The following is a 115,343-nucleotide window of genomic DNA, read 5'->3' as shown; positions in this document are numbered from 1 at the left end:
AATGATCTATTTTCTTTTGCTAACACTGATGTCCAGTCATTCCGGCCTGTGGCATGCAAGAAAAGGTAATCTCTAAACCCGATGGTAACATCACCGAAAACACCTATTTGGCGAGCATTGAAATTCCCTTCGCTTGCTAATGGCTCCCCGATTCTATTACTGATATTGAACAAGCCTGGGTTCACTAACCCTACACCTTCAATGGCTAAAGCCTTGGAGTAGTTATCTCTGACTTGGTTACCTAAAATAACACGGAAAGAGAAGTCATTCACATCCTTTGTTAACTGAACCAGGAAGTCCGAGTTTAGCTGTCTTCTTGTCAAGCTGTAGTCGGCCACACCGCCAGGTATATCCGTTTTGCTACCAGATATGCTCTTTGTGTAGTCTGAGAATGTAAATGAGCTGTAAGAGTTTTTATAGAGGTTATTTCTATTTGTAATACCTGCTCGGTAGGTAAAGTCCAGCCAGTCAAGCGGTGCGTATTTTACCTCAATATTACCGATCAGGTAGTTATTCTCAGCATCTTGTCTGTTATTATCAATGGTAAAGTATGGGTTGTCATAATACTCATTGTAATATCCGTTAGGGTTTGCAAACGGATTATTTTGCCAGTCCTTATAGTCTAGTAAGGGAATGTTTGCAGGAGTATTCAGTAGGTTACCATAAACAGCGGCTGTCGCTGTAGTGATGTCATACTTGTTTTGGGTATAGCTCGTGTTAACTGACACATTCAGCTTATCACTTACTTTATGGCTAGCATTTAAACGCACATTTGTACGATCATATTCATCGCCTGGGGTTGTCCCAATTGTATTAACCCGCTGTCCTGACACATAAAATGAAGTTGTCTCGTTACCTGTAGAGAGGGAAACATCCGTTTGATTAGATACGCCTGTCTCCCAGAAATCATATTTGTCTTCTCGTGGTGAATAAATCACTTCTTGCTGGGATCCATCAGCTAACGGTTTGCCAATTGGTCTTAATGTGCCATCAAAGGCAGGTCCATACTGCTGGTTCTCAAATGGATTGTACACTTGTTGGCCTGCCTCTGAGCCAGCACCAAACTTCTCTTGGAGTTTTGGCTGAAAGCTAACCTGCTCTAGAGTTGTTGTGTGGGCCACTCTAATCTGTGTAGAACCTTTTTTGCCTTTTTTAGTTGTAATGATTATAGCACCGTTAGAGGCATCTGAACCATATAATGCTGCCGCGTTTGCACCATTAAGTATGGTAGTAGACTCAACGTCTTCTGGGTTTAGGTTCCCTAGAACTTCGCTGGGAACAATTACGTTGTCCAGCACAATCAGCGCCTGGTTATTACCTGTCATGGAGCGGTTACCTCTCAGCACCACACGCACATTTGGGTTTACACCACTTCCAACAGCATTAACCTGTAACCCGGCAACTTTACCTGTTAAACCTGTAGCAATGTTCGGAGATTTGCCCTGAGTAAGCTCCTGAGTATTTATTGTTGTTGTGTTATAGCCTTGCTCCTTTCGCTGACGCTCAATACCTCCGGCACCCACAACTACTACTTCTCCAAGTTGTTTTGCATCAATTTCTAACTTAACATTGATGGAACCTGAATTATCGATTTGCCTCTCAACAGTAGCATAACCTAAGTATCTAAATGTTAGAACATTGCTGCCTGATGGCACATTAATTGAGTAGGTACCTTCAGCACCAGTAGTGGTACCTACTGTAGTACCTGAAACAAGTACTGTTACTCCTGGTAATGGCTGACCATTACTGGCATCCGTTACCCTTCCTGTCACGGTTCGATTCTGCGCCCATGCCTGATTAACAAGCGTTAGGAACATCACCAAACCAAATAATAGAACTTTTCTCATAAAGCTAGATTAGATTGATTGGTAAAATAGTTATTAGTTGTTTCCCAAATATAACTCTATGTTGCAACATTTTACTTCTTTCCCATATTTTTCCCCCTTCTTTAGCCAAACCAGAGGCCCCTTCCTGCGTAAAAGCGACCTTCGGATATATATAAAAGACTAGCTTTTAGCACCTTGCACACCTACTAAATTTTTATATAATTTTTCATTTATGGTGTCAAAACACGCACATTTATATCTTAAATGATGAAACCATATATTAGTTAATCGTAATTAACAATTCGTTAATACAAGCCATATCTATAACACAAGGCAGCGGGGGCTTTTATATTTTTCATGTATATTACCTGCCCTATACTTCCACCTGCCAATGAGTGGTAGAATCAAAAAAGCGTGTGACGCTTTCGCACCACACGCTTTCTTAGCAGAAAGAAGTAAAGGATTACTTCTTCTCTTTCAGATTTTCCTCAAACAGCTTGAAGATACGCTTGTACTCGTCGGTCCAGCTGGCGGGTTCCGTGAAGCCATGATCCTCCACAGGGTATACCGCCAGCTCCCAGTTCTCCTTGCCCAGCTCTATCAGGCGTTGCGTCAGGCGCACCACGTCCTGGAAATGCACGTTCGTGTCCACCATGCCATGGCAGATCAATAAAGCGCCTTGCAGCCCCTCTGCGTAGTAGATGGGCGAACTCTTGGCATAGGCTGTACTGTCCGTGTATGGTGTGTTAAGAATGTTGGAAGTATAGCCGTGGTTGTAGTGTGCCCAGTCGGTCACCGAGCGCAGGGCGGCACCGGCCGCGAACACGTCAGGCTCTGTGAACATGGCCATCAGCGTAATGAAACCGCCATAGGAGCCGCCGTAAATACCGATGCGCTTTGGGTCCACATTATACTTCTCCACCAGGTGTTTGGCACCGTCCACATGGTCACTCAGGTCTTTACCACCCATAAACTGGTAGATGCCCGTGCGCACGTCGCGGCCGTAGCCAGCGCTGCCGCGGTAATCGATGTCCAGCACGGTATAGCCCTGGTCAACCAGGAAGTTGTGGAACATGTACTCGCGGAAGTAGGAGCTCCACCACTTGTGCGCGTTCTGCAGGTAACCGGCACCATGCACAAATATCACGGCCGGTCCGTTTTGCTGTGGGTTCTCCGGGCGGTACAGGCGGGCGTATACGTCGGCACCGTCTTCTGCTTTAAAGGTGATCACCTCCGGCTCGCGCCAGTCATAGGCCTTGAACTCGTCGGTCAGGGAGTTGGTAACTTGCTTTGGCTTCGCGTTCTTCTTGTTGTCCATCACGTACAGTTCCCACGGCTTGTTGCTGTAAGAATAGCGGATGGCCAGCTTCTTCTCGTCTGGCGACAGCTCCACCTCGTGAGCACCGGCCATACTTGTCAGCTGCACCATTTCACCGCCGTTTACCGGCATGCGGTAAAAATGCTTCTCGCCCGGGTGTACTTTGTTGGCCGTAAAGTAAAAGTGCTTTTTATCATCGGATATACGCGCATCCGACACCTCAAACTTGCCACTGGTGAGGGCTTTCTTCTGGCCACTGTTCACGTTCACGGTATACAGGTGCGAGTAGCCGCTTTCCTCGGAGTGGAACCACACACGCTCGTTATCCGGCATCCAGCCGATGGCGCCAGGGCCATAGCTAATGCCTGGGCCGTTTATCCAGGCCTCGTCGCGCTGGCGGTCCAGCACGGTGAGCTTGGACGTGGCCGGGTCCAGCTTCATGATCCAGCGGTCCTTGTTATCGGCAGAACGGGCTACTACCACGGCATGCTTGCCATTGTCGGACCAGTAGGTGCCATAGATGGTGGCAGCGCGCGGCTCTGGCTTTTTAGTCTTGCTCTCGGCCGCATTGGTCGAGGCACTGGCCTTTGCCTCCTGCTGCAGCAGGTAAGCAGGCTGGTCGTAGATGCCCTCCACATCGTTCATCAGCACGGCATAGGCGGTGTCGCGCTGCGTGTCGTACACAAAGAATTCGTAGCTGCTCTGCGCGTCACCTACCTTGGTTCTGGTCTTTATATCCTCCGTATAACCTGATTCTGTCACAAAATCCGGCACAATGGCCACCTGTGCGTTTTTAGGACGGGAGATGAGTTGGTAGGTAATGAAGCGCTCGTTCGGCCCCAGCGTCACGCTGCTCACGATCTTCTCCTCCACGTAGATTTCCTTCGGACGGGTGGGGTTATCCAGTTTCTGCTGCTTCTCGGCGGCTTCTTTGTCTTCCTTGCGCTCGCGCACGATCTGTAGAAGCGTCAGCTGCTGCTCCTTTAGCCAGTCGCGCTGCGGGTTCTTGCCTTCCTCTGCGGGCTTACGGCCTTTTTTAAAATCTGTGAGTTGTACTGTTTGCCCATTACTGATGTTCCAGGCAAACAGGTTGCTGTCTTTGGTATACACCACCTTTTGCTCGTTGTGGCTAAAGGCTGGGCTACTCTCGCGCTCCACGGTGTTGGTTACCTGCTGCGCTTTTCCTGATTTTATATCATACAAAAAGATGTCGCCGTTCTTCTCGTACACCTTCTTGGTTTGGGCACGGTTGTACACGCCACGCTGGGCCGGCAGGTTGCGGCGCTCCTGCGCGCTCACCTTCTGCAGGTTTCTACCGTCGGCGCTCACACTGTAGAGCGAGTCCTGGCGGTTGCCTTCCGGGTTCCAGTTAAAGTAGATCTTCTTTCCGTCTTCAGACCAGAACACGTTGCTCGGAGAGGTGCCGATCCATTTGGGGTCGCGCATGATCTTCTCCACGCTCAGTTCTGTTTTGTCGTTCTGCGCGTGCACATCGGCGCTGCCCAGCAGCAGCAATACCGCAAACGCCACAACTTTTCGTTTCAGTTGCATGGTTGGTTTATTAGGTTTAGGTAGTTTAGTTAAGGTTTGATCTTCAAAATAAAGTATAAACACGAAGTTAACAAAAAGCCGCCCGCAGGAAGTTGTGCCTCAGAACGGTTATTTCATACTTCGCCGGTCGCGCAAAGTATAGCGACAGTGCAGCAGCAGGGTATTTATACTTTAACCTGAGAAGCAGATTTTATACTTTGAGGTTGTTCCGTGCTTGTTGCAGCTAAACCAGATGCCCTTGCTTGCGTGTTTTCACCAGCAAGTATAGCGGCCCCTCCTATACTTTGTAGAAAATCCTAGCCGGCCAAACGCAAAGTATAAACCGCAGGAGAATCAAAGTATAAACCAGCAGCAGAGGCATTCAAATTCTGCATACAGGTGCATGAGCAAGTATAAATTTTCCTCTCCCTATACTTTGCGGCTGCCGGATGTATACTTTTATACTTCAGGATTTCTTCTTTTTGCTGAAATTCATACTTGGGTGCTGCTCCTCGTGCGGCGTTATACTTTGGTAGAACTGGGCAAAGCGCAGCAGCTCCGCCTCCCCGAACAGTTTCCCCATAAAAGTGATGGTAGTCGGCATGCCATTTTTCTGGAAGCCGGTGGGCACCACCACGCACGGGTGGCCCGTAAGGTTGGTTACCACCAGGTTGCTACTGGCAAACGTGGGACTGATGTACACGTCCACCTCCTTTAGCTTCTCCTCCATCTGCTGCACCAGCAGGGTGCGCACGCGCTGCGCCTGCAGGTACTCCACGGCAGGTATAAAGCGGGCCGTGCGGAAGATGTTGGGCCAGGCGTTCTTGTGCTGCGCCACCAGCAGGCTATCGCGCCCGCTGCGGGTCAGCTCATCGAAAGCGGCCGCTCCCTCTACGGATATGGTCAGGAGCAGGTCGCTTGCCGGCAGGTCTGGCAGCGAGAGGGGCACCAACTCCACACCTGCCTTCTGCAGCGCATCCAGCGCCGCCTGATCGTTTTGCTTAAAGCCATATTCCTTCGCAAAGTCATCCTTCAGGAAACCCACGCGCAGCTTCTTCGGATTTATACTTTGGTTGTAGTTAAACGGTACATCATACACCGACTGATCCTTCCCGTCGGGCCCGTAAATGGCATTGAACACGATGGCGCAATCCTCAGCGGAACGGGCTATCGGGCCGATCTTATCCATCGACCAGCTCAGGGCCATGGCCCCGTAACGGCTCACGCGACCATAGGTGGGGCGCAGGCCGGTGGTGCCCGTGGCCGTGGATGGCGACACGATAGAGCCCAGTGTTTCCGTGCCGATGGCGTAAGGAAGCAGGCCCGCCGCCACGACCGCCGCCGAACCTGCCGAGGAGCCACTGGAGCCTTTGCTGATATCCCATGGCGAGCGGGTCTTGCCGCCGTACCACACATCACCCATGGCCAGGGCGCCTAAGGTGAGCTTTGCTACCAGCACACCCCCGGCATCCTGCAGGCGCTGCACCACGGTGGCATCCTCGTCTATCACCTGGTCTTTGTAAGGCGTGGCGCCCCAGGTGGTTTTATACTTGCGCGTGGAGAGCAGGTCCTTCACCCCGAACGGAATGCCGTGCAGCATGCCTTTATACTTTCCGGCTTTTATTTCCCGGTCTGCCTGGCGAGCCTGCTGCAGCGCCAGTTCCTCGGTTAAGGTCGTTACCGCCTCCAGCGTCGGGCCATACTTCTTCAGGCGGTCCAGGAAGAATTTGGTGAGCTCCTCGGAGGTGATCTGCTGCGTGCGCACCAGTTCCGCCAGCTGCGGGATGGTATAAAAGGCCAGCTCCTCGCGCTTTTTGGGCAACTTCACGTTCTGCGGCCGCTCGGCCTCAAAAGCTGATTTTCCTGTCGGGAAAGTATAGCCCACCGGGATCGGGTTGAATAGGAGCGCCGGCGGCACACTGTTGGGCAGGTTCTGCTGGCGTATCACCTCGTAACTCTCCCGGAGCTCCTCCAGCTCCGAGACAGTGGAGTCGAGCTGGGCCGCCGTAAAATGCAGCCCGAGCACTTTCTGGGCATCCTGCAGTATACGTACCGACAGTTTATCATCTGCCACCCTGGCCACAAACGCACCCGACACAAAGCAGGCAGCGCCTAAAAGTGCTATGGTTCTGTTTTTCATCTGATTTAGTTTTTCGCAATCTAAGATAGGAATTTTATTAGTCTCGCCTATGGTTATTTTGCTACGTAGCTCATCCTGAAAATTAGCTACCTTGCATTAGTATTTACAACAGACCCATACATGAACAAAAAACTATACGTACTGCTGGCCTTGCTACTGATGCTGGCGCAGCTGCAGCCGGCGCAGGCGGGCAGCGGGACGGAGGACAACGCGCTCCTCTGGAAGATCTCTGGAAAGGGCCTGAAAAAGCCCTCCTTCCTCTACGGCACCATCCATGCGGTTTGCCCGGATAAAATAGTGCTATCGGAGGCGCTGCTGGCAACGGTGACGCAAACAGAGCAGCTGTCGCTGGAACTGGACATGGACGACCCGAACATGATGGCCCAGGTCATGCAGTATGCTACGCTGCCGGAGGGGCAGTCGCTAAAGGAGCTGTTTGAGGAGGAGGAGTACAAAGCCCTGTCCGAGCTTTTCGCCGGCAGCTATGGCGTGGACCTGAAGATGCTCGACAGCATGAAGCCGTTCATGCTCTACTCCATGCTAATCCCGGTGATGACGGAGTGCACCCCGGAGTCGTATGAGCAGAAGCTGATGGAACTGGCCCAAGGCCAGCAGAAGGAGGTGGTAGGCATAGAGACGGTGCAGGAGCAAATGGCCGCCGTAGACAGGCTGCCAAACGAGATGTATGCGCAAATGCTGGTACGCACGGCCACCGACCTGCCCAAATCCAGGGCCGACTACCGCGAGATGGTGGAGCTATACATGGCGCAGGACCTGCAGGGGCTGCAGGAACTGATGCAGCGCGACTACCCGGAGGAGGACTACAGGAAGTTCCAGGAGGTGTTCCTGGTGCAGCGCAACAAGAACTGGATTCCGGTGATGGAGCGGATGGCCAAGGAGAAACCGACCTTTTTTGCGGTAGGCGCCGCACACCTTACCGGTGAGCAGGGTGTGATAGAACTGCTGCGCAGGCGAGGCTATAAGGTAACGCCGGTAAAGAAGTAGTTTACCCAACCTGAAAGTATAAAAAGGGTCAGGAGCTGCATAGGCTGCCCCTGACCCTTTTTCTGTAGCGGCACAGGTATAAATTTTGCTTGTGCGGTAAGCATAGGCAAAATTTAGCGGCCGTGGCGCATCATCATGATCACCTGGTCTGCCTGCTTCACGTTATACTCGTAGGCCAGCCGCTTATGGTTCACCAGGTCTATAATCGTGCCGATGAGGCAGAGGCCACCGGTAAAGAAGTAGAGCAGGCCCATGCCTATCTGCCCGGTAAGGAAGCGCTGAATTCCGGCCACGCCAAAGAACCCCACAATGGTGGTAACCAGCAACAACATGGGCTCGCGCCGGCGGGAGCGGTAAATGCTCGCAAACTGCCGCGCCTCGTCCTCGTTCATCGGTTTTACCAGCGTTTGAATGTAGCCCATTTCGTCGGGCTCCAAGTCCGGCATCAGGTGTAGTATACTTGCCATATAGTTTTATTTTAATGTTTCAGATGGTTGCTGTGCGTACGGTGGAAGTATAAAAGACTGCCGCAGCGCCATAAGAGCAGCAGCACGGCCGGTGCCGCCAGCGGGTGCGCTGCCCAGGCTGCCTGCCACTCGCCCCGCGCCAGGTAAGCAATGCCATGCCCCAGCCCGCAGCCCGGGCAACCGTTTTCCAGCACCCAGCTAAACGGGCAAAAGCTGAACAGGTGCACTCCAGCCGGGTCCATGGATGCCAGCAGGACCAGCCCTACCGGCCATAGCAGTGCCTCCAGCGGCACCCATGTATTTGCCTGCTGCCAGTAGTTCCGGACAATAGGGAGTTGGCTCATGTACCCATTTTATATTTCTACACTTATGAACTGGGATTTAAAGTAGTATAAAATTGTGATAATCAAAAAAGTAAGGCGGCTATTCTGAAAAATAAGGGCATAAAAAAAAGCCCCACAGAATGGAGCTTTTTTAAGCTTACTATATGACGTTCACAGTTATTCTTGTTCAGATTCGGCGGCACCGCCTTTCTCATTCATTCGCACAACACCTTCCTGGCCTTCTGCATTGGTTAACTTAACCTCGTACACCACTTCGGCGTTGGCAGCACCTTCCTCTGGAGTAATTTTGTGGATCTCCCCTACCGTCCAGTCTTTGTACACGTCGCTCTTTAGGGCGTTCTGCACTGCCTCCGGCAACTGGTCCTGCGTTACTAGCTCTCGGTTGCCCTGTGCCTGCTCTGTTTGCTGGCCCTGGGTTTGTCCTTGCGTCTGGCCCTGAGTTTGCGTCTGCTCCTGGGTTTGGGCGTTGGCATCAAGTGAGGTGAAACCTAATATCGCTATTGCTGCTGCAAAGAATGTTGCTTTTTTCATGTTCTATTTTGTGTCGGTTTAAAATGTAATCTATTTCCTATAGTAACAGAACCGTGCCAAACTACAACTACCACACATTATCCTGATAAACAGACAGATAAGACACATCCTTTAACTATACAAGTTGTAGAATACCATTAGCAACCTGTGCCTCAACTCCACAACTTGTGGAATTTTTCTACACCTGATGTCTCCAAAGTTTTTCTTCAGAAACCGTTATTTTAAAGAAACCGCCTGGCTGGGATGCTAACCAAAGCGCCCACCCAAAGTATAACCAATAGCAACACTTTAAACTCTGAAAGCTATGGAATGCAACGTAGGGATTGTTGAGCAAAAGGCCCGTGTGCTGGCCGGGCTAGCACTTATCGGCATTGGTGCTTATTACAACTCAAAGCCGCTGGCTGCGGTTGGGATCATACCTATACTTACCGGGATGCTGCGCTGGTGCCCCATAAATGCCGCAGTAGGCTACGACGGATGCAGAAACGAGCGTACCTGGTATGGCAAATAGCGCCGCCACAGCGCTGCAGGAGCCTGTGCTGGTATACGATGGCGACTGTAGTTTCTGTAAGTTCTGGGTAAACAGGTGGCGCCGCAAAACCGGAGCCAGGGTAACGTATGTGCCCTACCAGGAGGTGCCCGATGGTTTTCATGGCATTTCCCACGCGCAGTTCCGAAGGTCGGTATACCTTATTACTACGTATGGGCAGCCCCTGCACGGGGCCAGGGCGGTAGCTGCGCTGCTGCAGCTAAGCGGCCACAGCACCTGGCACTGGCTTTATCACCGCGTGCCGCTGGCGGGCACAGTGGCTGAGGCTGGCTACCGCCTGGTGGCTGATAACCGTGATTTTTTCTATAAGCTCACCAGGCTGGTTATCAGAAAGGATGCCTGAGGAAGTACACAGCAGGAGGCTAAACCACTCATACCATGCGCAAAATTATACTTTATATTGCGGCTAGCCTCGACGGGTACATAGCCCGGCCCGACGGCGACACCAGTTGGCTCCACGACAAAAGGTATATGTTAGAAGGCGAGGATTACGGCTACAGCACCTTCCTCCAAAGTATAGACACCACCCTGATGGGCCACAATACTTACAAGGTGGTACTTGGGTTTAAGGAGCCCTCCCCTTTTCCTGCTAAAGCGAACTATGTCTTTAGCCGCTCCAGCCACCCGGATACCAAGCAGGTGCAGTTTGTGCAGCAGGATGCGGCGGAATTTGTAAAGGAGTTGAAGCAGCAGCCGGGTAAGGGCATCTGGCTCATCGGCGGCGGGCAGATCAACACGCTGCTGCTAAATGCCGGCCTGATAGACGAATTCATACTTACCTACATTCCCATCATACTTGGCAGCGGTATACCTTTGTTTGCCGCAGGCGCGCAGGAGCGGCAACTGCAGGCACTGGAGAGCAAAAGCTACCGGAATGGCTTCGTGCAGCTATGGCTGCAACCAAGCTGAAATAGGAAAGCAGCAGCTTCCACTGCATGATTTACGTGGCCGCTGCTGCTGAGCTTTTTGGGTGATCGTTTATTCTCTTGCCTGCGTCTTTTTGCGCCTCACACTTCTTCCGGTCTATCATTGAGGGGGCAGCTTGGGTACGTCTGCTCCTCGTCCTGCTTTTGCTCTCTTTCGAGCCGATGCTTGCGGGCTATGCGCTCGTTGTCTATCATCTCCGGACTTACCCTGTCGGTGTAATCCCTGGTGAAGCCCAGGCTGTCACTTATTGCACTTAAAGTATAATTCCAGGTGTCGGAGATTCCCAGCCCTCCATATCTTCTGTGTCTTCTCATCTCACACGCTCCTTTCTTACTAAGTTAAATATCAAACCGTATAAATGCTGTTATCCTCTAAAGGCCATTTACAATTTATTATACGAAATTCACACTTATAAAGACGCAAAGGGGAAACATTTTAATACAATTTTTTAGTCGCAACAGCACAACCGACAATTACTCGAAAGTGCAGCAGGCACGCCACCAGAACACTTTCTAACGAACATATGTTAGCTAAACCCGACTAACGTGAGCATACTATCTACAAACAGGCATATAATATCTGTACAATAACAAAGGCCTGCGCAGAGGTAAATCCGTGCAGGCCTTTGTTACGTTGGTGCGCTTCCGCTTATTTTTTTTTCTTAGCCTTCGATTTTGCTTTCTTTGACTTGGCCGCCTTTACTTTTTCATCCGTTTGCTCGGCCTCTTTCAGCAGGGCTTTCCAGTCATACTTGGCGTCGGCGCTGAAATCGATGGTGGCTTCATAATCCTCCTTCTCTACCTCCAGCACCTTAATGTCCTTGGTCAGGTATTTCTGAATCTCGTCAAGGATGGGTTTCTCTTCGGGGGCGCAGAAACTTACGGCAATGCCCTTCTCGGTGCCCCGGCCCGTACGGCCCACGCGGTGCACATAGTTCTCGGGCTGCTCCGGCAGGTCATAGTTCACCACGTACTCCACGCTCGGGATGTCAATGCCGCGGGCGCTCACATCCGTAGCGATCAGCAGCTTCACCTCGCCCTTCTTAAATTGGCGCATCACATCCAGACGATCCTTCTGCTCTTTGCCACCGTGTATACTTATCGCCTGAATGCCCACGCGCTCCATGGCGGCCACCACACGCTCGGCGCGTATCTTGGTGCGTACAAAGGCCAGTATCTTTTTGTCCGGGTTCTGGTTCACCACCCGCTCCAGGAAAAAGCGCTTATCATCCATGTCCACGAACATCACCGAGTGGTCCACGTTTTTGGAAACCGGGTCTTTCGGGGAAATCTGGATACGTACGGGCTTGTTCACGAGCGAGTAGGCCAGTTCCTTAATTTTCTCGTTGATGGTGGCCGAGAAAAACAGCGTCTGGCGCTGGCGCGGCAACTTGGTGATCAGGTGGCGGATATCGTGTATAAAGCCCAGGTCCAGCATGTGGTCGGCCTCATCCAGCACCAGCACCTCCACGCGGTGCAGGTGTATGTGGCCCTGGCTCACGAGGTCGAACAGGCGGCCGGGCGTGGCCACCAGTATATCAATGCCGTCCTCCAGCTTCGCGATCTGCGGCCCCTGCTCCACGCCGCCGAACACGCAGAACGTGGTGACGCGGGTGCCGCGGCCAATCTCGTTGAACACCTCCGTTATCTGCAGCGCCAGCTCGCGGGTAGGCACCATCACGATGCACTTAATACCGTCGCCACGCTTGCGGTTCTTGCTGAACTGCAGCCTGTCGAGCACCGGAATGGCGAAAGCAGCTGTTTTACCCGTACCAGTCTGGGCAATGGCCAGCACATCCTCCCCTTTCATAATGGGCGGAATGGCCTTAAACTGAATGTCGGTCGGCTTTTTAAAGCCCAGCTTGCTCAGGCTTTTCTTTATCTCGTCGGAGATGCGGTAATCTTCAAACTTCATGGTGATGGGTGTTATACCTGGTTACTGCCTATACGTACGGTAGAGACAGTGTGCAAAGGTACGGTTATTTGTTGTTAGTTGCTGTTTGTCCACACCCGCTGTTAATACCACAGCTACTTAACCACCCGGTAAGCACCGAGTAGGTTACCCTTTTCTGCCGATCCACTGCTGCACAGTAGCAGCTACATGAGCAAAATCGCTGCCGCCGGTGCCATAGGTGTCGTAGGCAAATTTGAGGATAATGCCGCTCACCACCACCAGGAACAGCACCCGCACAAAGCCGACACCCCGCTTTAAAGCGGTGCGCGTGCCCAGTTGCGAACCTAGTATACTGCAGACAGCCATCGGCACCGCCACCTCGTAGAGCACATATCCGTTCCAGGCAAAGTATAGCAGCGCCGATAGGTTAGTGGCCACGTTCACCACTTTTGCCGCCGCCGAGGCCGCCAGGAAGTTAAAGCCGAACAGCCCAATGAAGATAAAGATGAGGAAACTGCCCGTGCCGGGGCCGAAGAAGCCGTCGTAAAAGCCAATCGCCGCACCGACCAGCAAGCCATACAGCCGCTCTTTCAGCGCTGTGAGTTTGGGCGCATGCAGGGAGCCAAAGTCTTTTTTGATGAAGGTGTATACCGCCACCAGCACCAGCAGCACCAGTATAAATGGCTTCAGTAAGCTGGCATCCAAATGGCTCAGGGCACGGGCTCCCAGGAAAGAGCATACAAAAGCCGCCGCGGCTGCCGGAAGTATGGCCAGGTAGTTGATCCTGACGCTGCGCACATACTTGACCATCGCCGCCGTAGTGCCCGCGATGCCCGCAAACTTGCCTGTACCAAACACGGTGGGCAGCGGCACGCCGGGCAGAAACACCAGCAGGGCCGGCACCTGTATCAGTCCGCCGCCACCCACCACCGAATCGATAAAGCCTGCCATAAAGGCGAACAGGCACAGGTAAATGATCTCTTCCACTAAAGTATAAAGTATAAAAAGTGGCGCAAGTTACGGCACAGCTCACTTACCTGATTCTCCCCTGCCCTAAAAACTTTCAGTTGATTTTAAGCAAGCCTGATGGCACTTCTGCGGCCTCAGCAGTGTTGCTCTCTTGCACATCAAAAGGATATCTCCTGTGATCAAGAAACTCTTTATTTACACGTTGCTGCTCGGCACGTTGCTGAGCCATACTTCCTGCGAAAAAGAAGCCACTGCAGCAGCGCCCGCTGTGGTAGAGACGCCTGCTACGGAGCCACCCGTAGCCGGGGAGGACCTGTACTACGTGTCGTCGGAGCTGCTGCTGAGCGTGCCGAAGGAAATGCTGCAGCAGCTTGCCACCTCACAAGGGTATGGCACCTATGGCCCTGAGATAGCGTATGGCATCTCGGTTTACAAGCTCGTGTATAACACCACTTACCTGGGCCGCCAGATACAGGCATCGGGCCTGGTTTGCCTGCCTCAGAACATGAGCACACCGGCCCCGGTTATCAGCGCCCAGCACGGCACCAACTTTGCGCACCGCGATGCCCCGTCTAACTTCGAGGGCCTGTCCGGCTTCGAGCTTTTTGCCGCTGCCGGCTATGTGATGCTTATACCAGACTACATCGGCTTCGGTGCGTCTAAGGATATTCTGCACCCGTACTACGACCAGAAGCACTCGGCCCTCGCCGTGGTGGACATGGTAAAGGCAGCCAAAACACTCTACAAGGAGAAAGAGGTGCCTGTAAGCGACAAGCTTTTTCTGGTGGGCTACTCGGAGGGCGGTTACGTAACGCTGGCTGCGCAGAAGGAAATTGAGACCAACCCGGTGCACGGCCTGAAGGTAACAGCCTCGGCGGCAGGTGCTGGCGGTTACGACCTGGTGGAGATGCTGAGCCTCGTAAGATCAGGTAAGGCCTACTCCTACCCTGCCTACCTGGCCTACGTGCTGCAGGCCTACAACAACACCAACGAGTGGAAGCGACCTATGTCGGATTTCTTCCAGGAGCCCTACGCCTCTAAAATGTCCGAGCTTTTCGATGGCAGCAAGAGCGGCAGCGCCATTAACAGAGAACTAGCCAAAGACCCGAAGGCGCTCTTTAACCCGGCTTTTTTCGCGGCTCTGCAGGATGACCAACAGGAGTTGCCCTTGAAGAAAGCGCTACAGGCCAACAGCTTCTACGACTGGGTGCCGCAAAGCCCGACGCGCCTTTACCACGGCACCGCTGATGATGTCGTACCCTTCAGCAACTCAAAGCGGACCTATGACCGCTTTGTAGCGGGCGGCGCCAGGCAGTTAGAATTTATACCTATCCAGGGCAAAGGCCACGGAAATGCTTTTGAGCCCATGCTACAGTCGCTACTGCCCTGGCTGCAGGAATTTTAAAAAGAAACGGCTGGTACGGGTTGGTACCAGCCGTTTCTTTTTTACAGCTGCCCGAAATGTGGATAACATCGCTTTTCCACAAAGTTGCTAACATTTTTAGCTGCCCCTCTAAATATTTTAGCTCATCCTGCTAAAGAAAGTATAATCAGAACCTGCCGCCTACCACTACTTTCTCTTTAAACTCACTTTTCTCCCCATTCAGGCCAAACAGCTCGATGTGGAACAGGTAATAGCCTATATTGGCTTTGGCACCGTTCTCCCGCAGGCCATCCCAGCGGAAGAAGCCGTTTGCCTCCAGCAACTCGTTGCGCACCAGTTTGCGTATCTCCCGCCCCTGTGCATCATACACCGTAATGTTGGCTACTAGGCCGGTTTTGTCGGTGCGGTAGTTGATGGTGGCAAAGTCTTCGTAGCCGTCCCCATCCGGAGAGAAAACCTTGGGCGAGACCTCGAACACCCGCTGCGCCTGCACCCCTGCCTGCGCCTGCGAGTTTTTATACCCCGGCGTGGCAAAAACCGTGGTAGCCGCCGAGTGGAAGTTGCTGGCCATACTTGGCCCCTCCAGCCGCACCCGCTCCAGCGACACGCCGTTTACATCATCGAGCAGTTCAAAATGCATTTTTGCATCATAACTGAACCTATCCGCTACCTCGCCATTCGGCTGCACCACCACTACGGTTCCGGCCTCGTCGGGGTAGCTGGGCAGGCTACTCATCCTGATAAAGGTTTCCTGCCTTGCCAGTGGGTAGTTCTGCATGATATTGTCCGGGTTGGAGCTGAGCACCACGTATTGCCCCGGCGCCAGCACATAATTGGCTGTGGTTATACTTTTAAGGTTGCTGATGGTGTCGCCGGAGGTGTTGGCCAGCTTCCAGTCTTTAAGGTTAAGGTACTTATCGCTGCGGTTTACCAACTCCACAAAATCAGCGCCGCCTGTGCGTGAGTTAAACAGGATCTCGTTGATGACCACATCGCCGGGCGCGGGTGCTGAGGGCAAAGCAAAAGTATACGTTAAAGGACTCGTACTCGTGTTGCCGGCGCAGTCGGTTATACTTGTGGCGGTTAAGGTATACCCCTGCCGCTCCTGCAGCTGGCTGCCAAGCACAAGCATAACTTCGGAGAACAGCGGACCCTGCACCTGCGCCTGATTTATAGGTATACCTGGGCTAAGGCTGTAGTTGGCTATACGTGTCGCCTGTGCGCTGTCCAGCCGCTCACTGAAGCGAAGCAGCACTTTGTCTGGTGCAGTGGCAGTGGCATCTGCTAAAGCAGGCGGTGTGTTATCCGGGTTAGAAGTGGCTACCGAATTGGCCTGTGCCGGTGTGCCGCCACGCAGGTCTTCGGAGGCTGTCCAATTCTCTACGCCGGCGCAGGGGTTGTGCACGTCGATCATCTCCAGGCTCCAGCCCCCTTCGCGCTTGCTCGGGTTCTTATACCAGCTGTCGGAGTAGTTTATGGCATAGATGAGTTTGCCACCGGGCTGGCGCAGCTGCAGCAATTCCCCGCTGTTGTTCAGGCTGGGGAAATTGCTGATCCCGATTACCTTGCCATACTCGCTGAAATGCTGCACCTGGCTGTTGGGCACCACCACGGCATATTCCTGCGGCAGCAGCTGCACATCCGGGAACGTGGCGGTGGAAGTAGCGTCGGAATACTTAATGCCTTGTAGCTTCAGCACCTTGTCAGTGGGGTTAAACAGCTCGATATATTCCTGCGCCGGCAGCCCTACCGTTGGGTTTTCATCGGCCATAATTTCGGTTATCAACAGCTCGTTGTAACCGGGCAGCACGGCTGGAGGCATAAAGCTGAAGCTGGAAAGTATAGGTTCGGCAATCCTGTTGCCGAACAGGTCCTGCAGGTATTGTATACTTAGCTCGTTCCTGCCGCCCCTGAAACTCTGGCTGAACACCAGCCGCACCCGCCCCGGCTCCACCAGCTCTGCAAGGAGCGGGTTTATACTTCCACTCAACGTATAGTTGCCGATACGCTGCGCCTCTTCCGGTTGCAGTGGCTCGCTGAACTGCAGCGTCAGCTCCTGAGGGTTTACGGTTTGCAGCTCCTGCAGCACCGGCGCCTGGGTATCAGCAACGGTAAAATCATCGAAGAAGAATTTCTGACTGTTGGCCGAACTGTACCTTAGCAGCACCCCAAAGTATGCCGAGCGGGTGTAGGTGGCGTCGGTGGCGGTGCCCTGGCTAGCATAGTGCTCGCCGGTGCCGGTCACGTCTATACGTAGCTCCCATGCATGGTTTATACTTCGGGTTACCCGCACGCGCACCACATTGTTGCTGGTGGCCACGGTCTTGTCCTGCCCGTCGATAATCTTTACTGCCGTTTTGCCGGCGTCTTGCCGGAACAGGCTCACCTCGTCGGGCGTACCGCCGATGCGCACAAAATAGCCGCTGGTGTTGGTATCTTTCAGGTTTTCGGAGTCGGAGATGAGCCATACATCGGCATAGTTGCTGGAGGAGGTGGCCAGGCGCAGGTTCGCCCAGAACTCCCAAGCGACACCCACGGCCGCCTGCGATGGTGTGGTAAGCTGCAGTATAGTGCCTGTTACAGCGGGGCCGCTGCTTTGCAGCTGGCCCTGCGCATTTACTGTAAAGCTGCCCTCATCGCCCGTCCAGGTGGGATTCTGGGTAAAGTTGCCGTCAGCGAAATTTTCCTGTAGTTGTGCAGCAGCCACAAACGGAAGTAGCAGTAACAGAAGACCTCCCCTCAGCCCACTCCAGACAACAGGAGGGGGCTTTAGGCAACGATAGCTTTTACCTGCTCTGTAAACAAAAGCCATTATTTTTTTGGTAAGTACTTCTGGTAAAGTTTGTTTCATGCGCAGAATTATGTTAAAATCTTGCGTATTTTGCAGACCAGATGAAACGCTTGCGGAATATCCCCGGGAACTTTAAGGTTTGGAGTAAACGCGGCCGCAGTTGTAATTTTAGACTATTACGGGAGGCCGGGGCGTTAGTTGGAAGTTAGAAAGTTGGAGAGTTTAAGAGCTAGAGAGTTCTGAAGGAGCGGTTGAGTGAAGCTGTATCCTCTACACCCCTCCAGCCTGCAAGTCCTGAGCTAAGGACCTAACACTTAATCCTTAAACAATTAAATATATACCCTAAATGAAAGTAGCAGTAGTAGGCGCTACCGGTTTGGTAGGCAGCGAAATTTTGAAAGTACTGGCGGAGCGCGACTTCCCGGTAACGGAATTATTGTTGGTTGCTTCTGAGAGATCTGTTGGTAAACAGGTGGAGTTTAAGGGTAAACAGATAAAGGTTATCGGGATGCAGGACGCGATTGCGGCTGCCCCGCACATTGCTATTTTCTCTGCCGGTGGCAGCACCTCTACCGAGTGGGCCCCGAAGTTCGCCGAAGCAGGCATCGTGGTAGTAGACAACTCCTCGGCCTGGCGCATGGACCCTACCAAAAAACTGGTGGTGCCGGAGATCAACGCGAAAGAACTGACGAAAGAAGATAAGATCATTGCCAACCCGAACTGCTCTACCATACAAATGGTGGTGGCTCTGAACAAGCTGCACGAGGAGCTGAAGGCCAAGCGCATTGTGGTGAGCACGTATCAGTCTGTGACCGGAACAGGCGTGAAGGCGGTGGAGCAACTGATGAACGAGCGCGCCGGAAAAGACGGCGAGAAGGCTTACCCATACCCAATCGACCTGAACGTGCTGCCGCACATCGACGTGTTCCAGGACAACGGTTATACCAAAGAGGAGATGAAGATGATCCTGGAAACGAAGAAGATCATGGGCGACGACTCTATCCGCGTGACAGCAACAGCAGTGCGTATACCTGTAATGGGCGGCCACTCCGAGTCGGTGAATGTGGAGTTTGAGAAGGACTTTACGCTGGACGAAGTATACCGCATTCTCGGTGAAACAGAAGGTGTGGTGGTAGTAGACGATGTGAAGAACCTGCAGTACCCGATGCCGAAAGACGCGCACGGCAAAGACGAGGTACTGGTAGGTCGCGTACGTCTGGACGAAACGCAGCCCCGCACCGTGAACATGTGGATTGTGGCGGATAACCTGCGAAAAGGTGCTGCGACCAACGCCGTGCAGATTGCCGAATACCTGGTGAAGCACGAGCTAGTTTAACGTATCTCGTAGCACGTATCAAGTAGCACGATAAAGTGTAAGTATGAATTGCTCTTATACCGGACTTCCTAGTCTGGAAGCTAACTGATGGGGACTTCCGAGTCCCCATTTTTTATTTGGACCGGGTTACGCGGATATAGATATCTGAAACTGCGGAGTTATTAAGAAACGCTTCCAATTATATAAGAAATAGTATAAATTTATATAGCATATTGATGCCTCATCCTATAGTAGTTAGCTCCATGTATAAGCTCTATTCAAAAACATTTTTAGCTCTTCTCTTTGTCGTTACTGCGCTGCTATATCAACCAACCTTTGCGGCGGACAACTACAAAGTCGGGGACAAGCTCTATGTAGCGCCAACTGCTGGTATAAACATACGGTCCAGGCCTTCTTTACAGGCTCCTATTCTTGCAAAACTCAACTATAACACTGCTGTAACTGTTGCAGCGGATTCACTTCCTGCCGAACCGCTCCAGGTAAGGGTGAAAGATTTTAATGAAGGCTTTATGACTTTGCAGGGGCATTGGGTTAAAGTAAAATCAGGCAGGATAACAGGTTATGTTTTTGATGGAATGCTCTCCAGCGTGAAGGGATTAGAGCTCAACAACTATCAGGAAGAGGCTTATTTTGCTGACACCTTTGGCAAACCTCGCAAGGAAACGATCCAGAAGAGCAAAGTGGTTGAAGGCCACAAAGCAGATTCTGAAACGGTGATCACAACCCATCCCAAAGGTATCGTCGTGGAATATACTTTTTTTGATGGCTGCCATGACCTGACTTATACCTTTGACATCCCGTTCAATGACGTATACTGGCTTATTAATCGCATGATGGTAGGTGCGGATGCTGTACAGGATGTTAAAATCAGAAAAGAAGGTAAGCGCACTGTATTAACTTACTATAGCTGCACGTAAAAACATCACCCGAAAGTATGACTCCCCACATGTCACAAGTTGGGCTGCACTAAACCCCGCTTCTTCGGATTTGCAATTAGGAGTGTTCGGAAGAGTTATGGAATCGTAAAAGAAAGGATAATGCATAAAAGTTATGGCCGCTATTATATCCTCTACCAAAGTAAGTGTGGAATCCTTACTGCAGTATATTCCCGAGGAGAGCTTTTCTGCTCTTGCCCATCAGACGAGAGTTGATTACAAGGTGCATAAGTTGTATGGGCGCAGCATGTTTTACCTGCTGCTCTACGGTCTGATAAGTGATGAGAGAATAGGGCAGCGGAGCCTAGCAGATTATTTCAACACAGCCAAGTTCCGGGCGTTTGCCAAGCTCGATGCCTCTTCCCAGATCAGCCACAGCTCCCTCTCCGACAGGCTGGCCACCATGCCAGTGAGCTTTTTTGAGCAGGCCTATCAGCAGGTCTATCACCTCTTCTCGCGCCACTACGGGGAGCAGCAGGCAGCAGGCCACTCCATTACCCGGGTTGACTCGACCATGGTTTGCGAGCAGGCCAACAAATTGGAGGCCGGTATGCGTGTGGGGCGCAAGAAGGACGGCAAAAAACAGATCAAGTACACGCTGGCCCTGCAGGACCTGTTTCCCTCCTCCGTGGAGCTGTTTTCCAAACAATCCGAGTTGAGCGAGGACAAGACCATTGCCAGGCTTATCCTGGGCCAGGTAGCAGCCGAGGACAACGTGGTTGTCTTCGACAGGGGCGTGCAGCAGCGCAGGAGCTTTTGCCGGATAGATGCAAAGCAGCTTTGGTTTATCACCCGGCTCAAGAAGAATGCCCGCTGCCAAACCGGCACTTGTTTCTCGACGGCGGCTGGAGAGCGGGTAGGCAACGTGCGCATCCTCAGCGATGAGTTGTGTTGGCTCTACTCCCATGGCAAGCAGGTCGAGGTGCCTTTTCGCCTCATCAAAGCTGTGACCGACAAAGGCAAAGTGATTCCCTTGCTCACCAACCGCTTTGACGTATCGGCTAAGGCCATTGCCAGGCTCTACCGCAGGCGCTGGGACATAGAGGTCTTCTTCCGCTTTCTCAAGCAGGAGCTCAACCTCTCCCATCTGCTCACGGTCAGCCTCAACGGTATCAAAATCATCCTTTACATGACGCTGATACTGGCCATGATGCTGTTGGTCTACAGGAAAGTAAATGAGCTGGGATACAAAACCGCCAAAAGAAGATTTGCCATGGAGCTTGATGAACGTATCACGGCCTTGCTTATCGTCATAGCAGGAGGAAAACCAGAGATTGTCTTTGCCAATATGAAAACGTAAACAACTTCCGAACACTCCTAATTTGCAATCCGAAGGCAGCTTAGCCGCGGATTTGTAATCCGCCATAGCAAAGGCAGTAGCCACAGGCAGGCATGCGGATTGCAACTCCGCAAGTACAAGAGTTCCGGATTACAAATCCGAAACAGCGAGTGATAGAATTAAACTTGCGGCACAGAAGATAATTCGCCTTGTTTTCAAACCCTCCTACCGCAAGTTTAGCGCCAGCGTAACTTGTGGTTAAACTTAGCAGCAGTTTGTGACTGCTTTGTAGAAGCAAGGATAGAAATAGCTGTTCCTATAGAAGTATAGCTTATACTTTAGTGGCATTCCCAGAGTATACTTCTGCGAACGTATGCTTTTCTGCTGCCGCATAAAGCAAGTTGAAAACTTGCATCATGCACAGCCGCTAGTTACGCTACCGCTAAGCTTGCGGCAGGAATGTAGAGCAGGAGTCTTCTTGCGCTGTTAGTTCGCCAACAGCAAAACTTCCATATTATGTCTATCAAACCCATTTATACCAACAGACTCGTACTTGTCCCTTTCACGCTTCCGGTGGCGCGGGCGCTTTTAGCCTTTAACACAAATATACTAGCCGGGATCGGCCTGCAGCCTACCCGCTTCTGGCCTGATCAGGAAAGCATGGACAGCTTGCCCCGGATCATTAAACGGCTGGAGCAACTGCCGGAGCCAACAGGGTTTGAATCGTGGATGATCGTGCTGCAACATAATGCCACTGTTATTGGAGATGCTGGTTTTAAAGGGGCACCGAATCAGGAAGGGGTTGTAGACATTGGCTATTCTATTATCGAGCAGGAGCAGCAGAAAGGTTACGGGCTTGAAACGGCCAGGGCCCTTGTGGAATGGGCCTTTCGCCACCCTCAGGTGAAAGTTGTTACAGCAAATTGCCTTCTGGAAAACACGGCTTCGATCCGGCTGCTGGAAAAGTTAGGCATGCAGGAAACCGTCAGAGATGATGAGATGATCTACTGGCGACTGATCAGTAGACAAGCAGACAACAATAACTTAAGATAAAGCCCGCAATAGCAGGTGTAAATTTACTGATGGCTGTTGCTTTCAGATTTGCCCGTCTGATCCAGCGCAGCTTTCAAGCCCGTTGCCAATTTTCAACAGGTCCCACGCCCCAGTAGTGCAGGAAGAAGATACGTGGCTTTTCGTGTACCATGTGGTTATGCACGGCTACTACTTCTATTCCATTTTCTACCAAGGCTTTGATCACAGGTGCCATCTCATCCTCCAGCATGGCAAAGTCGCCGGCCACAGCAGCACGTTCCGGTGTACCCTGCCAGGCGGCCCAGGTGTTGAAGCCCATAAAAGGGCTTACTTTTTGCCCATGCTCCTGCAGCTTTACATCGGGCCGGCCTATTGTAACTTTATAAACACCGCTGCTCCTTTCTCCCTCGTGGCCAAGTATAGAGGCAATCTGCTGCACATCCAGCGAGTTCTGAACCTGCTCCGCTTTTGCCTTACCGGGGTCTCCGCCTCTTAACGCTGTTATCTTATCCAATACGGCTTTCACTCCCTTTGCCAAAACTTCCTCTGTTCCGCTACCCCCGATGTGCATGTACATGATGTCGGGCTTCTCCCGCACAAAATGGTTGTGCAAACCTGTAGTGGTTAAGCCATTGCCGATAACCACCTGCTGCACAGGCGCGACCTCCTCCTCTTTCAGCACAACACCCCCCATCACCATAGCACCATTCGGCGCAGGACTAAAGGCAGCCCAGCTTCCCATACCCATCGCCGGAATGATCTTAAAGCCATCTACTTCCACCTGCACATCATGCTGCGGCACGGTTACCTTATACTCCCCATTGTTTTCCTGTCCCTTCAGGCCGAGCACCTGCTCGATTGCGGCTATATTTAATTTCTTTGCCTGCTGATTCACAGCAGCGTGCTGGCCCATAGCAACAGATACAAGCCAGAGGTACAGGATCAGGGAAGCGGTTATTCTTTTCATAGTCATCGTGTAAAAGGTATAGGCATGCTCCCTTTTACGATAAATCACTGCTAATTAATCTCTTTGGAGTCACTAAGATCGTGTTTATTTAGATGGGCTGAAAGTAACCTAACAGGTACATCACCAAACCCGCCAGTGCACTGACTGCTATCCAGGGAATCATACCTACTTTAAGCCGGTACATGGCCAGTATAGAGACAACGATCCAGCCAAGGCTAAAGTAGTCTATTGCCAACGCTCCAGCTCCTTTCCTGAGCACTACCGCCTGCCCAAAGTAAACTGTCAGGTTCAGAATAACACCCACGACAGCAGCCGTCACTATACTTAAAATGGCCTTGATAGAGGTGTTGCTTTGTGTCCTTTCTACAATCGGGGCACCTACCAGTATGAACAGGAAGCAAGGCAGGAAGGTATAGTAGGTAGTGACTGCCAGTCCGATTGTGCCCATCAGCAGGGAGCCGGCAAAGTGGTTGTAGCCTGCCATAAACCCCACAAAGGCCAGTACCATAATGAGAGGTCCCGGAGTGGTTTCGCCCAACGCCAGGCCATCGATCATCTGATAATTGTTGAGCCAGTTGAGCTTTTCTACTGCTACCTGCGCCACATAAGGCAGCACGGCATAGGCACCGCCAAAGGTCACCAAAGCAGCTTTGGTGAAGAACAGGGAAAGATTGCTCCAGAAGCTGCTATCCTGCAGCAGGAGGTAAAACAACAGGAAAGGGATTACCCAAAGCAAGGCGGCGACAGCCAACTGTTTACTGACCCTCTTCCAGCTGAATACGGTATCAGGCAGCACTGTCGCGGCATTAATGTAGTAGCCCGACTCGTCGGTTATTTTCTGCTCTTCTCCCCCACGCCGTTGCAGGGCAGCCGGGAACACCTTCAGCATAAGGACAGCCACCACAATTGCGCCCAGGATGATGAGCGGAAATGGCACGTCCAGGAAAAAGATCAGGACAAAGCTCAGAAGGGCCAGCACGTAGTGCAGCCAGTTGACCAGCGCTTTCTTACCAATCTTAATCAAAGCCAGGGCTACTATAGCTACTACGGCAGGCTTTAGCCCATAAAATAGTGCCGCCACCCAAGGTATACTGCCATAGGTAACATACACGATGCTCAATGCCAGCAGGATGAACACCGAGGGCAGCACGAACAGGATCCCTGCCGTTAAACCTCCTCTCACCCCATGCAGCAACCACCCGATGTAGGTAGCCAGTTGTTGCGCCTCCGGTCCTGGCAGCAGCATACAGTAGTTGAGCGCATGCAGAAACCTGGAGTCTGATACCCATTTCTTCTGATCCACAACAAACGCATGCATAATGCCGATCTGACCGGCCGGCCCGCCGAAGCTGATAAAGCCTAACTTCAGCCAAAAGAAGAAGGCTTCTCTAAAACTGGGCTTCTGATTAGCCAAGGTAGTGGTGGCGCTTGTGTCGGCGGCTTGCATAGGTAAGAAATTAGCTCGTAACTGATTAACGGCTGCAGCCCCTTAACGCCTGTGGTATTGAATAGCCTGCACCAGCAGCAAAGATATAAACCTGCTTTAACCTCAATGTTACCTTTGATACCTGATTCAGAAGTCAACCTTATACAAGTCCTCCATCTGCCGCTGGGTGATGAACTTTGGCATGGCGCGAAACAGCGTGTTGCGGATGCGGCCCAGCAATGGGTGACGCCAGTGTGCTACCTCCCCCAGCCTCCTCGACAGTGCGATTACTTTGGCGGTTCTGGGCATTCGGCGCTTCTCATACTTTTTAAGGGCCTTTGCCAGCACCGGCTCCTGTTGCAGGCATTGCGCCAGCACCACGGCGTCTTCTATCGCCTGGCAAGCCCCTTGCCCCATGTTGGGCGTAGTAGCATGGGCGGCATCACCTAACAGCACCACACGGCCATACACAAAATGCTTTAGCGGTTTTAAATCTGCAATGTCGTTCCAGATAAGCTGCTCCGGAGCGGTTGACGCCAGCACCATCTCTACCGGCGAATGTACGTTTTCAAAGTGGCGGGCCAGCTTCTCAGGTGTCATGCGGCGCATTTTTTCGTCGCGCTGCGGGGCGTTGATGCAGGCATACCAGTATATCTTATCGCCCTGCAATGGGGCAATCCCTACCCGGCCTTCGGGAGCCCAGGTCTCTGCCGAGATCATGGTGTTGATGGCCACTCCGGGGTTGTCGATCACGGCGCGCCAGCAAGTATAACCGGCGTAACGTGGGATACTTTGCGGCACCAGTTGCTGGCGCACCACCGAACTGATGCCATCGGCGGCAATAAGCAGATCGGCAGTGGCATAACTTCCATCCGTAAACATGACCCGCACCTGCTCACCTTCCTGCATAACCTCCTCACAGCGTTTGCCCAGCACCAGTGAGCCGGGATGCAGGTGATTGCAGAGCACCTCGTGCAGGTCGGCGCGGTGGATCACAAAGTTGTTGATGCCGTACTTGTTGCTCAGGGGCCGGGTATCCATGTTGCTGATCACGCTGCCATGCTCATCAAAAATTACGAGCGCCTCCAGCTGCTTGCCGCGCGCAATTACCTCATCGGCTAAGCCCAGGCGGGCAAGGCCCTGTATGGCGTTGGCTGCCAGCCCCACTCCTGCTCCAAGCCCCATAATCCTGGGCGCCGCTTCGTAAACGGTTGTTTCCATGCCCGCTTTCTGAAGGGCAAGGGCCGCGCACAAGCCTCCGATTCCTCCTCCTATCACAATGGCTTTCATGTGGCTAGTAGTTTGATAGACGTTGACACAATAAGTTTTATAAACTGCCCCCCGACGCTATACTTACAGGTACTGCACGGGCAAGGCCTTGCTACTCTTTTTACGCATGTTGCTTGCTTTGCAGCCTTAGATTACCGGAGCAATTAAAGGGCATACAGCCACATAAAAAAAGCCGGCATGGGCCGACTTCTATACCTACTCCGCCACAGGAGCCTCTCCCTCAGGGCACTTGTTATCCATCAGCAGCCGGATGTTCTCCACACAGGGCACAGGTATAAACGTGTAGACCTCCTTCTCCCCGCTGCAATACTTAAAGCTGGCAAACTCGGAGCGACCTTTCGGGTAAATCCATTTGTCGGCCTCGCAGCCATACACGAATAAAGGCAGGTCGTTGTAGTAGTAATCCACATAAGAAACCACTTCCCCGTCCTTCACAAACAGCAGGCGGCGGTGGTTATCAGGCACAGGGTCTCCCTCCCACTTAAACCCGATCACGTCACTGATGGATTTTTTGTCTTCGTTTGGCTGGAAGAAGTACATCAAGTCCCAGTCAAAATCGGTCAGCTCGGCCATGCGGATAGTTTTGTAGCCTTCCGGGCCAACTTCCCCCTGGGTTACGGCGGCTTTCAGTTTCTCGTTCAGGGCGGTGTTGCTGCCATTGCAGCCTGCCAGTAGAAGCAGGGCAAGCAGTGGCCAGATGGATCGTTTCATCAAAGGGTATACTTTATACTTTGGACAGATGAAGGTACGGCTTTCGGCCATACCTCACAAACGCGGCGGCGCCGTTATACTTTCTTTGCCGCTAGCGTTTATACTCCTCGGCCAGCTCCTCTTGCTCCTGCGCTTGCCGGCCAAACACCTTGGCTACCCATTTAGGCAGGAAGATGGACCCCAGGATCAGGTACGGATAATAGGTGATGAGGCGGTAGAGCACTACCACGACACTGGCGAAGCCTCCCAGGAACAGGCCGAAGAAGCTCGGGAAGGCCATCTCCACGATACCCGCACCGCCCGGCGTAATGGCAATCAGCATCACGATCCAGAAGATCAGGTTGCGGGAGAGGATCAGCAGATGCTCGCTGAAAGAGACATCCACAAAGGCCGCGATGAGGCAATTGAGCAGGAAGTAACGGGCACTCCAGACAAATATGGTGGCAAGGATGGCGCGCGCCCAGTAGTTAAAGTCTTTACCTCTCAGCTGCTCCGACGCCCACACAATCTCGTTGCCATGCTGAAAGGCGTTTACGCGCCACTTGCGCAGAAACCCGATGGAGGTGATCTTGAGCAGCAGCCACTTAAAGGCACGCGGGCGCACGAACAGCGCGTAGATCATGATAAAGGTATACACCGCAATCAGGCTGTAGCTGATATAGAAGGCAGACTGCAGCTTGGCCACGTCCGATGGGTCGAGGTTGAAGGTGGGGAACACGGCGCCTTGCGTGAGCAGCAGCGCAATGGGCGCCACCACGATAAAGAACATGTTATCCAGCACCGCCGTCAGCATCACATACGCCAGCGACTTGCCCAGCGGGATGCCTTCTTTGTTCAGGATGATAGTGGCCACCGTGGTACCGCCCACCACGGAGGGTGTTACGGCCGAGGCGAACTCCCAGAGCATGATCACATCCAGGCTGTTGCGCCAGGTCAGGAATTTATCGGTCAGCGATCGTATCCGGTACATATAGCCGGCATCGCGGACAACCAGCACTACCAGCGCCGCCAGCAGCCACCAGATATTGGCCTGGGCTATACCTTTCAGCTCGCTTACCTTGTCGTCCTTTATAAAAAGCCAGGCAGTGGCGGCCAGGCCCAGCAACACCGGGATCAGCACCTTTACCGGGCTAAAGCTTTTAAGTATGGTTTTCTTGTTCTGATCCATCTGACGTGGTAATTGGCCCTGAAACGGCTCTGGGCCAAGGCGCGCGTAAAGCTATGAACAATTAGGAATACGCCCAAAACCAGGCGGAGTTGGTGGCCCAACTGCTACTCTACCAGCAGCTGCGTTACCTGGGTAGCCTGTCCTACAGCCTCGGTAATGAAAAAATCGTTGAAGCCCTCACCTACCTCCAGCCCGATCAGGTTGAGCTGCAGCATATCCAGAATAGCCAGGAAATTGAAGATCATACCGATCTTGTCCGGGAACTCCTCGATCAGCCTGGAGAAGGCCACGCGGTTACGCTGCTGCACCATGCCCAGGATAATATCGCGCTGGCCCTCGATGGTATACGGATACTGGATAACGGTATGCTTCGGCTTATTCTGCTCCTCCTCAAAGCGCGTCATCACCTTCTCGAACACGCGCATGATCTTGTAGAGGCTCAGGTCCTGCAGCTCGTACTCGAAGTGGTTGGCATTGGCGATCTGCTGCAGCTCCTGATGTATGTTGCCGCGGTTCTCCTGGGCCATGCGCTGGTCCTCCATATACGAAAGGTCCGGCACGGCGCTTTTATACTTCTTGTACTCCAGCAGGTGCTGCACCAGTTCCTCACGCGGGTCTATCTCGTTGCCCTCCTCGTCCTTCTCCACGCGTGGCAGCAGCATTTTAGCCTTGATGCGCATCAGGGTGGCGGCGGTAAGTATAAAATCGCTGGCTACCTCAATGTTCAGCTGCTCCAGCTGCTGCAGGTAGCCCACAAACTCAGTCGTGATCCGGAAGATCGGGATGTCGTGTATGTCGAGCTCATCGCGCTCGATAAAGAACAGCAACAGGTCGAACGGACCCTCAAACAGCGGTAATCTTATCTCGAAACTCACTTATCAACTCATTTTGGGGCGCGTGTGGCTGCGCAGGTGGCAAAAATAATCATTTTAGGCGGAACCTGAACGACCGCCTCTCTGCTTCAACCTAAACAGGCGAGGCATGGTTCACAACTATTTTACCCCGTTCATGTATATAGCAGAATGCTTATGCCTCAGCCGGATTCAGGAAGGTATACAATTTTTCATATATAATTACTATGCCCGCTTGCCACGAATTAAGTGGCGGCATGTGTTTTTATATTTATTAACTTTACGCTTTGGAAGAAAAGGCACGGCACGTGCTTTTTAAACTTTAACCCGATTTTTTTGTTTTAAGGGTCTATAAGGACAATTCTATGATAATCAAACCCGGAGAGCTGCTTGCCTCCATCAACTCGCCTGCCGACCTGCGGAACCTGAAGCCGGAGCAACTTTTGCAGGTGACCCAGGAGCTGAGGCAGTATATCATTGATGTCGTATCGATTCATGGCGGCCATTTTGGTGCCAGTCTGGGTGTGGTGGAGCTTACCACGGCGCTGCATTATGTGTTCAACACTCCTTATGACCAACTGGTGTGGGATGTGGGCCACCAAGCCTACGGGCACAAGATCCTGACCGGCCGCCGCGACATATTTCATACTAACCGCAAGTATGGTGGCATCTCCGGATTCCCGAAAAGAAAAGAAAGCGAATACGATACCTTTGGCGTGGGCCACTCCAGCACCTCCATCTCGGCGGCACTGGGCATGGCCGTAGCCTCCAAGTATAAAGGCGAGGACAAGCGCCAGCACATCGCCGTGATCGGCGATGGCGCCATGACAGGCGGGATGGCCTTTGAGGCCCTGAACCACGGCGGCGTGGCCAACGCCAACCTGCTGGTGGTGCTCAACGACAACTGCATGAGCATCGACCCGAACGTGGGCGCACTCAAAGAATATTTAACCGACATCACCACCTCGCGCACCTACAACAAGATGCGCGACGAGGTATGGAAAATACTGGGCAAGATCAGCAAGTTTGGCCCGGATGCCCGCACGATCGTTTCCAAGATCGAGAACGGCGTAAAAGCGGCCATCCTGAAGCAGAGCAACCTGTTTGAGGGGCTTAACTTCCGCTACTTCGGCCCGATAGACGGCCACGACATCAACCACCTGGTGTCGGTGATGGAGGACCTGAAGCATATCCCGGGTCCGAAGATCCTGCACTGCCTTACCACCAAGGGCAAGGGCTTTGCCCTTGCCGAGAAAGACCAGACCAAGTGGCACGCACCCGGCCTATTCGATAAGATCACCGGTGAGATCTATAAGACAGTTCCTGACAAACCGCAGCCTCCCAAATACCAGGATGTGTTCGGCCATACGATTGTGGAACTGGCGGAGCAGAATCCCAAGATCATGGGCATTACGCCTGCCATGCCGTCGGGCTGCTCACTCAACATTATGATGGCGGCCATGCCGGACCGCGCCTTTGATGTAGGCATTGCCGAGCAGCATGCGGTTACCTTCTCGGCTGGCCTGGCCACGCAGGGCCTGGTTCCGTTCTGCAACATCTACAGCTCCTTTATGCAGCGCGGCTACGACCAGGTGATACACGACGTGTGCCTGCAAAACCTGAACGTGGTTTTCTGCCTCGACCGTGCCGGGTTTGCCGGTGCTGACGGCCCTACCCACCACGGTGCTTACGACATTGCCTACATGCGCTGCATCCCGAACATGGTAGTGGCCGCTCCGATGAACGAGCAGGAGCTGCGCAACATGATGTATACTGCCTCCCAGGAAGATATGGGGCCGTTCACGATCCGCTACCCGCGTGGCGAAGGCGTGATGCCACAGTGGCGCACGCCGCTGGAGTTGCAGCAGGTAGGCAAAGGGCGCACCATTCAGGAAGGCGAAGAGGTAGCTATACTTACCTTCGGACACGTGGGCAACTACGCAGTGGAAGTATGCCAGAAACTGGCTCTGGAAGGCATCCACCCGGGCCACTATGATATGCGCTACGCCAAACCGCTGGACGCCGAGCTGCTGCACCACATCTTCACCAAGTATGAAAAAGTGATAACCGTAGAGGACGGCTGCCTGCAGGGCGGCTTCGGAAGCGCGGTGCTGGAGTTTATGGTGGACAACGGCTATACGTCGCAGGTAAAGCGCCTCGGCATTCCGGATGCAATTTTCGAGCACGGCTCACAGCTGCAGCTGCAGCACGAGGCTGGCTTTGCCCCAGTCGATATCGAAAACACGGTGCGCGAGCTGGCCGGCGTGCCGGTGAAAGTATAAACTCAGCGGAAACAAGAACCTAGAGCAGAGCCTCGCAGTGTAAAACCTGCGGGGCTTTTGTTTTTGTCTGAATCAGGATTTATAGAAACGTCATACGTTACAACCTCTGCAGGCATGAACCTGCAAACCGAGCCTGATGCTGAAGTTGAATCTGCAGTACTGGGTCCAACCACCCCTACCCCTCCTTATCTAAGGAGGGGTAGGGGTGGTTGGACCCAATAATTCGGCTGTTACGTATTCACTATCTTTGCTACTAACCACAAAATCCTGATTCAGACAAAAATGAAAAACACCTACACCGACCACGGCTCCGGCGACACGTTGGTTTTCCTGCACGGCTTCTGCGAGAGCAAAGACGTGTGGGCGGAGTTCACCGAGCCGCTGCAGCAGAAGTTCCGCATCATCGCCCTCGACCTGCCGGGCTTTGGCGACAACACGCAAGGCATCCGTAACTTCAGCATGGAAAGTATGGCTGACTACGTGAAGCAAAAGCTGGAGAAGCTGGGCTTGAAGAAATGCATTCTCATTGGCCACTCCATGGGCGGGTACGTAAGTATGGCCTTTGCCGAAAAGTTCGGCAGCATGCTGCAGGGCCTCTGCCTCTTTCACTCCTCCGCCCTCCCCGACACCGACGAGAAGAAGGAGCAGCGCGATAAAAGTATAGACTTTGTGGAGCGCCACGGCGTGGATAACTTTATCAACCCCTTCACGGAGCCGCTCTTCTACCAGGGCAACCGAGAGCGGCTACAGCAGGAGATCGAGCTGATGAAAAATATTGGCAAAGCCACTCCACAGGAAAGTATAATCGGCGCCCTGGCTGCCATGCGCGACCGCCCCGACCGCACCCTTGTGCTGCGTGAGGCTAAATTCCCGGTGCTGTTCATTTTTGGCAAGGAGGATGGGGCCGTGCCGCTGGAGAAGGCGCTGGAGCAGTGCCACCTGCCCGGCAACAGCATGGTCTACTTCCTGGAGAAAACCGGTCACATGGGCATGTTCGAGCGCCCCTACGAGACCCGCAAAGCCATTGAGAAATTTGCTGAGACCATTTTTGGATGAGGGCTGAGAGTTGGGGAGTTAGAAAGGTAGAAAATAGGGCTTCGTGCAGGCTTTTAACCGCTTCGCTGTGGAAAGCGAGGCTATGGTTGTCTGGGGCTATACTTTATATTCTGGCGTAGTATAACGTATAGCCCCACTCCTACCAAGGGAGGGGTTTCCTGCCAGATTATCTTCTCTGTCCACGCAGAATGCAGGTTGATAACTTGCATGTATGGCGGCCACATTTACGCACTAGCTAAACTTGCCGCTTTCAACTCACTGGTTCTCAAACCACCAGATTTCTCAAAACGCTTCTGTCGCATACGCTGTGCTGCCTGTAACACGCAGGCACAGGTATACTTTTTAGCCTGCCACCCGGTGGGCGATGTTCATACTTTAACAGCAACACGTATCTTTATACTTCACCAGCAGCTGCTTATGTCATACGCCTCCACCCTTGCGCCTACTCCCGCCAGAATCTTGCCGGCCATTGTGTTCTCGCAGTTTGCAGGCACCTCGCTTTGGTTCGCGGGAAATGCAGTGCTGCCGGAACTGCAGGCATCGCTAGGGCTGCGGCAGGAGGCCTTGGGTTGGCTTACCTCGTCGGTGCAGCTGGGTTTTATACTTGGCACGCTCTGCTTCGCCTTCTTCTCGCTGGCCGACAGGGTTTCGCCGCGGTTGCTGTTTCTGCTGTGTGCACTACTGGGGGCGGTGGCAAATGCGCTGGTACTGTTCTCTGCCACAAGTATAACGGGTGTGCTGTTGCTGCGCGGCGCCACAGGCTTTCTGCTGGCGGGCGTTTACCCGGTAGGCATGAAGATAGCGGCCGGCTGGTACAGTGGCCGGTTGGGCAAGGCCATCGGCTACCTGGTGGGGGCGCTGGTGTTGGGCACGGCTTTTCCGCACCTGCTGCGCGGCCTGGGCGCTGGCCTGCCCTGGCAAACCATGCTGCTGGCGGTAAGCTTACTGGCTGCCGCCGGTGGCCTGCTGATGTACCTGCTCGTGCCCGATGGGCCCTACCTAACCAAAGGTGCTAGGTTTGAGGTTAACAACATGCTGCGGGTGTTCCGGGGGCGGGAGCTGCGGGCGGCGGCCTTTGGGTATTTTGGGCATATGTGGGAGCTTTATACGCTATGGGCTTTCGTACCGCTTATACTTGCCTATGCCTTTCCGGGGTGGCAGCCGGCGCAAGTGTCAGTTTACAGTTTTATGGTGATTGCCGCCGGGGCTGTGGGGTGTATCCTGGGCGGGTACCTTTCCCGGCGCTGGGGAAGTGAGCGGGTGGCGTTTGTGCAGTTGCTACTGTCGGGGCTGTGCTGTGTAGCAAGCGTGTGGGTGCTGCAGATGCCTCCGTTGCTCCTGCCCTTCCTGCTGTTCTGGGGTGTGGTAGTGGCTGGCGACTCTCCCCAGTTCTCCGCGCTCACAGCCCGTGCTGCCCCACCGCAACTGGTGGGCACGGCGCTTACGGTGGTTACCTCCATCGGCTTTGCCATCACCATCATCAGCATACAGCTAACCGGTTATTTACTTACAGTGATACCCGTGCAGTGGGTATTCATACTCCTGGCTATCGGGCCTTTGGCAGGCCTGCTCTCCATGCGCCCACTGCTGCGCAAATAAAAAACGGCAGCCCGCGTACTGCAGGCTGCCGCTAAAATCGAAACCTTTATCTATACTTTAAATCAGGCTAAATAGTTAGTCCTGCAGCTCCATTTCCATCACGGTACCGTCCGAGGCCCGTAGGTCCATCTCGTCATCGTCGAGCTTCATCACCTCAAAGTTCTCCGTCATGTCGGCACCCTCAAACTGCAGCGACAGGCGCTTACCTGCCTGGTCGTATGTCCAGGTGCCGGTTTGCAGGGAGGAGCCTGCTCCCAGCGCGAAACGGCCATCGGCATAAAACTGCATGGTCTGGTCCTGCTCAGCGTCCGTGAGTTTCTCCTTGTCTCCGGCGGCGTTCCTCTCCTTATCGGCTACCCAGGTCTTGCTGCTCGTTCCGGCGATCATGCTTTCTGAGCCTACCTCTTCTTTGTTCCCGCCACAGCTTGTTATAGTAATTGCCAGCAATAGGGCCAACAGGCTGTGCCAGCTGTTCTTCAACTTATCCATCGTTTTATCTTATTGTTGTTGTGAATGTTGCATACGGCCTGTATCGCTTTGTCGTTGCGGAAGGCAGCACAACTAAGTGGCTTTCACGGCGTATCTTATCTGTATATGGCGCACGGCTAGGTGCAGCCTCCACGATGAAAGCAAGTTTGATTTAAAAGACAACTATATGGGACTGTCAGATTTTTTTAAGAAGGGAAAGAAGGAGCCCGCCAAGCCCTCGAGCAATATATCCTCATCCAAGAACGTAAAGACGCCACCAGGCACACAACCTGTCAGCCAGGGCAGTGCCACGCGTGCACCGGGCCACCCGGAGCAGGGCTTCTACAGCAACAGCGACAAGAGCCAAACAACTGATCCGGGGCCTAATCAAGACGTGTACACTGTGCAGAGTGGCGACTCGCTCTCCAAGATTGCTCAGAAGCACTACGGCAATGCCAACGACTGGAAGAAGATCTATAACGCCAACAAAGACAAGATCGGCGATAATCCGGACCTGATCCGTCCGGGCCAGCGCCTGGCGATTCCGAGAGACTAAAGATACCTGTTTGTGTTGAAGGTAGAACAGCCAGCCCCCTTTCTGGGGTTGGTTGTTTGTTTTTATACTTGGGTTATACTTTTATACTTGCCAGCTATACTTTATGCAATCGTTGGCGCGGGCTTGCAGCCGGTGCCTTTTTATACTTTGGCCATACTTGCTAGCCGCTGCTTCACGGCACTTGAAACAAGCTATCCTTTCTAGCTGCCGCTGATCCTGTAGTTCCCACAAGCCTACCATTGCACTTCATACTTTGGCTCCCTCTAGCCCGGGAGGGCTCGTCTTTCCGCATCGCGCTGTGTACATTTCCTTTGCTTGACCTGCGGTCTCCGCAATTTCGCTAAAGCGAAACCGCAAATCTACAAGGCGCTCAACGGAAAGACTGGGTATCATTTTGATAGCTCCTGCTTTTGCAACGTAAACTAAAGTCCCCCTTTGAAGTCTCGGATCCTGGACTTGTTCCGGGAGGGGTAGGGAATGATAATCGTTCACGAGCAATTCCCCTCCTTGGAGGGGCTTAGGGGTGGGTTTATACTTGTACTGATGCTATTAGCAACTACGAAACTTACACATTAGCTAGAGCTGTCACAGGCTCCCTCCCCTGTTCTTAGGGGAGGGCTGGGGTGGGGTGATGGAGGGACAGGGGTGGTTGTACACCATATCCAACAAAACAAAAAAGCCCACCAGGTATGACACCTGGCGGGCTTCTCAATCAATAAGTATACTTTGCGGGCTTAGAAGCGCTCGTCGGCAGCGAAGAAGAAGTCGCCTTCTATCTGCGCGTTCTCGTCAGAGTCAGAGCCGTGCACGGCATTTGCCTCGATAGACTTCGCGTACTTCTTGCGGATGGTGCCTTCCTCCGCCTGAGCCGGGTTGGTAGCGCCGATCAGCTTGCGGAAATCCTCCACCGCGTTGTCTTTCTCCAGGATCATCGCCACGATCGGGCCGGAAGACATATACTTTACCAGGTCGCCGTAGAACGGACGCTCTTTGTGCACCTCGTAAAACTTGCCTGCGCGCTCTTCTGTCAGTCTGGTCTTTTTCATCGCCACAATACGGAAGCCGCCTTCCTCGATCATTTGGGTAATGCCGCCAATATGGTTTTCTGCTACCGCATCAGGCTTAATCATGGTGAATGTCTTGTTTCCGGCCATGTTGTCTTTTTACTTTATCGTTAAAAATGTCTTCTTTGGTATGCAAAACTAGCGCATTTCGGGCAATATTGGTATATTTTTCCGCTATCTTTCGTGAATATCCCGCGCTGCGCTGCGAGTGCTGCAGTGCCTGTAAACATGTCTACTGTTGTTTTAGACGTATTTTATTCAGAAATTCGCGCCTTATATCCTTATTAATCAGAGGATTTAAACGTACCCTATGCATGATATCAACGCTCTGAAAGAGCTTCTGAAAGAGCCTAAAGAGGTGATGATCACCACACATCACAAACCGGACGCGGATGCGCTGGGCTCCTCGCTGGGCCTGGCCGGCTATCTTAAAAAGAAGGGGCACCGCGTTACCGTCATCACGCCGTCTGATTACCCCAACTTCCTGAACTGGATGGAGGGCAACGATGATGTGATCGTGTACTCGGAGAAGAACGATGCCCTGGTGCAGCGTATCACTAAGGAGTCGCAGGTGATCTTTTGCCTTGATTTCAATAGCCTCTCGCGCATCAACGAGATGGGGGAATACATACGCCAGGCATCCGGCACGAAAGTTTTGGTGGACCACCACCTGCAGCCGGAGGATTTTGCAGACCTGGACTTCGCCAACACCGGCGCCGCTGCCACCGCCGAGATCGTGTATGACCTGATCAAGGCCATGGGCGACGGCAACCTGATCGACACCGGCATTGGCGAGTGCCTCTATGCCGGCATCATGACCGACACGGGTTCTTTCCGCCACCCGAGCACCTCGCAGAACGTGCACCTTATTATTGCAGATCTGCTGCATATCGGCGTCAACACCTCAAACATTCACCGCCTGATCTACGACAGCTCCACGGAGCTACGCCTACGCTTCCTGGGTTATGCCCTGAAAGACAAGCTGGTGGTGCTGCGCGAGTATAACACCGCCTACTTTGCCATTACGGCCGACGAGCTGAAGGCCTACGACTCCAAAACCGGCGATACCGAGGGCTTGGTAAATTATGCGCTCTCTATCGAAGGCATTGTTTTTGCAGCACTTATCATCGACCGCACCCAGGCTGTGAAGATGTCGTTTCGCTCGGTGGGCGATTTCTCAGTGAACGAATTTGCCCGGGCGCACTTTAACGGAGGCGGCCACAAAAACGCAGCCGGCGGCATGTCTATGGACACGCTGGAGAACACCGTGGCCAAGTTCGAGAGCCTGCTGCCACAGTACAAAGAGCAGCTCCAGCACGCCATAAACAGATAGTAACCTTATATCAAACTATACCTAGATGTTATCTAAAACTAAATTTTTGCTGCCGGTATTGGCCGGGGCACTGGTGTTGCAGGGATGCAACAAGAACAACGACGAATTTTATACGACGGCTGATGGCCTGACTTATAAAATCTTTGAAAACAACGGCAAAGGCGAGTATGAGAACAAGGGCAAAGTAGCCCCCGAAGACTCAACAGGAGCCAAGATCGGCGAGTTCGTTGCCTTTCACTGGCAGATGGTTAACTCCGAGGACTCGGTGTTTGTAGACACCCGCGAGCAGGTTCCGGGCTTGCCCCGCATTATTCCGGTAATGGAGCCGACCATGAAAGGTGGCCTGGAGAACGCGTTCATGATGCTCTCTGCCGGCGACAGCGGCGTGTTTAAGGTGAATGCCGACACCCTTTTCGCTAAAACGTTCGGTCAGCCGCTTCCGCCTTTCGTGAAGCCGGGCTCAGAGATCACCTTCCGCATTAAGGCCGAGCGCGTAATGAACCAGGCCGAGGCCGAGACCTACCAGCAGGAGCTGATGCAGCGCTACATGGAGGAGTCTAAGGTGCGTGCCGAGAAGCAGATCAAGATAGACGATGAGGCGATCCAGAAGTATGTGAAGGAGCAGAACCTGGAGAACGTGCAGAAAACCGAGTCCGGTGTTTACTACGTGGTAACGGAGCAGGGCAATGGCGAGAAGCCAACTGCCGGCGACGTGGTGGCCGTGCATTACAAAGGCACCCGCCTGGACGGCAAGGAGTTCGACTCCTCTTACAATAACCCGATGTCTGGTGGCGAGCCGATCCGTTTCCCGCTGGGCCAGGGCCGTGTGATTCAGGGTTGGGACGACGCGATTGCGCAGCTGAACGAAGGCAGCAAGGCCATCCTGCTGATCCCCTCGCCGCTGGCTTACGGAGAGCAGGCGCCAAGCCCGGACATCCCGGCCAACAGCATCCTGCGCTTCGACGTGGAGCTGGTAGACGTCGAGAAACAGGCAAAACAGTAAGTATAACGTATGATTTCTATACTTAAGAGCAACCACGGAAGCCGCCTGCTGCAGGCGCTTCTGCTGGTTCTTGTTACCTTTAGCTTTGCTGCCTGCAAGAAGGACAATACGCCTCAGAAAGAGAAGGACGACAAGCAGATCCAGCAATATTTCAAGGCCAATAACATCGACCCTGCCACCGTTACCAAAACTAGCAGCGGTTTATACTACCAACAACTGGAAGCAGGCACCGGCGACAAGGTGTTTCCGGGTGATGTCGTGTCTGTACATTATACCGGCACTTTGCTGAACGGCACCAAATTCGACTCCAGCATTGACAGAGGAAAGCCTTTCGAGTTTAAAGTTGGAGTTGGCGGAGTTATTGCCGGCTGGGATGAAGGCTTGCCTTACATGAGAGAAGGCGAGAAAGCCAGATTATTTATTCCCTCCCACTTGGGGTATGGCAGGCAAAGCTCCGGACCTATCCCTGCAAACTCTCCTTTAGTTTTTGAGATAGAGGTGCTGGATATTTTGCCGTAACCATACTTCACACATAGAAACACAAAAGCCGCCGGGGTTATACTTCCCGGCGGCTTTTTTTTATACTTCCGCATTCTTCAAAGAGTATGCTTCTATACTTTCACTCCTCCGCTTTCCATACTTTTATACTTTAACCTAAGGGGTAGTTAACGAACCCACTCCAGAGAAGGAGATTCCGATAAGTATAACTTGATTCTCCTGCCAGGGATAACGCGCTTCATACTTTTATTTTGTCATCCTGAAAGGATCTTGGTAGCAAGTCGCAGAGGCTTAACCTCCCGGGGGTAGGGGGCCGCTTTTTCTACCAGGTTCCTTCACAGTATGGCAGATGGTTTAGAGTCTTTGTGGGTAGAATGAAAAGCATCCTTCATTAAATAGGCTGATAGTGCCTTTGTCGTGATACATGATACGTGTGTCATGCTACGCAATCCCCCTACTCCGCCAGCACCTCCGAAAGTATGGCCAGTGATTTGATGTCGCCCAGCCTGTCTACGTGCAGCTGGTAGTAGCGAATAAGGATGTCGAGCAGCTCGCGGCGCACCCGGCCGTTGGGAATGGAGGCATAATCCGGCTCCTGCAGCAGTTCATCGAAGTACTTCTCGTGCACCTGCATGGCCAGTACGGTAGGCGCTGAGGTAGCCGACTGCGCATTGGGTGAGAAAGCCACCTGCTCCACCACCTCGGTCCCCGAGCTTGGGCCAAAGCCTAGGTGGGAGCTCAGCTGCAGCAGGAACACCAGATGGAAGTTCTCGAAGCCACTGTCCATCTCATCAAAGGTGGTGATGGCGCTGTACAGGAAATGGAACAGCGGCAGGTTCTCCTCCTCCTCCTTCACCGTGCGCGACACTACTTCCGACAGAAACAAAACGATGCTGCTCTTGCGGATATCGAACGGGATGGAAACAAGGGAGTAGTCGGTTTTGAACTCGGAGATGCGCGAGAGGCCGCCCCGGTGCGAGGTGTAGACCACCATCTCCAGCAGTGTGAACGGCTGGAACAGCGCCACGCGCGAGCCGTTGCCCTTCTTGCGCACGCCGTTCACGATGTACGACTGCACCCCCAGCGCCTCGGTATAGATTTTGGTGATGATGGACGTCTCCCTATACTTGATGTTGCTGAGTACGATCCCCCTTGTTTTGACTAACATTTACTCCAGTACGGCTATTTTACTGATACAGGTTTGGGCGCCATCCGGGCTTGCACCCAGCACCAGGTACACCCCGGCCCTTACGCGGTTGCCGTTGTAGTCGCGGGCGTTCCAGGCGAAGGTGCCGCCCGTGGCTTTGCCTTTATAGACCAACGTACCCGCTACATCTGTAATACGCACATCGGCATTGTTTGGCAACCCCGAGATGCCTACCTCACCGGTATACTCCGGGCGCACCGGGTTTGGGAACACCATGGCGCACTCAGGTTTTCCCTCGGTGATGGTGGCATTGGAGCGGAAAGAGGCCACGCCGGCATCAGTGGCCACAAACACCTCCCCCGACTGATGCTCCACCCCTACCGCGTATACTTTGTCGGAAGGCAGCGGGCTGTTTTGGGTAGTAAAATGATGGATCTGCTCATCGCCGTCGGGGCCGAAAAGCCAGAGGCCGTTATCCGTGCCGATCCACTTGCGGTTGGCCCCGTCCACGGCTATACTTCGCACCACCTGCCCGTTCAGCAAAGGCCGGCCATTTATGATCGGAATGCGCGCATCGTAGCGGGCCGCCTCAAAAACCAGCGCAGTATTGTAATAGATCCCCACGCCATTGGCCGTACCTACCCAAATATCGCCGTTCAGGTCTTTAGCCATACTATAAACGGTACCACTTGGCAGGCCGCCGTTGCCCTCGCCCACGGCAAGGGTTCGTGTCAGGTCCTGCTGCTCATCGTACACCACTAGTCCGCTGCGGGTGTTGCCCTTTCGGGCGACAGACAGCCATTTCTGACCGTAATCATCTATCACCAGCAAAGTCAGGTTGCTGGCATCCGGAATATTGCTCAACGGATGAGACTCCCAGTTGCCATCCGGCGTAAGCTTGTGCAGGCCGGGTGCTCCGGGTTGCCTGTTTGGGTTCACCACCCACACGTTGCCTTCGTAATCCAGGGCCACATCCGTAACGCGTACTTCAGAAGTGGACGCTGTACGCAGCAGCGGGCTGTTTTCTTCGTTATAGAGTATGGCTTTCTCCGGCCCCTCCCAGGCTATCAGCCCGCTGCCGTAGCTGGCCAGGTATAGTTTGTTGTTGCCGGGGTTAAAGACAGCGCCGACCAGGTCCTGCCCCGCTACAAAGGAAGGCTGCGGGTAAAGGGCGCGGTTATAGTTTTGCCATTCGCCTTTTTCGTAAGTATAAAAGCCGCTCTGGTTATTTTGTGGCTCATAGCTTTCGGTGTAGCCGCCGCCCAGCACGTATATCTTGCCCCCGTACGTATAGATCCGGAAGCTGTCGCTGGCGTAGGGGCCGCCGGGGGCAAAGGCCGCAGCTTCAGAATTGCTCAGGCTCAACTTCACCAAACCTTTGGCTTTGTCGGCTAGCCATACTTCGCCGCCAGCGGTGGCCATAGCCTCCTGCGGCTGCGACAGCAAGGTATGAATTAAAGTATAAGTGCGGCCGCTGGCCTCCTGCACCAGCACTCCACCTGACGAAACGATACTTAGGTGAGCCTCCGTGGCATTTAGACTTTTAACCGCAGCCCCAGGGGTCAGCGTGGTTTCGCTCCAGTTCTCGCCGCTCAACGTATACACGCCGCTAGCAGTGCCCGCAAACAACTTCCCTTGAAAGGCAGCTAAACTGGTAACAGCCGAAGGTTCAGGCAAACCGCTGCTCTGGTTGCTCCAATTCCTGAAATCCTGCAGGTTAGTACCGGAGAGAGGCGCAGAAAGGACACCGAGGCTCGTGGACAGTAAAATATTGTTGTCAAGTATGGCTACGTCGGTGGCATTTATACTTTCGCCGTTGGGGCCGAGGCTGCTGTAGGTATCTTTTACCTCACGCTTCTGCAGGTCCAGCACCACCACCCCGAAAGTAGTAGCCAGGTAAGCCAGCTTGTTATAAGTATAAATGCGGTTGATTTTCTTCTCCCCGGAGATGCTTTTCCGGAAGATGTCGTTGATGGCGTAAATGCCGTTGCCTTGCAGCAGGTCTACTTTGCTGTTGTGGTAGGCGATAACAAGTGTATTGGCGCCCTCGCTAAAAGCAATGTCATTGATCTGCTGCTCGCTCAGCCCATCTACTTTCGTGATGGTTTCGGTGGTGTTGAACTCGGTGTCGTAGAAGAAAAGGCCACGCTCGGCGGCCAGGTATACCTTGTCGCCGGCCACGGCGACGGCCTTGCCCTGGTGGTAGGGCACGTGTAGCCGCCAGCCCCCTATCGGCAGCTGGCTTTGCGCCTGCGCTACCAAGGCCGTACTGCACCAGCACAGCCACACCAGCAGCAGGCAGGGCAGGCATTTGATGCGATGGGCAAGTATGATTTTCCGGACTAGGGACATCTTGACAAAGGACAAAAGACTATGATAACCTGAATTACGCGCTTTCCTGCCTATCGAAGTATAAATCCCTTCCACATGATGTGAACCTATGATAGCAGGTTCCCGGCTTGTGTGATGCTCTTTTATACTTCTGCCAGTTGAAAAATGGCCTTATAAAGTGCCACGAGTTGAAAACCCGCGGCAGGCATTTAGCCCTTAGCGTTGGACAGCGCCGGCACTTATACTTTCCAATGTATAAAATTAGCTTTTTTTCTGCTTCATACCCTCCGTAAAGCAGTGGCGGCAGCGGGCCTCGTAAGAATCTGTCTCGCCCAGCAGCACCTGCTTCTCGTCAGGTACGTTGCGGAAGGAATAGTTGGCAATATCGCCGCACTGCACACACACGGCGTGTACTTTGGTCACGTACTCAGCCACGGCCATCAGCGCCGGCATCGGCCCGAAAGGCTTGCCCTGGAAATCCATGTCCAGGCCGGCAGCAATCACGCGCACGCCGCTGTTGGCCAGCTTTACGCATACTTCGGCCAGCCCTTCGTCAAAAAACTGGGCCTCGTCTATGCCTACCACATCGCAGCTGCCGCCCAGCAGCAGCATGTCCTGGGCAAAGTCTATGGGCGTGGAACGTATGGCATTGGCATTGTGCGACACCACGTCCTCCTCGTGGTAGCGCTTATCTACGGTAGGTTTAAAAATCTCGATCTTCTGCCTGGCGATCTTGGCGCGGTTCAGCCTCCTGATCAGTTCCTCGGTCTTGCCCGAGAACATCGACCCGCAGATCACCTCAACCCAACCCTTTCTGTTAACGTGGCTTTTGTTACCTACGCGTGGTTCAATAAACATTCGTTAATATGCTGATGTGGTAATTTTTGAATGAGTGAATCATGATGAGAAGATGATGCGCAGGATTAAAGCTCTCTAACTCCCAAACTCTCTAACTCCTAAACTCTCTAACTGCTATACTTCAGGTGCGGCAGCTTGGTCTGCTCGGGCACCTTTCCGGTAATTTCGCCGCCGGTTAATGTACATTGGCAGGTCAGTCTTTCGTTATCCTTCAGGCGGCCTCTGTCGCGGTAGCGGTTCTCGGCGGCTGTAAGCAACCCGGTGTGCTCCATCCCCTGCAAAACAATGATGCGGCAGGTGGTGCAACGGCCCTTTCCCCCGCAGGCGTGCATCCAGTCGGTGCCAGCAGCCTGCAGCGCCTTTAGCAGCGTTTGCCCCTCGGCCACCGTTACCTCAAGGTTCGCCAGGTTTTGCACCTTTAACTTCGGCATAATTTTATAACTTTACAGGAGAAAGCGACAGCAATGGAAGACAAATATAATCAATTACACCTGGAACGGTACAGCAAGGAGCTGGCAAATGTTCTTTGCGACCGTCACTTTGCCTCTCACGACACCCTGAACGGGCCGCAGCTGATCAGTTTTACCCCTATCAAGCAGATCAACCTGTTCGTGATAAAGGAGCTGCTGCTGAAGTGGCACCACGAGATGGCTAACCTGCGCAGCCCATACTTCGACTATGAGCATGAGGAGGTGAAAGAGGCGCTGGTGAACTTCATGAACGTGCTCTCGCGCAAGATCCTGATGAAGCGCAATGCCTTTGAGCCCTTGCTGCAGAAGGCCGTTTACGACACGTTCCTGGTAGCCCTGGCCCCGGTAACCACCTTCGAGGAGAAGTTCCTGCGCATACAGGAAGAGATCACGCTGCCCAAGCTGCAGGAGAACCTGAAGTACATTGACCTGGACAAACAGCTCTTCGCCGGCTTCATCGAGACGCTCTCGCCCAGCAGCCGCGACCGCGAGTACATCCTGAGCCGCTTTAAACTGTACGTAAACGCTAACCAGGGCCAGCGCGCACCCCTGCACCACCTGGTGGAGCAGTTTAACGCGCTGCTGCCTGTAACAGAGGCAGAGATAATGGAGCAGCAGGCGCAGAAGCCATCGTTCCTGGAGAGGCCCGCTGCAGCCGCCAAGCCAGCCCCTGTCGCTCCGGTGCAGGAGAAGGATGTGGTGGCTCCGATACACACGGCCCAGCGCGAGGCGGCCGCCCCTGCAGCCCGCCCGGCCATGTATAAGGACGAGGAGGACGAGTTGGAGGAAGCCGCCGCCCAGGTGCGCCCTACCCTCAACGACAACTTTCGGAAAACAGCTCCCTCCTCTGTGGCCGACGCACACAGCAACCGCAAAATCGACTCCCTGAAGAACTCCATTTCCATTAACCAGCGCTTCAGCTTTATCAACGAGCTGTTCGACGGCGACAACCTAACTTATTACCAGACCATCCAGACACTGGATAGCTTTGGCGATGTGGCCTCGGCAACGCAGTACGTAACCGGCACCCTGGCTGGCAAGTATGACTGGAGCAGGAAGCAGGATCACGTAAGCAAGTTGCTCCGCCTGATAGAGCGCAAGTTCGACTAAGGCACTAACGTATTATATAACAGGAGCCGCTGCCAACACAGCGGCTCCTACTGTTTTCGGGCAATTTTCCCCCGGTACTCCCGGATTGCTGTTCTCCCCCATACCCCTGCCTGTTAAAATTTAGGCAACATGGCTAAAAGTGCGCCCGTAGGCATTGCAAATAAGGGTGCGAAGTACTAATTATGCACTTTGCTTTGTGTTCTGCTTCGGCTTTCGGCCCCTGTCCCGGGGTTCAGGGCCCGGGCAAAAGTAACTGCCACCTGACACAAACAGCGTTTTAACCCGTAACAACTAAAAAGCAACCTGATTATCAGCCATGAGAGACGATTTTGACTACGATGACGACTTCGCCTACAACGATTTCGACGACGAGGATGAGGATGATGACTTCGGAATGACGTTTGAGGAGGATTTATACCTGATGATACGGGAAAAGCTCCGCGACACCATTCAGGAATACAAAGCCCAGTACCCGGCCCTGAAAAAGCTGGAGAGCGCCGTCAGCGCGTTTAAGGTAAACGCCAAGAATACCGACGACTCCAAGTTTTACCCATTAGCGGCTAAATTGCTGAGCGAGCACATTAAGCCCCTCACCCAGGACTCGGAGGAGGTTCAGGAGATCTATGACAACATGCAAACTGATATTGCCCGCTTTAAGAACCAGCGCGCGCATGGTTACGAGGGCGAGCTATACCTGACGGACTGACCCGCCAGCAATATTTTACTGCCACAGCCTGAATTGTTTTAAAATGATTCAGGCTGTTTTTTTACACCCCCATACCACAATCGCAACAGTATAAATGCAACTATATATAGTTGCTTGCTAAACACTTAGAAGAATCCTTTTTTGCTTTATCCGTATAATAGTCCAATACATAGCCATACATAGATTAAAAAATAATATATTTGCACGGTTATATTAATGCAACCCTTTAAAGGTTTTCGGAATCATACTGGTACGAAACTGAAAATTGAAAGCTGTGATACTGACATTACTACGCAACCCGTTATCTACTAACAAACTTAATACTCCGGCGCGAATGGCGACAACGAAGCTACTAACTGGAGAGCAATACCTTATCCAGACGGTGGATAAGCGATTAGCCCTCACCACACACCGGCTGATACAGCAGCGGCACCCGCTATCCTGGCGTAGCAACAAGGCTGTTAAGCTTGAGGATATAGCTGCCTGGGAGGTAAAACCTACCGGCTCACAGCTATATTTAGGGCTTAGCATGGCCATGGCCTTGCTCGTATACTTTAATGAGTCCTTCTTCCTGCTGAGCGGCTTTTTTATAGCCCTCTTCTTTATGACCCGCAGCCAGAAAGTGCATGTGCTTACCGCGCAGGGCGAGTCTATGGTGCTGCCGCTGGATGTGGAGCAAAGGCACATCAACAGCCTGATAGACATGGTAAGGCAGGCACAGCAAAACCGCCTGGATAAGCTGGGCTTGCAAAAGCCTGTGTACAATCAGGCCAAAGCTGCCGTGCAGGCCGAACCAAGCGCCATGGCAGCAGCTTAGCAGGCCTATCGCTCTCTACCACTGAAGCACCTTAACGGGTGCTTTTTTTGTTTTACGCCTGCCGCAGGCAATATACTGGCGCTACAACCGTATTATCCCTATATTTAGGCGCCTTACTGTTCCCGCAGGTGGCGGGGCACTTCGATTTATCCGGATAACGTGAACACATATCAACTCAAAATAAAACAGGTACTCAGCGAGGTAAGCAAGGTGGTGGTGGGCCAGTCGTACATGGTAAACCGCCTGCTGATCGGCCTTTTTACCGGTGGCCACATTCTGCTGGAGGGCGTGCCCGGCCTGGCCAAAACGCTTACCATCAACTCGCTGTCCAAGGCGCTGCACCTCGATTTCCAGCGCATACAGTTTACCCCCGACCTGCTTCCCTCCGACCTGATCGGAACGATGATCTATAACCAGAACGCCTCCATGTTTGAGGTAAAGAAGGGGCCGATCTTTGCCAACCTGATACTGGCCGACGAGGTGAACCGCTCCCCGGCCAAGGTGCAGTCGGCGCTGCTGGAGGCGATGCAGGAGAAGCAGGTAACCATCGGCGAGACGACCTACAGGCTGGACCTGCCCTTCCTGGTGCTGGCCACCCAGAACCCTGTAGAGCACGAGGGCACCTACCCGCTACCCGAGGCCCAGGTAGACCGCTTCATGATGAAGGTATACATCGACTACCCCAAGAAGGAGGACGAGCTGGAGATCATGCGCCGCATGGCCAATATGAGCTTTACCGACACGGTGGCCAAAGTACTCTCCAAGGAGGATATTTTTGCCATCCGCAGCGAGATAAACCAGGTGCAGATTTCCGAGACGCTGGAGAAGTACATCATTGAGCTGGTGTTTGCCTCCCGCCGCCCCGCCGAGTATGACCTGCTGGAGTTCGCCCCCTACATCCAGTTCGGGGTATCGCCCAGAGCAAGCATAGCCCTGAACCGCGCCGCCAAGGCTGTGGCCTACTTCGATGACCGCGACTACGTGCTGCCCGAGGATATCAAGGAGGTGGCTTATGACGTGATGAACCACCGCATCATCCTCAACTACGAGGCCGAGGCCGACGGCATCCGTACCAAGGATTTCATTGAGTCCATACTTCGGAAAGTGCCGATCAGCTAAGCCGGCCCGTAAACGCCGGCAAGGCGTCTCCCGTACCACTTACCTCCCGTTGCCCTTGCGGCGGCGGGAGTTTTTTTGTTATCCCATACTTTGATAAAACCATGTGGAGAGGACTGTTGAAACTATACTTCCTGAGAAAGCTGCTGGGCAGAGGCGGCAGAACCGGTGACCGGGGAGGCTGCGGCTGCCTTGGCTCCCTAGCCCTGATCGTGCTGGTTGTGGCGGCTTTCCTGTTGCTGCGTTCCTGCGGCGGCGATGCGCCCACGTCTGCCTACTAGGCAAAAAAAGAAACCCGCCATAAGGCGGGTTTTCGCTGGGCGGGTGACTAAGCCGCCCAGCTAGAGATTGCAACGATGTTTCTCACCCATACATGTGCAACTCATTTCTTTTTGGTGGCAGAATTGATGGAACAAAGCTATACCCGTAATATTAGCTGTAGATTATTACACGGTTACTATTTTGTTAATGTCCATCCAGTTAGCTATCTGGTACTCTCAAAAACAGAGACCTCCCTCCGCAGCTAAGGCCATCACACCAACCCCTATATATCAGCAGGTTACAAACAGATTCTCGTCTTTAGTTAATAGAAGCTTAACCCCCTATTAATATTGAGGTAATACAGTCCTTCTACTTTTGTCGCAGCAATAAGACTACAAATAAAATGCGACAGAATCTCACCACAGTTCTATTTTTCCTGTTATCCGCTTTCATATCGGTGCATGCGCAGACTGGCAGCATACAGGGAGCCATCAAGGACGCTAAAAACGGCGAAGAGTTGATCGGCGCTATCATCAGAGTGCAGGGGACGGGGCAGGGAGCCCCTTCGGATGCCTTCGGTAATTTCCGGATCGACAACGTGAAGGAAGGTACCTATACCTTAGAAGTGAACAGCCTTTCGTATATGCCGAAGACTCTCACCAATATAACCGTTACGGCAGGCAAAACCACCACCGTAAACGTGGCGATGGAACAGAGCACGGCGCAGTTGTCGGAAGTAACGATAACTGCAAAAGGAAATAGGGAGACCGAGCAAATCTTATTATTAGACCAGAAAAAAGCTGTTATAGCTACCCAGGCTATTGGAGCCCAAGAACTCTCCAGGAAAGGCGTTAGTGATGCCGAGGGCGCGGTTGCTAAGATCTCGGGCGTTTCGAAGCGTGATGGCGTAAAGAACGTGTTCGTCCGCGGGTTGGGCGACCGCTACAACACGACCACCCTGAATGGGTTCGCCATACCTTCCGAAGACCCTGAATTCAAGAATATATCACTCGATTTCTTCACGAGCGACATGATTCAATCGGTGGATGTGAACAAGGTATTCTCCGCGTCTATGAATGGGGATGCTGGGGGTGCACTAATTAACATCAACTCAAAAGAACTTGTTGATGACAATGCCTTTCAAATCGGAATCTCAACCGGGATCAACAGCCAGGTGGCAGGCAGCAACTTTTATCTGCCCGATGGCATGAGTAAATTTGGCTATGCCACGGCATCTGGCATACCGGCAAGCCAGAACGGCGAAGAGTTTATAACAAATCACTCCTTTAACAATTCGCTTGACCCAATACAAAAAAAACCTCTCCTCAACAGCGGAGTTTCCTTTTCTGGCGGCAAGAAGTTCATGGAAAAACACCGCTTTTTTGTGATGGGCTCCATGGATAACAAATACCATTACCGGGAAGGTGTTAGCAGAATGATTACGGCAACCAACCCAGAGAACCCTTTCCGCGATTTTGACTACCAGCAATCCATGCGCAGCGCCTCTCACATGCTGGCGGGCAATCTGGAGTTTAACCTGAACAACAGCCAACTCAATTTCAATTCCCTATACCTGCATACCACCACAGCAGCCGCAACAAGTTTCTACGGCAAGGAAACAGAAATATTCCAGAAAGCAGAGGATTATAATTCCGAAGGGCACACCAGGCGCTTGCAGGTCAACGACAACTCAGTTTTTATAAACCAGCTCATCTGGGATGGAAACTTATCGGACAGGATAAAATATAATGTAGGTGCTGCGGTAAACCATGTGATTGGACAGGAGCCTGACCGCAGAATCTTCATGTTGCCATCTATCGGAAACGGCATGGTGGAACTGGGTATGGGGGAAGGAAGAAACCAACGCTTTAACAGTAAAATAACAGAAACTGCTGTCATCCCTAAAGCCAATCTGCAATACGCGCTTTCGGCAGACCCGGAAAAACTATCTTACATCGAAGTCGGCTATGATGGCAAGGTAAGCTCCAAAGACTTCTCAGCTCCCATTTACAACCTCATCTGGGCTGGGGGGCAGAGCAGTCTCCCTACTTTCAGATTAGATGATATCCGCCTCGACCCATACTTTAATCAGGAGAGTTTAGCTAACGGCGATTTCAGGGTTGAACACTTCAATGACATGTACGATGTTAAATGGGATAACCATGGCGCCTATGTTGACATGGTGCATCAGGTTGGAAACAAGCTTACTCTAAATGCAGGCTTAAGGGCAGATGACATTAACATGAAGATTAACTATAAAGTTAACCGTGGTGCTAATGTAGGGTCTAATACAATAGATGAATTCTTTCTATCGCCCAGCTTTAACGCCAAATATGAGCTCGACGATAAAAACCATTTAAGAACAGGCATCAGCCGCACCTATACCCTGCCTCAGGATAAAGAGGTATCGCCCTTCATTTACCAGGGAATCTTCGGAAATGAAAATGGTAATCCTAACCTGAAACCATCCACCAATTACAACTTCGACCTGAAATGGGACTACTATCCATCCGCGGGCGACCAGGTATCGGTGAATGCTTTTTACAAACATATACTCAGACCAATTGCGCGGGTAGACCAGGGCAACTCAGCAGGCTTGGCAACCTATGACAATGTTTCGGATCATGCAGTGGCCACGGGTGTTGAGTTAGAAGTAAGGAAATCGCTGATGAACCTTGCCGAGAAACACCGTTTGAATGCCGGCCTGAATGCGTCCTACATCTACACGAGAGTAAATCTCCCAGTCTTCTTTACTGCCACCTCCTCTACCCTGGAAGGCGCCGCACCCTACATACTTAATGCGGACCTGACTTATAATCTGGTAACCGACAAAGATGTTAATGTAACGTCAGCACTGGTGTTGAACTACCTAAGCGACAAAGTGCACACCATAGGTACTCGAGGCTATAACAACCTGATTGAGGAAAGCATCACAACCTTGGACTTTGTCACCTCAATGGGCCTGAACGAGCACCTTAAACTCAGCTTAAAAGCTAAAAACCTCTTAAACCCTGCCTATAAGCTCACCAGAGAAGGTGCTGGCTCAGATACAAACGCTCAAAGCATTACAATCGGCAGCTATAAAAGAGGCGTTCAATTTGACTTCGGCGTGTCCTACCAGTTTTAACAATTAGTTAATATTCCATTCATATTCAGTTGATTTCTCATTCCTAATATTGTATAAACAATCAAAAAAATGAAAAAGACAATCCTTTACCTACTACTGATTCCGTTCGGGTTATTCTCATGCAAAGATGATGATGAGTCAACTCCAACTCCTGATGTAAAAAATGAACTAAGCGGTGATATTTCCACTGAAGTAACACTTGATCCAAACATCGAATACAAATTAACAGGATCATTGCTTGTAGTGGAGGGCGGAAAACTGCGCATTCCTGCGGGCACAGTTATTAAAGCTGAGAAGGGTTTCAATAAGTACATTCTTGTTGAGCAAGGTGGCCAGATCTTTGTTAACGGTACAGCCGATAAGCCAGTTAAAATAACCTCTGCAGAGGCAAATCCTAAGCAAGGCGACTGGGGTGGTTTGATTATTAACGGTAAAGCGAGACTTTCCGGCCCAGCTGGCAAAGTTACCACCGGCACTACAGAAATCAATCCCTCTGTTATCTATGGCGGCGACAATGATAGCGACAACTCAGGCGTATTAGAGTATCTCATTTTGGAGTATACCGGAGCAAAATCTTCAGCCGACATCGAGCACAATGGCTTGACACTGAATGGCGTAGGAAGCGGCACCAAAATCGAAAATATCTACATCCCCTACGGATCTGATGACGCTGTAGAATGGTTTGGAGGTTCAGTAAATGTAAAGAACCTGTTGGTAGTTGATTCTGACGATGACATGTTTGATGTAACGCAGGGCTGGACTGGCACATTGGATAACGCCTATGGTGTTTGGAAGAGCGGATACACAAGTACGGAAGGCGACCCACGTGGTGCTGAACTTGACGGTAACCTGGATGGTAATACCCCTGGCGATGTTAACCAATCTGATTTCATTTTAAAGAACATCACTATTGTGAATGAATCAGATTTCGAGATGCAAGATGCCGTAAAAGTGCGCAGAGGCGCTAAAGCTACTATCTCCAACCTCCTTGTTAAAGGCGGTTCCACCACAGACTTGATCGACCTGACAGACGGCAAGGGCAATGGAAATGCTGGTACTGTTATCGACTATAACTTTGCCGATGTGGTGATCAAAGGCCAGGAAGTTAAAAATCCTGACAACGCTGATATCACTAAGAACAGTGCTGCTACAGGCGCCAATACTTCAGTGTTTGGCTGGACTGGCTACAAATTCTAACTTAAATTCCAAAATGTACTGGAGGCTGTCACAAATTTATATTTGTGACAGCCTTTTTTTGTGCCTAGGTATGAGCTGGACTGCTACTTTGTACCCCGAGAACGGCTAGCTACCCTGCCCCGAGCGCGAAAGGCGATGTGCAGCATGGTGTGGGGCAGCGGCGTGCTTGAAAGGAAAACCGACAGTAGGCCGGAGGCCAATGACAACATGCACGTGTTGGTCTAGCTTTCCTACATTCTCAACTGAAAACTAACCAAACTGCGGCAAACCCTTGGCCGCAAAGCCAGAGGGCATGCTTTTTATACTTTGCACCACTCTGCCCAGGCGGATCAAAGACTTTCAGGGGGGATAAAAAGTTCCTTGGCATAAAGCTTAACATTAGCATAACATTGCGGTAAAGCGGCAATAATATTAATACACTTATTTTGCAGCGTCGTAACAGTAGTAGGTGTCGCTCCTGACTAGGGCGAAGACCAACGCAGCGCGGAAGACCGGTAGCCTGACTAACTACCAGCGCCGCTTGCGCACCAGCTGCTGCTACGGATTTTCTTTAGAATTCATCAGCATATTTGGTATTCAAGTATGCTGAAAGAGTAAATCAGTACTACGAATAGGTTTTATTTCTCACCCAACTGAAAGTATCGTGTACAAAAAGTTAACAAGCGCATTTATTGTGGCCTTGGGGTGCCTCGGCTTAGGCACAACTCAGGCACAGAGCATTAATGATTCCAAGTTCGGCAAAGGCTTGCAGTTCATAGCCGCCGATTCCTCCTTCAGCCTCAAGTTTGGCACCCGTTTCCAGACGCTTTACCAAGGCTCCACTACAGGTGGGACGGGTGATTGGGAAGACCGCTTCCTGATCCGCAGGGCCCGCCTAAAGTTTGATGGCTTTGCCTACACGCCAAAACTGGAGTACAAGATTGAGCTCGGCCTGAGCAACAACGACATCGGCAACGATGAGCCGGAAATGTTTGACAACGCAAGTAGCATCGTACTTGACGCCGTTGCCATGTGGCATATGACACCAAACCTGGAACTGTGGGTGGGGCAAGCCAAGTTGCCCGGCAACCGCGAGCGCCTTGTATCCTCCCAAAAGATGCAGTTTGTGGACCGAAGCCTGCTGAACTCGCGCTTTAACCTGGACCGTGATGCTGGCCTGCAGCTACGCCACTCCCACAAGGTGGGCCAGATGGAGTTTCGCGAGAGCGTTGCCATCTCTATGGGCGAGGGCCGCAACGTTACCGTGAACAATGCCGGCGGCTACAGCTACACCGGCAGAGTAGAGGCGTTTCCGCTGGGTGCGTTTGAGGGCGACGGGGCGTATATAGGCAGCGACATTTACCGCGAGGAGAGCCCCAAGCTGGCCATAGCCGCCGCCTATAACTATAACGATAACACCAACCGCTCCCAAGGGCAGCTCGGTGATTTCCTGAGCGCCCAACGCGACCTGCACACCGTTTTTGTGGATGCCATGTTCAAGTACAGGGGCTTCTCTACGATGGCGGAATATGCCCGCCGCACCACACCGGACGGCCCTGTAGTGGCCAGAACCGAGCAAGGTCAGGTAGATGAGACGTTTGTGACAGGCGATGCCTTTAATATACAGGCTGGCTACCTGTTTACGTCTGACTGGGAGATTGCCGGGCGCTACACCACCTACAACCCCAAGCAGGTAACCAACCTGCAGGCGCAGGAGCAATACACGCTGGGGCTGTCTAAGTACATCGTGGGCCACAGCTTAAAGGTGCAGAGCGACGTAACCCTGCAGGACTACCCGGGCAGGGACAACGGTTACCAGTTCAGGCTGCAGCTGGAGGTGGCGCTGTAAAGCCCTGCCAACGGCGCTTTCATAACTACTTACAAGGCATCCAAGTATAAGGCAAAAACCAAGGATGCCGGCTAAAAGGATTTCACACAACACTATAACCAAACACTGGCTTATGTTAAAGTTAAAGCTTAACACCCTAAATGCTGCTATACTACTGGGCACCACCATGCTGCTTAGTGCCTGCGGCGGCGGCAATTCTGAGGAGGCTAACGGCGGCTCCGACCTAACAGGCAGCGTGCAAATAGACGGTTCCTCCACGGTGTACCCTATCACAGAGGCAGTGGCGGAAGAGTACCGCGCAGAGGCGCCTGGCGTAAGGGTAACAGTAGGCGTCTCCGGCTCCGGCAGCGGCTTTAAGAAATTCTCCAGGGGCGAAATCGATATCACGAACGCATCCCGCTCTATCAATGCCGAAGAGGCCAAGACAGCCGAGCAAAATGGCCTTTCTTACCTGGAGCTTCCGGTGGCCTACGATGGCCTGACGGTGGTGGTTCACCCTGAGAACGACTGGGTGAGTGAAATCACTGTGGCGGAGCTGAAGAAGATATGGGAACCAGCCGCACAGGGCAAGATCACCCGCTGGAACCAGATCCGCTCGGAGTGGCCTGACCAGGAGATCCACCTGTATGGCCCAGGCGTTGAGTCCGGAACGTACGACTACTTTACGGAGGCTATTGTAGGCAAAAGCCACTCGAGCCGCGGCGACTTTACCGCCAGCGAGGATGACAACGTGCTGGTACAAGGCGTGTCTACCGATAAGTATGCGCTTGGCTTCTTCGGCCTGGCTTATTACGAGGAGAACAAAGACAAGCTAAAGGCTGTAGCCGTAGACGATGAGGACGACAGCAACGGCAAAGGTGCCATTGTAGCCTCTCTGGAAACGGTGAAGGATGGCTCTTACGCCCCGCTTTCGCGCCCGCTGTTTATCTACGTGCACTCTAAGGCTGTAGAGCGCCCGGAGGTGGTGGACTTCGTGAACTTCTACCTGGAGAACGCCGGGGAGCTGGCCGAGGAGGTAGGCTACATTCCGCTTCCGGACAACCTGTATGAGGAGCAACAGCAGAAGTTCGAGCAGTTTGTTTCCGGCAAGGGAGAAACCGCCCAACAGCAATAAATAAACAGCATCAAACAGCCCGGGTATGTTCGCGGCAGCGTTGTGCCCGGGCTATTCAAAATAAAACAGCACCTTGAGAGTATCCGAAAAAATTATCGAGGGCCTGCTGTGGTTATCGGCCGTAATCACGGTTCTGGTTACTATAGGCATTATCTGGGTTCTGCTCTCTGAGTCCATCGGCTTCTTCAGGGAGGTATCCCTTGTAGAGTTCCTCACGGAGAAAGAGTGGACGCCGCTTTTTGCCAACAAGAAGTTCGGCATCATGCCCCTGGTGGCCGGCACCCTGCTTACCACCTTTGTCGCCATCGCCGTGGCACTGCCCCTGGGCCTGACCATTGCCATCTACCTGAACGAGTACGCCCACGCCCGCATGCGCCAGGTTGTGAAGCCGCTGCTGGAGGTGCTGGCTACGATCCCGACGGTAGTGTATGGTTTCTTCGCCTTAACCGTGGTAACGCCCTTCCTGCAGCAGTTTATTCCCGGGCTGGCCGGCTTCAACGCCCTGTCAGCCGGTATCGTGATGGGCATCATGATCATCCCGATGATCTCCTCGCTTAGCGAAGACGCCATCAGCTCTGTGCCGCGCTCCCTGCGCGAGGCCGCCTATGGCATGGGCTCCACCAGGCTACAGACCTCTTTCGGGGTCATGGTGCCGGCCGCCTCCTCGGGCATTGTCGTGTCGGTGATCTTGGCTATCTCCCGAGCCGTGGGCGAGACCATGATCGTGGCCGTTGCCGCTGGCCAGCAGCCACGCCTCACCCTGAACCCGTTAGTCCCTATCGAGACCATCACCACGTATATCGTGCAGGTAAGTATGGGCGACGTGCCGCAGGGCTCGCTGGAGTATAAAACCATTTTCGCGGCAGGTATCACGCTGTTTGTCTTCACGTTCGCGCTGAACAACCTCAGCTTCTGGATTAAAAGGAAATACCAGGAAAAGTATGACTAACTCTGAACTTAACAGGTTAAAGGACAAAGCCTTTCAGGTCTTCGGTATCTTCTGTACCTTTATAGGACTGGTAGTGCTGGGCATTTTCCTGATCGATATTATTATTGAAGGCTCCAGGCGCCTGGACTGGGATTTCTTGACGAGCCTGCCTTCGCGCAGGGCCAGCAAGGCCGGTATCATGACAGCCTGGGTCGGCACCCTCTGGATTCTGGTGCTTACCACCCTGATTGCCCTGCCCCTGGGCGTGGCAGCCGGTCTGTACTTAGAGGAGTATGGCAAGAAGAGCAGATGGGGAGACTTCCTGGAGATAAACATCGCCAATCTGGCCGGCGTGCCGTCCATTATCTACGGTTTGCTGGGCCTGGAGATTTTTGTGCGCCAGATGCGCCTGGGCAGCAGCCTGCTGGCAGGGGCGCTCACGCTCTCGCTCCTCATCCTCCCGATCATCATTGTGACGACGCGCGAGGCGATAAAGGCAGTGCCGCGCAGCATCCGCGACGGCTCCTACGCGCTGGGGGCCTCCAAGTGGCAGACGGTGTGGAACCAGGTACTGCCCGCCGCCTTTGGCAGCATCCTGACGGGCATTATCCTGGCCTTGTCCAGGGCAGTGGGCGAAACGGCACCGCTGATCGTGATCGGGGCCCTGGCTTACGTGCCGTTTACGCCGAGCTCACCGCTGGATGAATTCACCGTGCTGCCCATCCAGATCTTTAACTGGACCTCCAGGCCGCAGGCGGCATTCTTGGAGAACGCCGCCGCCGCCATTATTGTGCTGCTGGTTATCACTTTCCTGCTCAACGGCCTTGCCGTGTACCTGCGCAACAGGCAGCAGCGTAAAATAAAGTGGTAAGGCAGTCCTGGCCTATACTTTTACAGGGTAAGCCCTGTGTTTTTTACCCTTTGTGTTTAAAAATGAGCAAAAAAAATAACAAGCTGGAGGCCTTGGACCTCAACGCATACTACGGGGATTTCCACGCGCTGAAGGGCATCAACATAGCCATGGAAGAGAAAGCCGTGACGGCCTTTATCGGGCCATCGGGCTGTGGCAAGTCTACCTTCCTGCGCACCTTTAACCGTATGAATGACTACATCGACGGCTTTAGGGTAGATGGGCAGATCCTGCTGGATGGCCGCGAAATTTACCAGAACGATGTGCGTGTGGACGAGCTGCGGAAAGAGGTGGGCATGGTTTTCCAGAAGCCAAACCCTTTCCCTAAGAGCATTTTCGAGAACGTGGTGTATGGCCTCAAGATACAGGGCATCAGGAAGAAATCGGTGCTGGAGGAGGCCGCAGAGCAGTCGCTGCGCCATGCCGCGCTCTGGGAGGAGGTAAAAGACAAGCTCGATAAGTCTGCGCTGGCACTCTCCGGCGGCCAGCAGCAGCGCCTGTGCATTGCCCGCGCCCTGGCCATCTCGCCGTCGGTGCTGCTGATGGATGAGCCGGCCTCGGCCCTGGACCCTATCTCCACGGCCAAGATAGAGGAGCTGATTTACGATCTCAAGAACGAATACACCATCGTGATCGTGACGCACAACATGCAGCAGGCCGGCCGCGTAAGCGACCATACCGCCTTCTTTTACATGGGCGAGCTGGTGGAGTTTAATAAGACCAAGACCATGTTCACGAGCCCGAAGGATGAGCGCACCCAAAACTACATCACGGGGCGCTTTGGTTGATCCCCAGCAGACACGGCTACCTTTTACAGATTCTCACCCACAAACTAACACGTAGATGGCACAACTAGACACCGAGTTAAAACGACTCAAAACCAAGCTCCTGGAGATGTGGGATTTGGTGGAGTACCAGCTGCAGGCTGGCCGCGAAGCCATGCTGAATGCCGACGCGGAGCTGGCCAAGCAGATAATCAAGCGCGACCGCAAGGTAAACCAGTTCGATATTAAGATAGACCGCATGTGCGAAAACTTCTTCGCACTGTTCACGCCTGTGGCCGTGGACCTCCGCCTGGTGTTGGCCGTACTCAAAATCAACTCGAACCTGGAGCGCCTGGGCGACACCGCCGAGGGGATTGCCCGTTTCGTGAAGAAGCTGGAGACGCCCGCCAATCAGGAGCTGCTGGAGCTCACGAACGTGGTGCAAATGTATGACGAGGCGCTGAAGATGTTTGCCGACGCCCGCACCGCCTTTCAGAACAACGACACCACCCTGGCCAAGGCCATCATCAAGCACGACAAAACGCTGAACAAAATCTACCGCAAGTCCGATGCCATCGTGACTAAGTTTATGGCTGACAACCCGGATAGGATCTCAGGGGCTCTGGCCGTACTCTTCATCATCAAGAAACTGGAGCGTGTGGGCGACCAGATAACCAACATTGCCGAAGAGGTGATCTTCTACCGCGACGCCAAGGTGGTGAAGCACAAGTCTGACAAGAAAAAGAAGAAGAGAGAAGACGAGGAGTAATTGTTAAATGGCTGGATTGCTGGATTGCTTGATTGCTGATTTGCCAAAATATAAAGTATAAATAGAAAGCACGGGCCATGGCGGTTCGTGCTTTCTTGTTTGCCTGATGCATTCTATAGGCCCCTATTATGAGGAATGGCAGGATAAGTGGAAGATGGGCGGCAGAGGGTTTATACTTTATGATCTAAGTAGCGATGTTTGTGGAAGTGTAAACCTATACCTACCTTTTTGCATGGTGAAAGCCTAAAGGCTTGCACCTATCATGGCGTCGGGTTTGCAACCCGACTGGCTCACAGAGCCATGCTTTTATACTTGCTGGCTTATACTTCCCTGGCCGCTGCTTCCTTCTGTTTGATACAAGCTATAGTTGCTAGCTCCCGTTGATCCTCCAGACTTACGAGCCTATAGTTTCACCTCTGGCTTTGGCTCCCTCCAGCCCGGGAGGGCTCGTCCTTTGGCATCGCGCGGTGTACATTTCCTTTGCTGTCGCAATTTCGCTAAAGCGAAACCGTAAATCTACAAGGCGCTCCACCCAAGGACTGGGATCAGATTCGATAGCTCCTGTTTTCTGTCATCTCGACCTTGGGGAGAGATCTCTTTAGAATTCTGGCTAGATCTCTCGCGCAGCTCGAGATGACAGGGAATAGAGCAAGTATAACTCCCCCTGATCTTAGGAGAAGGTCAGGGGTGGGTTTATACTTCTATAGGGACAGGCCGCGACCTGTCCGCAACTTCAGCGAGGTCACAAGTATAAGTTTGAGAAGTATAAGTGCTTTTATACTCTGTCCTTGGGCAAATAGCCTTTCGTCCAGAATTCCTGATAGCTCCCTCCATGGTAGGGATGGGATAATCGCAACTTGGTTTTTATACTTCATACTTTGCCCCGAAAGTATGGAAAGAACGCTGGCTATACTTTGTACATCCCAAACCTCCTCCGCCAAAGTATAAAGTATAGCCATCGTAAGGCGAAAACTGCCTGCCCTTACAACTGCTGAACATCTCACTCCTAAACTCTCTAAATCTGATTACTTTCTAATGATTTGTGCCTTACCTTTGCGGTAAAAGGAAAGAACGTGCTGTTTAAAGAGATTTTATACCTGATACAAAAGGACCTGGTGCTGGAGTGGCGGCAGAAGTACGCCCTCAACGGCATGCTGCTGTACGTGGGCAGCGTGGTGTTTATCTGCTACCTCAGCTTTGGCATGCGCCCCAACATCCTGGTGCCCCCGGTCTGGAACGCCTTGCTCTGGATCATACTCTTGTTTGTGTCAGTAAACGCCATCGCCAAAAGCTTTATGCAGGAAAACCGCGGGCGGCTGCTGTACTTCTACTCCATCGTGAGCCCGCAGGGGATCATCCTGGCCAAGATCATCTACAACACCCTGCTAATGCTGCTGCTGGCCATCATCTGCTTTGTGTTCTATGGCTTTGTGCTGGGCAACCCGGTGGAGGACGTGCCAATGTTCCTGCTCTCCATCCTGTTGGGCGCCGTGGGCTTCTCCACCTCGCTCACCATGATCTCGAGCATCGCCAGCAAGGCCGCCAACAGCAGCACCCTCATGGCCATACTGAGCTTCCCGGTCATCGTGCCGATGCTGCTGATGCTCATTAAAATGTCGAAAAATGCCATGGATGGCCTCGACCGTAGCGCCAGCCTCGACGAACTGCTTACCCTGCTCGCCATAAACATGATCGTTGTCACTGTTTCTTATATCTTATTCCCGTACCTTTGGCGTTCGTAGGGCATCTGATACAGGAAAGCAGGGAAAAGCCTTGCTGCACTTGTTCGGGCAGGAAACAGAACGAATTAAAAGTTTAAAATGTCTAACGATAGAAGGCTGCAACCCCTGTATACTTTTTGAAAGCAATGAAGAAGAATTGGTGGAAAATACTGGCGGTGGTGCTACTGGTTTACACGGTAGTGGCCGGTATGCTTACGGAAGTGCCGCGGCTAGCCATCCTCAACGAGACCATCCGCAACCTGTACTTCCACGTGCCGATGTGGTTTGGCATGATCCTGATCCTGCTCACCTCGGTGGTGTACTCCATTCTGTACCTGCGCAACCCCAGCGTCAAGAACGACGTGATCGCCTACGAAGCTGCCAAGGTGGGGATACTTTTCGGTGTGCTGGGCATCGTGACGGGCATGGAGTGGGCCAAGTTTACCTGGGGCGAGTACTGGAGCAACGACCCAAAGCAGAATGCCTCGGCCATTGGCCTGCTCATCTACTTCGCATACCTGGTGCTGCGCAGCTCCTTTAGCGAGCAGCAGCAGCGCGCCCGCATCAGCGCGGTGTACAACATCTTCGCCTTCGCGGCGCTTATCCCGCTTTTGTTCATCCTGCCGCGCCTCACCGACTCGCTGCATCCCGGCAACGGAGGCAACCCCGGCTTTAACGCCTACGACCTGGACAGCCGCCTGCGCATGGTGTTCTACCCGGCCGTGTTGGGCTGGACGCTGCTGGGCTTCTGGATCATAAACGTGAAATCAAGACTGGAAATACTCAGACAACGCTTATATGAAACTGTTTAAAATACTGACGATCTGGTGCCTTATCCTGCTGGCCGCCGCTGGCTTGCAGCCGGCACAGGCGCAACCGGGCCAGACAACCGAGGTGGAGTTCTCGTCGGCCCCGCAAACCGAGATAGAGATGGCCGACACCCTGCGCCGGGACGGCAAGATCTACGTTGTGGTCGTGGTACTGCTGACCGTGCTGGCGGGCACGATCGCTTACCTGGTAACGATTGACCGCAAGGTGAGCAGGCTGGAGAAACAGCTGAAGGACGACTTGGTAAACAGGTAAAAAAACGCACATACTACCCTGAAAAGGCAGCAAATAGTTTTCAGCAGGATGGATTTAAAACGATCTGTCGTGTGTTAGGCTAACAGAAAAAGGAATACCTATACTTCTACTAAGATGAAAAAGACACACATCATCGGGATTTTAGTGATTGCAGTCGCAATCGTTATCATCATGTCTTCGGTGGGCGACGCCAGCACCTACGTCTCCTTCGACGATGCCATTGAGCGCGCCGAGGATGGCGACATGACCAAGGTACACGTGGTGGGCCGCCTGAAAAAGGACACCCAGGGCCATATTGTAGGCATGAACTACGACCCGCTGGTAGACCCGAACTATTTCTCGTTCATGCTCGTGGATACCAACCGCGTGGAGCAGAAGGTGGTATACTTCAACCCAAAGCCACAGGACTTTGAGCGCTCCGAGCAGGTGGTGATAACAGGCAACATGCAAAACAATGTATTCGTGGCCGATAAAATCCTGCTCAAGTGCCCGTCTAAGTACGTGGAGACCGAGATCAAGGACACCAAGACAGCAAGCCTGTAAAAATCAAGTTTAGGAGTTAGAGCGTTTAGGAGTTAAAGATGTGTTAGCTCTGTATTTCTCTACCTCCCAAACTCTCTAACTCTGTAACTCTTTAACTTTCAAAGATGATTAATACGCTGATCGGGGATATTGGCCATGCGAGTGTGATTGTGGCTTTTGTGGCGGCCATAGTATCCTCTTACGCATACTTTATGGCGTCTCGCGCCAAGGTAGAGCTTTCCGGCGATGACAGCTGGCGCAAGATGGGCCGCTGGTCCTTCTACGTGCATAGCGCCGCCGTTATGCTGATAATTTTTACGCTGTTCAACATCATCTACGAGCACCGTTACGAGTATTACTACGCCTGGAGCCACTCCTCCAACCACCTGCCGGTGCATTACATGATCTCCAGCTTCTGGGAAGGCCAGGAGGGTTCGTTCCTGCTCTGGATTTTCTGGCACGTGGTGCTGGGTGTGGTGCTGATCAACAGCAGCAAGAAAAACAAAGTATGGGAAGCGCCGGTAATGGGCATGTTCTCCTTTGTGCAGCTGTTCCTGACCTCCATGATCCTGGGCATCGTGATCGGCGACCTGAAGATAGGCTCCTCCCCTTTCATCCTGATGCGCGACTTTATGCCCGACACCCCGGTGTTTGCCATGGACCCGAACTTTGTGCCTGCCGATGGTACCGGCCTGAATCCGCTGCTGCAGAACATCTGGATGGTGATTCACCCGCCGACGCTGTTCCTGGGCTTTGCCGCCACGCTAGTGCCGTTCGCCTTCGCCATGGCCGGCCTTTGGAAAGGCAAGTTCCATGAGTGGATCAAGCCGGCGCTGCCCTGGTCGCATTTTGCGGCCGTGTCGCTGGGCATCGGCACCATGATGGGTGCTTACTGGGCCTACGTAACCCTGAACTTCGGTGGCTACTGGAACTGGGACCCGGTGGAGAACGCCGTGTATATTCCGTGGCTGGTGCTGGTGGGCGCTATCCATACCATGATTGCCTATAACCGTGGCAAGTCAGGCCTGAAGGCTTCTTTCATCCTGATCATTGCCTCGTTCATACTCATACTTTACGCCACCTTCCTTACCCGAAGTGGCATCTTGGGCAACGCCTCCGTGCACTCGTTCACTGACCTGGGCCTTTCCGGGCAGCTGTTCACCTACCTGGCGGCCTTTGCCGTGCTGGCTATCGCCCTGCTACTCTACCGCTGGAAGAGCATCCCCACCTCCGACAAGGAGCTGACAACCTACAGCGGCGAGTTTTGGGTGTTTATCGGCGCGATCGTGCTTTGCCTGGCTGCGTTCCAAGTGCTTTTCACCACGTCCATTCCGGTTTACAACTCCTTCCTGGGCTTTATCGGGATAGAGTCTAACGCCGCCCTGCCTGCCGACCAGATTGAGCATTACACCAAGTTCCAGTTGTGGGGCGGTGTGGCCATTGCCGTACTTACAGGCGTAGGCCAGCTGCTGTGGTGGCGCAAAGGCGAGAAAGGGAGCTTTGTAGATGCCATTACCCTGCCGGGCATGCTCACGCTGCTGTTCGCCAGCCTCATCATCGTGCTCTCGAAGATGGGCATGCTGCACGAGACAATGGACAACCCGGTGTTCATCATACTTCTGGTGGCCTCCCTGTTTGCCGTGTTTGCCAACCTGAGCATTATCCTGAGCCTGCTGCACAAGAAGATCACGCTGTCGGGCGGCGCTGTGGCCCATATAGGCGTGGCTCTGATGCTGCTGGGCATCCTGTTCTCCTCGGGTTACGACAACATCGTCTCGCAGAACAACTCTGGCCTGGTGTATTCCCGCGAATTCCCGGAGGAGATCAACCGCGACAACGTGCTGCTCTGGCGCAACACGCCCGTAGACATGGACAAGTATACTGTAAGTTACCACGGCCAGTTCCAGGAAGTGATCGGCGTACCAGGCTATGTGAACCGCGAACTACTGTGGCCAACAGCCGACCCGTACACCTCTATTGCGCGCGGCCAGATAAGAGTAGGCGACAAAGTATACTTCGAAACAGGCGATACGCTGGCGATGTACTCGCCGGAGAACACCTTTTACGAAGTACAGTATAAGGAGCGTGAGGGCGACAAGCTGTTCACACTCTACCCGCGCGCGCAGGTGAATCCGAACATGGGGCTGCTCGCTTCCCCGGACATCAAGCACTTCGCCAACATGGACCTTTACACGCACGTTTCGTCCATCCCGGACCCGAACGAGGAGAAAGACTGGGGAGAACTGCAGGAGTATGATCTGGCCGTGGGCGACACCATTATCCTGAACGACTATGTGGCTGTGTTTAACGGCGTAGAGCAGATAGCGCAGGTGCCGGGTGTGGCGCTGGAAGAAGGCGACGTAGCCGTGCAGGCTGACCTCAAGATTTACGGAGAGCGCAAGGACTACCACGCGCACCCGGTGCTGATGGTGAAGAACCAGCTGATGGGCCGTGTGCCGGAGGAGATCGCCGACCTCGGACTGCGCCTCACCTTCCTGAACATCGACACAGAGAACAACAAGTTTAAGATCGGTGTGAATGCCTCGCAGAAGGATTACATCATCCTGAAAGCTGTGGAGAAGCCGTTCGTAAACATCCTCTGGATAGGCACAATTGTGATGTCGATTGGTTTTGTGATGGCCATTGTACGCCGCAAGGACGGTGGCGCCAAAGCCAGGCCAGTCGCTCCGAAAGAAAAAAGAAAAGCACAGGTAGCCTAAGCGCTGCCTAAAGTGTAGAGAAGCCCTTGCCCAAACAGCAAGGGCTTTTTGTTTTACAGCCGATACACTTAACTTGCCGCCAGCAGCAAAGTATAAAACAAGTATGAACATAGCCCTGATCGGAGCAGGAAACGTAGGATGGCACCTGGCGCAGGCGCTACAATCGGCTGGCCATACGGTAACGGCCGTCTATAGCCGCACCGCCACACCGCGCGAGGAACTGTCCCGCCTTCTGCCCCAGGCGCAGCCCATCAGCTCCCTAAACCTGCAAAGTATAAACGCGGAGGTGGTGTTGCTGGCCGTGCCCGATGCCGCGCTGGCCACGGTGGCCGCAGCGCTACAGGTAAAGCCAGGCACAATAGTGGCCCACACTTCCGGCTCGCAGCCGCTAAGTATACTTGCTGCCGTGGCATGTGCCCGAACAGGCGTGTTTTACCCGCTCCAGACCTTCTCCAAATCCAAAGCCGTAACCTTTAAAAAGGTGCCCATCCTTTTAGAGGCCACGGACAATGAAACGCTGCAAGAGCTACAGGCACTCGCGCAAAGTATAAGCGAGACGGCAGAGCCAGTAGCCTCAGGGGCCCGCAGGCAGCTGCATCTGGCAGCGGTCTTCGCCTGCAACTTCACCAACCACCTGCTGGGCATCAGCCGGCAGCTGCTGCTGGAAGCCGGCCTGCCCCACCACCTGCTGCAGCCGCTCATCCAGGAAACAGTTGCCAAAGCCATGCTGCACCACCCCTACTTGGTGCAAACCGGGCCCGCCGTCCGCCACGACCAGAACGTGCTAGACGAGCACCTGCACATGCTGCAGCAGCACCCGCAACTGCAGGAGCTGTACCGGCTGCTCACGCAAAGCATACAGGCCGCGGCAGAGAAGCAATAACCATTTACGCTGAAACCTGTTAAGCAGCAAAGGCAACGTATAAGCCGGGGCGTATACTTTGATTCGGTACGCTGGCTTTGTAACTTTGCACCTTAGTATAAAGACACAGACATGAAAGTTGTAAATATAACATTTAAGTTTGCTGACGGCGCTCCGGATGAAACCCATCCGGCGGTTGAAGGCGAATCGGTGCTGGATGTAGCCCTTAACAACGACATTAAACTACAGCACAACTGCGGCGGCGTGTGCGGCTGCAGCACCTGCCACGTGTACATCGAGGCCGGCATGGACGACCTGCCGGAGATTTCGGACAAAGAAGAGGATTACATAGACCGCGCCGTGGACCCGCGCATCAACTCTCGCCTGGGCTGCCAGTGCGTGGTGCAGGGCAACGAGGACATTATAGTAACGATCCCGGAGCAGGATTTCCTGGGCCACTAATTCATTTATCATTTAACACTTACTAATAAAGAAGCTTGATCGGTAAGTGTTAGATGCCAAATGGTAATTGATAACTGATAATTGATACCTGAAAAAGTATGAGCTACGAGCCACCAATACACTGGAACGATTACGAGGACATCGCGATGGCGCTTTACGAAAAGTTCGGCGATGATTTCTCTGAGTCTAAGATTTACCGCATCCGCTTTACCGAACTGCTGGAGTGGGTGCTGTCGCTGCCGAACTTTGAGGGCACGCGCGAGCAAGCCAACGAAGGGCACCTGGAACAGATACAAGCGGCCTGGGTTTACGAATGGCGCGACAACCAAGACTAAATCATACCTGCTCACGCAAGTATAAATTCAGAATTTTCTATACTTTTAAAGGCTCTTTCAGGGGAAGGAGCCTTTTTCTTTTTGCTGGTACCGGATTCCTATAACCTACACGTATGTCTATCACCCAAACAGACCTTAACAGCATCACCACATTTATTTTTGATGTGGATGGCGTACTGACCGACGGCCTGCTCTACTGCTTTGCCGACGGCGAGCAGGTGCGCGCCTTCAACATTAAGGATGGTTTTGCCATCAAGCATGCTATCAGCCAGGGCTACCATGTGGCCATCATCTCGGGCAAGAACGAGCCGGGCGTGCGCCGCCGCCTGGAGCAGCTCGGCATCGAGGATATCTTCCTGGGGATAGACGACAAGGTGGAGGCCATGGAGGACTACCTGTACATGCAGGGCGTGAACCCTGCCACCGTGGCCTACATGGGCGACGACATGCCTGACTACGAGGTAATGCAGCGCTGCGGCCTGCGCGCCTGCCCGGCCGATGCCGCCGACGACATCCAGGCCATCTCCACCTTCATCTCCACCAGGAACGGAGGCAGGGGCGCCGTGCGCGAGCTTATCGAGACCATCATGAAAGCGCAGGACAACTGGTAATTCAACCGGGGTTATACTATTTTCTAAATAAATAGAAGATTTTATTTAATACACTATTGGATATATAGAAAATAATTTTTAGTTTACCCTCAGTTTAATTACCATCAACAGTCAATTTTTTATGAAGACAGGAAAAGTAAAGTTCTTTATCGAGTCAAAGGGTTTCGGCTTTATCACTGAGGACGACACCAACGAAGATTTCTTTGTACACGTAACCGGCCTTAACGGTCTGCAGATCCAGCAGAATGACCGCGTTGAGTTCGACACGGTGGAAGGCAAAAAAGGAATCAATGCTGTAAACGTGAAGAAGTTCTAACCAGACATACTTTACATGCACAGGAAAAGCCCCTACTGCAGGGGCTTTTTTTGTTGCCCCCTCGCTACTCTGTTGTATTTTTACGGAAACAAGCTATAACCCGTACTCATACTTTCCGCCACTGCCCGTGAGACACATCCTTGAACTGATACGCGCCCGCAACCTGGTAATGATCGTGCTGAGCCAGGCGCTGGTGCAGGCCTGCCTGCTGGCCCCGGAGTTGGAATGGCACAGGCTGCAGGATGGCAGGTTCTGGTTGCTGGTGCTCTCCACCGTCTGCATCGCCGCCGCCGGCTACATCATCAACGACTACTACGACGTAAAGATCGATGCTATCAACAAGCCCGGCCGCCTGCTGGTGGGCCGCCTCATACGCCGGCGCAGGGCCATGTTCGCCCACCTCATCCTTTCAGGCACCGGTGTGTTGATGGGCCTGCTGCTCTCCATCCCGGTGGCGCTGATAAACCTGGGGGCGGTGCTGCTGCTCTGGGGCTACTCGGCGCGGCTCAAGAAGATGCTGCTCATCGGCAATGTGGTGATCGCGCTGCTATCGGCTTCTATGCTGCTGGTGGTGGCCGTGTACGCCGATCAACTGAACCGCATCACGCTGGGCTACGCGCTGTTTGCCTTCCTTATCTCTCTCATCAGGGAGATCATCAAAGACATAGAAGACATGAAGGGTGATGCCTCCTTTGAGTGCCGCACCCTACCCATTGTGGCCGGTATGCGCGGGGCCAAACTGGTGCTGTACCCGCTGATAGTCGCTTTCCAGGTATTTGTTACAGTCGTTATACTTCATCCCGCCTCCAACGGGATATTTGATGCGTACATGGTGCTGCTGGTGCTGCTGCCAAGCGCATGGCTGGTGGTAAAGCTGGTGCGAGCCGACCGCAAACGGGACTTTACTTACCTCAGCAACCTCAACAAGCTTATCATGTTCAGCGGCATTCTCTCAATGCTGCTGCTGTAGCGCATACGCTCGCATCAGCAGGAAGCATAAAAGAAGCCCGGGGCGCTAACCACGGGCTTCTTAACGTAACCAATAAGCAAAAGAGACTATCTCACAATCAGGCGGCTGGAGGCTACATCGTCTTCAGCCATGACCTTTACGAAGTACGTGCCACGGGCATATTGCCGGGTGTTGATCTCCACGGTGCCGTTGGCGTTGCTCAGCTCCAGCACTTTGCGGCCCAGCATATCCATTACAGCCACGTTGGCATTGCGGATGCTGCCCAGGCTCAACTTCACGGTGCCCTGCGATACGGTTGGGTAAACAGCCACGCGGGTATCACCGATCATATCGTCAATGCCGGCCACGGTGCCTACCGTCACAGTCTCGGTGATGGAGGCCAGCGCGTTGCCATCTTCGCGGCGCAGGATCAGGTCATACTTGTAGATGCCCGGTGCAGAGAAGTTTATCTTGAAGTACTCCCTTAAGGACTCCGGAAGGGCCTCCCCTCCTTCGGCGCCAACTACGGCAACGCCATTATCAAAGGCAACCTGCGCATAGTCGGCTTCGTCTTCGTTAGCCGCGTTACGGTTGGAGTTATAGAAAAGGGTAAAGTTGCCGCTTTGTGCCGGGTTGTGCAGCTTTATCTCCAGATTGGCCTTCTCATCCTTACGGTCAAAAGACTTAATCAGCACCTGCCACTGTACATCCGTTCCCACAACCAGGTTCCCCTGCTCGGAGATCACATCAAGGGTTCCATTAATGGTAGGTTCCTGCGTTTGTGCATTGCCAGCGCCAGTTGCCAGAACGATGGCCAATAGGGTGGCAATAACGTGTAGAGCTTTTTTCATTGTAAAAGGTTTTAACATTTCAATATTAGGTATGACGATACATTATTAAATGACAGTATTCACATACATACGTAAAGCGATTGCTTTTGCTCCACTTTTTTGATACTTTTTTCACTATATATCTTTTCCTCCGTTTATCCGTTTATTGCTTTATCTGGGTTAGTAAGTATATTTGACATTGTTACAAACTGGAGCATAGCATTAAAAATGGACAGAGCACAGGAGCTGCTGGAAGAGTACGGATTGCGCAAGACGGGCTGCCGCCTGGAGGTGCTACAATGTTTTCTGGAGCAGGACTTTGCACTCTCTCACGCAGACCTGGAACGGCTTATCGGTGATAGCTATGACCGTGTAACGATCTACCGTACCTTGTACTCATTCGAGGAAAAGGGGCTCATACATAGTATAAACGATGTAAGCGGCGCCATTAAGTTTGCACTCTGCAAGACTGACACCTGCTCGCAGCAAAAGCACCAGGACAACCACATCCACTTCAACTGCACCTCCTGCGGCCAGACCTTCTGCCTCAACGAGATCCGTATCCCAAGTATGGCCCTGCCCCAGGGATACACCGCCGAACGACTACACTTCTCAGCAGAAGGCACCTGCAAGGGATGCAACGACTAAAGCGCGCCTGAAAGCCATGCCGCACCACGTACACCGCATAAGCACGCCATGAAGCCTCAGCCAGACAATGCCGCAGCGTTCCGACAACTGGTTTCATCGCCGGTCAAGTTTCGCCTCTTCCTGCTCTCCAGGCTGCCCATGGCTTACCTGGCCGGCCTGCGCGTAACCACCCTCACACCGGAGCATGCCGCGGTTTCCATCCCGTACAAGTACGTCAACAAGAATCCCTTCCAGTCCATCTACTTCGCCTGCTTAAGTATGGCTGCCGAGCTCTCGACCGGGGTGCTGTGCATGATGCACGTCTATCAGTCCAGCCCTGCCGTATCGATGCTGGTGGTGAGCATGGAGGCCAGTTTCACCAAGAAGGCAGTCGGCAGGATCACCTTTACCTGCCACAATGGGCAACAGATACAGCAGGCCGTAGAACAGACCAAAGCTACCGGAGAAGGCGTAACCGTGGTGGCCACCAGTAGAGGCGTGGACGAGGCCGGTGACCAGGTGGCCGAGTTCCGTTTTACCTGGTCGCTGAAGGCCAAGCCAAAGGCCTGACATTTATTCGCTTTTGGCAGCCCATACTTGTAACTTGCGGCCCAAACCATAGTACGACGCATGAAATTTCGAGCTATCTGCACTGATATAGACGGCACCTTGCTCAACAGCGAGCGCCAGCTCTCGCAGCGCACCATCGATACGTTCAAACGCCTGAACAAAGACGTGCCTGTTATTCTGGCCTCCTCGCGCATGCCGAGCGCCATGCGCCACCTGCAACAGGAGCTGAACATACTCCACCACCCGCTCATCTGCTTTAACGGCGGCTATGTTATCCATTTCGAGGATGGCAAATCCGCCCCCCTGCAGCTGGACTCAGTGCAGATTCAGCCCGATGTCTGCCAGGTCATCCATGATTACACCCAGGGCTCCAACATACACGTGAGCTTGTATGAACAGGACAACTGGTACGCCCCGGCGATGGATTACTGGGCCGAGCGCGAGCAGCGCATCACCAAGGTATCCCCGAAAGTTACTGAACTGACCCCTATACTTGCTAAGTGGCACCAGACAGAGACCGGCGCGCATAAAGTGATGTGCATGGGCCCCGCCGACGAGATAGATGCGCTGCAGCAGGAGCTGAACAGCAACTATGCCGACCGGGTGCATGCTTACCGCTCCAAAGACACTTACCTGGAAATCGCCCCGCGGGCCATCTCCAAGGCCACCGCCCTGGAACTGCTGCTGAAGGAGCGTTTTAACATGGGCCTGCACGAGGTAATGGCCTTCGGCGATAACTACAACGACATCCACCTGCTGCAGGAGGCGGGCATGGGCATCGCCGTAGCCAACGCCCGCGAAGAGGTAAAAGCTGTGGCCGATGAGGTCACGCTGAAAAGTATAGAGGATGGCGTGGCCGTGGCCATTGAGAAGTACTGGTTATAAAGTATAAACAGATGAAAGACTACAAGAAATACTACATCATACCTGCCGAGCCCGAGGAAGTATACGTGGCCCTGACCAACCCCTACACCTTGCAGCTCTGGACAGGCGAGCCCGCGGAAATGTCTACGGAGCCGGGGTCGGAGTTCTCGCTGTGGGAAGGAAGTATAACCGGCAAAAACCTGGAGTTTGAGGAAAACAGCAAGCTGGTACAACAGTGGTATTTCGGCGAGCAGGAGGAACCATCCATCGTGACCATTAAACTGCACCCGCACAAGTATGGCACCTCCGCCGAGCTGCGCCACACCAACATCCCCGACGAGGCCTATGAAGACATTGCCGAAGGTTGGGACCACGCCTACTTCGCCTCGCTCATTGATTTCTACGAGGGGGAGTAAGCGGTTTTTATACTTTGGTGGGGCCAACTGCCCCTAAGAACAGGAGACGAAGCTAGTATAGGGTCCAACCACCCCTGCCCCTCCTTGGCTTTTTCGAGGGCCCCTACCCCCAGGAGGGGAGCTCGTAGTTACTCATGCTGAAGTATAAATTGCATAGTTGCTGGTATCGCGCGGACAGGTCGCGACCTGTCCCTACAGGTATAACCCAACCCTGATCGCTACGCTCGCTGATGGCGCAAGCGTCCGCTTGTGCCTTACCCACCCCTGACCCCTCCGAGGAGGGGAATTGTTCAGTATGCGATTATCAACCCCTGCCCCTTTCAAAGGGGGACTTATACTTGTTCCATAGCAAAGGCAGCAGCTATCGAACTGAACCCAGTCCTTGGGTTGAGCGCCTTGTGAGATCCGGTGCCCGTCAAGGGCAGCGCCTTGGCGCAGGAGGGAACACAGCGCAATGCCCGAGGACGAGCCCTCCCGGGCTGAGGGAGCCAAAGTATGAAGTGCAATGGTAGGTTTGTGGGAACTACAGGATCAGCGGCAGCTAGAAAGGATAGCTTGTTTCAAGTGCCGTGAAGCAGCGGCTAGCAAGTCTTCAGACTTGCACCAGAAAGAGGAAGTATAAAGTATAGCCGAAGTATAAAACCCTGTTCATCCACTCCTCCTAAAAACTCTGATGTAGAAAGGAATAAAGTATGGGCCAAGTATAAAACAAGAATCCGCAGCAGCTACACCCGCAAAACCAAAGTATAAACCACGATTTTATACTTATACATTTACATCTCCCGCCAAACCCGTTATATTTGCAGTTTCATCGCAAGCCCATACTTTTGAAACCAAAGGATAAGAAACATATAGTCATATTCGCGTCGGGATCGGGGAGCAATGCGCAGCGCCTGCTGGAGCATTTCGAACACCACCCTGCCATACGTGTGGCCGCCCTGTTTTCTAACAACCCGAAAGCGTATGCCCTAAAACGAGCCGAGACCTTCCGCGTCCCGGCTTTTTTGTTTACCCGCGACGAATTTTACAACACTGACAAGGTACTGGAGCAGGTGCAAGCCTTTGAGCCCGACCTGATCGTGCTGGCCGGTTTCCTGTGGCTGGTGCCGCTAAACCTGCTGCGCGCCTTCCCGAACCGCATCATCAACATACACCCTGCCCTGCTGCCCAAGTACGGCGGCAAGGGCATGCACGGCGCCCATGTGCACGCGGCCGTTATCCAGGCGCAGGAGCCGGAGTCGGGTATCACCATCCATTACATCAACGAGGAGTACGACAAAGGCGAGTTTATACTTCAGGAGCGCTGCCCGGTACAACCCACCGACTCGCCCGAGGAGCTGGCTGCCCGCATACTACAATTGGAGCACAAGCACCTGCCCGAGGTGGTGGAGAGGCTGCTGCTGGAAAATAACCAACTATAAAACCATTACATCAATCTCATACCTTCATGCCCATGCAACCCGTTAAAATCAAATCCGCGCTGATCTCGGTATACTATAAAGACCGCCTGGAGCCGCTGGTGGAGCTGCTGAAGCAACACGGCGTCACGATCTACTCTACAGGTGGTACCCAAACTTTCTTAGAAGAGCAAGGCGCCAAGGTGGTAGCCGTGGAAGACCTGACAGACTACCCCTCTATCTTCGGCGGCCGCGTGAAAACCCTGCACCCAAAGGTATTTGGCGGCATTCTGCACCGCCGCGATAACCAGAGCGACCTATCGGAGCGTGAGAAGTATGAAATCCCGCCCATCGACCTGGTGGTGGTAGACCTTTACCCGTTCGAGGAAACCGTAGCCTCTGGTGCCTCAGAAGCGGACGTGATCGAGAAGATCGACATCGGCGGTATCTCCCTGATTCGTGCGGCAGCCAAGAATTTCAAGGATGTGCTGATCGTGTCTTCGCGTGAGCAGTACGACGAGGTGGTGGAGCTGCTGCAGGAGAAAAATGGTGCCACGGAACTGGAAGACCGCAAGCGCTTCGCCGCCAAGGCCTTTAACGTGTCGTCGCATTACGACACCCATATCTTCAACTACATGAATGCTGCTGGTGAAACGCAGGCCTTTAAGCAGAGCGTGCAGCACAGCATGCCGCTGCGCTACGGCGAGAACCCGCACCAGAAAGGCACTTTCTACGGCAAGCTGGAGGATCTGTTTGAGCAGCTGAACGGCAAGCAGCTTTCTTACAACAACCTGGTAGACGTGGACGCCGCCGTGGCCCTGGCCGCTGAGTTCGAGGAGCCGGCGGTAGCCATCCTGAAGCACACCAATGCGTGTGGTGTCGCCACCGGCGAAAGTATGAAAGAGGCTTACCTGAACGCCCTGTCGTCTGACCCGGTATCGGCTTTCGGGGGCGTGATCATCGCTAACCGCGCCATCGACATGGCCGTGGCCGAGGAGCTGAACAAGCTGTTCTTCGAGGTATTGATCGCGCCGGAGTATGAGGCTGACGCGCTGGACCTGCTGAAGACGAAGAAGAACCGCATCCTGCTGAAGCAGAAGCCGGTGGAGCTGCCAACCAAGCTATTCAAAACCCTGCTGAACGGCGTGATCGAGCAGGACAAGGACCTGGCCACCGAAACAGAGGCTGACTTTAAAACCGCCACCAAGCGCCAGCCAACCGCCGAGGAGAAAAAGGCCCTGGTGTTCGCCGCCAAAGTGTGCAAGCACACCAAATCCAATACCATTGTGCTGGCTACCGACAAGATGATGTTTTCGAGCGGCGTGGGCCAGACCTCGCGTGTGGATGCCCTGCGTCAGGCCATCGAGAAAGCCCAGAGCTTTGGCTTTGATGTGAGCAAGACCGTGATGGCCTCCGATGCCTTCTTCCCGTTCCCGGATTGTGTTGAAATTGCAGACAAGGCGGGTATAAAGGCAGTGGTGCAGCCCGGCGGCTCCATCAAGGACCAGGACTCGATTGATTACTGCGACGCACACAACATGGCCATGGTGATGACAGGCGTACGCCACTTCAAACACTAGATCACGAAAGTATAATATTACTTTTAGATAAAAATCCCCGGTTCCTGAGGAAGCCGGGGATTTTTTATTTTCTAAGTAAAGCCCAATTTCAGGCTACAGGCTACATTAACCAGGAAAACAAGTATGGATCCGGCAGACTTCGGGGATAAATAAATCTTTATTCAGTTAACTGAAGATAACTTGCATTATTAATTCCACTGAATTTCACTAATTTTGCCGCTAGTTTCTGACCAGAAATATTGTATATTGAAAATATAACAGGCAACCGCACGCCTTTCAGACTTCACCATGGGACTATTTAATTTTCTTACCAGCGATATAGCCATTGACCTGGGTACCGCCAATACCCTGATTATCCACAACGATAAGATTGTAGTTGACGAGCCTTCCATCATCGCCGTGGACCGCACGACGGGCCGCGTACTGGCCATTGGCCGCAATGCCATGCAGATGCACGAGAAGACGCACGAGAACATCAAAACCATCCGCCCGCTGAAGGATGGGGTGATCGCCGACTTCCACGCCGCTGAGGAAATGATCCGGGGCATGATCAAGATGATCGACACAGGCCGCCGCCTGTTCCAGCCCTCGCACCGCATGGTGATCTGTATCCCTTCGGGCATTACGGAGGTGGAGAAGCGCGCTGTGCGCGACTCTGCGCAGCACGCCGGCGCCAAGGAAGTTTGGATGATCCAGGAGCCCATGGCCGCTGCCATCGGTATCGGCATCGACGTGGAGCAGCCGATCGGTTCCATGATTGTGGACATCGGGGGCGGTACGACAGAGATCGCCGTGGTGGCCCTGTCAGGTATCGTGTGCGACCAGTCCATCCGCATTGCCGGCGACGTGTTTACCAAAGATATCCTGGATTATATGCGCCGCCAGCACAACCTGCTGATCGGGGAGCGCTCCGCCGAGAAGATCAAAATTGAGGTAGGCGCCGCGCTCACAGAACTGGAGAACCCACCCGCCGACTACGAGATTCGTGGCCGCGACCTGATGACGGGTATCCCGAAGGTGATCAAGGTAACCTACCAGGAAATCGCCATCGCTTTAGATAAGTCGGTTTCCAAGATCGAGGAGGCCGTGCTGAAGGCGCTGGAGATCGCGCCGCCGGAGCTTTCTGCCGACATTTACGATAACGGCATTCACCTGACAGGCGGCGGAGCTCTGCTGAGAGGCTTCGATAAGCGCCTGGCTGCCAAAACCAAGCTCCCGATCCACATCGCTGAGGATCCGCTCAGGGCGGTGGTGCGCGGCACGGGTGCCGCCATCAAAAACATCGAAGGATTCAAGAATGTCCTGCTAACATAACAGGGCTGCATGCGGAATCTATTTGCATTTATTTACCGGTTCCGTGCGTTCCTCGTGTTCCTGCTGCTGGAGGCCGCGTGTGTGTTCCTGATCGTACGCTATAACACGTACCAGGGCGCGGCTTTTTTCAACTCGGCAAGCAGGTATGTGGGGCAGGTACTGGAGTTCCAGAGTGGCGTGACCGACTACTTTCGCCTGACGGGCATCAACCAGACGCTGGCCAGCGAGAACGCGGCCCTGCGCCAGGAGCTGATGCAGTACCGCTTGGCGGCGCTGACGGACAGCACTGCTGCACTGGACACCACCTACTTTGCCACCACCGACAGCAGCGCAGCTTTCCCGTACCACCTGATGGCCGGCCGCGTGATCAATAACTCGGTGCGCCGCATGAACAACTACCTGACCATTTCCAAAGGCACCGCCGACGGGGTGCAGCCGGGTATGGGGGTGGTGGCCCCTGAGGGCGTGGTGGGCCGCGTGAAAACGGTATCGGAGCACTATGCCACGGTTACCTCACTGCTGCACTCGCAGATGCTGATCTCGGCCAAGCTCACAAAGGACGAGACCTTCGGCACCATCAAGTGGCAGGGAGGCGATTATCGCACCGCCCTGCTCGACTACATTCCGCTGCACGTGAAACCCGAGGAAGGCGATACGGTGGTGACGAGCGGCTTTAACACCGTGTTCCCGGAAGGCATCATGATAGGCACCATCAGCTCGATAGAGCAGGAGCCGGACAAAAGCTTTTATACGATCGGCGTGAAACTGAGCGTGGACTTCGCGCAGCTCTCTTATGTGTACGTGGTGGAGAACACCTACAAGCAGGAACGCGACACCCTGGAACAAAACGCAGGCATCATTACAGATGAACAATAGCTTTGGCATAAATCATATCATCCAGTTTTTTTTACTGGTGGCGCTGCAGGTGCTGCTCATGGATAACCTGGTGCTTTATAGTATGGGCTTCTGTTTTATCTATGTTGCCTTTCTGCTCTTCTTGCCCCTGACTATCAACAGGGTATGGCTGCTGCTGCTGGGTTTTCTGGTTGGTTTTTCGGTGGATGTGTTTTACGACACCATGGGCATACATGCGGCGGCAAGCGTTCTGCTGGCTTTTTTAAGGCCGCACGTATTGAACCTTCTGACGCCGCGCGATGGTTACGACAGCAGCGATGCGATAAACATACATGTGATGGGCACACGCTGGTTTCTGACCTACGCCTTCACGCTGATCCTGCTTCACCATGCGGCTGTGTTCTTCCTGGAAACCATCAATTTCCAGACGGCACTCTATACGTTGGCAAAGACGCTGCTCAGCACCCTGTTTACGGGCATCGTTGTGGTTATCATACAACTTCTGTTCTTCTCACCTAAGCGAGAACGGGTAGATTACCGATGAAGTACTTAGAAACAAGAAAATACATAATTCAGGGCATCTTCCTGGTGGTAGGGATCGTTTTCGCCACCAGGCTTTTCTATATTCAGGTAGTGGACAGCAGCTACAAGCAGGCTGCCGAGACCAATGCCATCAAACCCATCATCCAATATCCTTTCCGGGGCCTGATCTACGACCGGAACGGCAAGCTGCTGGTGCAGAACACGCCTGTGTACGACCTGATGGTGGTACCCAAGGATGTGAAGGACCTGGACACGCTGCGGTTGGCAGAGCTCGTGAAGCTGCCGCTGGAGGATGTGCGCGAGCGCCTGAAGAAGGCCCGCTCCTTCTCTTACGTGCAGCCCTCCCCTTTCTACCAGAAGCTGAGCACGCAGGAATTCGCCTACATTCAGAACAACCTGATCGATTTCCCTGGCTTCTACATTAACGCCCGTACCGCACGCGGCTACCCGCACCAGAGCCTGGGGCACGCCCTGGGCTATATCGCCGAGATCAGTCCGCGGCAGTTGGAGGACAGCGCCTATAGCGGCTACCGTCCTGGCGACTATATTGGCAAAGCGGGCATAGAGCTGGAGTACGAGAAGTACCTGATGGGCCAGCGCGGCGTGAAGTATAAAATGGTGAACGTGCGCGGCGTGGAGAAGGGCTCCTTCCGCGAGGGCGCCTTCGACACCCTGGCCGTGGCCGGCGAGAACCTGGTGAGCACCATTGACCTGGACCTGCAGGCCTACGGCGAGCACCTGATGAATGGGGCCAAAGGAAGTATCGTGGCCATTGAGCCCGCCACCGGTGAGATTCTGGCCTACGTGTCGGCGCCATTCTACGACCCCAACCTGTTTACCGGCAAAGACTACGGCAAGAACTACATGGAGCTGCTGCAGGACTCTAACAAGACCATGTTCAACCGCCCGATCATGGCCGACCAGAACCCGCCAGGCTCTATCTTTAAGCTAACACAAGCCCTGATTGCACTGGAGGAAGGGGTGATTACCCCCAACACAACATTCGCCTGTAACAGGTCGCTGGTAAACTGCCATAACCACCCTTCCCCGCTGAACTTGTACGGGGCGGTGCAGCACTCCTGCAATCCGTGGTTTTACCTGGCTTACAAGGCGCTTATCAACCAGGGCAAGTCTAAAAACACCTTTACGGATACGGCCATTGGCCTGAAGGAGTGGCGCGAGCAGGTGCTCTCCTTTGGCTTTGGCAAGCAGCTGGGCATTGATATCCCTGGCGAGAAGAAAGGAATTATAGCCTCCACCGACCTATACGACCGGGTGTACGGCAAAAACCGCTGGAAATATTCTACCATCTACTCTCTGAGTATAGGCCAGGGGGAGCTGGGGGTAACGCCGCTGCAGATGGCCAACTTTATGGCTGTCGTTGCTAACCGGGGCTACTACATCACCCCGCACATCATCCGCTCTGTGGGCGACGAGGGCAAGCCGCTGAAGGAGTACCAGGAGAAGCACCACTCCTCTGTAAGCCCCCAGCACTTCGAGCCGATTATTGCGGGCATGGCCGAAGTAGTGCGGGCAGGTACAGGCCGCCGCGCCAACCTGGCGAAAGTAGGCATAGAAGTATGCGGAAAAACCGGTACCGCCCAGAACCCGCAGGGCGCCGACCATGCTGTATTTGTGGCCTTTGCCCCAAAGGATGATCCGAAGATAGCCATCGCCGTTTACGTGGAGCACGGTAAATGGGGAGGTCAGTCGGCGGCCCCTATTGCCGGCCTGATGATAGAGCAGTACCTGACTGATACGGTTACCATGAAGGCGCAGGAGAAATGGGTGCTGAGCCGCGAATACCTCAACATCAGATCGAAATAAAGTATGGAGAAAGTACTCGGACAAAGACTGGCAAGCACCGCGCCTCGCAGCCGCCGCAGCTCCGGCTTTATTGCCCCGCACCTGGATTGGGTTACCATCCTGCTATATTTTCTGCTGGTGGCGCTGGGCTGGATGAACATCTACGCCGCTGTTTACAGCCCCGACAACGTGGTGAACATCCTGAGCTTCGACATTAACTCAGGCAAGCAATTGGCCTGGATCGGTGCTTCCTTCCTGCTCATCATTGTGCTGCTGGTGGTAGATTACAAAGTATACGAGCACCTGGCTTACCCCATTTACGGCTTCATTATACTGCTGCTGCTGGTAACGCTGGTGGTGGCCAAACCTATTGCAGGCTCGCGCTCCTGGCTCGATTTGGGGGCTGGGATACGCCTGCAGCCTGCCGAGCTGGCCAAATTCGCCACGGCGCTGGCTGCCTCCAGGTTCCTGGGAAGTATAAACCTGCGCCAGCAGAACTTCAAGGACCAAATGATTCTGGCTGCCATCACCTTTGTTCCTCCTGTTATCATTGTACTACAGAACGAGACAGGCTCTGCGCTGGTGTTCGCCGCATTTATACTTGCTTACTTCCGCGAGGGGATGTCGCCGCTTATACTTATCATAGGCGGCTCCGCGGCGGCTATATTTATACTTACGCTGCTGGTGCCCAAGCTCTACCTGATCGCCGGCATCACCATACTCATGGCCCTGGCCACCTGGCTGGACTACCGCCTGCTGCGCCGCTTCAAGGTATTGATCGGGCTTTGGGTCGTTGTGGTGGGGATGATCTTCAGCGTGGATTTCTTTGTGAACGATGTGCTGCAGCCACACCAGCAGAACCGTATCAAGGCGCTTATTAACCCGGAGGCGGACCCGCTGGGCTACGGCTGGAACGTCACACAGTCGAAGATCGCGATCGGCTCCGGCGGCTTCTGGGGCAAGGGCTTTCTGGAAGGCACTCAGACCAAATTTGACTTCGTGCCCGAGCAAAGCACCGACTTTATCTTCTGTACCATCGGCGAGGAGCACGGCTGGGTGGGCAGTACCATTTTAATCGCTCTCTTCCTTTTGCTCCTTATCCGAATTGTGAATATAGCGGAGCGGCAGAAGTCAGTATTCGCCCGAACCTACGGCTATTGCGTGGCCTCCATCATCTTCTTCCACTTCCTGGTAAACGTGGGCATGACGATCGGCCTGGCACCGGTAGTGGGCATCCCGCTACCCTTCTTCAGCTACGGCGGCTCCTCGCTATGGTCGTTCACCATCCTGCTATTCATACTGATCGCCATAGACGCTAACAGGGCAAAGGATTTGGCGAGATAGGTTAAAAGCTAATTTATACTTTCGGAGCGCCTCTTATACTTTAAAGTATGGGAGGTGTTTTTGTTTGGGGGCACAAGTATAACTAGGGGTAGTTTGGGATCAAGCGGAATAGTTGTGGGGTAGCTCTTCTCAGGCATAGATGTTGGCTAGTCGGAAGAGGAAAAACGTTGTATCTCTGACTCCCCTGAAGGTGGCTCTGAAGGCTTTTACCTTAGCATTGAAGGATTCGGCCGAGGCATTGGTGCTGCGGTTATTGAAGAAATTGAGGATGTGCTCATAATGATTCTGTACCGACCGGGCCACCGTGCGAAAGGAGTCTATACCGGAGGCCTCCACTTCATTGTACCAGATGGCCAGGCGCTTGAATGCCTGCTGCTTGCTTTTGCAATAGGTAAAGATCTGGCCCAGCTCCATGGCCAGGTCATAGGCCCTGCCCAGCAGCGGATACCTGTAGAAGAGCATATCGGCTCTTTCCTTTTGGGAGGCGCTCCATCTGCTTCGGTGCTTGAAGAGCAGGTAGCGGCTGCGGGCCAGCAGCTGCTTCAACGTGTCCCCGTTAGATAGTACTTCCGCGTCAAAACGCTGCCTGCTCCTTTTCGCCTGCTCTAACCGCTGGTTTTCCTCATCCAGGGCTTGCCAGCGGTACTTGATACGAAGCTCCTGCACCGCTTCATAAGCCAGCTTCTGGACATGGAAACGGTCAATGACCCGGCAAGCTTTGGGAAAGCAGCCTCTCACAGCCTTGGCCATGTCCAGGGTCACCTCCCGGACTTTGGCTCTGGCCGTCTGGGGTATGCCTTCCAGCACTGTGATAATGTCTTCTGCCTGTGTGCCCCTGACCATCGCCACCAGCGCGCCTTTTCTGCCTTTAGCGGCTTTGTTGGTCAGGATGGTGTAGAGCTCTCCATTGGAGAGGGCTGTCTCATCAATGCTCAGCTCTTGGCCAACGTTCTGGGGAAAGCGCATCCAGTCGGAGGCGTGCTCCCGCTGCTCCCATTGGTGAAAGTGGCTGATGTGCTCCTTGTACTGCTCCTGGAGCTGTTTGCCGTCCAGGTGGAAGTAGCTGGCCAGTTGCCGGCAGCTGACGGGGGTGTTATCCAAGTGCTGCTTTTAAAAAAGCGGCGAATTCACTTGTCATTCGCGTTCCCTGTTGTACCAGTTTCCAGTCTCTGGTGATTACCTCTCCCGAGTCAGGTAAGTGCCAGCGGCGTCTTTTGATGCAGAGGGTGACCTGCTGGCCACGGATAGGGAAATCCTGCAGCTTAATCTCAGGCAGGAAACCTTTGGACTCAGAGCGCTGGCCATGATAAACTTCGGGGAGGAGGTTCTTCTCCTCCAACTGCAGCTGCAGGCCTGCCGGGCCTTGCAGGACATGTGTTACGTTGAAGTACTCCAGAATACCTTCTGGCAAGAGACAGCGGATAAGAGTGAGGTAAGGATCTTGCAAGGGAAAAGCGTGTGTGGTGAATTATACGCACGCAAAGCTGCTCTTTTTTTCACTGCCCCACAAGTTTTCGGATTGATCCGTAGTTTGATGGTCTACTTGTTGCAACGTAATAAAAAAAGGCTGCCGGTTATGAGCCAGCAGCCTTTCATTTTAATGCAGTACCAGGAGCGGGAATCGAACCCGCACGGCCTTGCGGCCACAAGATTTTAAGTCTTGCGTGTCTACCAATTCCACCATCCCGGCAACCTCCGGGCTGATCCCGGAGAAATGAGTGTAAAAAACAAAGACGTTGTTTATCACAACGTCTTCTGTCTTGCTTTTCGTGAGCGGGAGACGGGATTCGAACCCGCGGCCTCGACCTTGGCAAGGTCGCGCTCTACCAACTGAGCTACTCCCGCTTTTGTTTTCTCTAAACCTCCGTAGTGATTTAGTGATGCAAAGATAGAGACAAAATCTGACTTGTCAATAGTTGCTGTAAAAAAAAACAGCCTGTTTATAGTTCCTGCTGATAATCAGGCAGAAATTTTTAAACTCCTTTTTATCGTTCATGCAGCCCCGCCCGCTCTACCTGCCGGCACCAGCAAACTTATACTGCCCGGGGCGAAAAACAAATGAGTTTATACGTTGAAAATATACTTCTGGCTGCGGCGGCAAGTATGAGTTCTTCAAAAGTATAGCTCATGCTCACACCTCAAAGGCAAAAGACTAAAACTCTCTTTTTTGTCATCCTGAAAGGATCTTGTGGGCCAATAGCGATAGCTTAACCTCCCGGGGGAAGGGGCCCTCTATTTCCACCAAGATTCTCAACAGAATGACAGGGAACTTATAGCTACATTTTCTAAAATGAAACGCCCTACCTTCTCAGGAGAGCTTTTCCTTCTATCGCGCCCCAGCCTGTTGCTTATCCTGCAGCAATAGCTTGAGCTCGTTTAGTTTCAGCAGCGCCTCTACCGGCGTGATGGTGTTGATGTCCAGCTGCTCCATCAGCTCTTTTACGCGCGCCAGCTGCGGGTCGTGCAGCTCGAACATGCTGAGCTGGTAATTACTTTTCGGGGCCGACTTCATCTTTTGCTGCGGCGCCTGCTCCGACACCTTCTCCTTCTCCAGGTGGTGCATGATCTCATCGGCGCGCAGCACGACGTTGTTCGGCATACCGGCCATCTGCGCCACATGTATACCAAAGCTGTGCTCACTGCCGCCTGGCACCAGCTTACGCATGAACAGGATCTTGCCACCTGCCTCGCGCACCGATACATTATAGTTCTTTACGCGCGGCAGTTCCTCGGCCAGTTGGTTCAGCTCGTGGTAGTGCGTGGCAAAAAGCGTCTTGGCCTTATACTTAGGGTGGTTGTGCAGGTGCTCCACAATGGCCCAGGCAATGGAAATGCCATCGTAGGTGCTCGTGCCCCGGCCAATCTCGTCCATGAGCACCAGGCTTCGGTCCGAGAGGTTGTTGAGGATGCTGGCCGTCTCGGTCATCTCCACCATAAAGGTAGACTCGCCCCGCGACAGGTTGTCCGACGCACCCACACGGGTAAAGATCTTATCGATGATGCCGATTTTGGCAGCCTCTGCCGGCACAAAGCACCCGATCTGGGCCATTAGCACGATCAGGGCCGTCTGGCGCAGCAGGGCGCTCTTACCGGCCATGTTCGGGCCTGTGATGATGATCACCTGCTGCTCTTCGTTGTCCAGGAAGATGTCGTTCGGCACATAGGTCTCTCCCAGCGGCAGCTGCTTTTCGATAACCGGGTGGCGTCCTTTTGTAATGTCGAGCACATGGCTGTCGCTTACCTCCGGCTTCACGTAGTTGCTGCCCAGGGCAATGCCTGCAAAGGCGCTCAGGCAGTCGATTACGCCGATAACCTTGGCATTCTGCTGTACCTGCGCCACATAATCCAGCGCGTACAGCACCAGCTCATTATACAGGCCGAACTCTATACTATAGATGCGGTCCTCCGCGTTCAGGATCTTCTCCTCATAGGTCTTCAGCTCCTCGGTGATGTAGCGCTCGGCGTTCACCAGCGTCTGTTTACGTATCCAGGAGCTCGGCACCTTGTCTTTATGCGCGTTGCTTACCTCCAGGTAATAACCAAACACTTTGTTGTAAGCAATTTTAAGGGAGCTGATGCCCGTGTTCTTGATCTCACGCTGTTGCACCTGCGCCAGGTAATCTTTGCCCGAAAAGGCAATGGCACGCAGCTCGTCCAGCTCCTTATTCACGCCTTCGTTGATCATATTACCCTGGTTGGTGAGCATCGGCGGCTCCGGCTTCAGCGTATTGCGGATCTCTTCGCGCAGCCCGTCGCAGGGGGCCAGCTGCGCCGCCAGTTTCTGCAGGGCCGGAATATCGCTCAGAGCCAGCAGTTTCTGAATCGGAAGGATGGCTTCCAGCGCCTTGGCCAGTTGCACCAGCTCCCGCGGGTTCACGCGGCGCACGGCCACCTTCGAGATCAGGCGCTCCAGGTCGTTGATCTGCTTCAGGTGCAGCACCAGCTCATCCAGCAGCTCGCGGTGCTGTGTCAGGGCCTCTACCGTGTCGAGGCGGCGACGGATCTGGACCACATCCTTTAGCGGCAACACCACCCACTTCTTTAGCAGGCGGGCGCCCATCGGTGTTACCGTCTGGTCCAGCACATTGATCAGGGGTACACCCTCCGGGTGTTGCGGGTATACCAACTCCAGGTTGCGCACCGTAAAGCGATCGAGCCACACGTACTTGTCTTCCTCCAGGCGGGAGATGGTGGCGATGTGGCTGATCTCGTTGTGCTGCGTTTCGGAGAGGTAATGCAGGATGGCCCCGGCCGAGATGATCGCCTCACTCATACCTTCAATACCGAAGCCCTTCAGCGAGGCAGTGCCAAACTGCCGCGTCAGGCCTTCGTAGGCGTAATCATACTTGAACACCCACTCGTCCAGCGCATAGTAGCGGAAATCAGGGCCGTAACGCTCGGTAAAGGTCTCTTTCTCGCGCTTGCAGAAGAGCACCTCGGCTGGCGCCAAACTCTGCAGCAGCTTTCCGATATAGTTCTTATCGCCCTGGGCCGTGATAAACTCGCCGGTAGAGACATCCAGAAAGGAGACACCGGTCTCGGTTTTTCCGAAGTGCACGGCGGCCAGGTAATTGTTGCTGCGGCGCTCGAGCACCTGATCATTAAACGACACACCCGGCGTTACCAGCTCGGTTACGCCGCGCTTCACGATGCCCTTCACCGTTTTAGGGTCTTCGAGCTGGTCGCAGATGGCCACGCGCTCGCCGGCCCGCACCAGCTTGGGCAAGTACGTATCCAGGGAGTGATGCGGGAAGCCGGCCAGCGCCGTTTCGGAGGCCGAGCCGTTGCCGCGTTTGGTCAGTACGATATCCAGAATCTTACTTGCCTTAATGGCATCCTCGCCAAAGGTCTCGTAAAAGTCGCCTACCCTGAACAGCAGCAGCGCCCCCGGATGCTTCGCCTTAATGGCGTTGTACTGCTTCATCAGCGGCGTTACCGTGCCTTTATCTCCTCCTTTCATACTTTATACTTTGGCGGATGCTCTTGCATCACGAGTTATACTTTGTAAATGATGATGGGGGTGGACTTAACCCACCCCTACCCCTCCGAGGAGGGGAATTTATACTTTGCTTTCGAGCTTTATTTTCTAAAAGCTTTATGCTGTTCCGGATTTGCAATCCGGAACTTTGCTACCTGCGGATTTGCAATCCGCTTTCCTGTCCGTAGCCACTGCCTTTGCTATGGCGGATGACAAATCCGCAGCTATTATACTTTCGGATTGCAAATCCGGAAGAGCGGGTAGAAAGAGCAGTGCATTTATACTTTGTACTCCCTCTATACTTTATACTTCCTCCAACAATTTAATCATAGTTTGATTTCTGCCCGCTTCGCCGGACCTTTGCAGCGGCAAAGCACGTCTGGTCCTTTGTCTTTTGTCAAACAGTCCTTTGTCAACAAAACATGCGTAAACTCTCGATGGACGACCTCAACCGCGACTCGGTTGAAGAATTCAAAAATAAGAAAAAAATACCGTTAGTCTTGGTGCTCGACAATGTGCGCAGCCTCAACAACGTGGGCTCCGTTTTCCGCACGGCTGATGCCTTTATGGCCGAAAAAGTATACCTGTGCGGCATTACGGGCAAACCGCCCCACCGCGACATCGAGAAAACCGCCCTGGGCGCGACCGAGTCGGTGGCCTGGGAGCATGTGCCGGACACGCTGGAGCTGGTAATGGAGCTGAAGGCGCAGGGCTATCAGGTAGGCTCGGTGGAGCAGGCCGAGCGAAGTATAAAGCTGCACGAGTTCAGGCCAGAACCGGGTCAGAAGTATGCACTGGTGCTGGGCAACGAGGTATTCGGAGTGGAGCAGGAAGTTATTAACCATTCTGATTTTGTGCTGGAGATTCCACAGTTCGGCACCAAGCACTCGCTCAACATCTCGGTGGCCACCGGCGTGGTGGTGTGGGATTTTTTGAGCAAAACCCTATCTCAGCACGTATAAATCGCCGTAGACTATACTATACCGGAGCACTAGCCACGGCTGGTGCTCCTTTTTTACGCCCGTACCCAAACAAGCCATAGCCAAGCTTGTTGCAAGATAAAGCACCGGCAAATCGGCTAAAACTTTGCCCGGCTTTTAAACCTTCACCCTTTTTTGCAGTCGCACTATACTACGTAGGTATTGCACCCACACCTACCTGCTTTGCATTTTGAATAACCGACGCTTATAAAACTATGATGAAGACTTACTTGCCTTTTATACTTTGCCTCCTGTTTATACTTGCCCCTATCGCACTCCCGGCACAGAGCTCGCCTAATACCACCAGCGGCAGGGTAAGTGGCACATTACTGGAGGCGGGCAGTAGCAAGCCCCTTGGATTCGCCAACGTGGTGCTGCTTACCCTACCCGACTCCAGCCTGGTAACCGGCGCTACCACCGATGTAGAGGGCGTTTTTATACTGGACCGCGTACCTGCCGGCCGCTATGTCCTGCGCGCATCCATGGTAGGTTATCCCACAAAATATGTCTCCGGCATTAACATCACCGCCGACAAGCCGGAGGCTGCACTGGGCAACATTACCCTGAGCGCCTCTGCCACCCAACTGGGCGAGGTGGAGGTGGTAGCGCAGCGCCAGATCGTGGAGTTTGAGCTGGACAAGCGGGTGGTAAACGTGAGCCAGGACCTGGCGGCACAAAGCGGTTCGGTAGCCGAGGTGATGCAGAACCTGCCCTCGGTGGATGTGGACATTGACGGAAACGTGAGCATGCGCGGCAGTTCCAACGTCACCATACTTATTGATGGCAAGCGGTCGGCACTGTCAGAGCTGACGATGGACCAGATACCGGCCAACATGATCGAGAGCATTGAGTTGATCACCAACCCCTCCTCCAAGTATAACCCGGAGGGCACGTCGGGCATCATCAACCTGGTGCTCAAAAAGGAGAAGAAACCCGGCTTCAACGGCTCGGCTTCCGTTACGGCCGGCACGTACGACAACTACAACACCTCGCTCAACCTCAACTACCGTTACGACAAATGGTCGTTGAACGGCGGCTACGATTTCAGGCAACGTACCCGCCCCGGCACCCAAAAAAACAACACCACCAACTTTTACCTGAACGATGCCAGCCAGATAGACAGCACCAGTTACCGCCTGCAGGAGGGCGAGCGCAACAGCCTGGACCTCTCCCACAACTTCCGCCTTGGCGCCGACTACTACCTCACGCCAAAGCACACGTTGTCGGCCTCGGCGCTGTATCGTTTTGGGGAGGATGAGAGCACCAACGACATTCGCTACCGCTTTCTCGATGAGAACCGCACACTGCAAAGCATCCGCACCCGCGATGCCCGCGAGGTGGAAGACGAGCGCGCCCTGGACCTTACCCTGGGCTACCGCCAGACCTTCGACCGCAAAGGCCAGGAACTGACGGCTGACGTGATTTACAATGCTAACGTGGACGATGAGGTGGCCCTGTTTGATGAGAGGCGCATAGGTGCCGAGACGCTGACGGAGCTACAGCAGACACTGGTGGATGACAAGAACTACGAGTTTGTGACCAAGGCTGATTACGTGCACCCTTTCTCGGAGAACAGCCGACTGGAGGCAGGCTTCCGCACCTCCTTCGAGCGGCTGGACGAGGACTCCCGCTTCTTTAACCAGGACAATGAAACTGGGCAACTGGTGTACGACTTCGACCAAAGCAACCACTTTGTGTTCGATCAGCAGGTGTACTCAGTGTACACCAACTATAGCAGCAAGTTCAAGAGTATAACTTATCAGCTGGGCGTTCGCGCCGAGCACACCACCACCAAATCAGACCTGCGCACCACCGATGAGGCATACCGCAACGACTACTTCAGCCTCTTCCCTACCCTGTTCATAACCAACGATTTTAATGAGGATAACAAGGTACAGTTCAGCTACAGTCGGCGCATCAACCGGCCGCGCAGCCGCTTCCTGAACCCTTTCGTGGACCGCTCCGACAGGTATAACCTCTCCTACGGTAACCCCTTCCTGGATCCGGAGTTCGTGAACTCGCTGGAATTAGGCTACCTACTCTATTGGGGCCAGGCCTCGTTCAATGCCACTATGTTTTACCGCCACACCACCGATGAGATCGAGCGTTTCCGGGAGCCGGCTACCATTGTTGTAAACGGCGTGGAAGAACCGGGCACGCAGACGACCTTCATTAACCTGTCGGATAACACCTCCTACGGGTTCGAGTTTGGGGCCAATTACCCGGTTACAAACTGGTGGCGACTGAACGCCAGCTGGTCGGGGTTCAGAACGGAGCTGAGCACTACCCAAAATGAAACTGAGCTGAGCAGCACCCAGTTTAGCTGGAATTCTAAGCTTAACTCTACCATGACGGTGTGGAAGGACCTGGACATACAGCTTTCCGGCTTTTACCGTGCACCCAGAAACGATATACAGGGGCAGATGGAGGAGATGTTCAGTGCGGATTTCGGCATGAAGAAGGATGTATTGAAAAAGAAAGGTACAGTTTCGCTGCGTATTTCCGACCTGTTCAACACCCGCCAGTTCAATTTTCTGAGCTATGGGCCGGAGTTCAGGTCCGAGATCGAAAACCGCCGCCAGAGCCGCATTGTGTACCTGGGCTTCACCTACCGCCTCAACAGCGACGACAACGACCGACGCAACCGACGCAACGAGCAGCGCGAGCAGAATGGCGGCGGGGAGGAGGAGGAGTTTTAAGCGCCTCTCCTGAAGTATGAAGCGTTTATACTTTACCGGGTCCAACCACCCCTGCCCCTCCTTGGCTTTTTCGAGGGCCCCTACCCCCAGGAGGGGAGCTCGTAGTTACTCATGCTGAAGTATAAATTGCATAGTTGCTGGTATCGCGCGGACAGGTCGCGCCCTGTCCCTACAAAGTATAAACCCACCCCTGAGAGCTAAGCTCGCTAGCTCAAAACTCGCGTTATGGCTAGTCCAGAGGAGGTGAATTATCCGCAGGCGATCATCATCCCCCTGCCCCCTTCGAAGGGGGACTTGGTTCAAGCTCTGTTGGCGGTGGCTATCGAATCTGTTCCCAGTCTTTGGGTTGAGCGCCTTGTAGATTTCCGGTTTCGCTTTAGCGAAATTGCGGAGACCGCAGGTCAAGCAAAGGAAATGTACACAGCGCGATGCCCGAAGACGAGCCCTCTCGGGCTTGAGAGCACCAAAGCAGAGGTGAAACGAGCAGGTTGTAAAGCCAAGGATGAACGGCAGCTAGTCAGGATGACCTGCATGAAGATGCAGCAAGCAGTAGCTATGAAAGTTTAGCCAAAGTATAAATCAGCAATCATAAAGTATGGCTGAAGTATAAACCGACAAGCAAGGCTACAGCAATAAAAAGGCACGGGCTACAAGCCCGCGCCAGCGATAGGTATGAAGTATAAACCAGCAAGTATAGCCAAAGTATAAAGTATGGCTTTACAAGCCAATTGAGTTACAAACTCGATATCATGAAAAGAACACAAGGCTGAAGACTTGTGCCAGAAAAGCGGCTACAAAAGTATACCCTATACTTCCTCCTTCAACTCCAGCTCCATTTTAATGTCCGCCCGCTCATAAATACTCGGGGGCATCGGCACCTCCACGAAACCCAGGCGCTGGTACAGGTTCAGGGCAGGCAGCAGGCTCCTATTCGACACCAGGTATACTTTGCGGGCACCCACACGGCGGGCTCTGTCTATGGCGGCCTCGCCCAGCATCTTCCCGATCTTCATGCCCTGCATTTTAGGGGCCACGGCCATCTTGGCGAGCTCAAACACACCTTCACCCTCATTTAGCAGCGCACAGGTTCCTACCGGCTCCCCGTTAAAGAGCGCCATCAGAATATGGCCGCCTTTGTTGATGATGTAGCCCTGCGGATCGCTGAGCGACTGGTTATCGGCCTCTTCCATCACAAAATGGGTAGAGATCCACTCGTGGTTGAGGTCGTAAAAAGCCTGGGCGTAGAAAATGTTGAAATCGACGATCTGTATTGCGGAAGGCGTGTTATAATGCTGTGCCATGGTCTGCTGTAAGTATAACTACCGCAAAGGTAAAAAAAATCGGTGCGGACTGCCCCAGTTTATACTTTATACTTCCGGCTACGGTATACTATGGTAGTGCCGCAACCTCCACACAACGTATGGACACCGACCTAAGCATCGTACCGCTCTGGCTGCAACTGGCCTATACCGCCTTTTTGCTGGTACTCATTCCGGTTTACTGGAAAAGTTACGGCCCGGGTAACTTTCTGTGGTTTTCGGATATCGCGCTATTCTCTGTGGGCATTGTGCTCTGGACCGGCAGCAGGCTGCTGTTAAGTATGGTGGCCGTGGGCGTGCTGGCGCTGGAGCTAGTCTGGAACCTGGATTACTTCGCAAGGCTGCTGACAGGGCGGCAACTACTGGGCCTGAGTGGCTACATGTTTGATGCGCACAAAAGCCTGTTCCTGCGGGGCCTGTCGTTGTTTCATGTGGTGTTGCCTATACTTGTACTATGGCTTTTAGTAGAGTGGGGATACGAGCCGGAGGCGCTTTACTGGCAAACGGCCCTGGCCTGGGTCGTGCTGGTGCTCACCTACTTCCTCACCGATCCGCAGGAGAACGTTAACTGGGTATTTGGCCCCGGCAACAGACCGCAGCATACTGTTCCTCCCCACTTATACTTCGGTGCTGTGATGATCTTTTTCCCCTTGGGCGTATTTCTTCCCTCCCACTTGCTGCTGCAGTGGCTCTTTAACTGAACCTCCAAAGGAAAAGTATAGCTACCTTTCTACGGAATCAGGTTGCCCCTAAGCTCCCCGGCGGGGTAGGTTGTGCTGTGGATGTTTACGTACCATAAACCTGCCTCCAGATCGTCCTCCTCGTTCTCGGTCAGTTGGCGGGTGCTGCCCGAGATGGTGCCACTGGAGCCCTGGTTAAAGCCCTCCTCAATGTCAATAACGGGTGGCGCGCTGGAGTTAGGGTCAGCAGGTCCATGGAAGTGCATGGCAGTGGTGGCATCATCCGGGTTGCCCAACTGCCAGGTTATGGTGTAGTTAAGCGTGTTGTTCACGTCGTCGTATACCACATCCATCTCTCCTGCCCCCTCCGTAGCAACCACCGGCCGCTCGTTGGCCCCGGTCAGCGCCACGTTGTTAAACTCAATCTCATCATCCAGGCCGTTGTCATCATCGTCGTCATCGTCATCGCAAGCTACCGACAGCCCGCTCAGCACCACCATCAGGCATAGGGCCAGCAGCTTTACAACTTTCATGCTTCTCATTTTCATCGCTTCACGGTAAATATTCAACATTTCTTTATACTTGTTTTACCGATTCACTTAGTCGTTGGGCTGCCTGCCCGCTACTTATTCCGTAGGGCAATCAAAGTATATTACCAACAGTTGCTTTTGGGTAGTGTGGGAGTTTGCCTGGAAATAGAAAAAGCGGGCATAAAACCCGCTTTCTCTCCTTAAACAAACAACAAACACATTATACGTTACGTCTGCACCGTATTAGCTTCCGGCACCTTTACTTTCTCATTTTTCTCGAGTCCCGACACCACTTCTATGTTAATGCCGTCTGAGAGGCCTGTTTTAATTTTGCGCTTCTCGAACCGCTGCGGCGCCGTCTCCACCTCCACGTAAGGCTGCTCTTTCTCGAACTTCAGCATACTTTCCTTAATGGCCAGCGTCTTTTCCCGCTTGTCCAGCACAATGTCGGCGTTGGCGCTGTAGCCGGCGCGTATAAAGTCCTTCTCATCCAGCAGCACCTTCGCCCGGATCGGGAACTTGATAGAGCCTTCCTCATCCACGCCTTTCGGGGCGATAAACTCCAGCTTGGCATCGAAAACGCGCCCCTCGATGGCTCCGATGGTCAGCAGCAGGTCCATGTTCTCTTTCAGCTTGCCCACTTCCGACTCATCGATCTTGCCTTCAAAAATGAGGCTGCGCATGTCGGCTACCGAGGCGATGGTGGTACCCTCGTTAAAGTTGTTACGCTCGATAATAGAGGTACCCACTTTCACCGGCACATCCAGCAGCATGCCGTCGATGGTGGAGTATACCAGGTTAGACTGTTGCCCACGCTTGCGTGAGGAGCCTTCGCGCACCAGTTGCAGGTTGCTTTCGGCGGCGGAGAGGTTCTCGCGCTTCAATTCAAAATCGGCTTTATACTTGCGGAACTCCTGCTCCGGGATTACCTTTTCGGCATACAGCTGCTCATACCGCTTCAGCTCCCGCTCTGCCCCCTCAAAGTTCAGCCTGGCGGTCTGCAGCTGCGTTTCGGCGTTATTCACGCTCACCATATTGGGCACGATGCGAATCTTGGCCAGCAGCTGCCCCTTCTTTACCAGCTCGCCGGCCTCCACGTACAGCTCCTCCACAATACCCGACACCTGCGACTTTACCTCGACTTCCTTGCGTGGCACGATGGCGCCCGTGGCCACCGTCTTCTTCACGATCTCGGTCTCAAAGGGTGCTTCGGTTTTATACACCACGGGGTCGGTGTTGGCCTTGTTGTAGAAGTAGTAGCCCAGCCAGCCCGACAGGCCCAGGAAGATCAGGAGGAAGATGCCTAACAATACCTTTTTCATACTCATTTATCAATTACCAGTTATCATTTATCAGTCTTAATGCCACGCACAGTTCTTATACTGGAGAAGAGCATCTTGCCTAATTCATCAGCATCTGAAAATAAGCTTCGGTGCTGCTTCTCGTCGATATAGTCTGTGTCCTTTAGCAGGTCAGTCCAGTATTTCGTTTCCAGGCATTCTTTGTAAGCAATGGAGAGTTTGGAGGAGAACTCCGCATCTGAGATAGCTCCAATGGATGTGCCGCTACGCAAAAGCTGCTTGGCAAGTATAAACTCTCGTTTTTCCTGTCCCAGGTACTGGTAAGCTCTCACTACCCTGATTGCAAAAGCATATGCTTTGTTGTAAAGTACATTCTCCTTCATGCGCATTATGATTGTTAATTGTTAATTGATCATTGTTAACTGAAACTACTCGTCTTTTAGCGCCACTACCGGGTTTACCCTGGCGGCTTTGGTGGCCGGAATCAGGCCGGCCAGCGCACCGGTTACCACCAGCAGCACGGTAGCTGTCAGGGCGATGCCGGGGTTTACCTCCGGGATGCCGAAGAAGCCCGCCTGCACGTCATTTTTCCGCATCACATACTCTATCAGGGCGATGATGCCGGTGCCACCCAGTAGCCCCACATAGCCAGCCAACCCGGTTATCACGATGGATTCCTGGATGATCAGGCTGATGATGGAGAGCGGCGTGGCCCCCAACGCCTTGCGGATACCGATCTCCTTGGTGCGTTCCTTCACCACGATCAGCATGATGTTGCCCACTCCGATGATGCCCGCCACGATGGTGCCTATACTTACCAGCCAGCTAAAACCGGCAATGCCGGCAAAAAGCCCCTGCACCTCCTGAAACTCCTTCTCCACATTGGCCGAGCCAAAGGCTTTCAAGTCAGTAGGGGCTACGCGGTGGCGCTGCATCAGCAAGGCTTTGGTTTTTTCCTCTATCACGGCGGCAGGCACGCCCGGTTTGGGCACCATGGCCATAAAGCCCACCTTGTTTACCTGGTTGTAAGTTTGCTGCAGGGCCGTGAGCGGGATGTAGATCACCTTTGCATCTTCCACCACGTCCTCGCCCTTACCCACCGGCTCAAAGGTGCCCACTACCTGAAAGTAGCTGCCTTTGATGCTGATGTACTTGCCTATCGGGTGTTTCTCGTCGGAAAAGAGCACCTCCAGCACGCGCGGCCCCACCACAGCCACTTTGCGTTTTTCCTGCATGTCGATCTCGTTCACGAAACGGCCCGTTTTCACCTTCATCGGCTTTACAGACAGCATGTCGGGCGTTTCGCCGTTTACCGTGAAGGCAGAGCTTTTGTCTTTGTAGTTCACCGAAAAATCGCCCCAGAGCTGGCTGCTGGGCGCCACCACGCCCACCTCCGGTATGCTTGCCCGGATGGCCGCCACGTCGTCATTGGTCAGCTGAATCGTGCGCCCGGCGTTCATGCCCATGTAAGGCACGCTGGTGCGTTGCGTCCAGACAAACACAGCGTTCTTGGCGATGTTAAACTCGCTGGTGATGCCGTTCTCCAGCCCTTTGCCCGCACCCAGCAACACCACCAGCATGAAGATGCCCCAGAACACGCCGAAGGCCGTGAGTGCCGTGCGGAGCTTGTGCTTCTTGACGGTGTTATAGATCTCGGTCCATTTATCGATATCGATCATACTTTTAATTTTGAATGAGCGAATGAGTGAATAGTTTCTAATTTTGAATGAGTGATTGAGTGACTGAGTGAATGGTTGCTTGTTAATTGCTAATTGTTGGTTGCTGTTGCTTTTATACTTCCTGAATTCTTTTGAAGTGGAGGTCCTGGTACACAAAGTATACATTCACTCAATCACTCATTCAAAATTCCTAATCCGCCCTGAGCGCCTCGATGGGTTTGATATTCGCTGCTTTTAGCGCTGGCATCAGGCCTGCCATGGCTCCTGATACCACCAGCACCACTGTGGCCGACAGCGCCACCCGCAGGTCCACCTCCGGGCTGGCGAAAAACGGCAGCTCCGCCCCCGACGATACCAGCAGATGCTCTATGATCGCAAGTATAGCCGTACCGAACAGCAACCCTAGGTATCCCGAGAAAGCTGTGATCACCACCGACTCTTGCAGGATCAGGCTCACGATGGACAGCGGTGTGGCCCCCAGCGCCTTGCGCACCCCAATCTCGCGGGTACGCTCCTTCACGATGATCAGCATGATGTTGCTAACGCCCACAATGCCGGCGATCAGGGTGCCAATGCCTACTATCCAAACGAAGACGCGGATGCCGTTGAACAAGCCCTGCACCTTCAGGTACTCTGCCTCGGTATTCTCCACCCCGATGGCCATGTCGTCGGTCTCGGCGAACTTGTGGCGCTGGGCCAGCAGGGAGCGCAGTTTATCCTCCATTTCCTTGGCTGGCACGCCGTCCTGGGCCGTCAGCAGCATCAGCTGCACCTGGTTGGGTTGGTTAAAGGCTGTTTGCAGCGTGGAGAACGGGATGTAGGCGCGCTCCTCGCGACGGCCGCTGTTGTTGCCGCGCACCTTAAAGGTGCCCACCACCTTAAAGTGGATGCCCCGGATGTTCACGTACTCGCCAATGGGGTTCTGCTCCTTAAACAGCACCTGCGCCACCTGCTCTCCCAGCACGATCACCTTGCGCTTCTCGCGCTCATCGAGCTCGTTGAGGATACGGCCGCGGTAAGCACGCTCTCCGTTTATCTCCATAAAGTCCGGCGCGGCGCCAAACACCTGGTAAGAGCCGTTCTGGTCTTTGTAGTTGATCGTGTATTCACCCCAGATGCGGTTGCGCGGCGCCATCAGGTTCAGCTCCGTTAACTCTCGTTCAATGGCGCTCAGGTCCTGGTTGGTGAATTTGATCTCGCGCCCAGGCTTCATGCCTTTGTGCGCCACCGCGGTTTTGCCGCTCCACACGAAAATGCTGTTCTTGGCTCCATCGCCAAAGCGGTTCACCACGCCCTTCTCCAGCCCCTTGCCCACGCCCAGCAGCAGCACCAGCATAAAGATGCCCCAGAACACGCCAAAGGCCGTAAGGAAGGTGCGCAGCTTGTTTTTGCGCATCGTGCCCAGTATCTCCTGCCATTTATCTATGTCGAACATGTCTGTTTAAGTTTGAATGAGTGAATGAGCGGATGAGTGAATGGAATCTAATTTTGAATGAGTGACTGAGTGGATGAGCGAATGTTTTGTTGTTAAATGACTGAATCGTTAATGGGTGATTGTTAATTGTTGATTGTTGGGGCTTTTTATACTTCCTGGACTCTCTTAAGGCGGAGACCATGGCACACAAAGTATAAATTCACTCATTCGCTCATTCGCTCATTCAAAATTACTTAACTCGCTCATTCAAAATTCCATTCTCCACAGCAGCGGTTTCCAGCAGACCGTGGTCGTCGTTCACGATCAGGCCGTCCTTCAGTCGGATCACCCGCTGCGTTTGAGCGGCAATGTCGTTCTCGTGCGTCACGATCACCACCGTCATGCCTTTGCGGTTCACCTCTTTAAAGATGTCCATCACCTCATAGGAGGTCTGGGTGTCGAGGGCGCCGGTGGGCTCGTCGGCAAGTATGAGCTTGGGCTGTGAGATAAGCGCCCGCGCAATAGCCACCCGTTGCCGCTGTCCGCCCGATAGCTCGTTGGGCGAGTGCTCGGCCCACTCCTTCAGGCCCACCATCTCCAGGTACTGCAGTGCCAGCTTGTTGCGCTCCCGGCGGCCCACCTTCTGGTAGTAGAGCGGCAGCGCCACGTTCTCCACCGCGTTCTTAAAAGAAAGCAGGTTAAACGACTGGAACACGAAGCCCAGGAAGCGGTTGCGGTAATAAGCCGCCTTGGCAGCGCTCAGGTTCCGGATCGGTGTGCCCGCCAGCGTATAGCTGCCCTGGTCAAAATCGTCGAGAATGCCCAGGATGTTGAGCAGGGTGGACTTGCCGGACCCGGAGGAGCCCATGATCGACACAAACTCCCCTTCCTGAACATGCATATCGATACCCTTGAGCACATGCAGCTTGTTCTGCCCGACGGCGTAGTACTTGTGGATATCCTGGAGCTGTATCATAGGCGAAGCAGTTAGCGGTAATCTTTAATTTTACGGTAGTATGCTATACAAGGTACCGACCCTTTACATATTTTCTTTCTAAATTTATACTTATAACGCTATTCTATCGACTTACCATACATCCATGTCTACCAACACGGTTAAACAGCAGCAGCAATTTAGTAAGCGGGTAAGGGTGATAAGTATAAAGCAGGTAAAGCGCCGCCGCTGTAGCGGCTTGGTAAGATATAGATGCAGCAGGTAGAAGCCTGGTTGCCTGCGCCTTAAAAATAAAATAAAAAACCCTTCAGGTTACTCCTGAAGGGCGCATGCTTTATGTAATACCGGTTTAGCGTGCCAACTTTCTCCTGCCTATCAGGTAATACAGGATTACGCCAATGAACGGAACCAGCAACACCACCAGCAGCCATACCATCTTGTCGATGCTGTCTTTGAATGTCCCTGTCACGATCTCAATAACAACATAGCCCCATATCACGAGCGGGATCAGAAGTATGAGTAACTCCATGAGTCCCAATCCGCCTATAAATAAAAAATCCCCATAGCGTTCCTGATTTAGTTTATGGAACATAGAAATCTAAAGTATGATATCAAAGTATCAGGCTGCGTAAGTACAACAACCTAAACCTCTTAGGCAGCTACAAGTATGATGATGCAACCACTGCCCCAGCCTATCTTGTTTCACCCACTCAAGCATCACCTGGGCTATATCCAGGCATTTGCCAGGGAGAGTATAGCGCTGCCGGAACAGGAACTAAGGAAAGCGTTCCGCAAGATCGGGGGTTCGCAACTGGATTTGTACATCGGCCCGCTCTCGCCGCTGCAGATCTCGGAAGAGGTGATTTTATACTTGCAACGGCACGACTTGCTGACGCCCGAAGCATACCGCCAGTTTCTTGCCCCTCAGGGCTACCGCCTCTGCACCCTCTCCGACGGCTCTGCCTGGACGCTGCGCTGGGGGGTGCATGCGGGCTGGCACGCGCACCTGCACCCCGGTCGCTATTCGCTGCATACATTGCGCATAAAGGCAAACCACCTCAAAACCGCCCTGGCCGCAGCCATTGCAAGTATGAAGTATAAGCAAGCTATAAACCTGGGGCTGCTCAACAAGGTGCGACATGAGTGGCTGGAGCTGCCGCCGGTGCCGGTTTATACTTCCGGGGAAGGCTTGGGGAAGGTGCTGGTGCTGGTGGTAGGAAAGGTATAAAACAGCAGCGCCACCCCTTTAGAGGAGGTGGCGCTGACCGCACAAGTACTATAGCGTTACTGATTCATGCTCTGCAGAGAGGCCAGCGTTATTTTCCTGTTGTTAAGCTCGGTGTACTTAAAGTCGTTGCCTCCGCGGAAGCTCGCGCCTTTTATGTTGAAGGTGTTGGATACTTTGGTATACTTGAAATTGGCAGTGCCGTCGAACAGCGCCCGCTCGAAGTTGGCGCCGCGCTCAAACTTAGCATATTTGTAGTTGGCCTCTCCCTTGTACGTGGCGCCGGCGAAGCTGGCCCGCTCCGGAAACTCCACATACTTAAAATTGGCCTCTCCGCCGAAGCGCACATTACTGAAGTTCACGCTCTGCTCGAAATCGGCATACTTAAAGTTTGCCTCCTCGGCAAAGCGGCTGCTTACAAACGAGGCCTTGCCCTCAAACTTGCTATACTTGAAAGCTGCTTTTTGCTTGAAGTCGCAGTTCTCGAAGAGCACATCCTTCTCAAAATTCGTGTTGTATACCTCGTTCTTCGATTTCTTCAGGTTCACCTCGTTGTCGGGGTTATAGTAGCCCAGCACATCGCCCGTAAAAGTACAGTTGATAAATGTGAGCGGCGCTGTTACCGTGCTTAGATATTCAGCGGTGTTATACTTGCTGTCGCCGCCCTTCACCAGCTTCATGTTCTGCAGCTTCGTCATATCCAGGTCGCCTACAATCTCGGCATTTTTGTAGTTTACGGCCTCGCCACGGTTTATCCTGGCCAGAATCTCGGAGGCGTTTACTTTGGCTTGCGCCCAGCTTAAGAGCGGCAACATGAATAGTACGAGTAGTAAAGATACTTTTCTCATCATCGTGTATGGTTAAGGTTATACTTTGCAAGTGGTGTCTGGTAGTAAAGATGCAGAAAGTATAAAGGAGGTTGCCTGAGCTACAATAAATATATAAAATATACTTCTTTTCCCCTCCACAGCTCAAGCATAGGCCCTTGGAGCGTGCTGCTGGTACTGGTGCCCCGCACGCAGCACGCTCCAAGGGCATGGGGACGGCAGGCGCTACTCTAACGCATAAACACCCAGGGGGCAACTATACTTACACCCACGTCTCTTAAAGGCACTTCTACATAATTTCAGAAAAATAGTATAAACTGCTGTAATGTTTTCCACCCCCGGTCGTCTCTGTTATTGAATGGACTTACAAGAGTTTAAAAGCAAGGTGCTTCCTGCTAAGCAAAAGCTGTATCGGCTGGCTGTCTTTATGCTTCGTGATAAAGAAGAAGCGGAAGATATACTGCAGGATGTGTTCCTGAAACTCTGGTCCGGCAAACACAAACTGCACGCTTACACCAGCATAGAGGCCTTTGCCATGACTATTACCAAGAACCTGTGCCTGGACAAGATGAAAGCAAGCTGGAGAAAGCGCACAGTAGATGTAACAGGCCTGGAGCTGCACTCGGGAGAGGCCACGCCTTACCAACACTCTGAACTGGCCGACAGCATGAGCAAAGTACAGAGCCTGCTGGCCGCACTACCCGAGCAGCAGAAGCTCATCCTGCATCTGCGTGATGTGGAAGGCTGCTCTTTTGAAGAGATAGAACAGATAACGGGTTTAACAGTCAACAACATTCGGGTGCATCTTTCGAGGGCCCGCAAAAGTGTACGCGACGGTTTTCTAAAACTGGAGAATTATGAAGTGGGATAACATAGAAGCGCTGCTGCAAAAGTATTACGAGGGCCAAACTACCGTGGCGGAAGAAAAGCAACTGCAGAGTTTCTTTCAGCAGGAGCTACAACTGCCCCAACACCTGCAGCCGCACGCTGCGCAGTTCCGGTACTATGCACAGCAGCAGGAAGCGCAGCTGGATAAGTTTCTGGCAGACGACTGGCTCTTTGAGAAAATAGAAGAAAAGACGCCACAGCAGGGAAAGCAGCTGTTTTTCCCTGTACCGCAAGCCGCCGCTTACTGGCGCGTGGCAGCAAGCATTATACTTTTAGCAACCGCCTTCTGGGCCGGGGGGCGGTTTATGGAACGCTCTTCCACGGCTCCGCAGCAATCTTCCGAGATAGTTGCCCTGCGGCAGGAAGTACAAGAGATGAAGAGCGTGCTGGCAGCCGGTGGGGCGGCAGGCTATTCGGCTAGCGACCGCATCCGTGTGGTGAGCCAGGACCTCAGCACAGTGTCCGAAGACGATGAGGTGATTCGCCTGCTCATTAGCACCATGAACAGCGATCCCAATGTGAATGTGCGCCTCGCCGCCAGCCAGGCATTGTACAGGTTTAAGGAAAACGAACAGGTGCGTACTGCTTTGATCAGGTCGCTGCCAACACAGACGGACCCGCTCATGCAGCTCACGCTTATTGATATGCTGGTGGAGCTAAAGGAGCAGAAGGCGGTAGAGCAGCTTCAGATACTAACTCAGAAAGAGAACCTCTTACCAATCGTGAAAAACAAAGCCGAAGAAGGGATCGGCATCCTGTTATAAAATCAGTTTTAACATTAGTATAAAATAGAACATGAAAAAGTTAATGTTCCTGGCATCGGTATGCCTGATGCTCGCCACCAAAACCTTAGGCGCGCCTATTAACAACCCGGAAAACAGAAGTGGCCACCTGATGGCTGAGGCTGCTCAGGAAGCTGCACCGGCCGCACAAAACAAGCCACTGACGCACCGGGTAAAGCTCGGCAACAGCAAGGACAACCGCGTTGTTATTACCATGTATAACAGCCAGGTACAGGTAGTGGGGCACAATGCGGATGAGGTTGTTATTGAAGCCAAAGGTTATGAGGCTCCTCCAGTGCGTGCCAAGGGATTGAAGCCCCTGTACAACAAGGCGGAAGACAACACGGGCCTCGGCCTGTCGGTTACCAAAGAGAACAACACGCTGCGTATCAGCAAAGCCTCACGCCAGGATGGGGATTACACGATAAGGGTTCCGAAGAACGTGGCTGTAGTGTATGAAGAGACGAACTGGACCGGCGGCGACTTTACCTTGTCCGACGTAAGCGGCGAGATCGAGTTAAAGCTGAACAATGGCAACGCCACTCTGACCAACATTACGGGGCCGGTTGTAGCCAATACAACCAGCAGCGACCTGAAGATCAGGTTCGCCAGCCTCAACCAAACCAAACCAAGCGCCATCTCCTCGGTGGCCGGCACGATCGACATTTCTTTACCTGCCAACACCAAGACAAACTTCAAACTTAAATCAATCCAGGGGGAAATTTACTCTGACTTTGATATAAAAATAGCAAGCGACAGCAAAGGCGGCCTATCCAGAGTAGCAGGCGGCGACACCATAGAAGGTACCACCAACGGCGGTGGGGTAGAAATGAGCTTATATACCGTCAGCGGCGACATGTTTATCCGCAAGAGCAAATAACTTAACCACTAACTATGAAAAAGATATTCATCTTAAGCTTACTGTGGTTTGCATTTACCACAAGCTTACAGGCCCAAACCAAAACAGTAGAAAAAGTGCTACCTGTACCCGCCAATAAAAAGGTTAACCTGCACCTTAAGTTTGGCGATGAAATCAAAATAACGGCATGGGATAAAAAAGAAGCCTCCATCAAAGTGACCTATGAAATAAACAACGGCAAGCTGAACGATGCGCTGCTGCTTAACTTCAAGTCTGACAACGAAAGTGCGCGAGTAGAGGTGGATCTGGATGAAGAGCTGATGAAGCAGGGCAAGGCAGAGGACTGCCCCGGGAATTACAACAGCAGCACCATGCAGATAAATGGCAAGCACGCTGTAACCTGCACAAACATTAACTATGAAATTTTTGTACCCCGAGATGCCGACTTAACTGTGGAAACCATCAATGGAGACATAGAACTACGAGGGCTGACCGGCCCCGTACAGGCCAAATCCATCAGCGGCTTTGTGGATATGAGCTGGTCTGAAAAAAAGGGGGCGACGGTCTCTCTGGAGACCGTCACCGGTGAGGTTTACTCTGATCTAGGCATTGATTTTATGAACAGCAAAGAAGATGCCCCCATAGTTGGCTATGAGTTGAAAGGCAGCCTGAATGGTGGCGGCTCCCTGATCAGCCTGGAGAGCATCAGCAACGACATTTACTTAAGGAAACAGGAATAGAGGCTCCGCAGCGTACGCAAGGCCTGAACTGAGGGCCTGACTACCTGCAGGCTTCTTATATACTGCCAGAGGCTGCCTGAAAACAAAAAGCGCCACCCTTTGCAGAGTGGCGCTTTTCTACTTTATACTTACTATACTTTGCTTAGATGTGCAGCGCGCGGTTCTCGGTAGCTGCCAGGCAAGCCTCTTTCAGAGCCTCGGTATAGGTGGGGTGCGCGTGGCTCATGCGGGCAACATCCTCTGCCGACGCACGGAACTCCATCGCTACCACGGCCTCTGCGATCATGTCGGCAGCACGTGGGCCGATCATGTGCACGCCCAGAATCTCATCGGTATTCTTGTCAGAAAGTACCTTCACGAAACCATCGGTGTCCATAGACGCTTTGGCGCGGCCAGATGCCTTGAACGGGAACGAACCCAACTTATAAGCACGGCCCTGCTCCTTCAGCTGCTCCTCAGTGAAGCCTACGCCTGCCACTTCCGGCCAGGTATACACTACCCCAGGTATCAGGTTGTAGTTGATGTGCGGCTTCTGGCCCACGATCTGCTCTGCTACCAGCACGCCTTCTTCCTCGGCTTTGTGCGCCAGCATCGCACCACGCACCACGTCGCCAATGGCGTAGATGCCCGGCACGTTTGTCTCCAGGTGGTCGTTCACGGCAATCATACCGCGCTCGCCTAGCTGCACACCCGCGTTTTCTAAGCCTAAGCCTTCGGTATATGGCTTACGTCCCACCGATACCAGCACGTAATCGCCTTCGAACGTTACGGTTTCGCCTTTCGCGTTCTCAGCCGTTACTTTCACGGTCTCGCCCTCGTTGGTAGCGCCGGTTACTTTGTGGTTAAAGAAGAACTCAAAGCCGAGCGTTTTCTTGAGCACACGCTGCAGCTCTTTCCCCAAGGCGCGGTCCATGGTCGGGATGATGGCATCCACGTACTCCACCACCTGCACTTTTGACCCCAGGCGGGCATATACCGACCCCAGCTCCAGACCGATCACACCGCCACCGATCACGATCAGGTTTTTAGGAACCTCCGTCAGTGTTAGAGCTTCTGTCGAGGTGATAATGCGCTTCTTATCGATTGGCAGGAATGGCAAGGCTGCCGGCTTAGAACCAGTTGCGATAATGGTTTTATCTGTCTCGATCTGTTGTTCATTGCCATCGATACCGGCTACCTTAAGGGTGTTCTTGTTCACGAAAGAGCCCAGGCCATAGTAGGTATCGATCTTGTTCTTCTTCATCAGGAAGGCGATACCGTCGTTGTTCGACTTCACCACTTCTGCCTTGCGCTTGATCATTTGCTGGATGTTCACCTGCAGGTTCTCCAGCTCGATGCCGTGCGTGGTAAAGGTATGCGCCGCATTGTGGAAGTGCTCTGATGAATCCAGAAGCGCTTTGGAAGGGATACAACCTACATTCAGGCAAGTGCCGCCCAGCACGTTATACTTCTCTATAATAGCCGTTTTCAGGCCCAGCTGTGCGCAACGGATCGCTGCCACATACCCACCAGGACCAGAACCGATTACAGTTACATCGTATTTCATTGTGTCTTATACTTTGGGGAGAGTTATGCTCTCGTTTTTAGTTGATTTCTCTGCATTTTAAAACCCACCCCTACCCCTCCCGAGAGGGGATTTTTCTGCAGTACCCAATTCCCCTCCTCGGAGGGGTTAGGGGTGGGTTTAATAAAAAGGAGGAGCAAACTTTTGCGCTTACCCCTCCTTCCTTATTTCCATAAATTATACGCCTAACAGCAGTCTCATCGGATCTTCGAGCAGTTCCTTCACGCGTACCAGGAAGCTTACAGACTCACGGCCATCAATGATGCGGTGGTCGTAAGAAAGTGCCAGGTACATCATCGGGCGGATCTCCACTTGTCCGTTCACGGCTACCGGGCGCTGCACGATGTTGTGCATACCTAGTATGGCCGACTGCGGCGCGTTGATGATCGGGGTAGACATCATGGAGCCGAACACACCACCGTTGGTGATGGTAAAGGTACCGCCTGTCATCTCCTCGATAGAAAGCTTGCCATCGCGCGCCTTCTTTGCCAGACGGATAACCTCTTTCTCGATGCCATCCAGTGTCAGGCTTTCCGCGTTGCGGATAACCGGCACCACCAGGCCTTTCGGCGAGGAAACGGCGATCGATACGTCCACGAAATCATTAAAGATCATATCGTTGCCATCGATCTGGGCATTTACCGCTGGCCACTCCTGCAGGGCTACCGTACAGGCCTTCGTGAAGAACGACATAAAGCCCAGGCCCACATCGTGCTTCTCCTTGAACTTATCTTTATACTTAGCGCGGATGTCCATGATCGGCTTCATGTCCACCTCATTGAAGGTAGTCAGCATAGCCGTTTCGTTCTTCACCGTTACCAGGCGGCGGGCCACTGTTTTGCGCAGCGAGCTCATTTTCTCGCGGCGCTGGTTTCTGTCGCCGGCAGCTGCTGGTGCCTCAGCGGCAGCCTCCTGCTTAGGAGCAGCGGCAGCGGCTGGCTTAGCGGCAGCCTTCTGTGCGTTCTGCGCATCTTCCTTTGTGATGCGGCCATCACGGCCAGAGCCTTGCACGTCAGCCGCGTTTATACCTTTCTCAGCCAGAATTTTGCCGGCAGCGGGAGACGGCGTGCCAGAAGCATAGGTTTGTGCGCCGGAGGCAGTAGCGGCCTTCGCGGCAACCTGCTGCGTAGCCTCTTCCTGCTTGGCTGCCGCCTGCGCGTTTGCCTTAACGGCTCCGGCGCCTGGCACGATTCTGCAGAGCAGCCCACCTATCTCTACGGTGTCACCTTGCTGTGCTACGATCTCCAGCGTACCTGCCGCCTCGGCTGGCAGCTCAAACGTAGCTTTGTCAGACTCCAGTTCTGCAATTACTTCGTCCATCTCTACCTGGTCACCATCTTTCTTCAGCCAGCTGGCAATGGTTACTTCTGTGATCGACTCGCCTACGGTGGGCACTTTCATTTCTACGGCCTCGCCGGCACCACCGGCAGCAGCAGGAGCAGACTCCTGTACAGCTGGCGCAGCAGCTTTCTCGGCGGCTGGCGCAGATGGAGCCGATGCCGCAGCACCGTCCTGCTCGATTCGGCAGATAACGGCACCAACCTCAATGGTGTCGCCCTCCTGCGCTACAATGCGTAAAATGCCTGCGGCTTCGGCTGGCAGTTCGAATGTGGCTTTGTCAGATTCCAGCTCCGCAATCACCTCATCCATCTCCACGCGGTCACCGTCTTTCTTAAGCCACTGGGCTATGGTTACCTCAGTGATCGACTCACCTACGGCAGGCACTTTAACTTCTAAGCTCATATTTTGTCAATTATGAATTACAAATTTTGAATTACGAATTAGTAATGATTAATGACGAATGAATCATGAAGTCTTTCCTGAAACCATTACTCATTCATCATTACTAATTAATTTTTAGATAGCGAAAGCGCGTTCGATTAACTCCTGCTGCTCTTTGGCGTGCACTTTCAGGTAACCGGTGGCCGGCGATGCGCTGGCTTTACGGGCCACTACGTCCTCTACGCCGTTACGCATGATGCGCAGGATGTACATCCAGGCGCCCATGTTCTCCGGCTCTTCCTGTACCCAGTATACTTTCGCGTTTTTATACTTCTTAAGCTCGGCCTCCAGCTGCACTTTCGGGAACGGTGCCAGCTGCTCCATACGGATGATGGCTACGTCCTTGCGGTTGCTCTTCTGCTGCTCTTCCAGCAAGTCAAAGTATACTTTACCAGAGCACAGCAACACTTTCTTCACCGATTTAGCCGATGCATACGTATCCCCAATCACTTCTCTGAAACCACCTGAGGTGAAGTCCTCTATCGGAGAAACGACTGCCGGGTGGCGCAGCAATGACTTAGGCGACATGTTGACGGCCGGCTTGCGGAACGGCAGGGCCAGCTGGCGACGCATAAAGTGGAACAGGTTGGCTGGTGTGGTGATAAAGGTGACGAAGATATTGTTCTCGGCAGCCAATTGCAGGAAACGCTCCGGGCGTGCGTTGGAGTGCTCTGGCCCCTGGCCTTCGTAACCGTGCGGCAACAGCATCACCAGCCCGTTCATACGCTGCCACTTAGACTCCGTGGAAGAGATGAACTGGTCGATCATGACCTGGGCGCCGTTGGCGAAGTCGCCGAACTGGGCCTCCCAGATCACGAGCGCGTTCGGGTTAGCCATGGCGTAGCCGAACTCAAAGCCAAGCACGCCATACTCCGACAGCAGAGAGTTATAGATCTCGAAAGAGCCTTGCTTCTCCACGATATGGTTCAGGCTGTTGTACGGTGCGCTCGAAACGGCGTCGTGCAACACGGCGTGGCGGTGCGAGAACGTGCCTCGCTGCACATCCTGGCCAGAGAAACGAACCACCCTGTTGTCCATCAGCACAGAGCCATAGGCCAGCAACTCACCGGCCGCCCAGTTGAGTTGCCTAGTCTCAAAGAACATCTCCTTGCGCTCTTTGATCAGCTTCTCGATCTGCTTCAGGGGTTTAAAGCCTTGCGGCAAGGTAGTAAGCGCTTTGCCGACGGCCTCCACCACTTCCGCGGATACGCCCGTCTCCGGCGACTTCTCGAAATCCTCCGGCTTGGAACGGCGCAGCTCCTGCCACTCCTTCTCCAGCACCTGGTAGTTGTAGGGCAGCGGCTTTTGCTTCACCATGTCCAAGCGGTCCTGCAACAGGCTGCGGAACTCCTTGTCCATACTTTTCGCCAGGTCCGCATCCACCTCGCCACGGCTGATAAGCGTTTTGTTGTATACCTCGCGCGGGTTCGGGTGCTTCGAGATGAGGTTGTACAGCTGTGGCTGCGTAAACTTCGGCTCGTCCGACTCGTTGTGGCCATGGCGGCGGTAGCACACCATGTCAATAAAGATATCATTGTTCACCTTCTGGCGGTATTCCATGGCCATACGCATGGCAAATACCACGGCTTCCGGGTCATCGCCGTTTACGTGCAGTACCGGCGCATCGATGATCTTGGCAACATCCGTAGAGTAGATGGAGGAGCGGGCATCTTCAAAGTCAGTGGTGAAACCAACCTGGTTGTTGATCACGAAGTGGATGGTGCCGCCGGTGTTGTAGCCCTCCAGGTTAGCCATTTGTGTCACCTCGTACACAATGCCCTGGCCAGCTAAGGCCGCATCCCCGTGTATCAATATAGGCAATACCTTGTCCGGGTCCTTGCTATACATGCAGTCTATCTTGGCACGCACAAAGCCTTCCACTACCGGGTTCACCGCCTCCAGGTGCGATGGGTTCGGAGCCAGTTTCAGGTTAACTTTTTTGCCTGATGGCGTTACCACCTCGGAGGAGAAGCCCATGTGGTATTTCACGTCACCGTCACCCATGGTCAGGTCCGGAACGGCTGTGCCTTCGAACTCAGAGAAGATCTGCTCATAGGTTTTGCCCATGATGTTGGCCAGCACGTTCAGGCGGCCACGGTGCGCCATGCCTATCACCACTTCCTCCACACCGAGCTCAGAAGCCTTGTCGATAGCGGCATCCAGGGCAGGGATGGTTGTCTCGCCTCCTTCTAGCGAGAAACGCTTCTGGCCCAGAAACTTCGTGTGCAGGAAGTTCTCAAACACCACCGCCTCGTTCAGCTTGGAAAGGATGCGCTTTTTATACTCGATGGCCGGGTTAAAGCTCAGGGAGTCCTTCTCTACTTTCTGCTTAAACCACTCCAGCACCTCCGGGTCGCGGATGTACATGTACTCAAAGCCGATGGGTCCGGCGTAGATCTTTTTCAGGGCCGCCTCGATGTCGCGCAGCGTAGCCGGGCCGATACCGATGATCTCCCCCACCATAAACACCGTGTCGAGGTCAGCGTCTGTTAAACCAAAATCAGAAAGGTCCAGCCTTGCCTTACGGTCTTTGCGCTCACGCACCGGGTTGGTTTTGGAGCGCAGGTGGCCGCGTGTGCGATAGGCATGAATCAGGTTGCGCACGGCAACCTCTTTCTCAGACTCGCCGGCCACAACGGCACCTTTGGCAGGAGCAGCTACTGCGCCTTCGGCGGCCTCGTGGCCATTTTCGCCGTAGGTTGTGGCAAACTCGAATCCTTCGAAGAATTTACGCCACCCAGCGTCTACCGATTCCGGGTCTTGCTGATAGGCTTTGTACAGCCCATCGATGTAATCGCCATGCGCATTGGCGATGTATGTATATTTATCCATAGTATAAACTACTGCATGTGATAGTGGCAAAGTTAGAGGTATTATTGAAAATTCAAATTACACATATTCGCATAAGCAAATTTAGCTTATAATCAAGCATAAAAGACCTATTAACATACCCTATATCCTCTTTATCGGTTGCCATTTCATGCATCTAAACCCTAAAATGGGAAGAATGTTTGAAAGATACAGCAGCGAGAGGATTTTATACTATAGCGTAGGCAGATCAAGCCTCCTGTCAGCATCACCCGGGGCTACTACCTGGCGGTACTTTGCCACCGAGGGGCAGCTATGGGCACAACTGTTATGTTACCTGAGAGCGGTTTACTGCACACCTCTGGCCTCAAGATATGAAGGCCCTACACTATTACACCTATAAAACAATAATAAATATGTATAATTATAGTTACCTTTGCCTGTGTTATTTCCTGTTATAACAGCAAACATAGTATCACCTTTATAAAAGGGAAGGTAGTTCAGCTTTATGAACTGGAGGCGTAAGGCTGTCTGGAAGCAGCAATGCAGACATTATTGATCCTAAACAATAGGAAACTATGTATAGCTATCTGCTGGAAGAACTTTCGAAGGCAATTGGGGCCAGGCTCCTGGTAAGCTTCGAGTATGAGAACGAAAGCCATGTGGTGGAGCCGCACCTGCTGGGGCAGAACAAGCAGCACGAGACCTGCCTGCTCGCCTGGCGCACCGGCAAGGCCGGGCAGCAGCGGCAGGGATGGCAGTGCTTCCTGCTAAGCCGTATGCAAAACACCAGGCTCACAGACGAACGGTTCAGCAAGAAGCGGCCCGGCTACGACCCCTACGATAGTACCATGTCCCGGATTTACTACCGCATCTGATAACAGACTTTAAGTTTTACCTCGCGTACGCCTCTCCAAGTTATGAAGAACGCCTGCAACCGGGCATCGTAAATCACCGGCAAGTATAAACTGTACTTTGCTGGTTTGTGTTGTACCTGCGCGACAGGTGTAACACAGCATTGCCAAAGAAGAGAAAGTATAAAAAACCGCAGCCCCCGCTAACGGCACAGGAAAAGGTAAGCCGCTACATGCGGGGCACACGCAGCCCGAGCTGAAGCTGCACAGGACGCTGTGGCAGGCAGGCCTGCGCGGTTACCGCGTGCACTGGCCCAAGGCCCCCGGCAAACCTGACATTTGCTATTCCTCGCGCCGCCTGGCCCTGTTTGTACATGGCTGCTTCTGGCACCGCTGCCCCTACTGCCTGCCCTTCCTAAAACCAACTCCGCCTTCTGGTAACATAAGTTCAAGGCCAATATGGCGCACGACGTAAAGTATAAGCGCATGTACCGGCTAGTTAGCAGCGCCTGGTGATATGGGAATGCCAGCTGGCGTATGGCCGGGAAAGCATCGTCGCCCTTATCAGCGAACTGCACAGCGGCGTGCCTGAAAGCTGCAGGTAGCAGCTTAGGAGGCACAATACATATAAAGTAGGGATTTTTCGTTATCTTGAGGAGACACTAAGCGATACTAGACCCTATGAAGAAACACATTCCGCTGCTGGGCCTGCTCGGGCTGCTGGCCCTAGGCTGCAACGAAAGCTCCCGGCAGGTAAGTGAGGCCGAAAGAGAGGCCTTCTCTGCTGCTGCTGACAGCACCAACCTGCAGCCTGCCCTGCAAAGCATTACGGCCGATAGCCTGCTGGCTCACATTACCACCCTTGCCTCCGATGAATTTGAGGGCCGTGCCCCCGGCTCTGTAGGGGAAGATTCCACGGTAGCCTACCTCACCCGCCACTTTAAGCAGCTGGGCCTGCAGCCGGGCAACCCGGATGGCAGCTTCGTGCAAAAGGTACCGATGTTCGGCTACACGCCAACGCCTAAGGCTACCTTAACCGCCAACGGCAAAAACATACCGCTCAGTTTTCCAGACGATTACGTTGCCCTTACCCGCCGCTATGTTGAGGGTGTTGAAGTGAACAACTCCGACCTGGTGTTTGTGGGCTACGGCGTGGTAGCGCCTGAGTATGGCTGGGACGACTACAAAGGCGTGGACGTGAAAGGCAAAACGATCGTGATGCTGGTTAGCGACCCGCCGGTGCCGGACCCTCAGAACCCGGAGCAGTTGGATAGCACCATGTTCGGTGGCAAAGCCATGACCTACTATGGCCGCTGGACCTACAAGTATGAGGTTGCCGCCGAGAAGGGCGCTGCCGCTGCCATCATCATTCACGAAACCGGCCCGGCTGGTTACCCTTACGAGGTGATCTCCGGCAGCCACAGCCGCGAAGGATTCGAGATCATTACCCCGGATAAGAACATGAATCGCGCCGAGGTAGAGGCCTGGATCACTGAGCCGAAGGCACGCGAGCTGTTCACTGCCCTCGGCCGTAGCTTTGATGAGTTGAAAGAGGCTGCGAAGAAGAAAGACTTCAAACCTGTTCCACTCAAGGCCACGGCCAGCTTCAACATCGAAAACGAGCTGCGCGAGGTACAGTCGCAGAACGTGATCGCCAAGCTGGAAGGATCTGATGAGGAACTGAAGGATGAGTACGTCATTTACACAGCGCATTGGGACCATTTGGGCAAGGACCCGAGCCTGCAGGGCGACCAGATCTACAACGGCGCCCTGGATAACGCCACCGGTACGGCAGGCCTGCTAGAGCTGGCAAAGGGCTTTAGCCAAATGGAAACAAAACCGAAGCGCTCCATACTTTTTCTGGCAGTTACGGCTGAGGAGAAAGGCCTGCTGGGCTCTAAGTACTATGCCAGCAGCCCGCTTTACCCACTCGAGAAAACCGTGGCCGTCATCAACATGGACGTGCTGAACGCCTATGGCCCTACCGAGGACGTAGTGGTGGTTGGCTTCGGCAACTCTACGCTGGAGGACGTGCTGGCGCAGGAGGCGAAATCGCAGAACCGCCGCATAGTACCGGAGGCCACACCGGAGAACGGCTCCTTCTATCGCTCCGACCACTTTGAGTTTGCCAAGCAGGGCGTGCCGGCGCTTTACGCCAGCTCAGGTGTGATAGCCCGCAACCAGCCAGCCGACTATGTGAAACAGTGGAAAGAACGCTATACCGCCAACGACTATCATAAGCTTTCGGACGAGGTGCGCGACGACTGGAACCTGGAAGGCGCTGTAGAAGACCTGCAGTTGTTTCTGCGCGTTGGTTACCGAGTGGCCAACACAGAGAAGTTCCCGGAATGGAAAGAGGGCACCGAGTTCAGGGCCAAGCGTGAGGAGACTTTATCCCGTGCCTCCCCTTCCATGTAAAGTTTAAAGTATAACATTTAACGGCCTGTTGCTTACAGTAACAGGCCGTTTTTATTTGAGCTTACGAACGAAAGTGATGCCATCCTTCAGGTGTTTCCCCACGGATGCACTTCCCTTATTTAAGGGATAGGCAAGTTGATGAAACCAAATTTCAAGTTAGAATAGTTAAAATTACTCTATTTCTGCTATTCCTGTGCTTAATCGCTTTACTTTGAAATTCCGGCTGCTTACTCCCAAATTGAGTATGTTCACTCTAAAAGAGCTCCCTTAATACTATACGAAGGGTTACTTTGTGGAGACTGCCGTATAAATAAGTACAAAATCAATTTATATAAGATTATGAAAAAGATTTGGAAATTCGCCTTTGCCGCTTTTGCAGCTTTCGCTTTCACGGCTTGTGGCACCGATAATAATACAGCTACTGAGTCAGATACTATGGAAACTACTGATGAGGTAGAAACAGATTTGGATATGGAAGCTGACATGGATTTAGATGAGGACACTACTGTTGTGGTAGAAGATACTACCGTGAATGATGGTGTTGCTGACGAGATCCAGGAAGAGCAGCCTCCTGTACAGTAACAGACACAAACTTCTATAGAGAAAGTCCCTGCCCACTAAGGCAGGGACTTTTTTTGTGTCTTTTTAAAGTACAGCCGTACTTAAAAAGAAGCCTCCGGAAAGCAGCATATGCCTTAAAACCTTTTTATATTTAGGAATGGAAAATACAACGCTGATACATGATGGCGTAACGATAAAACTAGTGGAGCGGCAGGAGCAGTTGCAGGAGGTAATCGTGCTTCTGAACCAGAGCAAAGAGCTCGCCCTGGATCTGGAGTTTGACCAGAACCGCTTTACTTACGGCTTTAACCTTTGCCTGGTACAGATTGCCGACGAGAGTGGCGTCTGCTACATTATAGACCCCTTTGCCATACCCGACCTGCAGCCACTCTTCGAGCTGTTCGCTAATCCCGCGATCACCAAGATCATCCACCACTCCAATAACGATATCCTCCTGCTTAGTAAGATGGGTTGCCGTATCAAAAGCGTGATGGATACGGATGTAGCCGCCAAGATCCTCAACTATGAGCGCTCATCGCTGGCGACGGTGCTGAAAGAGGAGTTTAACATCGAGATAGACAAATCCCAGCAGTCAAGTAACTGGAATAAGCGCCCGCTCACGGAGGCGCAACTACAGTACGCTGCCATAGATGTTATGTACCTGCACCGCATCAAGGCTAAGCTGCTAACAGAAGTGGAGCAGTTGGGCCGCCTGCACTGGCTGGAGGAGGAAAACCAAATGCTGGAATCCCTTACCTACTCTGAGCCCACCAACCCGCACCTGAAATTGCGCAACGCCTATAAGCTTAATTACTACCAGCAGTACATTCTGAGGGACTTATTTACTTTTCGGGAGCAGATGGGAAAGTTGTTTAATAAGCCTGCTCCTTATCTTATTCCCAACGAAGCCCTTGTAGAGTTAGCCAATAACCCTAACACAGACATTCACGAATGGCTGAATCATACACGCGGCATACATGGGGGCCTTAAGCGCTCCAGGAACGAGAAACTGCTGAAGGATGCTTTGCACGACGCTAAGAATGCCGCCAAGGACAACAACATCAGCCACGATTACCCTGAAAGCCGTTGGCAGCGGCCATTGCGTACGCCGGAAACAGAGCAACGCAAGGAGGAGCTAACAAAGGTGCAGAAACAGATTGTGGAGAAGTATGGCGAGTATGCCGCCCGGCTTATTATTACCCAAAGCGTTATAAACGACTACTGCTTTACCGGCGAGCTTCGATGCACCAAACAATATGCCACTGCCATCGTGATGTCTACGGCTCAGGAGCTTGGTATAACCCTGCCTGCTCCCGTACAAAATAACGACCCTGATAACTAAATCAAAGCTTTCATTTAGCACCTACATCATGAGCGAGTTCAGAACAGAGCATGACTTTCTGGGAGAAATGGAGATCCCCAACTCCGCCTACTATGGCATCCAGACTACCCGTGCTTTAGATAATTTTAACATCACCGGCCTCCCTATTTCCAGGGAGCCACTGTTTATCCAGGCTTTCGGGTACGTGAAAAAAGCAGCGGCCATGGCCAACCGTGATTGCGGCGTGCTAAAGCCGGAGATTGCAGACGCTATTTGCAAAGCCTGCGATAAGCTTATAGCAGGCGAATACCTGGACCAGTTTGTGACCGATATGATACAGGGCGGTGCCGGAACGTCTGTAAACATGAATGTGAACGAGGTAGTGGCAAATCTTGCGTTGGAGATACTAGGCCACAAGAAAGGGGAGTATCAGTATGTGCACCCCAACAACCACGTAAATTTCTCACAGTCCACAAACGACGCCTACCCGACTGCCTTCCGCCTTGCTTTATACCGTAAGATCGAGAGCTTTATTGAGAGCCTGCAGGCGCTGCAGGAATCCTTTGCCCGCAAGGGGGAAGAATTCAAGACTGTGCTGAAGATGGGCCGCACACAACTGCAGGATGCTGTGCCAATGACCCTGGGAGCAGAATTCCACGGCTTCTCTACGACTATAAAGGAGGATATCCAGCGCCTGAACGAAGCCAAGATGCTGATTTGTGAGATAAACATGGGAGCCACCGCTATTGGTACTTCCATCAATGCTCCGAAAGGCTACCCGCAGCTGGTGACGGACCATATTCGCGACCTGACGGGCATACCTGTTGTGCTCGCCGAGGACCTCATCGAAGCCACCTGCGACACAGGTGCCTATGTACAGATTTCCGGCGTCATGAAAAGATCTGCTGTGAAGATATCCAAGATCTGCAATGATCTGCGTTTGCTATCCTCTGGCCCAAGAGCCGGCATCAATGAGATTAACCTGCCGCGGATGCAGCCTGGTTCTTCTATCATGCCTGGGAAAGTAAACCCTGTTATACCTGAGGTTGTGAACCAGACCGCCTTCTACGTGATTGGTACCGATATAACGGTAACGATGGCCGCAGAAGCCGGACAGCTACAACTGAACGTGATGGAGCCGGTAATCGCTTACAGTTTGTTCAGTTCTCTTACCTATATGGAGAACGCCTGCTATACCTTAACGAACAAGTGTGTTAATGGAATCACTGCCAATGAGGAGATCTGTGCAAATATGGTGATGAACAGTGTGGGCATTATTACAGCACTAAACCCTATACTGGGTTACGAGGAAGCAGCTTCCATCGCAAAAGAGGCGTTGGCTACCGGTAAGTCTATTCACGATATCACTGTAGTGGAGCGTAAAAGAGTTACGCAGGAGAAATGGGAGGAGATTTTCTCTATAGAGAACCTGATCAACCCCAGGTTTATCAACAGCTAGCCTGTTGGCAAGTACAGGATCCGCTTGAGAAGCCCCGATCGCTAAGGTTGGGGCTTTTTCTGTGGCTTGGCTCGGCGCCGGCCTTGGAGGTGGGGGGTGGGGGGAGGAAAAAGAAAAAAGGGGCAGCGGGATTTCTCCTGCTGCCCCTTTGTTGGGGTTGGCGGCCACCTACTCTCCCGGGGGTGAACCCAGTACCATCGGCGCTCCCGGGCTTAACTGCTCTGTTCGGAATGGGAAGAGGTGCTCACCGGGGCCATAGCCACCATTATCGTCGGCACGGCTGTTATGCGTGCGCAATGCTTTGTAGACATGATATGTGGGGGAGAGATGAAAAAAAAAGGTGAGAGCGGCGGGCCGGTAAAGCCGGGGCCTGTAGAACGCGCCCGGGCAATTAGTACCGCTCGGCTTTGCTATTTCTAGCTTTACACCTGCGGCCTATCAACGTCGTCGTCTTCGACGGCCCTTCCAGGGAGATCTCATCTTGGGGCGGGTTTCGCACTTAGATGCTTTCAGCGCTTATCCCGTCCGAGCGTAGCTACCCTGCGCTGCGGCTGGCGCCACAACAGGTCCACCAGAGGCTCGTCCAACCCGGTCCTCTCGTACTAAGGTCAGGACCCCTCAAATCTCCTACGCCCACAACAGATAGGGACCGAACTGTCTCACGACGTTCTGAACCCAGCTCGCGTGCCACTTTAATCGGCGAACAGCCGAACCCTTGGGACCTTCTCCAGCCCCAGGACGTGACGAGCCGACATCGAGGTGCCAAACCTCCCCGTCGATATGAGCTCTTGGGGGAGATCAGCCTGTTATCCCCAGAGTACCTTTTATCCTTTGAGCGATGGCCCTTCCATACGGAACCACCGGATCACTATATCCGCCTTTCGGCCCTGCTCGGCTTGTAGGCCTCACAGTCAAGCTCCCTTGTGCTATTGCGCTCTGCGCACGGTTACCAAGCGTGCTGAGGGAACCTTTGAAAGCCTCCGTTACTGTTTTGGAGGCGACCACCCCAGT

Annotated in this window: 104 protein-coding genes, 2 tRNA genes and 2 rRNA genes (2 of these 108 only partly in view); 66 read left to right on the top strand and 42 right to left on the bottom strand. The window is 53.2% G+C overall.

What is annotated here, in order from left to right; genetic code table 11:
* From OH144_RS19520 to OH144_RS19510, 3 genes are all read right to left on the bottom strand, one after another.
* Positions 1-1,847, bottom strand: partial view of a SusC/RagA family TonB-linked outer membrane protein gene (locus OH144_RS19520; protein WP_266203940.1) — the 5' portion only. It extends 1,279 nt beyond the left edge of the window; 1,847 of the gene's 3,126 nt are visible here — the first part of the coding sequence; the start codon lies at positions 1,845-1,847; its stop codon lies beyond the left edge, outside the window.
* Between the two features lie 442 nt (positions 1,848-2,289).
* A complete protein-coding gene (locus tag OH144_RS19515; protein ID WP_266203939.1) occupies positions 2,290-4,695 on the bottom strand; it encodes a prolyl oligopeptidase family serine peptidase in 2,406 nt (801 codons plus the stop codon).
* Positions 4,696-5,140: 445 nt separating this feature from the next.
* The gene (locus tag OH144_RS19510) at positions 5,141-6,814 is read right to left on the bottom strand and encodes an amidase (protein ID WP_266203938.1); all 1,674 of its coding nucleotides are present in this window, start codon (positions 6,812-6,814) and stop codon (positions 5,141-5,143) included.
* Positions 6,815-6,934: 120 nt separating this feature from the next.
* Here OH144_RS19510 and OH144_RS19505 point away from each other — a divergent pair, with 120 nt between their 5' ends.
* Positions 6,935-7,819, top strand: coding sequence for a TraB/GumN family protein (locus tag OH144_RS19505; protein ID WP_266203937.1), 885 nt, complete (start codon positions 6,935-6,937; stop codon positions 7,817-7,819).
* 113 nt (positions 7,820-7,932) lie between these two features.
* Here OH144_RS19505 and OH144_RS19500 read toward each other — a convergent pair whose 3' ends face one another.
* The 3 genes from OH144_RS19500 to OH144_RS19490 form a co-directional block, all read right to left on the bottom strand.
* Entirely contained in the window at positions 7,933-8,286 is a 354-nt protein-coding gene (locus OH144_RS19500; RefSeq protein WP_266203936.1) for a TM2 domain-containing protein, read from the bottom strand.
* Positions 8,287-8,297: 11 nt separating this feature from the next.
* Positions 8,298-8,630, bottom strand: coding sequence for a DUF2752 domain-containing protein (locus OH144_RS19495; protein ID WP_266203935.1), 333 nt, complete (start codon positions 8,628-8,630; stop codon positions 8,298-8,300).
* 156 nt (positions 8,631-8,786) lie between these two features.
* Positions 8,787-9,161 (bottom strand): hypothetical protein, encoded by a 375-nt coding sequence (locus OH144_RS19490; RefSeq protein ID WP_266203934.1) that lies wholly within the window; start codon positions 9,159-9,161, stop codon positions 8,787-8,789.
* Positions 9,162-9,465: 304 nt separating this feature from the next.
* Here OH144_RS19490 and OH144_RS19485 point away from each other — a divergent pair, with 304 nt between their 5' ends.
* Genes OH144_RS19485 through OH144_RS19475 form a run of 3 tightly spaced genes read left to right on the top strand, consistent with a single transcriptional unit; the run spans position 9,466 to position 10,620 of the window.
* The gene (locus tag OH144_RS19485) at positions 9,466-9,672 is read left to right on the top strand and encodes a YgaP family membrane protein (RefSeq protein WP_266203933.1); all 207 of its coding nucleotides are present in this window, start codon (positions 9,466-9,468) and stop codon (positions 9,670-9,672) included.
* Complete coding sequence (locus OH144_RS19480; RefSeq protein WP_266203932.1) at positions 9,662-10,054, top strand: thiol-disulfide oxidoreductase DCC family protein; 393 nt, start codon at positions 9,662-9,664, stop codon at positions 10,052-10,054. Before OH144_RS19485 ends, OH144_RS19480 begins: the two co-directional genes overlap by 11 nt.
* Positions 10,055-10,089: 35 nt before the next feature.
* Positions 10,090-10,620 carry a dihydrofolate reductase family protein gene (locus OH144_RS19475; protein WP_266203931.1) on the top strand — a complete coding sequence of 177 codons (531 nt, stop codon included), beginning with the start codon at positions 10,090-10,092 and terminating at the stop codon, positions 10,618-10,620.
* Between the two features lie 98 nt (positions 10,621-10,718).
* On the opposite strand, the gene OH144_RS19470 is transcribed toward OH144_RS19475, so the two are convergent.
* The 3 genes from OH144_RS19470 to OH144_RS19460 all read right to left on the bottom strand — a co-directional run bounded on the left by OH144_RS19470 (position 10,719) and on the right by OH144_RS19460 (position 13,518).
* The gene (locus OH144_RS19470) at positions 10,719-10,952 is read right to left on the bottom strand and encodes a hypothetical protein (RefSeq protein ID WP_266203930.1); all 234 of its coding nucleotides are present in this window, start codon (positions 10,950-10,952) and stop codon (positions 10,719-10,721) included.
* Positions 10,953-11,286: 334 nt separating this feature from the next.
* Positions 11,287-12,552: a DEAD/DEAH box helicase gene (locus OH144_RS19465; protein ID WP_266203929.1), complete on the bottom strand. Its 1,266-nt coding sequence runs from the start codon at positions 12,550-12,552 to the stop codon at positions 11,287-11,289.
* A gap of 144 nt (positions 12,553-12,696) precedes the next feature.
* A complete protein-coding gene (locus OH144_RS19460; protein WP_266203928.1) occupies positions 12,697-13,518 on the bottom strand; it encodes a sulfite exporter TauE/SafE family protein in 822 nt (273 codons plus the stop codon).
* A gap of 157 nt (positions 13,519-13,675) precedes the next feature.
* Here OH144_RS19460 and OH144_RS19455 point away from each other — a divergent pair, with 157 nt between their 5' ends.
* Positions 13,676-14,905 carry an alpha/beta fold hydrolase gene (locus OH144_RS19455; protein WP_266203927.1) on the top strand — a complete coding sequence of 410 codons (1,230 nt, stop codon included), beginning with the start codon at positions 13,676-13,678 and terminating at the stop codon, positions 14,903-14,905.
* Between the two features lie 145 nt (positions 14,906-15,050).
* Here the strand turns inward: OH144_RS19455 and OH144_RS19450 are convergent, their stop codons facing one another.
* On the bottom strand, positions 15,051-17,591 hold the full coding sequence (locus OH144_RS19450) for a lamin tail domain-containing protein (protein ID WP_266203926.1): 2,541 nt from the start codon (positions 17,589-17,591) through the stop codon (positions 15,051-15,053).
* 430 nt (positions 17,592-18,021) lie between these two features.
* On the opposite strand from OH144_RS19450, the gene OH144_RS19445 reads away from it, so the two are divergent.
* The 4 genes from OH144_RS19445 to OH144_RS19430 all read left to right on the top strand — a co-directional run bounded on the left by OH144_RS19445 (position 18,022) and on the right by OH144_RS19430 (position 22,278).
* Positions 18,022-19,011 carry an aspartate-semialdehyde dehydrogenase gene (locus tag OH144_RS19445; protein WP_266203925.1) on the top strand — a complete coding sequence of 330 codons (990 nt, stop codon included), beginning with the start codon at positions 18,022-18,024 and terminating at the stop codon, positions 19,009-19,011.
* 242 nt (positions 19,012-19,253) lie between these two features.
* Positions 19,254-19,928 (top strand): SH3 domain-containing protein, encoded by a 675-nt coding sequence (locus tag OH144_RS19440; protein WP_266203924.1) that lies wholly within the window; start codon positions 19,254-19,256, stop codon positions 19,926-19,928.
* Positions 19,929-20,061: 133 nt separating this feature from the next.
* Positions 20,062-21,246 carry an IS4 family transposase gene (locus OH144_RS19435; protein ID WP_266203304.1) on the top strand — a complete coding sequence of 395 codons (1,185 nt, stop codon included), beginning with the start codon at positions 20,062-20,064 and terminating at the stop codon, positions 21,244-21,246.
* Between the two features lie 495 nt (positions 21,247-21,741).
* Positions 21,742-22,278: a GNAT family N-acetyltransferase gene (locus OH144_RS19430; protein WP_266203923.1), complete on the top strand. Its 537-nt coding sequence runs from the start codon at positions 21,742-21,744 to the stop codon at positions 22,276-22,278.
* A gap of 73 nt (positions 22,279-22,351) precedes the next feature.
* Here the strand turns inward: OH144_RS19430 and OH144_RS19425 are convergent, their stop codons facing one another.
* From OH144_RS19425 to OH144_RS19400, 6 genes are all read right to left on the bottom strand, one after another.
* Entirely contained in the window at positions 22,352-23,224 is an 873-nt protein-coding gene (locus tag OH144_RS19425; protein ID WP_266203922.1) for a DUF1259 domain-containing protein, read from the bottom strand.
* Between the two features lie 88 nt (positions 23,225-23,312).
* Entirely contained in the window at positions 23,313-24,671 is a 1,359-nt protein-coding gene (gene chrA, locus OH144_RS19420; RefSeq protein ID WP_266203921.1) for a chromate efflux transporter, read from the bottom strand.
* 126 nt (positions 24,672-24,797) lie between these two features.
* Positions 24,798-25,940, bottom strand: coding sequence for an FAD-dependent monooxygenase (locus tag OH144_RS19415; protein ID WP_266203920.1), 1,143 nt, complete (start codon positions 25,938-25,940; stop codon positions 24,798-24,800).
* 195 nt (positions 25,941-26,135) lie between these two features.
* A complete protein-coding gene (locus OH144_RS19410; protein ID WP_266203919.1) occupies positions 26,136-26,651 on the bottom strand; it encodes a lipoprotein in 516 nt (171 codons plus the stop codon).
* 91 nt (positions 26,652-26,742) lie between these two features.
* Positions 26,743-27,819, bottom strand: coding sequence for a lysylphosphatidylglycerol synthase transmembrane domain-containing protein (locus OH144_RS19405; RefSeq protein WP_266203918.1), 1,077 nt, complete (start codon positions 27,817-27,819; stop codon positions 26,743-26,745).
* A 104-nt stretch (positions 27,820-27,923) separates the two neighbouring features.
* Positions 27,924-28,694, bottom strand: a complete 771-nt coding sequence (locus OH144_RS19400) for a segregation and condensation protein A (protein ID WP_266203917.1) — start codon at positions 28,692-28,694, stop codon at positions 27,924-27,926.
* Positions 28,695-29,035: 341 nt separating this feature from the next.
* Between OH144_RS19400 and dxs the strand changes: the two genes are divergently transcribed.
* The 3 genes from dxs to OH144_RS19385 all read left to right on the top strand — a co-directional run bounded on the left by dxs (position 29,036) and on the right by OH144_RS19385 (position 33,607).
* On the top strand, positions 29,036-30,952 hold the full coding sequence (gene dxs / locus OH144_RS19395; RefSeq protein WP_266203916.1) for a 1-deoxy-D-xylulose-5-phosphate synthase: 1,917 nt from the start codon (positions 29,036-29,038) through the stop codon (positions 30,950-30,952).
* Positions 30,953-31,195: 243 nt separating this feature from the next.
* Positions 31,196-32,008, top strand: a complete 813-nt coding sequence (locus tag OH144_RS19390; protein ID WP_323134800.1) for an alpha/beta fold hydrolase — start codon at positions 31,196-31,198, stop codon at positions 32,006-32,008.
* Between the two features lie 417 nt (positions 32,009-32,425).
* A complete protein-coding gene (locus OH144_RS19385) occupies positions 32,426-33,607 on the top strand; it encodes an MFS transporter (RefSeq protein ID WP_266203915.1) in 1,182 nt (393 codons plus the stop codon).
* A 75-nt stretch (positions 33,608-33,682) separates the two neighbouring features.
* On the opposite strand, the gene OH144_RS19380 is transcribed toward OH144_RS19385, so the two are convergent.
* Entirely contained in the window at positions 33,683-34,096 is a 414-nt protein-coding gene (locus OH144_RS19380) for a hypothetical protein (protein WP_266203914.1), read from the bottom strand.
* Positions 34,097-34,262: 166 nt separating this feature from the next.
* On the opposite strand from OH144_RS19380, the gene OH144_RS19375 reads away from it, so the two are divergent.
* Positions 34,263-34,631 carry a LysM peptidoglycan-binding domain-containing protein gene (locus OH144_RS19375; protein ID WP_266203913.1) on the top strand — a complete coding sequence of 123 codons (369 nt, stop codon included), beginning with the start codon at positions 34,263-34,265 and terminating at the stop codon, positions 34,629-34,631.
* Between the two features lie 734 nt (positions 34,632-35,365).
* On the opposite strand, the gene OH144_RS19370 is transcribed toward OH144_RS19375, so the two are convergent.
* A complete protein-coding gene (locus tag OH144_RS19370; RefSeq protein ID WP_073854225.1) occupies positions 35,366-35,785 on the bottom strand; it encodes a nucleoside-diphosphate kinase in 420 nt (139 codons plus the stop codon).
* A 220-nt stretch (positions 35,786-36,005) separates the two neighbouring features.
* On the opposite strand from OH144_RS19370, the gene OH144_RS19365 reads away from it, so the two are divergent.
* From OH144_RS19365 to OH144_RS19355, 3 genes are read left to right on the top strand one after another with little or no spacing between them, the layout of a single operon-like run.
* On the top strand, positions 36,006-37,028 hold the full coding sequence (locus OH144_RS19365; protein WP_266203912.1) for a DHH family phosphoesterase: 1,023 nt from the start codon (positions 36,006-36,008) through the stop codon (positions 37,026-37,028).
* 25 nt (positions 37,029-37,053) lie between these two features.
* On the top strand, positions 37,054-38,031 hold the full coding sequence (locus tag OH144_RS19360; RefSeq protein ID WP_266203911.1) for an FKBP-type peptidyl-prolyl cis-trans isomerase: 978 nt from the start codon (positions 37,054-37,056) through the stop codon (positions 38,029-38,031).
* 9 nt (positions 38,032-38,040) lie between these two features.
* Complete coding sequence (locus tag OH144_RS19355) at positions 38,041-38,550, top strand: FKBP-type peptidyl-prolyl cis-trans isomerase (protein ID WP_266203910.1); 510 nt, start codon at positions 38,041-38,043, stop codon at positions 38,548-38,550.
* Positions 38,551-38,983: 433 nt separating this feature from the next.
* Here OH144_RS19355 and recO read toward each other — a convergent pair whose 3' ends face one another.
* From recO to OH144_RS19335, 4 genes are all read right to left on the bottom strand, one after another.
* Positions 38,984-39,697, bottom strand: coding sequence for a DNA repair protein RecO (gene recO / locus OH144_RS19350; RefSeq protein WP_266203909.1), 714 nt, complete (start codon positions 39,695-39,697; stop codon positions 38,984-38,986).
* Positions 39,698-42,028, bottom strand: coding sequence for a type IX secretion system anionic LPS delivery protein PorZ (gene porZ, locus OH144_RS19345; protein WP_266203908.1), 2,331 nt, complete (start codon positions 42,026-42,028; stop codon positions 39,698-39,700).
* Positions 42,029-42,268: 240 nt separating this feature from the next.
* Positions 42,269-42,865 carry a thymidine kinase gene (locus tag OH144_RS19340; protein WP_266203907.1) on the bottom strand — a complete coding sequence of 199 codons (597 nt, stop codon included), beginning with the start codon at positions 42,863-42,865 and terminating at the stop codon, positions 42,269-42,271.
* 107 nt (positions 42,866-42,972) lie between these two features.
* Complete coding sequence (locus OH144_RS19335) at positions 42,973-43,296, bottom strand: 2Fe-2S iron-sulfur cluster-binding protein (RefSeq protein ID WP_266203906.1); 324 nt, start codon at positions 43,294-43,296, stop codon at positions 42,973-42,975.
* Between the two features lie 33 nt (positions 43,297-43,329).
* On the opposite strand from OH144_RS19335, the gene OH144_RS19330 reads away from it, so the two are divergent.
* The 24 genes from OH144_RS19330 (at position 43,330) to OH144_RS19215 (ending at position 67,584) form a co-directional block, all read left to right on the top strand.
* Positions 43,330-44,445 carry a hypothetical protein gene (locus OH144_RS19330; RefSeq protein WP_266203905.1) on the top strand — a complete coding sequence of 372 codons (1,116 nt, stop codon included), beginning with the start codon at positions 43,330-43,332 and terminating at the stop codon, positions 44,443-44,445.
* A gap of 316 nt (positions 44,446-44,761) precedes the next feature.
* Positions 44,762-45,151, top strand: a complete 390-nt coding sequence (locus OH144_RS19325) for a hypothetical protein (protein ID WP_266203904.1) — start codon at positions 44,762-44,764, stop codon at positions 45,149-45,151.
* A 334-nt stretch (positions 45,152-45,485) separates the two neighbouring features.
* Complete coding sequence (locus OH144_RS19320; RefSeq protein ID WP_266203903.1) at positions 45,486-45,968, top strand: hypothetical protein; 483 nt, start codon at positions 45,486-45,488, stop codon at positions 45,966-45,968.
* A gap of 159 nt (positions 45,969-46,127) precedes the next feature.
* Positions 46,128-47,087, top strand: a complete 960-nt coding sequence (locus OH144_RS19315; RefSeq protein WP_266203902.1) for an AAA family ATPase — start codon at positions 46,128-46,130, stop codon at positions 47,085-47,087.
* Positions 47,088-47,188: 101 nt separating this feature from the next.
* Positions 47,189-47,365: a hypothetical protein gene (locus tag OH144_RS19310; protein ID WP_266203901.1), complete on the top strand. Its 177-nt coding sequence runs from the start codon at positions 47,189-47,191 to the stop codon at positions 47,363-47,365.
* A 383-nt stretch (positions 47,366-47,748) separates the two neighbouring features.
* Positions 47,749-50,472, top strand: coding sequence for a TonB-dependent receptor (locus OH144_RS19305; protein ID WP_266203900.1), 2,724 nt, complete (start codon positions 47,749-47,751; stop codon positions 50,470-50,472).
* A gap of 69 nt (positions 50,473-50,541) precedes the next feature.
* Complete coding sequence (locus OH144_RS19300) at positions 50,542-51,669, top strand: hypothetical protein (RefSeq protein ID WP_266203899.1); 1,128 nt, start codon at positions 50,542-50,544, stop codon at positions 51,667-51,669.
* 643 nt (positions 51,670-52,312) lie between these two features.
* Positions 52,313-53,497, top strand: a complete 1,185-nt coding sequence (locus OH144_RS19295) for a porin (RefSeq protein ID WP_266203898.1) — start codon at positions 52,313-52,315, stop codon at positions 53,495-53,497.
* A gap of 112 nt (positions 53,498-53,609) precedes the next feature.
* The gene (locus OH144_RS19290; protein ID WP_266203897.1) at positions 53,610-54,611 is read left to right on the top strand and encodes a PstS family phosphate ABC transporter substrate-binding protein; all 1,002 of its coding nucleotides are present in this window, start codon (positions 53,610-53,612) and stop codon (positions 54,609-54,611) included.
* 73 nt (positions 54,612-54,684) lie between these two features.
* The gene (gene pstC / locus OH144_RS19285) at positions 54,685-55,560 is read left to right on the top strand and encodes a phosphate ABC transporter permease subunit PstC (RefSeq protein ID WP_266203896.1); all 876 of its coding nucleotides are present in this window, start codon (positions 54,685-54,687) and stop codon (positions 55,558-55,560) included.
* Positions 55,553-56,410: a phosphate ABC transporter permease PstA gene (gene pstA / locus OH144_RS19280; RefSeq protein ID WP_266203895.1), complete on the top strand. Its 858-nt coding sequence runs from the start codon at positions 55,553-55,555 to the stop codon at positions 56,408-56,410. Before pstC ends, pstA begins: the two co-directional genes overlap by 8 nt.
* Before the next feature lie 62 nt (positions 56,411-56,472).
* Positions 56,473-57,237: a phosphate ABC transporter ATP-binding protein PstB gene (pstB, locus tag OH144_RS19275; RefSeq protein ID WP_266203894.1), complete on the top strand. Its 765-nt coding sequence runs from the start codon at positions 56,473-56,475 to the stop codon at positions 57,235-57,237.
* Between the two features lie 55 nt (positions 57,238-57,292).
* Entirely contained in the window at positions 57,293-57,982 is a 690-nt protein-coding gene (gene phoU, locus OH144_RS19270; RefSeq protein ID WP_266203893.1) for a phosphate signaling complex protein PhoU, read from the top strand.
* Between the two features lie 1,100 nt (positions 57,983-59,082).
* Positions 59,083-59,724, top strand: coding sequence for a heme exporter protein CcmB (locus tag OH144_RS19265; RefSeq protein WP_073854221.1), 642 nt, complete (start codon positions 59,083-59,085; stop codon positions 59,722-59,724).
* 125 nt (positions 59,725-59,849) lie between these two features.
* Complete coding sequence (ccsA, locus tag OH144_RS19260; protein ID WP_266203892.1) at positions 59,850-60,515, top strand: cytochrome c biogenesis protein CcsA; 666 nt, start codon at positions 59,850-59,852, stop codon at positions 60,513-60,515.
* Positions 60,502-60,786 carry a CcmD family protein gene (locus OH144_RS19255; protein WP_266203891.1) on the top strand — a complete coding sequence of 95 codons (285 nt, stop codon included), beginning with the start codon at positions 60,502-60,504 and terminating at the stop codon, positions 60,784-60,786. Before ccsA (OH144_RS19260) ends, OH144_RS19255 begins: the two co-directional genes overlap by 14 nt.
* A gap of 114 nt (positions 60,787-60,900) precedes the next feature.
* Complete coding sequence (locus tag OH144_RS19250) at positions 60,901-61,329, top strand: cytochrome c maturation protein CcmE domain-containing protein (protein ID WP_266203890.1); 429 nt, start codon at positions 60,901-60,903, stop codon at positions 61,327-61,329.
* A gap of 104 nt (positions 61,330-61,433) precedes the next feature.
* On the top strand, positions 61,434-64,028 hold the full coding sequence (gene ccsA, locus OH144_RS19245) for a cytochrome c biogenesis protein CcsA (protein WP_266203889.1): 2,595 nt from the start codon (positions 61,434-61,436) through the stop codon (positions 64,026-64,028).
* A gap of 103 nt (positions 64,029-64,131) precedes the next feature.
* The gene (locus OH144_RS19240; protein ID WP_266203888.1) at positions 64,132-64,911 is read left to right on the top strand and encodes a Rossmann-like and DUF2520 domain-containing protein; all 780 of its coding nucleotides are present in this window, start codon (positions 64,132-64,134) and stop codon (positions 64,909-64,911) included.
* Positions 64,912-65,022: 111 nt separating this feature from the next.
* Complete coding sequence (locus tag OH144_RS19235) at positions 65,023-65,352, top strand: 2Fe-2S iron-sulfur cluster-binding protein (RefSeq protein WP_139307985.1); 330 nt, start codon at positions 65,023-65,025, stop codon at positions 65,350-65,352.
* Between the two features lie 98 nt (positions 65,353-65,450).
* Entirely contained in the window at positions 65,451-65,687 is a 237-nt protein-coding gene (iscX, locus tag OH144_RS19230) for a Fe-S cluster assembly protein IscX (RefSeq protein WP_266203887.1), read from the top strand.
* A gap of 113 nt (positions 65,688-65,800) precedes the next feature.
* Positions 65,801-66,298, top strand: coding sequence for a KdsC family phosphatase (locus OH144_RS19225; protein ID WP_266203886.1), 498 nt, complete (start codon positions 65,801-65,803; stop codon positions 66,296-66,298).
* A 121-nt stretch (positions 66,299-66,419) separates the two neighbouring features.
* Entirely contained in the window at positions 66,420-66,614 is a 195-nt protein-coding gene (locus OH144_RS19220; protein ID WP_025608922.1) for a cold-shock protein, read from the top strand.
* A gap of 127 nt (positions 66,615-66,741) precedes the next feature.
* A complete protein-coding gene (locus OH144_RS19215; protein WP_266203885.1) occupies positions 66,742-67,584 on the top strand; it encodes a geranylgeranylglycerol-phosphate geranylgeranyltransferase in 843 nt (280 codons plus the stop codon).
* Positions 67,585-67,670: 86 nt separating this feature from the next.
* Here the strand turns inward: OH144_RS19215 and OH144_RS19210 are convergent, their stop codons facing one another.
* The gene (locus tag OH144_RS19210; protein WP_266203884.1) at positions 67,671-68,414 is read right to left on the bottom strand and encodes a T9SS type A sorting domain-containing protein; all 744 of its coding nucleotides are present in this window, start codon (positions 68,412-68,414) and stop codon (positions 67,671-67,673) included.
* A gap of 207 nt (positions 68,415-68,621) precedes the next feature.
* On the opposite strand from OH144_RS19210, the gene OH144_RS19205 reads away from it, so the two are divergent.
* The 11 genes from OH144_RS19205 (at position 68,622) to rodA (ending at position 79,709) form a co-directional block, all read left to right on the top strand.
* Entirely contained in the window at positions 68,622-69,041 is a 420-nt protein-coding gene (locus OH144_RS19205; protein ID WP_266203883.1) for a Fur family transcriptional regulator, read from the top strand.
* A gap of 48 nt (positions 69,042-69,089) precedes the next feature.
* Positions 69,090-69,590 (top strand): PaaI family thioesterase, encoded by a 501-nt coding sequence (locus OH144_RS19200; protein WP_266203882.1) that lies wholly within the window; start codon positions 69,090-69,092, stop codon positions 69,588-69,590.
* A gap of 60 nt (positions 69,591-69,650) precedes the next feature.
* Positions 69,651-70,475: a Cof-type HAD-IIB family hydrolase gene (locus OH144_RS19195; RefSeq protein WP_266203881.1), complete on the top strand. Its 825-nt coding sequence runs from the start codon at positions 69,651-69,653 to the stop codon at positions 70,473-70,475.
* 11 nt (positions 70,476-70,486) lie between these two features.
* Positions 70,487-70,870 carry an SRPBCC domain-containing protein gene (locus tag OH144_RS19190; RefSeq protein ID WP_266203880.1) on the top strand — a complete coding sequence of 128 codons (384 nt, stop codon included), beginning with the start codon at positions 70,487-70,489 and terminating at the stop codon, positions 70,868-70,870.
* Positions 70,871-71,697: 827 nt separating this feature from the next.
* Positions 71,698-72,291: a phosphoribosylglycinamide formyltransferase gene (purN, locus tag OH144_RS19185; protein WP_266203879.1), complete on the top strand. Its 594-nt coding sequence runs from the start codon at positions 71,698-71,700 to the stop codon at positions 72,289-72,291.
* 32 nt (positions 72,292-72,323) lie between these two features.
* Entirely contained in the window at positions 72,324-73,847 is a 1,524-nt protein-coding gene (gene purH, locus OH144_RS19180; protein WP_266203878.1) for a bifunctional phosphoribosylaminoimidazolecarboxamide formyltransferase/IMP cyclohydrolase, read from the top strand.
* Between the two features lie 288 nt (positions 73,848-74,135).
* Positions 74,136-75,161: a rod shape-determining protein gene (locus OH144_RS19175; protein WP_046310045.1), complete on the top strand. Its 1,026-nt coding sequence runs from the start codon at positions 74,136-74,138 to the stop codon at positions 75,159-75,161.
* Positions 75,162-75,170: 9 nt separating this feature from the next.
* Complete coding sequence (gene mreC / locus OH144_RS19170; protein WP_266203877.1) at positions 75,171-76,037, top strand: rod shape-determining protein MreC; 867 nt, start codon at positions 75,171-75,173, stop codon at positions 76,035-76,037.
* Positions 76,027-76,560: a hypothetical protein gene (locus OH144_RS19165; RefSeq protein ID WP_266203876.1), complete on the top strand. Its 534-nt coding sequence runs from the start codon at positions 76,027-76,029 to the stop codon at positions 76,558-76,560. The genes mreC and OH144_RS19165 overlap by 11 nt, the downstream gene beginning before the upstream one ends.
* The gene (gene mrdA / locus OH144_RS19160) at positions 76,557-78,386 is read left to right on the top strand and encodes a penicillin-binding protein 2 (protein ID WP_266203875.1); all 1,830 of its coding nucleotides are present in this window, start codon (positions 76,557-76,559) and stop codon (positions 78,384-78,386) included. Before OH144_RS19165 ends, mrdA begins: the two co-directional genes overlap by 4 nt.
* A 3-nt stretch (positions 78,387-78,389) precedes the next feature.
* On the top strand, positions 78,390-79,709 hold the full coding sequence (rodA, locus tag OH144_RS19155) for a rod shape-determining protein RodA (RefSeq protein ID WP_266203874.1): 1,320 nt from the start codon (positions 78,390-78,392) through the stop codon (positions 79,707-79,709).
* A gap of 129 nt (positions 79,710-79,838) precedes the next feature.
* On the opposite strand, the gene OH144_RS19150 is transcribed toward rodA, so the two are convergent.
* The 5 genes from OH144_RS19150 to mutS all read right to left on the bottom strand — a co-directional run bounded on the left by OH144_RS19150 (position 79,839) and on the right by mutS (position 84,669).
* The gene (locus OH144_RS19150; RefSeq protein WP_323134751.1) at positions 79,839-80,810 is read right to left on the bottom strand and encodes an ISAon1 family transposase; all 972 of its coding nucleotides are present in this window, start codon (positions 80,808-80,810) and stop codon (positions 79,839-79,841) included.
* Positions 80,803-81,156, bottom strand: a complete 354-nt coding sequence (locus OH144_RS19145) for an ISAon1 family transposase N-terminal region protein (protein WP_456107239.1) — start codon at positions 81,154-81,156, stop codon at positions 80,803-80,805. Before OH144_RS19145 ends, OH144_RS19150 begins: the two co-directional genes overlap by 8 nt.
* A gap of 159 nt (positions 81,157-81,315) precedes the next feature.
* A tRNA-Leu gene (locus OH144_RS19140) sits at positions 81,316-81,399 on the bottom strand.
* A gap of 82 nt (positions 81,400-81,481) precedes the next feature.
* Positions 81,482-81,554: transfer RNA gene (locus tag OH144_RS19135), tRNA-Gly, on the bottom strand.
* A 481-nt stretch (positions 81,555-82,035) separates the two neighbouring features.
* Complete coding sequence (gene mutS, locus OH144_RS19130) at positions 82,036-84,669, bottom strand: DNA mismatch repair protein MutS (protein WP_266203873.1); 2,634 nt, start codon at positions 84,667-84,669, stop codon at positions 82,036-82,038.
* Positions 84,670-85,109: 440 nt separating this feature from the next.
* Between mutS and OH144_RS19125 the strand changes: the two genes are divergently transcribed.
* The 3 genes from OH144_RS19125 to OH144_RS19115 all read left to right on the top strand — a co-directional run bounded on the left by OH144_RS19125 (position 85,110) and on the right by OH144_RS19115 (position 88,933).
* Positions 85,110-85,649, top strand: coding sequence for an RNA methyltransferase (locus OH144_RS19125; protein ID WP_266203872.1), 540 nt, complete (start codon positions 85,110-85,112; stop codon positions 85,647-85,649).
* A 233-nt stretch (positions 85,650-85,882) separates the two neighbouring features.
* Positions 85,883-88,366, top strand: coding sequence for a TonB-dependent receptor domain-containing protein (locus tag OH144_RS19120; protein WP_266203871.1), 2,484 nt, complete (start codon positions 85,883-85,885; stop codon positions 88,364-88,366).
* A 225-nt stretch (positions 88,367-88,591) separates the two neighbouring features.
* On the top strand, positions 88,592-88,933 hold the full coding sequence (locus tag OH144_RS19115; RefSeq protein ID WP_266203870.1) for a hypothetical protein: 342 nt from the start codon (positions 88,592-88,594) through the stop codon (positions 88,931-88,933).
* A 239-nt stretch (positions 88,934-89,172) separates the two neighbouring features.
* Here OH144_RS19115 and OH144_RS19110 read toward each other — a convergent pair whose 3' ends face one another.
* A complete protein-coding gene (locus tag OH144_RS19110) occupies positions 89,173-89,667 on the bottom strand; it encodes a GNAT family N-acetyltransferase (RefSeq protein ID WP_266203869.1) in 495 nt (164 codons plus the stop codon).
* Positions 89,668-89,786: 119 nt separating this feature from the next.
* Here OH144_RS19110 and OH144_RS19105 point away from each other — a divergent pair, with 119 nt between their 5' ends.
* Positions 89,787-90,386 (top strand): membrane-associated protein, encoded by a 600-nt coding sequence (locus tag OH144_RS19105; RefSeq protein WP_266203868.1) that lies wholly within the window; start codon positions 89,787-89,789, stop codon positions 90,384-90,386.
* Positions 90,387-90,415: 29 nt separating this feature from the next.
* Here OH144_RS19105 and OH144_RS19100 read toward each other — a convergent pair whose 3' ends face one another.
* The 7 genes from OH144_RS19100 to OH144_RS19070 all read right to left on the bottom strand — a co-directional run bounded on the left by OH144_RS19100 (position 90,416) and on the right by OH144_RS19070 (position 96,836).
* A complete protein-coding gene (locus tag OH144_RS19100; RefSeq protein WP_266203867.1) occupies positions 90,416-90,937 on the bottom strand; it encodes a CHRD domain-containing protein in 522 nt (173 codons plus the stop codon).
* Between the two features lie 185 nt (positions 90,938-91,122).
* Positions 91,123-92,217, bottom strand: coding sequence for an efflux RND transporter periplasmic adaptor subunit (locus OH144_RS19095; RefSeq protein WP_266203866.1), 1,095 nt, complete (start codon positions 92,215-92,217; stop codon positions 91,123-91,125).
* A gap of 23 nt (positions 92,218-92,240) precedes the next feature.
* Positions 92,241-92,579: a four helix bundle protein gene (locus OH144_RS19090; RefSeq protein WP_266203865.1), complete on the bottom strand. Its 339-nt coding sequence runs from the start codon at positions 92,577-92,579 to the stop codon at positions 92,241-92,243.
* A 45-nt stretch (positions 92,580-92,624) separates the two neighbouring features.
* A complete protein-coding gene (locus OH144_RS19085) occupies positions 92,625-93,875 on the bottom strand; it encodes an ABC transporter permease (RefSeq protein ID WP_266203864.1) in 1,251 nt (416 codons plus the stop codon).
* A gap of 190 nt (positions 93,876-94,065) precedes the next feature.
* Positions 94,066-95,310, bottom strand: a complete 1,245-nt coding sequence (locus tag OH144_RS19080) for an ABC transporter permease (RefSeq protein WP_266203863.1) — start codon at positions 95,308-95,310, stop codon at positions 94,066-94,068.
* Between the two features lie 229 nt (positions 95,311-95,539).
* Positions 95,540-96,265 carry an ABC transporter ATP-binding protein gene (locus tag OH144_RS19075; RefSeq protein ID WP_266203862.1) on the bottom strand — a complete coding sequence of 242 codons (726 nt, stop codon included), beginning with the start codon at positions 96,263-96,265 and terminating at the stop codon, positions 95,540-95,542.
* Positions 96,266-96,593: 328 nt separating this feature from the next.
* Positions 96,594-96,836 (bottom strand): PLDc N-terminal domain-containing protein, encoded by a 243-nt coding sequence (locus tag OH144_RS19070; RefSeq protein ID WP_266203861.1) that lies wholly within the window; start codon positions 96,834-96,836, stop codon positions 96,594-96,596.
* A 75-nt stretch (positions 96,837-96,911) separates the two neighbouring features.
* On the opposite strand from OH144_RS19070, the gene OH144_RS19065 reads away from it, so the two are divergent.
* A complete protein-coding gene (locus OH144_RS19065) occupies positions 96,912-97,472 on the top strand; it encodes a hypothetical protein (RefSeq protein ID WP_266203860.1) in 561 nt (186 codons plus the stop codon).
* Positions 97,473-97,528: 56 nt separating this feature from the next.
* Here the strand turns inward: OH144_RS19065 and OH144_RS19060 are convergent, their stop codons facing one another.
* Positions 97,529-98,320 (bottom strand): pentapeptide repeat-containing protein, encoded by a 792-nt coding sequence (locus tag OH144_RS19060; RefSeq protein WP_266203859.1) that lies wholly within the window; start codon positions 98,318-98,320, stop codon positions 97,529-97,531.
* Positions 98,321-98,654: 334 nt separating this feature from the next.
* Here OH144_RS19060 and OH144_RS19055 point away from each other — a divergent pair, with 334 nt between their 5' ends.
* From OH144_RS19055 to OH144_RS19040, 4 genes are read left to right on the top strand one after another with little or no spacing between them, the layout of a single operon-like run.
* Positions 98,655-99,167: an RNA polymerase sigma factor gene (locus tag OH144_RS19055; protein ID WP_266203858.1), complete on the top strand. Its 513-nt coding sequence runs from the start codon at positions 98,655-98,657 to the stop codon at positions 99,165-99,167.
* Complete coding sequence (locus tag OH144_RS19050; RefSeq protein ID WP_266203857.1) at positions 99,154-99,948, top strand: HEAT repeat domain-containing protein; 795 nt, start codon at positions 99,154-99,156, stop codon at positions 99,946-99,948. Before OH144_RS19055 ends, OH144_RS19050 begins: the two co-directional genes overlap by 14 nt.
* Before the next feature lie 31 nt (positions 99,949-99,979).
* Complete coding sequence (locus OH144_RS19045) at positions 99,980-100,846, top strand: DUF4097 family beta strand repeat-containing protein (protein WP_266203856.1); 867 nt, start codon at positions 99,980-99,982, stop codon at positions 100,844-100,846.
* Positions 100,847-100,860: 14 nt separating this feature from the next.
* Positions 100,861-101,565: a DUF4097 family beta strand repeat-containing protein gene (locus OH144_RS19040; protein ID WP_266203855.1), complete on the top strand. Its 705-nt coding sequence runs from the start codon at positions 100,861-100,863 to the stop codon at positions 101,563-101,565.
* 142 nt (positions 101,566-101,707) lie between these two features.
* On the opposite strand, the gene lpdA is transcribed toward OH144_RS19040, so the two are convergent.
* From lpdA to OH144_RS19025, 3 genes are all read right to left on the bottom strand, one after another.
* Positions 101,708-103,111, bottom strand: coding sequence for a dihydrolipoyl dehydrogenase (lpdA, locus tag OH144_RS19035; protein ID WP_266203854.1), 1,404 nt, complete (start codon positions 103,109-103,111; stop codon positions 101,708-101,710).
* Positions 103,112-103,306: 195 nt separating this feature from the next.
* Positions 103,307-104,872 carry a 2-oxoglutarate dehydrogenase complex dihydrolipoyllysine-residue succinyltransferase gene (odhB, locus tag OH144_RS19030; protein ID WP_266203853.1) on the bottom strand — a complete coding sequence of 522 codons (1,566 nt, stop codon included), beginning with the start codon at positions 104,870-104,872 and terminating at the stop codon, positions 103,307-103,309.
* Between the two features lie 114 nt (positions 104,873-104,986).
* A complete protein-coding gene (locus tag OH144_RS19025) occupies positions 104,987-107,743 on the bottom strand; it encodes a 2-oxoglutarate dehydrogenase E1 component (protein ID WP_266203852.1) in 2,757 nt (918 codons plus the stop codon).
* 554 nt (positions 107,744-108,297) lie between these two features.
* Here OH144_RS19025 and OH144_RS19020 point away from each other — a divergent pair.
* From OH144_RS19020 to aspA, 6 genes are all read left to right on the top strand, one after another.
* On the top strand, positions 108,298-108,597 hold the full coding sequence (locus OH144_RS19020; RefSeq protein WP_266203851.1) for a WYL domain-containing protein: 300 nt from the start codon (positions 108,298-108,300) through the stop codon (positions 108,595-108,597).
* Positions 108,598-108,829: 232 nt separating this feature from the next.
* On the top strand, positions 108,830-109,048 hold the full coding sequence (locus OH144_RS21595) for a hypothetical protein (protein WP_323670678.1): 219 nt from the start codon (positions 108,830-108,832) through the stop codon (positions 109,046-109,048).
* 206 nt (positions 109,049-109,254) lie between these two features.
* Positions 109,255-110,991: a M28 family metallopeptidase gene (locus OH144_RS19010; protein WP_266203850.1), complete on the top strand. Its 1,737-nt coding sequence runs from the start codon at positions 109,255-109,257 to the stop codon at positions 110,989-110,991.
* Between the two features lie 339 nt (positions 110,992-111,330).
* Positions 111,331-111,573, top strand: coding sequence for a hypothetical protein (locus tag OH144_RS19005; RefSeq protein ID WP_266203849.1), 243 nt, complete (start codon positions 111,331-111,333; stop codon positions 111,571-111,573).
* A gap of 136 nt (positions 111,574-111,709) precedes the next feature.
* On the top strand, positions 111,710-112,894 hold the full coding sequence (locus OH144_RS19000) for a ribonuclease D (protein ID WP_266203848.1): 1,185 nt from the start codon (positions 111,710-111,712) through the stop codon (positions 112,892-112,894).
* Positions 112,895-112,922: 28 nt separating this feature from the next.
* Positions 112,923-114,332 carry an aspartate ammonia-lyase gene (aspA, locus tag OH144_RS18995; protein ID WP_266203847.1) on the top strand — a complete coding sequence of 470 codons (1,410 nt, stop codon included), beginning with the start codon at positions 112,923-112,925 and terminating at the stop codon, positions 114,330-114,332.
* A gap of 155 nt (positions 114,333-114,487) precedes the next feature.
* Here the strand turns inward: aspA and rrf are convergent.
* Both rrf and OH144_RS18985 read right to left on the bottom strand, forming a co-directional pair.
* Positions 114,488-114,599, bottom strand: a 5S ribosomal RNA gene (rrf, locus tag OH144_RS18990).
* 104 nt (positions 114,600-114,703) lie between these two features.
* Positions 114,704-115,343 (bottom strand): 23S ribosomal RNA (locus OH144_RS18985) (it continues 2,253 nt past the right edge of the window).

This window comes from Pontibacter kalidii (genome assembly GCF_026278245.1).
Lineage (GTDB): Bacteria > Bacteroidota > Bacteroidia > Cytophagales > Hymenobacteraceae > Pontibacter > Pontibacter kalidii.
This window is presented reverse-complemented; position numbering and strand designations above follow the sequence as displayed.

What these genes read in the sequence shown, in the direction of transcription:
- OH144_RS19515 (WP_266203939.1), bottom strand. Translation starts at nt 4,695, where the DNA reads ATGCAACTGAAACGAAAAGTTGTGGCGTTTGCGGTATTGCTGCTGCTG.
- OH144_RS19510 (WP_266203938.1), bottom strand. Translation starts at nt 6,814, where the DNA reads ATGAAAAACAGAACCATAGCACTTTTAGGCGCTGCCTGCTTTGTGTCG.
- OH144_RS19505 (WP_266203937.1), top strand. Translation starts at nt 6,935, where the DNA reads ATGAACAAAAAACTATACGTACTGCTGGCCTTGCTACTGATGCTGGCG.
- OH144_RS19500 (WP_266203936.1), bottom strand. Translation starts at nt 8,286, where the DNA reads ATGGCAAGTATACTACACCTGATGCCGGACTTGGAGCCCGACGAAATG.
- OH144_RS19495 (WP_266203935.1), bottom strand. Translation starts at nt 8,630, where the DNA reads ATGAGCCAACTCCCTATTGTCCGGAACTACTGGCAGCAGGCAAATACA.
- OH144_RS19490 (WP_266203934.1), bottom strand. Translation starts at nt 9,161, where the DNA reads ATGAAAAAAGCAACATTCTTTGCAGCAGCAATAGCGATATTAGGTTTC.
- OH144_RS19485 (WP_266203933.1), top strand. Translation starts at nt 9,466, where the DNA reads ATGGAATGCAACGTAGGGATTGTTGAGCAAAAGGCCCGTGTGCTGGCC.
- OH144_RS19480 (WP_266203932.1), top strand. Translation starts at nt 9,662, where the DNA reads ATGGCAAATAGCGCCGCCACAGCGCTGCAGGAGCCTGTGCTGGTATAC.
- OH144_RS19475 (WP_266203931.1), top strand. Translation starts at nt 10,090, where the DNA reads ATGCGCAAAATTATACTTTATATTGCGGCTAGCCTCGACGGGTACATA.
- OH144_RS19470 (WP_266203930.1), bottom strand. Translation starts at nt 10,952, where the DNA reads ATGAGAAGACACAGAAGATATGGAGGGCTGGGAATCTCCGACACCTGG.
- OH144_RS19465 (WP_266203929.1), bottom strand. Translation starts at nt 12,552, where the DNA reads ATGAAGTTTGAAGATTACCGCATCTCCGACGAGATAAAGAAAAGCCTG.
- OH144_RS19445 (WP_266203925.1), top strand. Translation starts at nt 18,022, where the DNA reads ATGAAAGTAGCAGTAGTAGGCGCTACCGGTTTGGTAGGCAGCGAAATT.
- OH144_RS19440 (WP_266203924.1), top strand. Translation starts at nt 19,254, where the DNA reads ATGTATAAGCTCTATTCAAAAACATTTTTAGCTCTTCTCTTTGTCGTT.
- OH144_RS19435 (WP_266203304.1), top strand. Translation starts at nt 20,062, where the DNA reads ATGGCCGCTATTATATCCTCTACCAAAGTAAGTGTGGAATCCTTACTG.
- OH144_RS19430 (WP_266203923.1), top strand. Translation starts at nt 21,742, where the DNA reads ATGTCTATCAAACCCATTTATACCAACAGACTCGTACTTGTCCCTTTC.
- OH144_RS19425 (WP_266203922.1), bottom strand. Translation starts at nt 23,224, where the DNA reads ATGAAAAGAATAACCGCTTCCCTGATCCTGTACCTCTGGCTTGTATCT.
- chrA (WP_266203921.1), bottom strand. Translation starts at nt 24,671, where the DNA reads ATGCAAGCCGCCGACACAAGCGCCACCACTACCTTGGCTAATCAGAAG.
- OH144_RS19415 (WP_266203920.1), bottom strand. Translation starts at nt 25,940, where the DNA reads ATGAAAGCCATTGTGATAGGAGGAGGAATCGGAGGCTTGTGCGCGGCC.
- OH144_RS19410 (WP_266203919.1), bottom strand. Translation starts at nt 26,651, where the DNA reads ATGAAACGATCCATCTGGCCACTGCTTGCCCTGCTTCTACTGGCAGGC.
- OH144_RS19405 (WP_266203918.1), bottom strand. Translation starts at nt 27,819, where the DNA reads ATGGATCAGAACAAGAAAACCATACTTAAAAGCTTTAGCCCGGTAAAG.
- dxs (WP_266203916.1), top strand. Translation starts at nt 29,036, where the DNA reads ATGATAATCAAACCCGGAGAGCTGCTTGCCTCCATCAACTCGCCTGCC.
- OH144_RS19385 (WP_266203915.1), top strand. Translation starts at nt 32,426, where the DNA reads ATGTCATACGCCTCCACCCTTGCGCCTACTCCCGCCAGAATCTTGCCG.
- OH144_RS19380 (WP_266203914.1), bottom strand. Translation starts at nt 34,096, where the DNA reads ATGGATAAGTTGAAGAACAGCTGGCACAGCCTGTTGGCCCTATTGCTG.
- OH144_RS19375 (WP_266203913.1), top strand. Translation starts at nt 34,263, where the DNA reads ATGGGACTGTCAGATTTTTTTAAGAAGGGAAAGAAGGAGCCCGCCAAG.
- OH144_RS19370 (WP_073854225.1), bottom strand. Translation starts at nt 35,785, where the DNA reads ATGGCCGGAAACAAGACATTCACCATGATTAAGCCTGATGCGGTAGCA.
- OH144_RS19365 (WP_266203912.1), top strand. Translation starts at nt 36,006, where the DNA reads ATGCATGATATCAACGCTCTGAAAGAGCTTCTGAAAGAGCCTAAAGAG.
- OH144_RS19360 (WP_266203911.1), top strand. Translation starts at nt 37,054, where the DNA reads ATGTTATCTAAAACTAAATTTTTGCTGCCGGTATTGGCCGGGGCACTG.
- OH144_RS19355 (WP_266203910.1), top strand. Translation starts at nt 38,041, where the DNA reads ATGATTTCTATACTTAAGAGCAACCACGGAAGCCGCCTGCTGCAGGCG.
- recO (WP_266203909.1), bottom strand. Translation starts at nt 39,697, where the DNA reads ATGTTAGTCAAAACAAGGGGGATCGTACTCAGCAACATCAAGTATAGG.
- porZ (WP_266203908.1), bottom strand. Translation starts at nt 42,028, where the DNA reads ATGTCCCTAGTCCGGAAAATCATACTTGCCCATCGCATCAAATGCCTG.
- OH144_RS19340 (WP_266203907.1), bottom strand. Translation starts at nt 42,865, where the DNA reads ATGTTTATTGAACCACGCGTAGGTAACAAAAGCCACGTTAACAGAAAG.
- OH144_RS19335 (WP_266203906.1), bottom strand. Translation starts at nt 43,296, where the DNA reads ATGCCGAAGTTAAAGGTGCAAAACCTGGCGAACCTTGAGGTAACGGTG.
- OH144_RS19330 (WP_266203905.1), top strand. Translation starts at nt 43,330, where the DNA reads ATGGAAGACAAATATAATCAATTACACCTGGAACGGTACAGCAAGGAG.
- OH144_RS19325 (WP_266203904.1), top strand. Translation starts at nt 44,762, where the DNA reads ATGAGAGACGATTTTGACTACGATGACGACTTCGCCTACAACGATTTC.
- OH144_RS19320 (WP_266203903.1), top strand. Translation starts at nt 45,486, where the DNA reads ATGGCGACAACGAAGCTACTAACTGGAGAGCAATACCTTATCCAGACG.
- OH144_RS19310 (WP_266203901.1), top strand. Translation starts at nt 47,189, where the DNA reads ATGTGGAGAGGACTGTTGAAACTATACTTCCTGAGAAAGCTGCTGGGC.
- OH144_RS19305 (WP_266203900.1), top strand. Translation starts at nt 47,749, where the DNA reads ATGCGACAGAATCTCACCACAGTTCTATTTTTCCTGTTATCCGCTTTC.
- OH144_RS19300 (WP_266203899.1), top strand. Translation starts at nt 50,542, where the DNA reads ATGAAAAAGACAATCCTTTACCTACTACTGATTCCGTTCGGGTTATTC.
- OH144_RS19290 (WP_266203897.1), top strand. Translation starts at nt 53,610, where the DNA reads ATGTTAAAGTTAAAGCTTAACACCCTAAATGCTGCTATACTACTGGGC.
- pstA (WP_266203895.1), top strand. Translation starts at nt 55,553, where the DNA reads ATGACTAACTCTGAACTTAACAGGTTAAAGGACAAAGCCTTTCAGGTC.
- pstB (WP_266203894.1), top strand. Translation starts at nt 56,473, where the DNA reads ATGAGCAAAAAAAATAACAAGCTGGAGGCCTTGGACCTCAACGCATAC.
- phoU (WP_266203893.1), top strand. Translation starts at nt 57,293, where the DNA reads ATGGCACAACTAGACACCGAGTTAAAACGACTCAAAACCAAGCTCCTG.
- ccsA (WP_266203892.1), top strand. Translation starts at nt 59,850, where the DNA reads ATGAAGAAGAATTGGTGGAAAATACTGGCGGTGGTGCTACTGGTTTAC.
- OH144_RS19255 (WP_266203891.1), top strand. Translation starts at nt 60,502, where the DNA reads ATGAAACTGTTTAAAATACTGACGATCTGGTGCCTTATCCTGCTGGCC.
- OH144_RS19250 (WP_266203890.1), top strand. Translation starts at nt 60,901, where the DNA reads ATGAAAAAGACACACATCATCGGGATTTTAGTGATTGCAGTCGCAATC.
- ccsA (WP_266203889.1), top strand. Translation starts at nt 61,434, where the DNA reads ATGATTAATACGCTGATCGGGGATATTGGCCATGCGAGTGTGATTGTG.
- OH144_RS19240 (WP_266203888.1), top strand. Translation starts at nt 64,132, where the DNA reads ATGAACATAGCCCTGATCGGAGCAGGAAACGTAGGATGGCACCTGGCG.
- OH144_RS19235 (WP_139307985.1), top strand. Translation starts at nt 65,023, where the DNA reads ATGAAAGTTGTAAATATAACATTTAAGTTTGCTGACGGCGCTCCGGAT.
- iscX (WP_266203887.1), top strand. Translation starts at nt 65,451, where the DNA reads ATGAGCTACGAGCCACCAATACACTGGAACGATTACGAGGACATCGCG.
- OH144_RS19225 (WP_266203886.1), top strand. Translation starts at nt 65,801, where the DNA reads ATGTCTATCACCCAAACAGACCTTAACAGCATCACCACATTTATTTTT.
- OH144_RS19220 (WP_025608922.1), top strand. Translation starts at nt 66,420, where the DNA reads ATGAAGACAGGAAAAGTAAAGTTCTTTATCGAGTCAAAGGGTTTCGGC.
- OH144_RS19210 (WP_266203884.1), bottom strand. Translation starts at nt 68,414, where the DNA reads ATGAAAAAAGCTCTACACGTTATTGCCACCCTATTGGCCATCGTTCTG.
- OH144_RS19205 (WP_266203883.1), top strand. Translation starts at nt 68,622, where the DNA reads ATGGACAGAGCACAGGAGCTGCTGGAAGAGTACGGATTGCGCAAGACG.
- OH144_RS19200 (WP_266203882.1), top strand. Translation starts at nt 69,090, where the DNA reads ATGAAGCCTCAGCCAGACAATGCCGCAGCGTTCCGACAACTGGTTTCA.
- OH144_RS19195 (WP_266203881.1), top strand. Translation starts at nt 69,651, where the DNA reads ATGAAATTTCGAGCTATCTGCACTGATATAGACGGCACCTTGCTCAAC.
- OH144_RS19190 (WP_266203880.1), top strand. Translation starts at nt 70,487, where the DNA reads ATGAAAGACTACAAGAAATACTACATCATACCTGCCGAGCCCGAGGAA.
- purH (WP_266203878.1), top strand. Translation starts at nt 72,324, where the DNA reads ATGCAACCCGTTAAAATCAAATCCGCGCTGATCTCGGTATACTATAAA.
- OH144_RS19175 (WP_046310045.1), top strand. Translation starts at nt 74,136, where the DNA reads ATGGGACTATTTAATTTTCTTACCAGCGATATAGCCATTGACCTGGGT.
- mreC (WP_266203877.1), top strand. Translation starts at nt 75,171, where the DNA reads ATGCGGAATCTATTTGCATTTATTTACCGGTTCCGTGCGTTCCTCGTG.
- OH144_RS19165 (WP_266203876.1), top strand. Translation starts at nt 76,027, where the DNA reads ATGAACAATAGCTTTGGCATAAATCATATCATCCAGTTTTTTTTACTG.
- mrdA (WP_266203875.1), top strand. Translation starts at nt 76,557, where the DNA reads ATGAAGTACTTAGAAACAAGAAAATACATAATTCAGGGCATCTTCCTG.
- rodA (WP_266203874.1), top strand. Translation starts at nt 78,390, where the DNA reads ATGGAGAAAGTACTCGGACAAAGACTGGCAAGCACCGCGCCTCGCAGC.
- mutS (WP_266203873.1), bottom strand. Translation starts at nt 84,669, where the DNA reads ATGAAAGGAGGAGATAAAGGCACGGTAACGCCGCTGATGAAGCAGTAC.
- OH144_RS19125 (WP_266203872.1), top strand. Translation starts at nt 85,110, where the DNA reads ATGCGTAAACTCTCGATGGACGACCTCAACCGCGACTCGGTTGAAGAA.
- OH144_RS19120 (WP_266203871.1), top strand. Translation starts at nt 85,883, where the DNA reads ATGATGAAGACTTACTTGCCTTTTATACTTTGCCTCCTGTTTATACTT.
- OH144_RS19115 (WP_266203870.1), top strand. Translation starts at nt 88,592, where the DNA reads ATGGCTAGTCCAGAGGAGGTGAATTATCCGCAGGCGATCATCATCCCC.
- OH144_RS19110 (WP_266203869.1), bottom strand. Translation starts at nt 89,667, where the DNA reads ATGGCACAGCATTATAACACGCCTTCCGCAATACAGATCGTCGATTTC.
- OH144_RS19105 (WP_266203868.1), top strand. Translation starts at nt 89,787, where the DNA reads ATGGACACCGACCTAAGCATCGTACCGCTCTGGCTGCAACTGGCCTAT.
- OH144_RS19100 (WP_266203867.1), bottom strand. Translation starts at nt 90,937, where the DNA reads ATGTTGAATATTTACCGTGAAGCGATGAAAATGAGAAGCATGAAAGTT.
- OH144_RS19095 (WP_266203866.1), bottom strand. Translation starts at nt 92,217, where the DNA reads ATGAAAAAGGTATTGTTAGGCATCTTCCTCCTGATCTTCCTGGGCCTG.
- OH144_RS19090 (WP_266203865.1), bottom strand. Translation starts at nt 92,579, where the DNA reads ATGAAGGAGAATGTACTTTACAACAAAGCATATGCTTTTGCAATCAGG.
- OH144_RS19085 (WP_266203864.1), bottom strand. Translation starts at nt 93,875, where the DNA reads ATGATCGATATCGATAAATGGACCGAGATCTATAACACCGTCAAGAAG.
- OH144_RS19080 (WP_266203863.1), bottom strand. Translation starts at nt 95,310, where the DNA reads ATGTTCGACATAGATAAATGGCAGGAGATACTGGGCACGATGCGCAAA.
- OH144_RS19075 (WP_266203862.1), bottom strand. Translation starts at nt 96,265, where the DNA reads ATGATACAGCTCCAGGATATCCACAAGTACTACGCCGTCGGGCAGAAC.
- OH144_RS19070 (WP_266203861.1), bottom strand. Translation starts at nt 96,836, where the DNA reads ATGTTCCATAAACTAAATCAGGAACGCTATGGGGATTTTTTATTTATA.
- OH144_RS19065 (WP_266203860.1), top strand. Translation starts at nt 96,912, where the DNA reads ATGATGATGCAACCACTGCCCCAGCCTATCTTGTTTCACCCACTCAAG.
- OH144_RS19060 (WP_266203859.1), bottom strand. Translation starts at nt 98,320, where the DNA reads ATGATGAGAAAAGTATCTTTACTACTCGTACTATTCATGTTGCCGCTC.
- OH144_RS19055 (WP_266203858.1), top strand. Translation starts at nt 98,655, where the DNA reads ATGGACTTACAAGAGTTTAAAAGCAAGGTGCTTCCTGCTAAGCAAAAG.
- OH144_RS19050 (WP_266203857.1), top strand. Translation starts at nt 99,154, where the DNA reads ATGAAGTGGGATAACATAGAAGCGCTGCTGCAAAAGTATTACGAGGGC.
- OH144_RS19045 (WP_266203856.1), top strand. Translation starts at nt 99,980, where the DNA reads ATGAAAAAGTTAATGTTCCTGGCATCGGTATGCCTGATGCTCGCCACC.
- OH144_RS19040 (WP_266203855.1), top strand. Translation starts at nt 100,861, where the DNA reads ATGAAAAAGATATTCATCTTAAGCTTACTGTGGTTTGCATTTACCACA.
- lpdA (WP_266203854.1), bottom strand. Translation starts at nt 103,111, where the DNA reads ATGAAATACGATGTAACTGTAATCGGTTCTGGTCCTGGTGGGTATGTG.
- odhB (WP_266203853.1), bottom strand. Translation starts at nt 104,872, where the DNA reads ATGAGCTTAGAAGTTAAAGTGCCTGCCGTAGGTGAGTCGATCACTGAG.
- OH144_RS19025 (WP_266203852.1), bottom strand. Translation starts at nt 107,743, where the DNA reads ATGGATAAATATACATACATCGCCAATGCGCATGGCGATTACATCGAT.
- OH144_RS19020 (WP_266203851.1), top strand. Translation starts at nt 108,298, where the DNA reads ATGTATAGCTATCTGCTGGAAGAACTTTCGAAGGCAATTGGGGCCAGG.
- OH144_RS19010 (WP_266203850.1), top strand. Translation starts at nt 109,255, where the DNA reads ATGAAGAAACACATTCCGCTGCTGGGCCTGCTCGGGCTGCTGGCCCTA.
- OH144_RS19005 (WP_266203849.1), top strand. Translation starts at nt 111,331, where the DNA reads ATGAAAAAGATTTGGAAATTCGCCTTTGCCGCTTTTGCAGCTTTCGCT.
- OH144_RS19000 (WP_266203848.1), top strand. Translation starts at nt 111,710, where the DNA reads ATGGAAAATACAACGCTGATACATGATGGCGTAACGATAAAACTAGTG.
- aspA (WP_266203847.1), top strand. Translation starts at nt 112,923, where the DNA reads ATGAGCGAGTTCAGAACAGAGCATGACTTTCTGGGAGAAATGGAGATC.